Source organism: Allobosea sp. GW822-FHT05A11, assembly GCF_058800455.1.
Genome location: NZ_JBXAMI010000001.1, coordinates 221,981 through 334,202 on the forward strand (window position 1 = coordinate 221,981; position 112,222 = coordinate 334,202).

The window sequence follows — 112,222 nt, forward strand, 5'->3', positions numbered from 1 at the left end:
GAAGAGACGTTCTGATCGGCGGCGCCGGGCTCGCGGCGGGCGCAACCCTGCCGCTTGGATCGGCCATGGCGCAGGCCGATGTCGAGAAGGGCGCGACGCTGCGTGTGCTGCGCCCGACCAAGTTCGTCGATCTCGACCAGCAGATCTTCGACGAGAACACCGCCGCCTTCACCAAGGCGACGGGCGTGCAGGTCAAGGTCGACTATGCCGGCTGGGAAGACCTGCGGCCGCAGACGGCGGTGACCGCCAATACCGGCGCCGGCCCCGATATCGTCGTCGGCTGGGCCGACGATCCGCATATCTTCTCGGACAAGCTGATCGACCTCACCGCGCTGGCCGATGACCTCGGCAAGAAGAACGGCGGCTGGTATCCGATTGCCGAGAAATACGGCAAGAAGGACAAGACCAACCAGTGGGTCTCGATCCCGATGGGCGCTTCCGGCGCGCCGGCGGTCTATCGCGAATCCCATGTCAAGGAAGCGGGCTTCGACGCCTTCCCGAAGGATCTCGACGGCTTCCTCAAGCTCTGCCGCAAGCTCAAGGAGCAGGGCCACCCCGCCGGTTTCGCGCTCGGCAACGCGGTCGGTGACGGCAACGCCTTCTGCAACTGGCTCGTCTGGACCCATGGCGGCCATATGGTCGACGAGAACAACAAGGTCACGATCAACTCCAAGGAGACGATCGAGGCGCTGAAATACGCCAAGGCGCTCTACGAGACCTTCATCCCCGGCACGCTCTCCTGGCTCGATATCAGCAACAACAAGGCGCTGTCGGCCGGTGAAGTCTCGGTCACCCAGAACGGCGTCTCGCTCTATTTCTCGATCAAGAATTCGAAGGACGAGAAGACCGCGGCGATCGGCAAGGACCTGAACCATGCGATGATGCCGGTCGGGCCGCTCGGGCGCCCCTCGGAGCCGGCGCTGATCATCAACGCCATGGCGTTCAAGCACACCAAGTTCCCGAAAGCCGCGCTGGCCTATCTGCGCTTCATGATGGAGCGCGAGAACTACGACAAGTGGCTGACCGGCAGCTCCGGCTACTGGGCGCAGCCGCTCAAGGGCTATGCCGACAGCAAGGTCTGGTCGAGCGATCCCAAGATCCTGATCTATCGCGACACCTGGGAACGCGCGCTCTGGAGCGGCTACAAGGGCTCGATCAACGAGGCCGCGGGCACCGTGAACGCCGAGTATGTGGTCGTGCAGATGGTCGCGTCCGTCTGCGCCGGCCAGGCGACGCCGGAAGAAGCGGCCAAGGAAGCCGAGCGGCGCGCCAAGCGCTACTACCGGACCTGATGCGCTTCGCGCGCTGATCCGGATACACGCGGCCGCCGGCTTGCCCGGCGGCCGACGCGAGATCGCATCGGATATCCCTGAAAGGCGGCTTCAAGCCTTTCGCCCCGGTGCCCCAGCAGACCCGAACGCGAGGGCGCCATGGCCGTAGCTGCCGCCGAATCGCGAACCGTCCACAGCCTGCAGCACAGCTGGCTGGTGCGTCTGTTCGACAACAAGCCATTCCTGATCTTCCTGTGTCTGCTCCCGGCGGCCGGCTTCCTGCTGGTCTTCCTCAGCTATCCGCTGGGCCTGGGCATCTGGCTCGCCTTCACCGATACGCGTATCGGCAGGCCCGGCATCTTCATCGGCTTCGAGAATTTCGTGTCGCTCTGGCAGGACCGGGTGTTCATCACCTCAGTCTGGAACACGTTGCTCTATACCGGCGTGGCGACCTTCGGGAAATTCGCGCTCGGCCTCTGGCTGGCGCTGCTGCTCAACAACCACCTGCCGTTCAAGTCGCTGCTCCGGGCAATCATCCTGATTCCCTGGATCGTGCCGACCGTGCTTTCGGCGATCGCTTTCTGGTGGATCTACGATCCGCAGTTCTCGATCATCTCCTATGTGCTGGTCGACGTGCTCGGCTGGCGCGACAGCTATATCGACTTCCTCGGCCAGCCCTGGCCGGCGCGTTTCTCGCTGATCGCCGCCAATATCTGGCGCGGCATTCCCTTCGTCGCCATCAGCCTGCTGGCCGGCCTGCAGACGATCTCGCCGGCGCTCTACGAGGCGGCGATGCTGGACGGTGCCAATTCCTGGCAGCGCTTCCGCCATGTCACGCTGCCGATGCTGATGCCGATCCTGGCGATCGTGCTGACCTTCTCGGTGCTGTTCACCTTCACCGATTTCCAGCTCGTCTACGCGATCACCCGCGGCGGACCGGTCAATGCCACGCATCTGATGGCGACGCTTGCCTTCCAGCGCGGCATCCCGGGCGGGCAACTCGGCGAGGGCGCGGCGATCGCGGTGGCGATGATCCCGTTCCTCGTGATGGCGACGCTTTTCAGCTATTACGGCCTGTCCCGCCGCAAGTGGCAGCAGGGGGAAGACAATGACTGACCAGACCCTCGCCACGCGCCCGCAGCTCACCGACAAGGAGCGCGAAGGCGTCATCGACTGGTCGTCCGGCCCGCGGCGCTTCCTCACGCTCTACCTGCCGCTGTCGGTCTTCCTGCTCGTGCTGCTGTTCCCGTTCTACTGGATGGCGATCACGGCGATCAAACCGAACGGCGAATTGCTCGACTACAAGAACAACAACCCGTTCTGGGTGAAGTCGCCGACGCTGGAGAACATCAACAAGCTGCTCTTCCAGACCGATTATCCGCAATGGTTGTGGACCACGATGATGGTCGCGGCGGTGGCGACGGCACTGTCGCTGTTCTCCAGCGTGCTCGCCGCCTATGCGATCCAGCGGCTGCGGTTCAAGGGCTCGCAATATGTCGGCCTGGCGATCTATCTCGCCTATCTCGTGCCGCCCTCGATCCTGTTCATCCCGCTGGCGACGCTGATCTTCCAGTTCGGCCTGTTCGACTCGCCGCTGGCGCTGATCCTGACCTATCCGACCTTCCTGATCCCGTTCTGCACCTGGCTCCTGATCGGCTATTTCAAGTCGATTCCCTACGAGCTCGAGGAATGCGCGATGATCGACGGGGCGACGCGCTTGCAGACGCTGTGGCGGATCACCTTGCCGCTCGCCATGCCCGGGCTGATCTCGGCCGGCATCTTCGCCTTCACCCTGTCCTGGAACGAGTTCATCTATGCGCTCGCCTTCATCCAGTCGGCGGAGAAGAAGACGGTTCCGGTCGCGGTCCTGACCCAGCTCGTCGAGGGCGACGTCTATCACTGGGGCTCGCTGATGGCCGGCGCGCTGCTCGGTTCGATCCCGGTCGCGATCCTCTACTCCTTCTTCGTCGACTACTACGTGGCGTCGATGACCGGTGCCGTGAAGGAGTAGCCGGCTTCGACGCCGGCTGTCTTGCGGGCATGGCGCAAGCTGTGCCCGCTTTCGTTCAAAGAGTGTCTGCCCCGATGTCCCATCAATCGATCTCCAGCATCGCCTTCGTCGGGCTCGGCGCCATGGGCGCGCCGATGGCCGAGAACCTCGTCAGCAAGCAGTTCCGTGTCACCGGCTTCGACATGCGCGAAGCCGCGCGCGAGGCGCTGGTCGCGGTCGGCGGGCATGCGGCTGCGAGCGCAAAGGAAGCGGCCGAGGGTGCCGAGGCACTGCTGCTGATGGTCGTCAATGCGGCGCAGGCTCGCGCCGTACTGTTCGAGGCGGGGGCGCTCGCCGCGCTGGCGCCGGGCGCGACCGTGATCCTGATGGCGACCTGCCCGCCCGGCGAGGCGGAGGCGATCGCCGCCGAGGTGACGAAGACCGGGCGGCATTTCATCGACGCGCCGGTCTCGGGCGGCGTGAACGGCGCGCGAAACGCGACGCTGACCATCATGGTCGGGGCGCCCTCCGAGAGCTTCGCGCGGGCGAAGCCGGTGCTCGACGCGCTCGGCGACAAGGTCTTCCATGTCGGCGAGAAGGCCGGGCAGGGCGCGACGGTGAAGACCGTCAACCAGTTGCTCTGCGGCGTGCATATCGCGGTCGCGGCCGAGGCCCTGTCGCTGGCCGAGAAGGCCGGGATCGACGGGCGGCTGCTGTTCGAGATCATGGGCGGCTCGGCCGCCTCGTCCTGGATGCTCCGGGATCGCGGGCCGCGCATGCACGAGCCCGATCCGGCGGTGGCGAGCGCCGTCGACATCTTCGTCAAGGATCTCGGCATCGTGCTCGATGCCGGGCGCGCCGCGAAGACGGCGCTGCCGCTGGCCGCGGCGGCGCACCAGATGTTCCTGTCGGCGTCGGGCCTCGGGCATGGCGGGCGCGACGATTCGCAGGTGGTGCGGGCCTATCGCGCGCTCAACGCCAAGCCCGCCAACGATGCCTGAAGAAGACTCAGCGCGGCGGCGGGCTGGTCGTGCCCCTGACGATGAGGGCCGGCGTCAGCAGGAGCCGCTGCGTGGGGGCATGGGGGTCGGCGATGCGGTTCAGCAGGAATTCGGCGGATTTGCGCCCCATTTCGTCCTGGAAATTGCGGACGGTGGTCAGGGCCGGGTACCATTGCGCGGCTTCCTGCACATCGTCGCAGCCGACGATCGAGAAATCGGCCCCGGCCTCCAGCCCGCGATGGCGCAGGCCGAGCATGGCGCCGAAGGCGGCGAGGTCGTTCATGCAGACGGCGGCGGTCGGCGGGTTCTCCGCATCGAGGACCTTTTGCATGCCCTTCAGCCCGTTCTCGCGGGTGCCGTAGTCGAAATGGACCAGCGCCGGGTCGAAGGGCAGGCCATGGCGCGCAAGCGCCTCGCGGTAGCCGGCATAGCGGTTGCGGCCGGTCGAGATGTTCTCGTTGGCGCAGAGAAAGGCGATGCGACGGTGGCCGAGCCCGATCAGATGCTCCATCGCCAGATTGGTGCCGTGGCGGTCGTCGGAGCCGACGAAGTCGAGGTCGAGTTCAGGGATTTCGCGCGAAAGCTGGACGATCGGGATGCCGGCATCGACGAGGGGGAGCAGGTTCTCGGCCGTGCTGGCGCCGGCCGGGCAGAGGACCATGCCGTCCGGCCGGTATTCGGCGAGCGTGCTCAGCACGCGCTGCTGCCGGTCCAGGTTCTCGGCATAGGTCCCGAGCAGGATCGAGCGGTCGTTGCGGGCCGCGGTTTCCTCGATCGCGGCCAGCAATTCGGCGAAATAGGGGTTGGTGATGTCGTGGAAGCCGACGCCGATGATGTTGGTGCGGTCGGTGCGCAGGGAGGCGGCGCTGCGATTGTAGCTGTAGCCCATCTCGCGGGCGATCTCGCGCACGCGGTTGCGCGTCGCTTCCGCCACGAGCTGCGAGCCACGCAAGGCCAGAGACACCGTCGCGGTCGAGACCGAGAGTCGCTCGGCGATGACCTGCAAGGTCACGCGGCCGCGGCCTGGCGGCGGGCTCTTGGGCTGGCGGAGCCCGGGCGGGTCGCTCGCAGTCATGACTCGTCCACACTGAGCGCAGGCCTCGCGGCCGGCTTCCGGTCCGGCCATGTCGCCGACGTCCGGGTCCATCTCAACCATATCAGCGGGAGAATTTGAAGATGAGCGCACGCAAAGAGTCCATCGGCTTCATCGGCGTCGGCTTCATGGGGCAGGGCATGGCCCGTAATCTTGTGGACAAGGGCTTTCCGCTGACCGTGATGGGACACCGCAACCGCAAGCCGGTCGAGGAGCTCGTCGCGGCCGGGGCGGTGGAAGCGAAGACAGCGAAGGAGCTCGCGGCGCGCTCCGACATCATCTTCCTGTGTGTGACCGGCTCGGCCCAGGTCGAGGCGGTGGTGAAGGGCGAGAGCGGCATCGTCGCCGGGGCGAAGCCGGGCACGGTGATCGTCGATTGCTCGACCTCGGACCCGACTGTGACGGTGAAGCTGACGGCCGAGCTCGAAGCGAAGGGACTTCATCTCGCCGATGCGCCGCTCGGCGGCACGCCGGCGCAGGCCGCGCTCGGCCAGCTCTCCGCGATGATCGGCGCCTCTCCCGAGGTCTTCGCCCGGATCAAGCCTGCCTGCGAGGCCTGGGCGCAGAAGATCGTGCATCTCGGCCCGGTCGGCGACGGCCACAAGATGAAGCTGATCAACAATTTCCTGTCGCTGGGCTACGCCGCGATCTATGCGGAGGCGCTCACCCTCGGCCAGAAGATCGGGATCACGCCGCAGACCTTCGACAGCGTCATTCGCGGCAGCCGCATGGATTGCGGCTTCTACCAGACCTTCATGCAATACGTGCTGGAGCGCGACCGCGACGCTCATAAGTTCACGCTGAGCAACGCGCTGAAGGACGTGCGCTATCTGGAGAGCGTCGCCAACGAGGCCGGCGTGGCCAACCCGATCGGCAATGCCGTGAAGAACAGCTTTGCCACCGCCGTCGCCAGCGGCAAGGGCGAGGATTACGTGCCGATGCTGTCGGACTGGATCGCGGGCCTGAACGGCACGTCGATCGCCGGCAAGGGCTGAAATCGCCTGTTCAGGGCTGCGCCAGCAGCCGCGAGAGGCCGTCCGAGAGCCCGGTGCTGGCGACGGGAGCAGGCAGGGCGAGGTCGCCTTCCCGCGGCTTCGGCTGCGGCTGGTCGAGTTCGGCCAGCAGCATCCGGATGCCGGCTTCCGCCGAACAGATCACGGGCACGTCGACAAGCGGCTGGACGCGCGGCGCAAGGCCTGCAAGCCCGGCGCCGCCGAGGATGACCGCGCCGGCGCCGTCGCGCTTGGCCACCCGGCGGCAGGCTTCGGCGAGCATCGCGATCGAGCCATCCGGGTCCCGCGCGATATCGGCGCCGGTGGGAGCCACGGTCTCGACGGCGGCGAGGCGGTTGCCCAGCCCGATCGAGCTGACGAATTCGTGCAGGATCGGCCCCCAGCGCTCGCCGCCGGTGACGATGGCGAAGCGCTCGGCCTGTTCCGCGGCATAGCGGCTGCTGGCCTCCGCCATGCCGATCACCGGGATGCGGGCCATTTCCTTGAGGGCGAGCAGGCCGGGATCGCCGAAGCAGGCGAGGTAGACGCCGTCGCAATCCCCGCCATGCTCGGCGAAGGCTTCGAGCGCGGCATGGGCGGCGATGACGCCGGCGCTGCGGCTGGCGATGTAATGGGCGCCGAAGCGACCGGTGACCGGCACGAGCTCGGCCTGCGCCGGCAGATGGGGCTGGACCACGCGCGCGACCAGCGCCGTCATCTCCGGCATGGTGTTGGGATTGAGCAGGAGAATGCGCAAGCGAGGCCTCACGATCCGTGAACCAGCCGGGACCCGCCGCCGATCTCGCGATCGGGCCATGGCGGTGCAGCGGCTGCCAGGAGTGAACGATGTCTCATCGGTCTGAAATCAACAGCAGATTTGCCGTTCGGCCCGCAAGCGGATGAATGGAGAAACAGTGCTTCCATTCCGGCAGGGTCGGGCGTCGTTGGCACTGCCCGGCGTTCTCGCATTCCGTCACGTTCACAGCAAGGGCACGATGATGTCGCGGGCCAGATCGCAGCGTCGCGTGCGGCCTGGACTGTCCTGCGTTCAGCGGGGTCGGCTCGGCGCCTGCCGCGTGATCGCGCAGGGCGTCTTGCTGAAGCGGATCGGCGGCTTCGTCGTGACCAGTCGCCCTTCCGTGGGATGCTCGACAGTCTCGAAGAAGCCCGTGGCCTTCAGATGCGGATCGTCCAGGAGGTCGTCGAGCGTGTTGATGGCCGAGCAGGGCACGTCGATCCGGTCGAGGATCGACAGCCATTCGGCGGAAGCGCGGTCCAGCAGGCATTCCGCCAGGCGCTCGTAGAGCGTATCGATCATCGCGGCGCGCGCCGCGCCGTCATTGAGCGCCGGTTCCGCCGCCCAGTCCTCGCGCCCTGCCGCCTGGAACAACGCACGCCAATGCGCTGCCGTATAAGGCATCACCGCGATAAAGCCGTCGGCGGTCCGGTAGGGCCGGCGATGCCGCGACAGGACGCGGGAATAGCCGCCCTCGCCGAGCGCCGGCTCGAAGCTGCGGCCGCCGAGATGCTCGACGGCGAGGAAGGAGACCATCGCCTCGAACATCGGGACCTCGATGGCCTGGCCTTCTCCCGAGACCGCGCGGTGATAGAGCGCCGCATTGATCGCGCCGACGGCGAAGAGGGCGGTCGTCTTGTCGGCGACGATCGTGGGTGCGTAGGCTGGCGCATCGCCTGAGCGCTGTGCCAGCGCGGCCCAGCCCGAGGCGGCCTGGATGACGTCGTCATAGGCCGGGCGATCGCGATAGGGCCCGTCCTGCCCGAAGCCGACGATGGCGCAGTAGATCAGGCGCGGATGGCGGGCGAGCAGCGTCTCCGGATCGAGCCCGTTCCGGCGGGCCGCTTCCATCCGCATGTTGTGGATGAAGATGTCGGCATCCGCGATCAGCTCCCGCAGGCGGGCGAGGTCCTCGGCCGATTTCATGTCGAGCGCGATGCTGCGCTTGTTGCGGTTGCAGTTGAGGAAGGCGGCACCCATGCCCGGCGAGCGGGCCGGGCCGGGCGCGCGCATGATGTCGCCGCCCGGCGGCTCGACCTTCAGGATATCGGCACCCATGTCGCCCAGCGTCTGCGTCGCATAGGGGCCGGCGATGACCGTGGTCAGGTCGACGATCTTGATCCCGTTCAGTGGGCCCGGCATGGCGGTTGCGAATCTCCGTTGGGGCCTGAGTGAACCCGCCATCGATCAGTGGCGCAACGCCGATCTGGCTGGATAACCCCACGATGCGCGGCCGGCGACGGATGTCCGCCGGAGGCGCAATCAACCGCCCTTGCGCTGTCGACAGTTTGGATGTTGCGTGCATATCATGTGGGTGCTCGGAGCCCGGCGCTCCCTGGCAGGCATGTTCGGAGGCGGGAATGACGATGCTGCATTTCAAGAACTTCGCTTTGCTCGAACCCGGTTTCGGTGAATTGCGCCGGGGCTATGAGCTCGTCGTCGAGGGCGACACGATCCGCGAACTCTCCGACAAGCCGCTGAAGCCCGCCAAGGCCGACGTGATCGATTGCGGCGGCCGCACGCTGATGCCCGGGCTGATCGACAGCCATGTCCATGTCTTCCTGTCGGAGGTCTATATCCGGACGATGGAGAGCATGCCGCTGACGCTGATGACGGCACGTGCCGTCCGTTTGATGAAGGGCATGCTCGATCGCGGTTTCACCAGCGTGCGCGACACCGGCGGCGCCGATTGGGGCATCAAGGAGGCGGTCGAGAAGGGCGATGTCGCGGGACCCCGCCTGTTCATCGCCGGCGCCGCGATCGGCCCGACCGGCGGCCATAGCGACCCGCGCCGGCGCACCGATTTCGGCGCGCGCTGCCATTGCTGCAACGCCATGGCCTATACGATGAACGTCTCCGACGGCGCCTCCTCGGTGCGGAAATCGGTACGCGAGCAGATGCGGCTCGGCGCCGACCATATCAAGATCATGATGTCCGGCGGCGTCGCCAGCCCCTACGACCCGCTGGATTCGATGCAGTTCAGCGTCGACGAGGTGAAGGCCGCCGTCGAGGAGGCGAAGGCCTTCGGCCGCTATGTCTGCGCCCATGCCTATACGCCGGAGGCGATCACGCGGGCCGCGCAATGCGGCGTGCGCGCGATCGAGCACGGCAACCTGATCGACGACGCCTCCGCCAAATTGATGGCCGAGAACAACATGTTCCTCACCGCCAATCTCGTCGCCTATTACGCGATGAAGGAGCGGGCGGCCGAGTTCGGCATGACCGGCGACATGCTGGCCAAGAACGACCTCGTCATCGATGGCGGCCTGCGGTCGCTGGAAATCTGCAAGCGCGCCGGCGTGCCGGTTGCCTTCGGCTCGGACCTGCTCGGCCAGTTGCAGAGCGAGCAGTCGCGCGAATTCCTGCTGCGCCGCGAGGTGCTCTCGCCGCTGGAGATCATCCGTTCGGCGACGACGGTCGGTGCCCAGATCCTGCGCATGGAGGGCAAGCTTGGCACGGTTCAGACCGGCGCCTTCGCCGACCTGATCCTTGTCGATGGCGACCCGCTGAAGGACCTGGCGCTGTTCCAGGAGCAGGGCAAGCACTTGGCGGCGATCATGAAGGGCGGCGCCTTCCACAAGAACACGCTGCACTGAAGCGCTGCCCAGTCGCCGGTCAGCGCATGACGGAAATGCAGGCTTCACTGTTTGTAAGTGGCGTCGCAAACTGCCGCTCAAACGAGGGAACGGTCTTGGCCTCCAGAGCGGACAGCATGCGGCAGGGAACGGCCTGCCATAGGGGAATGGCCGGTTGAGCGCCGGTTCGCAGCGATTCGGGCGCTATGCGCTGAACGGTGCGGCCGCGCTGTCGCTCGGCTTTATCCTGCTCCCGTTGATCTTCGTGACCTGGCTCGCCTTCTTCCGGCAGGAAATCCCCTCCTTTCCGCCGGAGGGCTATTCGCTGAAATGGTTCGCCGGGGCGGCGAACAACAAGTCCTTCATCGACGGCTTCACGCTGAGCGTTCAGGTTGCCGTCGCCTCGACGTTGATCGGCCTTCTTCTCGGCGTGCCGGCAAGCCTCGCCTTGGTGCGCCATCGCATCCCGCTTGGGGGCGGCATCAGCACGCTCCTGCTGCTGCCCCTGGTGATGCCGGGCATCGTGCTGGGCACCGCGACCTATGTCTTCCAGATCGAGATCGAGATCGCCACGGAATGGCCGGTATTGGGCTCGCTCGGCGGCCTGGTTGCGGCCCATACCCTCGTCGTCATTCCCTGGGTGGTGCGGCTGGTGACGGCGAGCCTCGCCGGTTTCGACCGCTCGATCGAGGAAGCCGCGCAGAATCTGGGCGCCGGCCCGGTCACGACCTTCTGGCGGGTGACGCTGCCGAGCATCCGGCCCGGTATCGTCGCGGCTTCGCTGTTCGCCTTCGTGACCTCGTTCGGCAATCTCGAGATGAGCCTCTTCCTGGTCGGGCCGGGCCGGACGACGCTGCCGATCGCGATCCTCCAATATCTCGAATGGAAGATCGATCCGACGGTGGCGGCGGCTTCGCTCATCCAGATCGTCCTGATCGCCGTCGCGATGATCGTGACCGATCGCTATGTCAAACTGAGCCGGGTGGTGTGAACGGATGGCAAGATCCTAACGATGGCACAGCTCTCGATCTCGCATCTGAAGAAGACTTACGGCGGGCTCACGGTCGTCGACGATGTCGATCTCTCCGTCGCCGATGGCGAGTTCCTGGTGCTGCTCGGCCCCTCCGGCTGCGGCAAGACGACGACGCTGCGCATGATCGCCGGCTTCGTGCCGCCGAGCGCGGGCGCGATCACGATCGGCGAGCAGGACGTGACCAACCTGCCGCCCTGGAAGCGCCATTGCGGGCTCGTCTTCCAGAGCTATGCGCTGTTTCCGCACATGACCGTCGCGCAGAACGTCGCTTTCGGGCTGGAGATGCACAAGGTGCCGCAGGCCGAGCGCGGTCCGCGCGTCGCCGAGGCGCTCCGGCTGGTCAGGCTCGGCGGCTTCGACGAACGCTATCCGCGCCAGCTCTCCGGCGGCCAGCAGCAGCGCGTCGCGCTTGCCCGCGCGCTGGCGATGGAGCCGCAGGTGCTGCTGCTCGACGAGCCTCTCTCCAATCTCGACGCCAAGCTCCGCCTAGAGGTCCGGATCGAGATCCGCGAGTTGCAGCAGAAGCTCGGTCTCACCACGGTCATGGTCACCCATGACCAGGAGGAGGCGCTGACCATGGCCGACCGCCTCGTGGTCATGGAAAAGGGGCAGGTGCGCCAGATCGGCACCCAGCGCGAGCTCTACGAGAAGCCGGCCGATCGCTTCGTCGCGGGCTTCATCGGGCGCAGCGCCTTCATCGACGGCGAGGTCGCTGCGCAAGGCCGCTTCCGCACCGGCGGCGGGCTCGACATCGCCTGCAGCGCCGCATCGGTGCCCGGTCCGGCGACGCTCGCGCTCAGGCCCGAGCGGATCGCGGTCGGGCCTGAGGCGGAGGGGCTGCCCAACCGCTTTCCGGCACGGATCGAGCATGCCTCCTATCTCGGCGCGCTGCTCGACGTCCAGGTCGCGCTCAACGAGCAGGACCGCATGCTGCTGCAGATCCCGAACAAGGTCGGGTTGGCCGAGCCGCATGTCGGCGAGAGCATCACGATAGGCTGGGCCGAAAACGCCGGGCTCGTCTATCCGCAAGGGGCGTGAAAGCCCATTCGGCGTCCAAAAACGAGGGGAATACCATGGCTTCATTCGACAGGCGGGACCTTCTGAAAGGTGCAGGCGCGGCTGCGCTGGCGACAGCGACCGGCATGCCGGCCTTCGCCCAATCCGGCGGCCGCGTCGTCGTCGGCACCTGGGGCGGCGACTACGCGAGGCTTTTGACCAAGAACGTCGAAGACCCGATCCTCAAGCCCAAGGGTATCGAGGTGGTGCAGGATCAGGCCGGCGATGCGCCGCGCCGGGCCAAGATGGTCGCCGAGAAACGCCTGCCGCGTGGCACCGTCGACATCCAGGGTCTCTCGGCCGCCAACATGTTCGAGATGAACGAAGCGGGCGTGCTCGAGCAGATCGACTATTCCAAGCTACCCAATGCCAAGAACCTGCTGCCGACGATGAAATATCCCTACGGGATGGGGCACATCTATTCGGGCAACGTCGTGATCTACAATCCCAAGATCATCTCGCCGACGCCGAAGGGCTTCAAGGATTGGCTCGATCCGAAATGGGGTTCGAAGATCGGCTTTATCGACATCCAGTACCAGTCGATCTTCATCGCGGCATCGATGGCCGCGACCGACGGCAAGGACATGAACGACATCGAGAAGGCCAAGGAGGTCCTGCTCGCGGTCAAGAAGGCCGGCGCGCGCGTCTATCCGACCAACGAGGCCTTCGCCCAGGCGATGAAGAACGAGGAAGTCGGCATCAGCGCGATCTGGAAGGCGCGCGTCGTGCAGTGGCAGAACGCCGGCATTCCGTGCGAGGCGGTCTCGCCTATTGAGGGCATCCCGACCTATGTCTCCGGCTTCGTGATCCAGAAGAACGCGCCGAACAAGGAGAACGCCTACGCCTATATGGACGCCATGCTGGCCAAGGCGCCGCAGGAGGCCTTTGCGGTCGACATGGGCTATAACGGCACCGTCACCGGCCTCAATGTCGATCCGGCGCTGCACAAGCGCATCGGCTTCACGCCCGAGGAAGAGAAGACCCTCAAGGATCTCGACTACGCCTTCCTCGCCAAGAACGATTCGGCGATGAAGGAATGGTGGGACAAGGTCTTCAAGGGCTGACATGGCGCGTCCGTTCGACCATCGCGGCCGCCTGACGCGGCTTTCTGCGCTTCCGGCTCGCGCTGGCGAACGGTCAAACCATGCCGTCGACATAAGCTTGGGGAGCGGTTCATGAGCGCCGCTCCCGAAGCCGTCGCCGGCGCTCGCACCAGGCTCGCCGGCCTGCTCGTCGTGCCGGCGACGCTCTTCGTCGCGCTCATGCTGATCGGGCCGCTGGCGATCCTGTTCCGCTACTCGCTCAACAAGTTCGTGCCCGGCCAGTTCATGGTCGACGCGCTGGTGATCGAGAACTACGTCAAGTTCTTCACCGACGCCTATTATCTCAACGTGCTCGTCCGCACCGTGCGCGTCGCGGTCATCTGTACGCTGATCTGCCTCGTCATGGGCTTCCCGCTGGCCTATGTGCTGGCGCGGACGCAGAGCCGCTTCAAGAACCTCATGGTCATCGCGGTGGTGCTGCCGCTCTTCGTCGGCAATGCTGTTCGCGCCGCCGGGTGGATGACCATCTTCGGCAGCAAGGGGGCGTTCAACGCCTCGCTGATGGGGCTCGGGCTGATCGATCAGCCGCTCGAGATCATGTATACCGAGAATGCCGTGCTGATCGGTATCATCGCGGTCAATCTGCCCTTCATGGTGCTGACGCTGCAGAGCGTGATCGAGGGCATTCCACGCAATGTCGAGGAAGCTGCCTTCAGCCTCGGCGCCGGGCCTGCCGCGATGTTCCGTCGTGTGCTCTGGCCGCTGGCGCTGCCCGGCATCCTCGCCGGCACGATCCTGACCTTCATCCTGGCGATGAACGCCTATGCCACGCCGGTGCTGCTTGGCGGGCCGAAATTCCAGATGATGGGGCCGCTGGTCTATGGCCAGTTCGCGCAGCAGAACAACTGGCCCTTCGGCGGTGCGATCTCCTTCATCCTGATGACGGCGACGATCCTGCTCACCATGATCGCGCATCTCACCGTGCAGCGGCGCTATCGCTAGAGCCGCTTTCTAGCCGATCCGCACTAGCCGTCATTGCGAGGAGCGAAGCGACGAAGCAATCCAGGGGCGGCAGAGCACCACGTCCCCCTGGATTGCTTCGCTTCGCTCGCAATGACGGTTCATGCCAATCGAAAACCGTTCCGAGCTCCGGATCGATTTGCCCCCGGCCTAATGGTCGGAGGCTGTTCCTCACGTCCTTACTCAGCAGCCTGCAGGACCGGCTGCTCGATATCGTGCCTTGCGAGCGGGCGGTTGCCTGCGAGCTTCCGCATTAGCACGTAGAAGACCGGCGTCAGAAAGATGCCGAAGGCGGTGACGCCGATCATGCCGGCAAAGACCGCGATGCCCATCGCCTGCCGCATCTCGGCGCCGGCCCCGGTCGAGATCACCAGCGGCACCACGCCCATGACGAAGGCGAGCGAGGTCATCAGGATCGGACGCAGGCGCAGGCGGCTGGCCTCGATCGCGGCCTCGACCGGCGTCCTGCCTTCGAATTCGAGCTCTCGCGCGAATTCGACGATCAGGATGGCGTTCTTGGCCGATAGTCCGACCAGCACGACGAGGCCGATCTGGGTGAAGACGTTGTTGTCTCCGCCCGAGAGCCAGACGCCGGTCAGCGCTGCCAGCAGGCCCATCGGGATGATCAGCAGGATCGCGATCGGCAGGGTCATGCTCTCGTACTGGGCGGCCAGCACCAGCAGGACGAGCAGGATCGCCACGGGGAAGACGATCACCGCCGAATTGCCCGCCAGGATCTCCTGATAGGTCAGCTCGGTCCATTCGAAGGCGAAGCCCTTGGGCAGGGTCTCCTTCGCGATGCGCTCCACCGCCTCCTGCGCCTGCCCGGACGAGAAGCCCGGAGCCGCGCCGGCATTGATGTCGGCCGAGAGGAAGCCGTTATAGCGCATGGCGCGTTCCGGCCCGGAATCGGTGCGTACATTGAGCACCGCGCTGAGCGGGATCATCTCTCCCGTCGTCGAGCGCACCTTGAGCTGGCCGATATGCTCGGGCTGGGCGCGGAAGGGCGCATCGGCCTGGACGCGCACGGTGTAGGTGCGGCCGAAGCGGTTGAAGTCGTTGACATAGGTCGAGCCGAGATAAGTCTGCAGCGTGTCGAAGACTTCCGTCACGGGCACGCCGAGCTGGCGGGCCTTGGTGCGGTCGATATCGGCATAGAGCTGCGGGACGTTGACCTGGAAGCTCGAGAACAGGCCGGCGATCTCGGGCGCGGTCGCCGCCTTGGCCATGAAGGCCTTGGTCGCCTCGTCGAGCGCCGCATAGCCGAGGCCGGCGCGGTCCTCGATCTGCAGCTTGAAGCCGCCGATGGTGCCGAGGCCCTGCACGGGCGGCGGCGGGAACATCGCGATGAAGGCCTCCTTGATACCTGAGAATTCCTTGTTGAGCTGCATCGCGATGGCGTTGCCGCTGAGCGCCGGGTCCTTGCGCTGGTCGAAGGGCTTCAGGGCGACGAAGACGATGCCGGAGTTGGAGGAGTTGGTGAACCCGTTGATCGAGAGACCGGGGAAGGAGATCGCGTTCTCGACGCCCGGGTGCTTCAGCGCAATCTCGTCCATGCGGCGGATGACGTCCTCCGTCCGGTCGAGGGTGGCGGCATCAGGCAGCTGAGCGAAGCCGACGAGATACTGCTTGTCCTGGCCCGGCACGAAGCCCGACGGCACCGCCTTGAACAGCACGCCGGTGAGGCCGAGCAGCACGACATAGACCGCGAGCATCACCGCGCGATGCGAGATCACCCGGCGCACGCCGCCGCCATAGGCTTCCGACGAGCGATGGAAGAAGCGGTTGAAGGCGCGGAAGAACCAGCCGAACAGCTTGTCCATGGCCCGCGTCAGCGCATCCTTGGGCGCGTGGTGGCCCTTCAGCAGGAGCGCGGCGAGAGCCGGCGACAGGGTCAGCGAGTTGATCGCCGAGATCACCGTCGAGATCGCGATGGTCAGCGCGAACTGACGGTAGAACTGGCCGGTCAGGCCGGAGATGAAGGCGAGCGGCACAAAGACCGCGACCAGCACCAGCGCGATCGCGATGATCGGGCCGGAGACCTCGCGCATCGCCTTGTAGGTCGCCTCGCGCGGGGCGAGCCCGTTCTCGATATTACGCTCGACATTCTCGACCACGACGATGGCGTCGTCGACGACGATGCCGATGGCGAGCACCAGCCCGAACAGGCTGAGCGCATTGATCGAGAAGCCGAGGAGATACATCACCGCGAAGGTGCCGACGACCGAGATCGGTACGGCGACGAGCGGGATGATCGAAGCGCGCCAGGTCTGCAGGAAGACGATGACGACGAGCACGACGAGCGCGACTGCCTCCAACAGCGTCGAGATCACCGCCTTGATCGAAGCGCGGACGAACTGGGTGGTGTCGTAGACGATCGAGTAGTCCACGCCTTCCGGCATGTTCTGCTTGATCTCGCGCATCGTCTCCTGGACGCGGTCGGCGATCGCGATGGCGTTCGAGCCCGGCGCCTGGAAGACCGGCACGGCGACGGCCGACTTGCCGTTGAGCAGCGAGCGCAGTGCATAGTCGGCAGCGCCGAGCTCGATGCGGGAGATGTCCTTCAGTCGGACGACAGCGCCGTCGGTTGCGGTCTTGACGATGATCTCGCCGAACTGCTCTTCGTTCTGGAGGCGGCCCTGGGCATTCACCGAAAGCTGGAGGTCGAGGCCCGGCGCATTCGGCGAGGCGCCGATGACGCCGGCCGCAGCCTGGACGTTCTGGGCGCGGATCTCGCGCACGACGTCGCCGGGAGAGAGCCCGTGCTCGGCGACCTTCTGCGGGTCAAGCCAGACGCGCATCGAGTAGTCGCCCGAGCCGAAGAGCTGGACCTGGCCGACGCCGTCGATGCGGGCGAGCCGATCCTTGACGTTCAGCACCGCGTAGTTCCGCAGATAGGTCATGTCATAGCGGCCGTTCGGCGAGGTGATGTGCACCACCATCGTCAGGTCGGGCGAGCTCTTGACCGTGGTGACACCGAGCCGGCGCACCTCCTCGGGCAGGCGCGGCTCGGCCTGGCTGACGCGATTCTGGACGAGCTGCTGGGCCTTGTCCGGGTCGGTGCCGAGGCGGAAGGTGACGTTCAGCGTCATCACGCCGTCGGTCGTCGCCTGGCTCGACATGTAGAGCATGCCCTCGACGCCGTTGATCTGCTCTTCGATCGGCGTCGCCACCGTCTCGGCGATCACGCGCGGGCTGGCGCCGGGATATTGCGCCCGCACGACGACGGTCGGCGGGACGACTTCCGGGTATTCAGAGATCGGCAGGGCCCTGATCGAGAGCAACCCTGCCAGGAAGATCAGGATGGAGAGGACCGCCGCGAAGATCGGCCGGTCGATGAAGAATTTCGAGAGGTTCATGAGGCGCCCCCTTTCGAGCGGCTTATTGGACCTGCGGCCACGGACCCGCCCTTGCGGCATCCGTGGCGGGTCATGTCGGTCAGCGTTGCGCGAGTTCGGTCGCGGGCTTCTTCAGTTCGGTCTTCTGGGCCATCGGCACCGGCTCAGGCGCTACGATTGCGCCTGGCCGCACGCGCTGAAGCCCGTTGACGACGATGCGCTCGCCCGGCTTCAGGCCGGCCGTGACGACGCGCAGGCCGTCATGGGCGGCGCCGAGCGAGACCTCGCGCCAGGCCGCCTTGGCGTCGTCGCCGACGACGAAGACGAACTTCTTGTTCTGGTCGGTGCCGACGGCGCGCTCGTTGATGACAAGCTGCTGCTCGGCCTTGGCCTGGCCGAGCTGGACCCGGACGAACTGGCCGGGCATCAGCTTGCCGTCGGGATTGTCGAGCCGGGCGCGGACCCGGACCGTGCCGCTGGCGCCGTCGATGCCGTTATCGACGAAATGCAGCTTGCCGCTGAACTGCGCGGCCTGGGCCGTCGCCGTGGTCAGCCTGACCGGAATCTGCTCCAGCGCTCGCGAACCCTCTGGCAGTGAGGCCAGCGCATCGAGCACGCTGCGCTCGTCGGCATTGAAGGCGGCATAGATCGGATCGACCGAGAGCAGCGAGGTCAGGACCTGCCCGCCGGCCGCGATCAGGTTGCCGACGGTGACGTCGAGCCGGCCGATGCGGCCGCTGATCGGGGCACGGATCTGGGTATAGTCGAGGTTGAGCTGCGCCGTGCGGCGGGCGGCCTCGGCGGCCTGGAGATTGGCCTGCGCCTCCCGCAGGTTGTTCACGCGGGTATCGACGTCGCGCTGGGAGAGGTTGCGGGTTGCCAGCAACTGCTGGCCGCGCTCGTTCTCGCTCTCTGCCAGTGCGACCCGCGCCTTCGCGCCCTGCACCTGCGCCTCGGCTCGCTGGAGGTCGGCGAGATAGGGTGCCTGGTCGATGCTGACGAGCAGGTCGCCCTGCTTGACGAGGTTGCCCTCGCGGAAATGCACGGCCTCCACGACGCCAGCGACGCGCGAGCGCAGTTCGACGCGCTCGATCGCCTCCAGCCGACCGGAGAATTCGGCCCAGGGCACGACCTCGCGGGCTTCGACGGTCGCGACGGAAACGGGGATGGCGGGCGCCGCTGCGGGCGCGGTATCGCCTTGGGCATGCGTGCCGGAGAGGGCAAAGACCGTGATGGCGGTCAATGCGACGGAGGCGGTGAGGCCGGCCAAAAGGCCACGACGGTTCGTTCCCGGAATCATGGGTCGGTCCTTCCTTGGAAATGCTTGGGGTGTTCGAAAGAGAGCGGGCGCTAGGAGGGCGCGGTCCGTTCATAGAAGGCGGCGATCTCGCCGCAGCTCTGGCAGAGACAGGAGCCTTCCTCCGCCGCATCCGCATAGGCCAAAGGCCAGCGCGTCGGCGCGCTGAACTCGACATGTCGGACGGCGATGCCGGCCTGGCCGAGGCGATCAGCATATTGCGCCGCCTCGTCGCGCATCGGGTCGTCCTGCCCGCTGATCAGCAGGGCCGGCGGCAGGCCGGCGAGGCGCGTCGCCTGGAGCGGAGCCGCATAGGGATGAGCGGCGCGCTCGGGCGTGCCGAGATAGTCGGCCCAGCCATCGGCCCAGCGGCAGCCGACCGGGCCGGCCTGGGCACCACGGAGCGAAGCTGTGCCGAGGCAGGCGTCAAGCATCGGCGAGAACAGGATCTGGCCAGCAATCACCGGGCCGCCGCGATCGCGCGCCATCATGGCGAGCGCCGCGGCGAGGTTGCCGCCGGCTTCCTCGCCAGCGATGTAGAGCGGCGCGCCGCGCGTCGCCCAGCGAGTGCGGCCCCTGGCAAGAGCCTCGAGCGCTGCATAGATGCGCTCCAGCGTCTCAGGGAAGCGCTTGATCGGCGCGAGCGGATAGGAGAGCGAGAACACGACCGCGCCGGCTTCCGTTAGGGCCGTGGCGACCGCCTGCCCTTCGGCCGGCGAGCCGCTGTTGAAGTGGCCGCCATGCAGATGCAGCACGAGCCCGGCATTATCCGGAACCTCGGCGGGAACGTAGAGGCGGCCTGTGAAGCTTTCTCCACGGGCGCTCAGGGTTTCCTCCCGCCAGAAGACGGAGAGGACCGGTTGCAGTTTCTGCGCGGCGATCGCGGGCATTGACGCACCCTCGCTGTTGCGTTGCAGCATGAGATAGAGATTCGGCATTCCTGAATAAATGATCTAATCATTCATTCATTATTCACGTACGGAAACAATCCGAGGGCATATGGACCAGCTTGCCGCGATGCGGGCCTTCGTGCGGGTCGTCGAGACCGGCACCTTCACGCGGGCCGCCGATCTTCTGGACATGCCGAAGCCGACCGTCACCAAGCTGATCCAGCAGCTGGAGGCGCATCTGCGCGCCAAGCTGCTGAACCGGACGACGCGGCGGGTGACCGTGACCATGGACGGCGCGGCCTATTACGAGCGGGCATTGCGTCTGCTCGACGAACTCTCCGAACTCGATTCCAGCCTCACGCTGGCGCAGGCGCGGCCGAGCGGGCGGCTCAGGGTCGATTGCAGCTCCTCGCTGGCGATCTCGGTGATCATCCCGGCGCTGCATGAGTTCCATGCGCGCTATCCCGATATCCAGCTCGATCTCGGTCTGAGCGACCGCGCTGCGGACCTGATCGGAGAGAACCTCGACTGCGCGGTGCGTGCGGGGGAGATCGCCGACCAGAGCCTGATCGCAAGGCGGATCGGCGAGATGCAGCTCATCACCTGCGCGACGCCCGACTATCTGGCGCGGTTCGGCACGCCGGTCCATCCGCGCGATATCGAGGACGGCCACCAGATCGTCGCCTATCGGCCGGCGCTCGGCGGGCGCATCCTGCCGATGGTCTATCAGAACCGCAGCGAGACGATCGAGGTCAGCGGGCGCTACACCATCGCGCTGAATGACGGCACGGGCTATCTCGCGGCCGGGCTCGCGAGCCACGGCATCATGCAATTGCCGACTTTCATGGCCCGGGTGCCGATCGCGGACGGGCGGCTCGTGCCGCTGCTGCTGGACTGGTGCACGGCGCCGAAGCCGCTGCACATCGTCTATCCGCCGAACCGGCACCTCAGCAACAAGGTACGCGTCTTCGTCGATTGGCTGGCGGAGCTGTTCGCGCGCGACGAGTTCGTGCTGTCGCGCGGCGCCGGCTTCCCGGCCGGTTGCAAGCCATCGCTTCTGCCAGCGATGCCGATCCCCGCGAAAGCCGATCAGCTCTCTTCGAGAAGCAGTGCGTAGATGTCCTCGCCGCCCGCGGCATTGCGGATGCGCTCGCGGATCTCGGCCGGACGCAGGCGTTTTGCGATGCAGGCCAGCGCGTCGATACGGCCCTTGCCGCCGTTGACGGGCGTCAGAACCAGGCAGACGAGATCGACCGGCGCGCCGTCGATCGCCTCATAGGCGACGGGCTTCTCCAACCGCGCCAGCAGGCCGAACGGTTCGGTAAGGCCTTCGACTGGTGCATGCGGCATCGCCAGCCCGCCGCCGACGCCGGTGGAGCCGAGCGCCTCGCGGCGGTTCAGTGCATCGAGGATCGCGGCTTCGGGCAAGGCGAGCTGCTCGGCCGCCTTCCTGGCGAGGGCACGGAAGAGGGCGGGCTTGTTCGCGGCGGCGAGCCTTACGATCGAGCGCGGGCGGATGATGTCGGATGGGATCATGGATCGGTCTTATGCCTTGCGGCAGGGCTCATTCTGCTTCGCGCAGGCGGTAGCCGACGCCGGTCTCGGTGGTGATGTATTGCGGCTGGTCGGGGATGCGCTCGATCTTCTGGCGCAATTGCCGGACATAGACGCGCAGATACTGGACATCGGCCGAGGCGCCCCAGACCTGCTTCATCAGGAACTGGTGGGTCAGCACTTTGCCGGCATGCTGCACGAGGATGCGCAGGATGTCGTATTCCTTGGGCGAGAGCTTCACCTCCTGATCGCCCAGCCGGACGATGCGCTTGACCAGATCGACCGAGAGCTCGCCGGTCTGGAAGATCGGCTTCTCGCCCTGCTGCTGGAGCTTGTGGCGCAGCGCGACGCGCAGGCGTGCCGCCAGTTCCTTCATGCCGAACGGCTTGGTGACATAGTCGTCGGCACCGTTCTCCAGGGCCTCGACGATGCCGGCTTCGTCGGTGCGGCTCGACAGGATGACGATCGGCAAGGCCAGCGCCTCGGCGCGCCATTTCTGCAGGAGTTCCTGCCCGGACAGGTCGGGCAGGCCAAGGTCGAGGATGACGAGATCGGGCAATTCCTCGGCAATGCGCTCGATCGCCTCGCGCGCCGTAGCAGCTTCGCGGATGGCATAGCCCTCGGTCGAGAGGCCGACGCGGAGCAGCCGGCGGATCGCCGGCTCGTCGTCGACGACCAGTACCTTGATATCCGTAGCCGTCATGTCTGCGGTTCCAATGGCTTCGGCTGACTGTCAGCCGGCATGCGGATGGTGAAGACCGCGCCGTTGCGATCGGTCCGGTTTGCAGCCGTGATCGTGCCGCCCATCGCCTCGACGAAGCCGCGGCAGATGGCGAGGCCGAGCCCGGTTCCGGCGCGGACCTGATCGCCCTTCCTGACGCGGTAGAAGCTGTCGAAGACGCGTTCGAGGTCGGCGGGCGGCAAGCCCGGCCCCTCGTCGGTCATCGTCACGAGCACCTCGCCGCCGTCCCGCCGGGCACGGATAGCGAGGGCGCTGCCGGCGGGGGCGTATTTCGCGGCGTTGTCGAGCAGGTTGAACAGCACCTGCTCGAACAGCACGGGATCGAGCCTGAGCATCGGCAAATCGCCCGGCAGGGCCGTCTCGATAGGATGGTCGGCGGTGATCTTCGCGGCGCGACGTAGCGCGCTGCCGACGACGTCGGCGACATCGACCAAAGCCGCGTTCGGCTCCATCGCGCCGGATTCGATCCGGGTCATGTCGAGGAGATTGGCGATGAAGCGGTTGAGGCGCTCAGATTCGTCGATCACGGTCGCGAGCAGAGCTGTGTAATCCTCTTCCGGCAGAGCTTGGCGGTAATCGCGCAAGGTGCCGGCTGCGCCCAGGATCGAGGCCAGCGGCGTCTTGAGGTCATGCGAGATCGAGGTCAGCAGAGCCGAGCGCAGGCGGTCGGCTTCGGCTGCGAGCTTGGCCCGGTCGACATCGGCGACGAGCTGTATGCGCTCGATGGCGACGGCCGCCTGATCGGCCAGCGCATCGAGCAGGCGCTGCTGCTCCGGCGTCAGCAATGGGCCTTCCTTGTCGTCGTCGAGGCCGATCACGCCGATCGCGGTGCGGCCGGTGCGCAAGGGCAGATAGAGCCGCTTGGCGCCGGGCAAGGTGTCGGCGCCGCGTCCGGCCGGGCGGTCGTGCTCCCAGGCCCAGCGCGCCGCGGCGATATCGGCATCGACCAGCGTGTCGTCGGGCGGATAGCCCGCGCGGACCGCGATCGTTCCCTCCTCGGGCATCAGGATGACGACGCGGACGCGCAGCATCGAGGCGATCTGGAAGGCGCTGGCCCAGAGGACATCGTCCAGCGTGCCGGTGCCGGCGAGCTTCTTCGAGAAGAGATAGAGGTCCTCGGTGGTGCGAGCGCGCTGGCGGGCGGCATTGGCCTGTCGCTGGACGCGGGCGGTGAGGTTCGAGGCGATCAGCGCGACGAGCAGGAAGAAACCGAGCGCGACGACGTTCTCGGGGTCGCTGATCGTGAGCGTATAGAGCGGCGCGATGAAGAAGAAGTTCAACGCAAGCGCGCTTAGCAGCGAGGCGAAGAGGGCCGGCCACAGGCCCGCCGTCACGGCAGAGGTGAGCACGGCGGTGAGGAAGACCAGCGCGATATTGCGCAGGTCCATGATCTGGCTGAGCAGCTCGGCCGCGCCGAGCGCAACTGCGACATAGGCGAGCGCCGCGAGATAGGGCTTGGCCGAAAAGCCGGGCTGGCCTGCGGTCGAGATTGCACCTGCCTTGTTTGCCGGCTGTTCCCGCAAGGCGACGACATGGACGCCGATATCGCCGGCGCGGCTGATCAATTCATGCGAGACGGACGGCTTCAGCCATTCGCGCCAGCGGGGTTTCGCCGGCTTGCCGACGATGATCTGGGTGACGTTGCCGCTGGCTGCATAGCGGAGGATTTCACCCGCTACGTCCTGCCCGGGCAAGGTGGTCGCCTCGGCGCCGAGCTGTGCCGCGAGCCGGAGCGCATTGGCGATCCGCGTCTTGGCCGCTTCGGGCAGGGCGGCTTCCTGTGGCGTCTCGACATGGAGCGCGCTCCAGGGTGCGCGCAGGCGGTCGGCCTGCCGCTTGGCATGGCGGATCAGGGCCGGCGCCCCGGCGCTGTCGTCGATGCAGACCAGGATGCGCTCGCCGGCTGCCCAGGGGCCGGAGATCGCATGTTCCTGCATATGGCTGAGAAGCTGGTCGTCGACCCGCTGCGCGGTGCGGCGCAACGCGAGTTCGCGCAGGGCTGTCAGGTTGCCCGGCGAGAAGTAGTTGGCGACGGCGCGCTTGGCGGTCTTGCCGAGATAGACCTTGCCTTCTTCGAGGCGCTTGATCAGGTCGGCCGGCGTCAGGTCGATGATCTCGATATCGTCGGCGCGGTCGACGATCGAATCCGGCACGGTCTCGCGCACGCGGATGCGGGTGATCTGGGCGACGACGTCGTTCAGGCTCTCGACATGCTGGATGTTGAGCGTCGTGTAGACGTCGATGCCGCGCGAGAGCAGCTCCTCGACATCGAGATAGCGCTTGGGGTGGCGGCTGCCGGGCGCGTTGGTATGGGCGAGCTCGTCGACGAGGACGAGGGCCGGGCGGCGCGCCAGGATGGCGTCGAGGTCCATTTCGTCGAGCGTGCGACCTTTGTAGTCGACGAGCCGGCGCGGGACGATCTCGAAACCGTCGGCCAGCGCTTGCGTTTCGCTGCGGCCATGGGTCTCGACGACGCCGATCACGACGTCGATCCCTTCGGCCCGGCGGGCGCGGCCGGAGGTCAGCATCTCGTAGGTCTTGCCGACGCCGGGCGCCGCGCCGAGGAAGATCTTCAGGCGCCCGCGCCCTTCGCGCTGGGCGCTCGCCAGAAGCGCCTCCGGGGAGGGCCTGCCTCTCGTCTCGCGATGGCTGTCGGCGATGGTCATGCGGTCCGCTGGGGAAAGCGGCGGCGCGTCATGCGCCGCCGGGGCCTTTGTGTCAGCGCCGGGCAGCGCCGTCGAGAGCAAGGTTCAGCGCGAGCACGTTGACGACGGGCTCGCCGATGAAACCGAGCTTGCGCCGCTCGACATGGGTATCGACCAGCGCCTTGAGCGTCGCCGGATCGGCATTGCGGGCCTTGGCGACGCGCGCGACCTGGAAATAGGCGGCCTCGGGCGAGATATGCGGATCAAGGCCGCTGCCGGAGGTGGTCACCAGCTCCATCGGCACCGGCGCATCCGGATTCTCGGCCTTGAGCGTCTCGGTCTCGGCCTTGATGCGCTCGATCAGCTTCTGGTTGGTCGGGCCGAGATTGGAGCCGCCGGAATTGGCGGCGTTATAGGGCGCGTCGACGGTCTTCGTTGCGTCGTTCGGGTCTGTGCCCACCGTCGCCGAGGGGCGGCCGTGGAAATAGCGCTCACTGGTGAAGTTCTGGCCGATCAGGCTGGAGCCGAGGATCTTGCCGTCCTTCTCGATCAGGCTGCCATTGGCCTGGCGCGGGAAGACGGTCTGGGCGATGCCGGTCATCGCCAGCGGGTAGGCGAGGCCGGTGATGGCCGATAGCGCGACGATCATCACGAGGGCGGGGCGGATCTGCTTGAGCATGGTTGTGTTCCTCAGACGAGGCCGATGGCGGTGATGGCCATGTCGATGGCCTTGATGCCGATGAAGGGGACGATGATGCCGCCGAGCCCGTAGACGAGCAGGTTGCGGCTGAGCAGGGCGCCGGCCCCGACCGCGCGGTACTTCACGCCCTTCAGCGCGAGCGGGATCAGCGCGACGATGATCAGCGCGTTGAAGATGATCGCAGAGAGGATAGCGCTCTGCGGCGTCTGCAAGCCCATGATGTTGAGCGCGCCGAGCTGCGGATAGAAGGCCAGGAACATCGCCGGGATGATGGCGAAATACTTGGCGACGTCGTTGGCGATCGAGAAGGTCGTCAGCGCGCCGCGCGTCATCAGGAGCTGCTTGCCGATCTCGACGATCTCGATGAGCTTGGTCGGGTCACTGTCGAGATCGACCATGTTGCCGGCCTCGCGGGCCGCGACCGTGCCGGTATTCATGGCAACGCCGACATCGGCCTGCGCGAGGGCGGGCGCATCGTTGGTTCCGTCGCCGCACATGGCGACGAGCTTGCCCTTGGCCTGTTCCTCGCGGATCAGCGCGAGCTTGTTCTCGGGCGTGGCCTGGGCGAGGAAATCGTCGACGCCGGCCTCGGCGGCGATGGCGGCGGCGGTCATCGGGTTGTCGCCGGTGATCATCACCGTGCGGATGCCCATGCGGCGGAGTTCCGTGAAGCGCTCGCGGATGCCGCCCTTGACGATATCCTTGAGATGGATGACGCCGAGCAGCCGTCCATCGCGGGCGACCGCAAGTGGCGTGCCGCCGGCCTTGGCGATCTCGGCGGCGATGGCCTGGATCTCGCGCACCGTCTCGGCCCCTGCACCTTCGACATGTTTCAGGACGGCGTCGACCGCGCCCTTGCGGATCTGGGAGCCTTCGAGATCGACGCCGCTCATCCGGCTCTGGGCCGTGAAGGGCACGAAGGTGGCGTGCAGGCTCGCCATGTCGCGGGCGCGGATGGCGTATTTCTCCTTGGCGAGCACGACGATCGAGCGGCCTTCCGGCGTCTCGTCGGCGAGCGAGGCGATCTGGGCGGCATCGGCCAGTTCCTGCTCGCTGATGCCGCGCACGGGGCGGAACTCGGTCGCCTGGCGGTTGCCGAGGGTGATCGTGCCGGTCTTGTCCAGCAGCAGCGTGTCGACGTCGCCGGCGGCCTCGACGGCGCGGCCGGACATGGCGAGCACGTTGAAGCGCACGAGCCGGTCCATGCCGGCGATACCGATGGCCGAGAGCAGGGCGCCGATCGTGGTCGGGATCAGCGTGACGAAGAGCGCGACCAGCACGACGACCGGGATATAGCCGCCGGCATAGGTGGCGAAGCTCGGGATCGTCACGGTGGCGAGCACGAAGATCAGCGTCATGCCGGCGAGCAGGATGTTGAGCGCGATCTCGTTCGGGGTCTTCTGGCGCTCGGCGCCCTCGACCAGCGCGATCATGCGGTCGATGAAGGTCGAACCGGCCGCGGCGGTGATACGGACGCGAACCCAGTCGGAGAGCACCTGCGTGCCACCGGTCACGGCCGAGCGGTCGCCGCCGGATTCGCGGATGACGGGGGCGGATTCGCCGGTGATCGCGGCTTCGTTCACCGAGGCGACGCCTTCGATGACCTCGCCGTCCGAGGGGATGATGTCGCCGGCCTCGACCAGCACGACATCGCCGACCTTGAGCGAAGTGCCGGGGACGAGCCGGAACTGGCTGCGGTCATCGCCCGAGAGCAGCTTGGCCTCGGTCTCGGAGCGCGTCTTGCGCAGCGAGTCGGCCTGGGCCTTGCCGCGCCCCTCCGCCACCGCTTCCGCGAAATTGGCGAAGAGCACGGTGAACCAGAGCCAGAGCACGATCTGGAAGGAGAAGCCGAGATTGGCGCCTCCGGTGGCAAGGTCCTTCAGGAAGAGGATGGTGGTCAGCGCGGAGACCACGGCGACGACGAACATCACCGGGTTGCGGGCGAGGCTGCGCGGGTCGAGCTTGCGGAAGGCGTCGGCGAGGGCCGGCAGCAGGATCCGGGCGTCGATCAGGCTCGCGGATTTGGATGGGCTCATAAGAGGCTCCAGCGGAGGGGTGGCGGGTCCGGCTCAGGCGGCGACGAGGCCGGCGAGCGCCCGGACGAGCAGCAGGACAAGGAACAGTGCGACCGTCAGGCCGAGGATGAGGGTGGCAGGGCGCGGCGGCGCCCTGTCCATTTCCCGCGAAGGGGCGTCACGATGGACGGCATCGCGGCGCATTTGGCGCAGGCAGCTTGCCATGGTGATCTCCTCAGAAGCTCTGGCCGGCGAGCATGGAGAGATGCTCGACGATCGGGCCGACTGCGAGGGCAGGGAAGAAGGTCAGGCCGCCGACGATCAGGATGACGCCGACGAGCAGGCCGACGAAGAGTGGGCCGTCCGTCGGGAAGGTACCGGCCGAGGCGGGCACGGATTTCTTCGCGGCGAGCGAACCGGCGATGGCGAGCGCCGGGATGATGACCAGGAAGCGGCCGACCAGCATCGTGATGCCGAGCGTCGTGTTGTACCAGAGCGTGTTCGCCGAGAGGCTGGCGAAGGCCGAGCCATTATTCGCCGCCGCCGAGGTATAGGCGTAGAGAATCTCGGAGAAGCCGTGCGGGCCGCTATTGCCGGCGGACGCCACCGCACCGGGCAGCACGACCGCGATCGCGGTGAAGACCAGCATGCCGGCCGGCAGGCAGAGGATGGCGAGCATGGCCATCTTGACCTCGCGGGCCTCGATCTTCTTGCCGAGATATTCCGGCGTGCGGCCAACCATCAGGCCGGCGACGAAGATCGCCAGCACGACGAAGAGCACGATGCCGTAGAAGCCCGCGCCGACACCGCCGATGATGACCTCGCCAAGCTCCATGTTGATCAGCGGGATCATGCCGCCGAGCGCGGTGAAGCTGCCATGCATGGCGTTGACCGCGCCGCAGGAGGCGGCGGTGGTGACGACCGCAAAGAGGGCCGAGAGCGGGATGCCGAAGCGCATCTCCTTGCCTTCAAGGTTGCCACCCTGGAGACCCAGCGCCTGGACCAGCGGATTGCCTGCAGCTTCTGCCCAGTAGCAGACGGCGATACCGGCGATGAACAGAACGCCCATGGCCGAGAGGATCGCCCAGCCCTGGCGCTCGTTGCCGACCATCCGGCCGAAGACATTGGTCAGCGCGGCGCCGATCGCGAAGATCGAGACCATCTGGAGGAGATTGGTGATGGCGTCGGGGTTCTCGAAGGGGTGGGCCGAGTTGGCGTTGAAGAAGCCGCCGCCATTGGTGCCGAGCATCTTGATCGCGAGCTGGGACGCGACCGGGCCGCGCGCGATCGTCTGCTGCGCGCCTTCGAGCGTCGTCGCCGTCACCGACGGGTCGAGCGTCTGCGGGACGCCCAAGGCGACATAGGCCAGCGTCAGCAGGATGCAGAGCGGCAGCAGGACGTAGAGTGTCGCGCGGGTGAGGTCGACCCAGAAGCTGCCGACCGACTTGGCCGAGGCGCGGGCGAAGCCGCGGATCAGCGCGACGGCGATGGCGATGCCGGTCGCGCCCGAGACGAAGTTCTGCACGGTCAAGCCGAGCATCTGCGTCAGGTAGGACATGGTGCTCTCGCCGCCATAGCCCTGCCAGTTGGTGTTGGTGACGAAGCTGACCGCCGTGTTGAAGGCGAGGTCGGGCGCCACAGTGCCCATGCCGTCCGGGTTCAGTGGCAGCAGGCCCTGAAAGCGCTGCAGCCCGTAGAGCAGCAGCAGGCCGGCGAGGTTGAACAGCAGCAGCGCGACCGCATAGGCGCTCCAGTGCTGCTCCTCGCGCTCATGCGTGCCGGCGAGTGCAAAGAGCCCGCGCTCGACCGGCGCGAGCACGGGGGAGAGGAGAGTACGCTCGCCATTGAAGACGCGCGTCATGTAGCCGCCGAGCGGCTTCGCCAAGGCGAGCACGATCGTGCAGAAGAGGAGGATCTGGATCCAGCCATAGAGTGTCATGGGAGGGCTTTCGAAGCTCTATGCCTGGCGCTCAGAAGCGCTCGGGGCGCAGCAGCGCATAGGTGAGATAGACGAGCAGGAGCGCGGTCACCGCGCCGCCGAGGAGATAATCGACGAACATGGGAGCCTCCTTCAGAGCGCGTTGCAGGCCGAGACATAGGCGAGGGCTGCCGCGAAGAAGCCGAGCGCGAGCGCGAGCATGGCGATATCCATTGCCGTGGTCCTTTCGACCGGGCGTTACCGATGGGTCGAGGCGCGGGGCCCCACCTTCGCGTGGAAGGCGAGGGTGCGAGCAGATCGACCATGGGTCGGATTATCGTGCTCGCGGCATAGCCGTTCGAGACGGCGCGCGGCGTCGCAGAATAGGAATTTTATAGGAATTCGGCGCGCCCTGCGGACGCACAGGCTTCAGCCGTGAGGCGTGTCGGACCGGAAGATGCCGGGCTTTCGCGGCACGGCGGTGGGGCGTTCGATCGAGAGGGTCACCTCCGGTGCGCCATCCCCCTGATGCAGATCGACAAGGCTGTCATTCAGCGTCGTGTCGACCGTAGTCCGGCGGTAGTTGAAGCGCAGATAGTCGTGCCATGTCGGCGTGCGGAAGGTCTCGGTCCAGACGGTGACGTCGTGCAGGTTGCGGGTCAGAATCCAGCGGCGCGCGCCATTGCGCCCTTGCGCACGCCGGCGCTGCTGCATCAGGGCGAGAAAGGCTTCGACCTGATCGGGGGCGATCCGATACTCGATCTTGACGGCGATCGGTCCGCTGCGCGGCTTCAGGTCAAGACCGAGCGTCGGGGCCTCGAAGCTGTCGGGTGTCGAGACATCGGAGTCCTTGCGCTGATGGATGGGCAGGAGAAAGCCGAGAAGCGCGACACCAAGGGATGCCGCGGTCGAGGCCTGCAGGGCGAAACCCAGGGAATAGCTTTCGGTGACCATGCCCCAGATCCAGCTCCCGCCAGCCAGCCCGAGCGAGGTGAGGGCGTAATAGAGCGAGATCGTCCGGCCGACGACCCAGCGCGGGCTCGCCCATTGCACGCTGATGCTGAGGCCCGACCAGCCAAGGACCCACCCGGCGCCGCCGAGCATCAGCGCGACAGCCGCGAGAGCCGGGCTCTGCGTCAGCGACAGACAGAGCGTGCAGGTCGCGCAAGCCGTGCAGGCCAGCTTCAGCATCTGCTCGTCCGACAGCTTGCGCCGGAGCGTTGTCGAGGCGAGGCCGGCCAGCAGCGCGCCTGCGCCGAAGCCCGCCATCAGGGTGCCATAGGCGATGGCGCCCTGCTTGAGCTGGTCGCGGACCACCAATGGCAGCAGTGCGAGGATGGCAATGCCCGCGAAGCCGAACAGGAAGCCGCGCCCGAGCGCCGTCTTGATCTCCGATGAGAGGGAGGTGAAGCGGATGCCGTCGGAGATCGCCGTCAGCATCGCCTCGGGCGGCAGCCGCGAGACGGGCACCTTCCATCGGGAGCGCCAGACGACAGCCAGCGGCGCGAGATGGCCGAGCGTATACAGGCAGAAGGCCGTGAGTGGGCCGAAGCTCGCCAGGATGATGCCGCCGAGTGCCGGCCCAACGCTGCGCACGGTGTTGAAGCCGACGGAGGTCAGCGTCACCGCCGCCGCAAGGTCCTTGCGGTCGACGATATCGCCGACCGAGGCCTGCCAGGCCGGGTCGTTGAAGGCGATGCCGCAGCCGGCGAGAAAGCTGAAAAACAGGATGATCCAGGGATTGATCATGCCCAGCGCGACGAGGATCGTCAGCGCGACGGCGGTCACGGTCATCAGGGACCGGGCCATCAGCATCACCTTGCGGCGATTGAAATTATCGACGATGGCGCCGGCGAAGATCGACAGGATGAAGGCGGGCAGGTTCGTCGCGGCCTGGACCAGCGCAACCATGACGCTGGACGGGGTGATGGTCGCCATCAGCCAGCTCATGGCGATGGTCTGGATCAGCCACCCCAGGCCGGAGATCAGCCCGGCAAGCCAGATCGCCCGGAACGTTACATTCCTGAGAGGCGCAAACGGCCCGGCACCCGCCGCGGATTTCCGCGCATCCATGACTCGGCTCATTCCGACGTCTGCTCCTGGCCGCCGGCCTTGGTTCCGAGCGTGATTCCGGAATCTTATGTCATGATTTTCGTCTGGGAGGCCTGATTTTCCGGCATGGACGACCTGCAGGGAGACGGATGTTCCCTGTCAGGCAAGCTGGAGCGCGTCCAAAAACAAGCATGCCGTATGTCAGCAGCGCGCCGCAATAATTGACGCTCACTTGACAGGGTGCCATGCAACCGGTTGCATGAAGTGATGACAAGGGGCTCCATCACGATCGGAGATGTCGCGGCGAAGGCCGGCGTGTCGCGGGCGACCGTGTCGCGCGCCTTCACCCGGCCCAATCTCCTGACGCCGGCCGTCGTCGAGCAGGTCAGGCGGATCGCCGACGAACTGGGCTATGTCCCCAACCGCATCGCGCGCGCGCTCAGCACCGGGCGCTTCGGCACCATCGCGCTCCTGGTGCCGGACATCGCCAACCCCTTCTTCCCGCCGCTCATCCGTGCCGCGCAGGCGCGCGCCGACGCACTGGGCTATGCGGTGTTCCTTGGCGATTCCGACGAAACGCCCGATCGCGAGGACCGCCTGCTGGCGAAGCTGGCGCCGCAGGTCGACGGCTTCGTCGTCGCATCGCCCCGCCTCGACGAGGCGCGCATCCGCTTCCATGCCGGCCAGAAGCCGACCGTGCTGATCAACCGCGACATCGCCGGCGTTCCGCGCGTGCTCATCGACGTGCGCGGCGGCATCGAGATGGCGATCACCCATCTCTTCGGGCTCGGCCATCGCCGCATCGCCTATGTCGGCGGTCCGGCCGCGTCCTGGGCGAACCAGCAGCGCGAGCACGCCGCGATGGCGGCAGCACAGCGCTTCGGCATCGAGGAACTGGCGATCCCGGCCTACCGGCCGACCTATGAGGCCGGCCAGGCGGCGGTCGAGCGCCTGCTCGCAGCCGGTGTCAGTGCCGCCATCGCCTTCGACGACATCGTCGCGCAGGGGCTGGTCGCGGGCTTGAGCGCGCGCGGCATCGTCATCCCGCGCGACCTCAGCATCGTCGGCTTCGACGACGTGCTGGCCGCCACGACCTATCCGCCACTGACCACGATCGATGCGCATTGCGCCGATGCCGGCGCGGCCGGCGTCGAACTGCTGCTGGAGATCATCGAGACCGGCGAGAAGCGCGACGCTTGCCTGATCATCCCAACCCGCCTCGTCCAGCGCGAAAGCACCGGCCCTGTCGCGACCGGGGAGGCGATACCCGGGCGATCCCCATCCGCCGGGAACAGGCGCAGATCAACCGACCAAAGAGGGAGAACGTGATGTCACGATGGTCAATCCTAGCCGCAGCGGCGGCGCTGATCGGGCTCGGCCCGCTTGCGGCCGCGGCCCAGCCGAAACCGGCCCTGCCCAAGCCTAAGGCGCCGCTGACGATCAGCGTCATCGACGTCGCCGGCGACTTGCAGATCAGCCAGCCCGCAATCGAGAAGTTCCAGAAGGAGCATCCTGATCTTGTCGCGCGCTTCATCTTCACCAAGGCGACGGCGCCGGAGCTCGCCGGCAAGCTCAAAGCGCAGCAGCAGGCCGGGCGCGTCGACATCGACTTCGTCCTGACCGGCAACGACGCGCTCGCGGCCGGCATGGAGCAGAATCTCTGGCTCGAGATTTTCCCCAAATATGCCGACCGCTTTCCCGCGCTGGACAAGCTCTACATCCCCGGCGCCTATGCGATGCAGAAGATGGCGCGCGGCCAGGCGATGGTGCTCGACTGGTATCCGTCAGGGCCGCTGCTCGAATACGACCCGGCCAAGGTCAAGGACATGCCGAAGACGGCCGAGGAACTGCTGGCCTGGTGCAAGGCGCATCCCAACCGCTTCATGTATGCCCGCCCGGCGAATTCGGGGCCGGGGCGCACCTTCGTGATGGGCCTGCCCTATCTGCTCGGCGACAAGGACCCGCAGGATCCGGTCAAGGGCTGGGACAAGACCTGGGCCTATCTCAAGGAGATGAACGACTGCGTCGAGTACTACCCGTCCGGCACCACCGCGACGATGAAGGAGCTCGGCGACGGCTCGCGCGACATCATCGCCACCACCACCGGCTGGGACATCAATCCGCGCTATCTCGGCATCGTGCCGGAGAACTTCAAAGTGGCGACGCTGAAGGGCTTCCACTGGGTCGGCGATGCCAACTACATGGCGATTCCAAAGGGCGTCAGCGGCGAGAAGCTCGATGTCGCGTTGGCGCTGATGGCCTATCTGCTGGAGCCGGCCCAGCAGGCCTACATGTACGACCACGGCTATATGTATCCTGGCCCGTCCATCCACGGCGTGACCATCGACATGGCGCCGAAGGACAGCCAGGAGACGATCGCCAAGTTCGGCCGGCCGGAATATGCCGATATGATCGCGAACAACCCGACCGAACCGCCGCTCGACGCAAAGCCCCTGGTGACGATGTTCGAGAAATGGGATCGAGAGATCGCCGGGAAGAAGGCAAGGCCGTGAAGCTGTGGCGCGGTGCGGTTTGTACCGCACCGCGCCAGTTACGGACGTTCGGGCATCGCCTGGAAGCGGGCGTTCATGCCTATCCGTCAGGCGCCCAGTCTAAGTGTGGTCGCGACGATCGACCTGGCGTGCCGTCATCACCGCCCGTGTGAAGCCAGGTTCGACGATAACCAGACTACCGTCCGGCAGTCCGAGGATACGGTCCATCGCGATACCCTGGAATTGGAAGCGTCGATCCAGCGTCGCGATCGCAGCGTCTTCCTCGGCGGTCCCCATCGCATCAATCGTTCGCGCGACGGCATCGTGGGTGCTGGCGTTGAGATGCAGGACGATCTCCGCTGCGGCTTCGGGGTCCGGCACGGTGAAGGTGCCTTCGGCGGTGCCCTGTGCGATGATTCGGGTCAGCACCGGTCGCATCACCGCGATCGAGGCGGCATTGATCCGATGGTAGAGCAGCAGGTTCTCCGGCCGGAAGACAACGTCGAAAGCGGCCCGGAATTTCGGTGCATCCGCCAGCTTCATGCTGCGTGAGCGCGCCATGAAAACGTTCAGCCGCTCAAGCGCGCTGAGACCCGGATCGTCGAGGATATCGCGGACACGCGCGACCGCATCCTGCGCCAGCCGGGCGGTGATCCCTTCGAGCAAATCCTCCTTCGCCGTGAAGTGGTGGTAGAAGCCGCCCTTCGAGATGCCGACCTTTGCGATCACGTCGTTGACCGTGGTCCGCTCGTAGCCGCGTTCGAAAAACAGCGCCTGCGCGCCGTCGAGGATCTCGTTCCTGCGATCACCCGGGGACTTCACGATACGGGGCATATGCGACTTACCTCTGCTTGACGACCGACCGTCGGTCTGTAGAATGACCGACGGTCGGTCTCTCGTGATTGTGCGCGTAAGAGGCTGCCGCCGCAACGCTTCCGACTTGCGATGATCGCGAGCGGGGTGCCTCAGCGGGATGCTTCTTGCGAGGGATGTCGTGAAGTTCTCTCGTCTCCTCCTTGCCGCCACGGCCATCATCGTCGCTGGCGGCGCCTACTGGCTCCTGACCAAGCCGGTCGCGGTCGCGACGGTCGCACCCAAGCGCGGCGATGCAGCCGAGATTGTCTACGCCACCGGCACGGTCGAGCCGCGCAACTGGGCCAAGGTCACAGCGCTCGTGCGAGAGCGCATCGTCGAGCGCTGCGACTGCGAGGGCCAGCGCGTGGAGCAGGGGCATGTCCTCGCCCGTCTCGACAGCGTCCAAGCCGAGGCGACCTTGGCCGAGCTCAAGGCCCGCCAGAAGCTTGCCACCGCCGAGCTCGACCGGCTGGCGGTTCTGGTCGAGCGCAATGTGACGAGCCAGCAGGCGCTCGACCGCGCTCGCAGCGAGATGGGGCAGGCCTCGGCGCTGATCGCCGGCCAGACCGCCCGCCTCGAGAACTATGTCCTGCGCGCCCCGATGCGCGGCACCGTGCTGCGCCGCGACGGCGAGGTCGGCGAGATCGCCGAGCCCGGCACCGTGCTGTTCTGGATCGGCGAAGCCAGGCCGCTGCGCGTCGTTGCCGAAGTCAACGAAGAGGACATTCCCCAGGTCAAGCCCGGCCAGCGTGCTTTGCTACGCGCCGACGCCTTTCCGGGGAAAATGCTGGAAGCCACCGTCGACAGCATCACGCCCAAGGGCGATCCCGTCGCCAAGACCTATCGCGTCTATCTCGCTTTGCCGGACGACACGTCCTTGCTGATCGGCATGACGGTCGAGCTCAACATCATCGCGCGGGTGGCGAAGCAGGCGCTGCTGCTGCCGGTCGCCGCCGTGCAGGGCAACGCCGTCTTCGTTCTCGATGGCGATCGCGCCCGCCGCCGCGAACTGGCGATCGGCATTCGCGGCACCGGCGATGTCGAGGTCCTCTCCGGATTGCCGGATCAGGCTCGCGTGATCACGCCCTTTCCGGACAAGCTCGGCGATGGTGCCCGTGTCAGGCCGCAAGGAGGCTGAGCCATGCGGCTGATCCTCGCTCTGGCCCTGACGCATATCCGCGGCCGCGGCCGGCAGACCCTGGTCGCGATCATCGGGGTCGCGCTCGGCGTCGGTTTTTCGATCGCCATGGCGTCGCTGATGCAGGGCGGCGAGGATGATTTCGTCGCGAGGCTGGTCGACACCATGCCGCATGTCGACATCACGGATGAATATCGCAACGCCCGCCGCCAGCCGGCGCAGGACGCCTTTGCCGCTGTCCACATCGCCGGCTTGCGGCCGAAGGACGATCGGCGCGGCATCCTCAACCCGACCGAGGCGGTCGCGATGCTGCGGGCCTGGGTGCCCGGGCGATTGGCGCTCAGCCTGAAGACGCAAGGCGTGGTGCGCTATTCCGGCCGCGATGTCGGCATCGCCATCATCGGCATCGAGCCGCAGGCGGAGATGAAGGTCTCCTCGCTCGCCAAGGATTTCCGCCAAGGCAGCTTCACCTCGCTGATCGCCGGCGGCAACACCATCGTCGTCGGCGACAGGCTGGCGCAGCGCCTTGGCGTCGAACTCGGCACCACCGTCACCGTCGTCTCCTCCACTGGCCAGAGCCGCGCCTTCAAGATCGTCGGCCTGTTCCATACCGGCACCACGGCGCGCGATGAGGGCGAGGGCTATGTCCTGCTCAAGAACGCCCAGATCCTCAGCGAGCGCCCGAATGCGATCAACGAGATCAGGTTGAAGCTCGACGACCCCAACGCCGCGCCGCAGGTGGCGCGGCGGGCCGAGGCGCAGATCGGCTACAAGGCGATGGCATGGCAGGAGGCGAACGAGTCGCTGTTGCAGGCGCTCGTGATCCGCAACGTCATCATGTACACGGTCGTCGGCGCGATCCTGCTGGTAGCTGGCTTCGGCATCTTCAACATCATCTCGACCATTACCCATGAGAAGGCGCGCGACATCGCCATTCTGAAGTCGCTCGGCTTCACCGAGACTGATATGCGTCGTCTCTTCCTCCTCGAAGGAGTCGCGCTCGGCGCCGGCGGCTCGCTGATCGGCTGGGCGTTCGGTTTCTCGCTCTGCTTTGCGCTCTCGCTGGTTCGCTTCGAATTGTCGGGTGCCAGCGTCGCCCAGGAAATCACGCGCCTGCCGCTGGCCTGGAGTATCTGGCACTATCTGATCGCGGCCGGCTTCGCGCTGGTCTCGGCCGGTGTCGCCGGCTACTTGCCGGCAAGACAGGCGGCACGGCTCAATCCGGTCGACATCATCCGGGGCGCCACGTGAGCGCGCTGATCGAAACGAAGGGGCTGACCCGCGTCCTGCCCGCCGCCGTACCGGTGACGCTGGTCCAGGACATCACGCTCGCGATCGGGGAGGGCGAGTTCGTCGCCATCACCGGCCCCTCCGGTTCAGGCAAATCCTCATTGCTCTATCTGCTCGGGCTGCTCGACAAGCCGAGCGGCGGCTCGCTCGCTATCGAGGGCAGGGACACCGCCGGGCTCAGCGAACGCGAGCGCGCCGCGATCCGTCTGGGGACGCTCGGCTTCGTCTTCCAGTTCCACTTCCTGCTGCCGGAATTCACCGTCCGCGAGAACGTGGAGATTCCGATGCGCCGGCTCGGCAAGCTCGGCGCTGCTGCCATGCGCGACCGTTCGACGGAACTGCTGACGGCGCTCGGTCTCGCCGACCATCTCGACAAGCGGCCCGACCAGCTCTCGGGCGGCCAGCGACAGCGCGTCGCTGTCGCCCGTTCGCTCGCCAATGATCCGCCATTGATCCTCGCTGACGAGCCAACCGGCAGTCTCGACAGCAGGAATTCCGCGCAGGTCTTCGCGATCCTCGATGAGCTGGTGCGCGAGCGCGGCAAGACAGTGATCGCCGTGACCCACGATACCGAGATGGCAGCGAAGGCGAGCCGGTGCGTTCATCTGGTCGACGGGCAGCTGTGCGAGAGCTGAGATATCACCTGGAAGCTATCGCATGGTGGCTCTCTTCGCGCGCAACTTCACGGCATGGGCCGAAAGCCCGCGACGCAGCGATCAGGCTGATTTCAGCCGGATCGAGGGAGAATTCTGCGGCGGTCAGGCCTCGTAGCCGAAGGGGTCGTCGACGGAATGCGAGGGCTGGGTAAACCACTTCGCGCCATCATCAGACATGTAGACGATATCCTCCAGCCTCACTCCAAACTCGCCGTAGATGCACATCATGGGCTCGATCGAGAAGCACATGCCAGGCTGAAGCGGCGTCTTGTTGCCCTTCACGATATAGGCCTCTTCGTGAACGTCCAGGCCGAGCCCATGCCCGGTGCGATGCGGCAACCCGGGAACCTTGTAACCGGGCCCGTAACCTGCCGCCTCGATCACTCCGCGCGCCGCCTGGTCGATCGCCTCGCAAGGTGCGCCAAGGCGGGCTGCGGCAAACCCCGCCAACTGGGCTGCCTTTTCGAGGTTCCAGATCTCGCGCTGCCGTTCGGTCGGCTCTCCGAACACATAGGTTCTGGTGATGTCCGAACGATAGCCTTCCAGCTTCGTCCCCATGTCGATGAGAACCATGTCGCCGTCGTTCAGCGTCTGCGGGTAGGGTACGCCGTGGGGATAAGCCGTAGCCTCGCCGAATTGCGCGTGATTGCTGGACCAGTCCCGGCCCAGCTTGCGATGGGCGCGCGCCAGAAAGTCCAGGGTCTCGGTCGTCGTCACGCCCACCTTCAAGGCGCGGGCGACCGCACGGTGAACTTCCATGGTGATGTCCATGGCCTGCTGGATCAGGGCAATCTCGGCTGCCGATTTCAGCTGCCGGCAGGCGGCGGTGATCGGCTGCCCGCTGGTGAAGGAAAAGCGGTTGCCCGCCTTGCGCAGGCCTTCAGCGATATAGAAGGGGGTCTGCGGATCGAGCGCCACCGAGCCGCTCTCGTAGCCCAGGCTGCGAATCGTATCGACGACCAGGGCTGCAGGGTCCTCATGCTCTTCCCAGCAGCGCACGTCGTCGCCGAACAGCATGTATTCCCGCGTCTTGGGCTCCTCGAAAGCGGGGCTCAGGTAGACGATCTCGCCTTCGGCCGGGACGATCGCCCCGTGCAAGCGTTCGGTCAGGGCAAGGTCGATGCCCGTGAAGTAACGCAGGCTGGTCGAGGTATCGAGATAGAGCGCCTGATGCCCTCCGTCTCGCAGCAGCTCCTGGGCCTTTGCGATCCGTGCGCGATACTCGTCCAGCCCGATCGCGACGCTGCGGCTCGTCGGTGGACTGAGCCTGGCGAGCTCTTCTTCGAAGGATGATCCGCCTACCCCGATCGTCATGACATACCTCTTTCAACGTGATTACCTTCAAAGGCGCGGTTGCTCAGCGGCCAGTGAACTTGATCGATACTAAGCGTCCGTGCGCTGTTCAGCATCGTCGGCGAAGCGTCCGAACGAAGCCTTCTGGATATAGAAGCGAGCCGGCCGCATCGCGTTCAACTCCGGCACGATCTCCCGCTCAAGAAGCTCACGCGCGGCGAGCCGGCCCCACATCGGCCCCCAGCCGACTCCGCCATGGGAAACGGCAAAGTAGAAGCCGGGCAGCCAGGGCAGTTCGCCGATGACCGGGCCTCCGTGAGGAATGGCACGGATGCCGATGCGGCTGGCGGCGACGGCGGTGCCCGCCAGGGCGGGTATGAGCTCCGCAACATCCTCCAGGATGCCCTGTGGAGATGGGCCGTTGGCACCGTGGACGCTGGTGAGGGCCTCTCCGCGCCAATGAATGGCCAACCCGCCTTCGGGATCCGGCCGGCTCATCCAGCTCGGTGCGCCGATGATCTGCCTGGGTAGGCCAGGGATGGCTTCGGTATAAACCACAAGGCCGGGAACGAGTTCGAGGGGCAGAGTCGCGCCGGCCAGTGCGGCGATGTGGCTGCCCCAACTGCCTGCGGCATTGATCACCGCGTCGGCAGCGATCTCGGAGCCGTCTCGAAGCAGGACGCCGGTAACCTTGCCTGCGTGCCGCAGGACCGCGCAGACCGGCTGGTCGGTCAGCACCGAGCCACCCAGTTTTCGGACATGATCGAGCAATGTCGCTACCATGGCGGGGGCATCGACCCAGCCGGATCGCGCCTCGTAGACGACCTCGTCGTCGTCAGCGAACAGAACGCCGGGCGCCATGCCGCGCGCCTTGCCACCATCGAGCGTTTTGAGGTCGAGCCCGCGCTCGCGGCAGATGGCGAGGTCGCGCGCGATCTTGGCCCGCTCCTCCGGCAAGCCCCAGGTCAAGGTGCCGGTCCAGTGCAACCACCCCGGGCCGATTTCCTGTTGGAGCTGGTCGAAGGTGTCGTTGAGCTGGAGCCTGAGGCGGGCGCGGCCGGGATCCTCGTCCCAACTCGCCTGCGGAAAGGTCGACAGATAGGCGATCGAGGCAGCGCTTGTGCCGGATGCGGGACGCGCAGCGTCCACGACGACGACATCGGCTTTGCCGACGGCCAACCTGTAAGCGATGTTCGCGCCGATCGCTCCAGCGCCGATGACGACGATTTTCATGGCGACCTGCTGAAAATTCGGGGAGACAGATCGGCGACGCTGGAGCAGCCGAGATGGCCGAGGGTCGTCCAGAATTCGCGTTTCACGAGTTCCAGCGTGCGTCGTACCCCGTACTCGCCATCTGCCGCCAGGCCGAACGCGACGAGGCGTCCCAGAGCGACGGCATTGGCACCCAGCGCTATGGCGGTGGCGATATCGCTGCCTCGCCGCACTCCGGAGTCGAAGATGATCGGAACCTCGGCTCCGACCGCGGCGCGAATATGAGGCAATATCTCCAGTGTCGTCAGGGTGCGATCGATGGACCGGCCTCCGTAGTTGGAGACATAGAGCGCGACGGCTCCCGCATCGAGCGCCGCCTGCGCGTCGGCGACGCTCTGGACGCCCTTGACGATACAGGGAAGCGGGCTGCGGGCGATAACGTCGGCGGCTTGCTTCCAACCCCAGCGCGGCTCGGCAAAATCGAGCAACTCGACCAGATTTGCCGGATCGGACAGGCCTGGGCCGAAATTCGACGGCCCCTTCTCGCCGCGCGGGGAGAAGCGGTCCTCCATCATGCGCTCGCGCCATTGACGGATCGGCGAATAGGTCGCGCAGACATGAGTGTAGCCGGCCGCCCTGGCGCGGCCGATCATCTGCAGGACGCCTTCCGGATCGCCGACGAAGGTCATCTGGAAAATCTTGGCCACGCCTGACGCCTGCGCCACCTCTTCCAGGTGAAACGAGGACGCCGCCGGCACCATCTGCTTGATACCGGCGGCCTCGGCCGCCCGCCCGATGGCGCAATGGCCGTCGGGATGGAACACGGCTTCGCCGCCGAAAGGCGCGATCAGCGCCGGGAAGCTCAGGTCGTGCCCCAGCAGGTTCGTTCGCGTATCCGGGTTGGATATCCCGGCGAACAACGGCGTATCGAACCTGATCCGATCGAAGACGCTGGTGTTCTCCTCGCGCGTGACCTCGTCGCCGGTTCCACAATTCAGATAATTCCAGTCGATCTCCGAAAGCTGCCGCCGCGCCTGCGCATGGATGCCGCGAAGCGTCGTGTACTTCTCATCGGTGCGGTAGCGGTCGTCCAGCCGCTGCTCGGGCTTGCTCATGATGGTGACTTTCGTCTCAGGCCTGCGCCTTGAAGGCGGCGATGATCTCTTCGGTCGAGCGGACGCGGCCGATATAGGGGAAGACGTATTTGAGAGAGGCCTCGTGGGCCTCGGCAGTGCCGGCGGCCATGGCGTCGCGCACGAAGATCACGTCGTAGCCGTGATCATAGGCATTCCGGCCGGTGCCCTCGACGCCGAAATTGGTCGAGATCCCGGCCAGCACGATCGTCTTGATTCCACGCCGCCGAAGCTGCAGGTCGAGGTCGGAGCCGTAGAAGGCATTAAAGCTCTTCTTGTTCACGACGGGCTCATTGGTGCGCCTGTCCATCTCCGGGACGAGCTGATCCCAGTTCTCGATGCGGTGCGGGTAGCGGGGCCGCTTGACGTCGAGGTTGGGGCCCAGATTGTCCGACTCATCGGGCAGGAAGGTCGTGCGCACGAAGACGGGCAGGGCACCCGCTGCCCGCGCAGGTTCGATCATCGACGCGATACGGGCGACGACCTCGGTCGCGCTGTGCGGCGCGGCCGCGTGATGCGCGACGGAAGTCTGCATGTCGATGGAAACGAGGGCGGTGGTTTTTGCGTCGAACAGGGTGTCGGTCATGGATCGGCTCTTTCTGAATTGGGATGGCGGAGCACATCGCTGCCGCAGCATCGTCGGGCACAGGCTCGCGATCCCGCGCCGGCAGGCTTCGAAAATCCGGGTGGTAGAGGGCTTTGCTGCAGTGGTTCGGCGTCAATCGCGCCGGGTGGGAGGAGCGCGGCAATGGCTGTCGAGGCACGAGATCATGGCTCGAAACTCTGCTCGGTCGCGGGCACGGGCGGAGCTCATGCGCGCGCCTGGCGTCCGAGGATCAGCTTGTTGGCGAGTACGGTCATGACGAGCGTCGTCGTCATCAGGATCAAAGCGAGAGCCGAGGCGAAGGGCCAGTTGTTGTTCGCTGTAAACTCCCAGTAGAGCAGCGGCGCCATCATGTGGAAGCGCGGCCCGCCGATCAGCACCGGCGTCGCGAATGCGTTCATCGCGAGGATGAAGCAGAGCACTGCGGCGATCATCGTCCCCGGCAACGCCATGGGCCAGACGATCCGCCAGAAGGCGCGGGCCGGCGCGGCTCCGAGGCTCTCGGCGGCCTGCTCCAGGTTCTCGTCGATTCCCTCGACGACGCTCTGCAGCGTCAGGATCATGTAGGGCAGGTTGATGGAGATGATGCCGATGATGACGCCCGTGGTCGTCTGCATCAGCGTCATCGTGCCCAGGCCCAAGCTGGTGGCGGCAAGGTTGATGACGCCGCCATGCGAGAACAGAACCATCCAGCCGATGGAACGGACGGTGCTACTGACGAAGAGCGGTAGCACCATCAGCAGCATCACCGCGTTCTTCCACCGGCTCTGCCAGCGGGCCAGCCGATACGCGATCGGAAAGCCGAAGAGCAGACAGAACGCCGTCGAGCTCAACGCCACGACCACGGTGGTGATCATGACGTCGGTATAGTAGGCGTCGCCGAAGAAGCGCGTGTAGTTCTCCGTGGTCGCAGCCTCGACCATGAGCTTTGTCGGATCGAAGCGGTTGAAGCTCATGCGGAGCAGCAACAGCAGCGGCGCCACCAGCATCACTGCCACGACGGCCGTGGCCGGTGTCAGCAATGCGCTGGCGGCCGCGAGATGTCCCTTCTCGCGGCGGTCGGAAGGCAAGGGCGTGGCTGCGGCCAGGGTCATCCCTTGTACTCGATGTTCTTCTTCCACCAGTCGCTCATTGCCGGAAGCTCGCGGGCGAGCTTGTCGAGATCCGGGGAGACCAGTTTCGGCGCATCCGGCGGCAATTCCAGCCGCTTGGCCAGATTGGGAGGCAGGTTGGCGTTCGCGATCGAGGGCATGTAGCCCATGTTCTCGGCAAAGCCCTGCTGCGCCTTGGGCTGCAGCGCGGCCTCGATATAGGCGTAGGCCGCGTCCTTGTTCTGGGCATTCTTGGGGATGACCAAGCCGGAGACGTAGAGCATCGCGCCGCTCTTCGGCCAGGCCGACTCGATCCGGACACCGGCGTTCTGCCACATGATCGAGCGGGCCTGCCAGATGACCGCGATGGCGATCTCCTTGGACTTGAAGGCCTGGGTGAATGCTTCCGGCTGGGCATAGAGGCGCAGCCCGTTGGCGTTGACGTCCTTGAGATAGCTCTTTCCGGCCTCGTAATCATCGAGCGAGCCGCCGCGATACAGGGCGCCGGCCATCAGGAACGCATAATAGTTGGCGATGATGGCGCCGACCTTGCCCTTGTATTTCGGGTTCAGAAGCGCATCGAGATCCGTCGGCGGCTCGTCAACCTGCTCGGGATCGTAAATGATGACCTGTGCGCTGACGATGTGGGGAACGATGTAGGGGTCTCGCGCCTCGGGGCGGATCGCGTTCCAGCTCGGCAGCTTGGCCGGATCGATCGGCAACAGGGCATCGGCGTTGCGCAGGGCCTGCGCCTTCACGTTGTCGAAGCACTGAACATCCACCGCACCGCGCGGCAGAATGCGCTGGGCGATCGTCTTGGCCATGCGGGTATCGGAATCGCCGACATCCTGGACGACCCTGACGGCTTTGTCCGCCATAATCGGATCGACATTCTCCCGCAGCAGCCTGCCATAGTCGCCGCCCCAGGTCCCGACCGTGACTGAGCCGCCCGATTGCGCGAAGCTCTGGCCCGCGAACGGTACGGCGACCGCTCCTGCCGATGCGCCTGCGATGAAGTTTCGCCGGGAGATGCGATCGAACGTCGTATTCTTGATCATGGCAGTCCCCTGTAGTTGCTCGTGACGGTTGCTTTTTTGAAGTTTACGAGGCTTCGAAGACGCGCTCCGCGCTGCCGTCCCAATCGATCGAGACTTCCGATCCCGGTGGCAGGCACAGGCGGTTGCCGGGCTCCGAAGCCTGGCGAACGACGATGCGCTTGTCGGGTGCGATCTGCACCGCATGCTCCACGACCGCGCCGAGATAGACGCCGACCACGACCGTCCCCGTGAGCTTGCCCGCCTCCCAGCCCGCGCGCAGGGCCAGCCGTTCGGGACGCAGCGCCATCGTCGCCGGGCCGGAGCGACGGTCGGACGAGAGGAGGAGCGGCTGTTCCCCTCCGAAGGCGAAGTTGCGCTGCCCGTCGACATGGCCTTCGATCAGGTTGCTGCGGCCGATGAAGCTCGCGACGAAGGCCGTTTCCGGTCGCTCGTAGAGATCCTCCTGGTCGCCAGTCTGCTGGATGCGACCGTCCTTCATCACGACGAGCCTATCGCCCATGGCCATGGCTTCGTCCTGATCATGGGTGACCATGATCGTGGTGAACCCATGCTCGCGCTGCAGGATGCGGATGTCGCGAGCGACCTCCGACCTGAGGGAGGCGTCGAGGTTCGACAACGGCTCGTCGAGCAGGACGATGTCGGGTCGAATGGCGAGCGCCCGCGCCAGGGCCACGCGCTGCTGCTGCCCGCCGGACAATTGCCGCGGTAGGCGGCCGCCGAGCCCGTCCAGCTTGACCAGAGCGAGCATCTCGTCGACGCGCCTGGACGCTTCCGCCCGCCCGATGCCGCGCATCTCGAGGCCGAAGCCGATATTGGCCGCTGCAGTGAGATGCGGGAACAGCGCGTAGTTCTGGAAGACGATGCCCATATTCCGCTTATGCGGCGGCAGATCGACGATGCTTCTGCCGGACACCTTGATGTCGCCGCGGCTCGCCGCGACGAAACCGGCGATCATCCGCAGCGTCGTGGTCTTGCCGCACCCGGACGGGCCCAGAAGCGCAACCATCTCGCCCGCCCGCACATTGAGCGAGAACTGATCGACGGCTGACATCGTGCCGTAGAATTTCGAGACGTTTTCGATGTCGAGCGTGCTCATCGCGCAACCCGCCCGAGATTGGCGAAATTGCCGAGTGCGAACAGGATGGCACCGATGCCGACGATCTGCAGGACGGAGATCGCCGCGATCAGCGGATCCAGCCGATATTCCAGATATTGCAGGATCGCGATCGGCAAGGTCGACATGCCGGGGCTGACGAGAAACAAGCTGATCTCCAGATTTTCGAAACTGATGATGAAGGCGAAGAAGCCGGAGGCGACGATGCCGTTGCGCATGGCGGGAAGCGTCACGCGCCAGATCACGCGGGGCGGCGAGGCTCCCAGGCTGGCGGCCGCCTCTTCGGTCACGCGATCATGGTTCGTCAGGCTGGCAAGGCAGATCCGGATGACCCATGGGATCGTGATCAGAACATGGGCCAGGACGAGCAGGGCCATGCTGCCGGCAAGAGGCAATTCCGTGCGCAACTCCACGGTGATCGCGAACACGTAGATCGCGAGGCCGATCGCGATTCCGGGAATGGTCAACGGCGCCAGAAGCAGCGTCCCGATCCCTTGCGTGCCTCTATTCCGGTAGCGCGACAGGGCTATGCCGGCTGGGACCCCGAACAGCAGGCTCAGCCCGCCCGCCAGTAATGCAAGCTTCAGGCTGGTCAGAAGCGGAGAAATGAATTGAGGAATGCTCGATCCATACCACGCCAATGAATACCCCTGAGGAGGGAAGACAATGACCTTGTCGTCGAAAAAGCTGACGTAAACCGTCAAGATCAGGGGAGCGAAAACTGTAATTATACCGGAAACAACCAGAGCGGTTGCTCCCGGTCGCGCCAACCATTCCAATTTTTCTGCCAATCCGAGCGACGATGCGCTGGGCCCCGTGTCCGACATCTTTATCCCCTGTTGGGCTATAGCGTGGACGGGATAAAATATCGCGTCAAATTATTTGTTTGACCGAGTTGATAACGAATGGGAATGATTCTGCTCGGAGATCGGGTCTCCAAAGGGGCAACTGCTCGATGTCGATGAACCCCCGCCAGCTTCAGGCCTTCTCCGCGGTCATGCGCGCCGGCGGCATCTCTCGTGCGAGCCGGGTGCTGCACCTGTCACAGCCGGCTGTGAGCAAGCTCATCGCGGGGCTGGAGGGCGATGTCGGCTTTCCCTTGTTCAGGCGTGACAAGAAGCGGCTTTCGCCGACGGCCGAGGCTCATATCTTCCTGGCGGAGGTGGATGCGATCCTCAACGGCATGGAGCGGCTGCGTCGCGTATCCGCGGACCTCAAGAACACCCGCCGCGGTCATCTCACCATCGGGACTATCGCCACATTCGGGCTTACGCTGCTCCCGGAGATCATTGCGAGCTTTCAGAAGACCAGCCCTGAGACCAGCGTGCATCTGCATGTGCAGACCTCGCCGAAGCTTCTCGATCTCGCTCACACCCAGCAACTGGATATCGCGATCAGCATGCTGGCCTCCGACAGCCCTGCCGTTCAGACCGAGACGCTCATGCAGTGCCGGGCCGTCTGCGTCCTGCCATCAGGACACCGGCTCGCCGGCAAGGATGTGATCGTCCCCCGGGATCTCGAAGGCGAGGCCTTCATCTCGCTTGGAGAGACCGATCGGGTGCGACAGCTGGTGGATCGCGCTTTCGAGCAGGAAAACATCGCGCGGAAGATGGTGACGAGTACCCAGTTCGGGATGGCGGCCTGTGAATTCGTGCGATGCAGCAATGCGGTGACGGTCGTGGCGCCGATGACGGCTCGGGCCTCCGTCAATCGTGATCTGGTGATCAAACCCTTCAGGCCCGAGGTGGTACTGGACATCAAACTGCTGCGTCCGCGAATGAAGCCTCCTTCCTCCGTTCGCGAGAGTTTCTTGCGCCATCTCCGAGACTGCCTGGAACGATGGAATCTTTCACACCCTTGAATGGGGGTTGAAGGAGATTCAGAAGAACCTCGGATGCAGATGGGCAGGTTCACGCCGCTCAGCCGACAGAGATCGAGGAACGACCATGAGCGGACGTGGCCAGCTCTGGAGGGCGCCGCTGCAGGGGGCGGCCGCTGGCAGTACGAAGGGAATGTTCAGATCCCTCACGACGCCTCGGCCGGCATAAAGCCGAATGGTCAAGGCCGCAGGGGGACCGTCAACGGCACCATGGGTATCCAACTCAAGATACAGCGTCTCACGGGCGTTTCGAACAACTTCCAGTCTGTCGCGCTGGATTCGGCAAAACTTAGTAGATTCATATGCCTGTTGATGCCTTAGACACGCCGTCTACGGATGGAGGGAGCGTGAAACATCGGCATCTCGAGGTGTTCAGGGCTGTCATGCGCGCCGGGAGCATCACCGGCGCCGCGCATTTGCTCGGACTGACCCAGCCAGGAGCCAGCAAGCTCATCGCACAGGGAGAGGAATTGTGTGGCTTCCCTCTGTTCAGCCGCGTCCAGAACCGCCTGGTTCCGACCGAACGGGCCGTCCGCCTGTTCGAGGAAGCGGAACGGCTGTTCGTCGGCATGGAAGAAATCAATCGCCTGGTGGGGCGTCTGCGCAGCGACGGCCCGCCGCGTACCGTCGTCGCCGCCATCCCGATGATCGCCCAGGAGATTCTGCCGTTCGCCGCAGCCGACTGGCTCGCGGGTGTCGATGCCCAGCTCTTCGTCACGACGCGCGATGCCGGCGGCGTTCTCGCCATGGTGACCTCCCGCAATGCCGATGTCGGCTTCGCCATGAGCTTTCGCCGGACGCCGGGCGTGCGAAGCCAGCTCATCGCGCGAAGCCGCGTTATGTGCGCCATATCAGCCGAGCATCCGCTCGCAGCGAAGGCGATCATCAACCCAGCGGATCTGCAGGGAGAACGCTTCATTTCGATCTCGCGGCATGAAGGGCAGCAGCAGAAGATCGATCAGGTGCTGGCGGCGGCATCCGTGAAGCCGAAGGAAGTGGCCGAGATGCCGCTGATCATCGGCGCGGCAGCCATGGCGCGGGCCGGCATCGGCATCACATTTGCCGACTGCTTTTCCGCGCGGCCATGGCTCGGACAAGGCCTCGTGCTGCGCCCGTTCGAGCCGGAAATCCGGTTCGAGTACCATGCGATCTGGATCGATGGGGCACCGCAGGGGCGCAACGTCCAGGCGCTTATTGCCGCGATGCGGGCGACCATGCGCGCTCAGTTGCAGAGCTTCGGCAGCGGCGCCTAGCTGCGCAGCGCTCAAGGCCACAGCCCGCGATCTTTGGGCGGTGCAGCGATCCTCGACCATAACCAGAGGCCATGATCCATAACCAACGTCGCGATGGACAAGTGCGCCGCGCTTGATCGAATATCATGGCTCTCGAAATCGAAATTCGGCGATTTCATCGAGATCTTGAGGCCAAATTCTCGAGCCAATTCAAGGTTTATCCGGGATATAAAACGGAAATACCTTGATGTGCGCGAGTTGACGACTTCGCGGTCGCCTTGGCATGCCTTGCGGCCCGGGTGAACGAAGCAACGCTGCCGGGCGCGCCACCGCGGTGACGCGATGCACCCGACACTATTCTATCGACCGCCAAAGGCGGCGCAAAAATCGGGGATTGATGGAATGTTCGGATTCATCACGAAACTTGCCGTCGCGACCACCATGGCCATCTCGACGCTAGCCCTTCCAGCCGCCGCTCAGGATGGCGGCAAGGACATGGCTCGCATCCTCTCGCAGAAGGTCGTGCGCGTCGGCGCGGTCGAGGCGTTTCCGTCCTATCGGCAGGACCTGGCGAGCAGCAAATGGGAAGGCATCTTTCCCGAGACGGTCGAGGCTCTGTTCGGAGCCATCGGCGTCAAGGTCGAGTATGTGCCGACCGAATGGGGCACCGCTGCTGCCGGGCTGCAGTCCGGCCGGTTCGATCTGATCGGCGGCTATTCGGCCACGCCGGAGCGTGCGCTCGCCGTCGGCTTTACCATCCCGGTCGCGCGCGTCGGCGTCGGGCTCGCGGCGGCGACGGCCGAGAAACAGGCCGCGGCCGCGAATTGGGCCGACCTGAACAAGCCGGAGGTGCGGATCTCGCTGGCCGACGGTTCGGCGACGATGCGCATGGTCCAGCGCCTGATCCCCAAGGCGACCTATGTCGCCGTGAAGACGGAAGATGCCGCGATCCTCGAACTCGAAAGCGGTCGGGTCGACTATTTCGCCAGCACGGAGTCGAGCCTCTCGCGCTATGGCCAGGCTCGCAAGAATGTGCATGTCGGCTACCCCAAGCCCGAGATCGGCCAGAACTCGACATTCGCCCTGCGCAAGGGCGAGCACGATTTCCAGGAATGGCTCAACGTCTCGCTCGGCGCGCTGATCGCTGACGGCACGATCCCCGGCATCCGCGCCAAGTTCCTCAACCCCTCGAAATGAGGTTGCTCCCGGCCGTCCGGGACAGTGAAGAGGAGATCGGTCTTTGACGCTGCTGGCGATCCGCGACGTTCACAAGTCCTATGGCGCGCTCGAGGTTCTCAAGGGCATCGACCTGACCGTGGAGGCCGGCGAGATCGTCGGCTTCATCGGGGCCAGCGGCTCGGGCAAGTCGACGCTTCTGCGCTGCATCAACCACATGGAGGCGCCGACGCGGGGCGAGGTCCTGCTCGAGGGCGAGACCGTCGGCGTGAAGAAGGTCGGCGACAGGCATGTGCCGCGCTCCTCGGCCGAGCTCAGTCAGCAGCGCCGCAAGATGGCGATGGTGTTTCAGCACTTCAATCTCTGGCCGCACAAGACGGCGCTGGAGAACGTGATGGAGGGACCTGTCGTCGTCCAGAAGATCGAGCGCGAGAAGGCCAAGGCAAAGGCTCTTGCCGCACTCGCCCGCGTCGGCCTCGCGGACAAGGCGGATTCCTATCCGAGCCGCCTGTCGGGCGGTCAGCAACAGCGCGTCGGCATCGCCCGCGCGCTGGCGTTGGAGCCGCAGATCATCCTGTTCGACGAGCCGACATCGGCGCTCGATCCGGAACTCGTCAACGAGGTCCTCGCCGTGATCCAGGGGCTCGCCAACGACGGCATGACGTTGATCATCGTGACGCACGAGATGCGCTTCGCCCGCGATGTCTGCGACCGTGTCGTCTTTCTCGACAAGGGCAGGATCGCGGATATCGGGCCCCCCTCGCACATCTTCGGTGCGACGGCGAATGCCCGAACGCAAGAATTCGTCCGCAACTACTACGGCTGAACGCGACGCCGGCGGCTTTGCCGCGGCCGCAAGACGGGCGGGACAGATGGAATACGACTGGAACTTCGCGATCGTCTGGGACTACCGAGCCGTCCTGCTGAGGGGGTTGCTCTACACCGTCATGCTCGCTGCGATCACGATCGTCACCAGCATGATCCTGGGCCTCGTCCTGGCGCTGCTGCGCGGCAGCAAGGTCCCGTTCGTCTATCCGGTGATCTCGACCATGATCTCGGTCGTCCGGGCGGTGCCCGTGCTCGTTCTGCTGGTCTGGATGTACTACTGCCTGCCGATCATCACCGGGTTGAAGCTCGAGGGCTTCACTACCGTGGTGATTGCGCTGTCCATCTACAGTTCGGCCTTCTTCGCCGAGATTTTCCGCGGCGGCATCCAGTCGATCGACCGTGGCCATATCGAAGCCGCGCAGTCGGTCGGCATGACCCGCGGACAGGTCTTTCAGCGGATCGTCGCGCCGCTCGCTTTCCAACGGATTTTCCCGCCGCTGGTGAACCAGTGCATCCTGGTGCTCAAGAACACGACGCTGGCCGGTTACGTCGCCGTCCCCGAGCTCCTTTATTTGGGCCAGCAGATCAGTGTGCGGACCTTCAGGCCGCTCGAGCTGCTGACCGTCGTCGCCGTGCTGTTCGTCGTAACGATCGTACCGCTCACCCTGGCCGCCGAATACTTCGAGAAGAAGTACCGCGAGAAATACTTCAGGTAGGATCCATGCAACTTCGTGACGAAACGGTGGTCGTCGGCGCAGGCGTCGTCGGCATGGCCATCGCTGTGCGGCTGGCACGCGCCGGAACCCAGGTGGTTGTGCTCGATCCGCTGCCGCCCGGAGGGCGGGCCTCCTTCGGCAATGCCGGAATCATCAGCCCCGCCACCGTGATGCCGATGTCCGGACCCGGCGTCCTGCGCAAGGTGCCGGGCTGGATGAGCGATCCGCTCGGGCCGCTCTTCGTGTCCCCCCGGCATTTCCCGCGCGCGCTGCCGTGGCTGCTGCGCTACATCATGGCCGGACGGCCGGCGCGGGTGCGCGGCATTGCGGCCGCGATGCACTATCTGCACCGCGACTGCGTGGCGGATTGGGAGCATCTGCTCGGTTCCGAATTCATGGCCCGCAACATGCGCTTCCATGGCGGGCTGCAGCTCTGGTCGGGCCCGGGCAACGCCAAGGCCGCGGCGCTCGGCGCCGAGATCCGCAAGCGCTATGGCATCGAAGCGGAGGCGCTGTCCGGAGACAGGCTGCGCGAACTCGTGCCCGACGTCACGCCGGCGATGAAGACGGGCCTGCTGGTGCGCGGCGGCGGCTATACGCTCGACCCGGCCGAAATCTCCGCGCATCTCGTCGAAGAATTCATGCGCCTGGGCGGCCGGATCGTCCAACGCTCGGTCGAGCGTATCCATCGGGAAGCCCCGGGCCGCATCTTACTCGCCACCAATCTTCATCCCATCGCATGCCGGCGCGTCGTCGTTGCAGCCGGCATCTGGTCGGGCAGGCTCCTGGCCCCGCTCGGGATTTGCATCCCGCTCGAGGCGGAGCGCGGCTATCACGCGACCTTGCCGAACCACAATGTGCGGCTCGAGCATTCGATCGGCTTCAAGGATCGCGGCTTCTCCGTCACGCCGATGCGCCAGGGGTTGCGCGTCGCCGGCACGGTCGAGTTCTCGGGGCTCGACACCCCGCCGGACATGCGGCGCGCGCAAAAGCTGGTGAAGCACGCCGCCGAGCTCTTTCCGGGCATCAAGCACGACGAGCCGCTGCTCTGGTCGGGCTTCCGCCCGTCGCTGCCGGACAGCCTGCCCGTGATCGGCCCGGCCACCGCCGATGGCGATGTCGTGATGGCCTTCGGGCACAGCCATTACGGCATGAGCGGCGCCCCCGGCACGGCGCGCGTCGTCGATGATATCCTCCATGGCAGGCACCGCGAGGAGCATGCCATGTTCAGCCATCACCGTTTCTGACAGGAGCACTCCCATGGAAATCCAGCGCAAGCTGATCGAGAAGCGCTACAGCAAGATCTCGATCTACAACGGCGTCGCCTATTTTGCTGCAACCCCGGACCGTCCCTTCGATACCTCGGAAAGCGTCGTCACGCAGGCGCGCCAGATCTTCGCGCGCGTCGAGGAGCGGCTCGCGGAAGTCGGCTCGACCAAGGCCGACCTCCTGTTCGTCACCATCATTTTGTCGGACAAGCGCTATCTCGCCGAATTCAATGAGCTCTGGGACGCATGGGTGAGCGATATCACCCCGCCCTCGCGCGCCTGCTTCTTCGCCGAACTGACCAATCCGGATATGAAGGTCGAGTTCGTCATGCAGGCGCGAGCACGGCAGTAACCAATCGCGGCGCCAGGAGCAGAGTCCGGCTCCTTGCGCGAAAGCGGACATCGAGCGGCGTCACGAGGCAAAGAGCCCATCCGGCCAGGCATCCAGCTGCAGCGACGACGGGACGGAACATTGGCATTGCGGCCTTCCGGGGTCGCTGCGGCAAGGGCCGGATGTTTGACTTACGTCATCCACACCGGAGAGACATCCGTATCGAGTGGAGCGATAGGCCGGCGAATGCGGCGGTAGGGTATTGCGGCGGCATCGGGCGGATAGGGGCCGCCGCAATTCACGAAAATCACATCGGCGGCAATCGGCGCGAAGGCTGTGTGAAAATGGCTTGCGGATTTCACCGCGACAATCTTTTTCTTCGAGAGTTCTATCCCGAGCAATTCGAAGACAGCGGGGTGGAACGTCTGGGCGCGTTTGCTTGCCAGCACCACATCAAGCTTGCCGAGCCGGACCGAGGCCGCCGCCCCCAGGGAAACACGGCTCTCTTGAAACGGAATGACAAGATCGCGTGTGGTCGCGACGACCTCGATTTCAGCATCGACGGGCATGCCCGAACTCGGCGCCGCCTTGCCACCGAAGCGCAGATGTAGGCGCGCACCGGGGCCCGCCGCCAGGCAGAGCGAGACAGCGACCGGATCCCACAGAGCCCCGACCGCGGCATCGATGTTCGCGCGCTCGCGCAGCGCGTGAACAAGGAACGTGCTGTCGCCAGCCACGCCGCCGCCCGGATTGTCCCAGCGGTCGGCAAGCACGACAGGTTGACCGGCCACAGCGAGGGCCATGTCGATCGCCTTGGCCGGATCGGGCATGTACGGCATGCGGTTGGCGCCGAAAGCAACGATACGGGCACCAAATTCGGTCGCCACGGATCGACCCATTTCCGGCGCATCGTCACTGATGACGACGACCTTGGTGCCGACGTCGTGGACATCCGCCGCCGGAAACCCGTGCACGACGGAGATGCTCAGCACGCCGTCCCTGCCTTCACGGGCGATCATGTCGTCGACAAAGGACCTGCCAGGTTCGCGGCTGGTCAGAAAGTTGGCGATGGCGCGGCAGTCGAGGACACTCATCACCGGCGTGATTTCCTTGCGGGCGGCGCGCAAGGAAAGATCCACCATATCTTCCGCGCGCTCGTAGAAATCGCTGTGCGGCACCTCCTTGAAGGTGACCAGGATCGTGACCGCGTCGATCATCGCCTGTGTGAGATGGCAATGGGGATCGAGTTCGACCCCGATGACCGCATCCCCTCCTGCGATGGCGCGGGCCTGAGTAAGCAGATCGCCCTCGCAATCGTCGTAACCCTCGGCGATCATCGCGCCATGCAGGCCGAGAAGCACCACGTCGACGGGCATCGCGGCGCGCAACTGGCCCAGGATTTCGTCCCGCAACCCCTCATAGGCCTCCCGTGAAACCAGGCCGGCAGGCTCGGCCCAAGCCGCCGTCCCCTCGATCAAGGTGAACCCCTGCTCACTGGCGCGTTTGCGGGCCGCGACAAAGGGTGCGGAACAGAGAGTGGGCGTCTCGGGATGCTCGCCCGGCGGGGCGTAGAACGCATCTTCGAAGGCGCCGCGGTCGATGCGGATTGGCGAGAACGTGTTCGTTTCAGTCGCCAGCGAAGCGACAAAGACCCTCATGACTTGCTCTTTCTGCGGCCTGCCGGCACCGCCAGCGGAATGCGCAGATCGGCGAGGCTGTTCTTCGCCTCGCGCAGGCGCTCGAAAAGCGCCGGCCCGCCACGGAGAGCCATTGCTGTCGCGATGATGTCGATCAGCACGGCATGGGCCACGCGCGACGTCATCGGCGTGTAGATTTCGGTGTTCTCATGCGCGTCGATCTCGAGGACGATGTCAGCCGCAGCCGACAGCGCGGTATCCGGCCGGGTGATGGCGATGACCGTGGCACCGCATTCGCGCGCTTTCAGTGCCATCGCCTCGATGTCGCGCACCATGCCGGTATGGGAAAAGCAGAGCGCCACATTACCCTTTCGCAGCGTGGCGGCGGCAAGGCGCTGCAAGTGCGTGTCGTCATACGCCACGACCGGGATGCCGAAGCGCATCAGCTTGTGCTGGGCTTCCATGGCCAGGATGCGTGCCGCACCGGCACCGTAGCAATCGATGCGGGTCGCGTCGGCGAGTATGTCGACGACCCGCGCAAGCACCGTCTGGTCGATGGAACGTCGCAGCATCGTCAACGCGTAGATCGAGGAATCGACAAGCTTGTCGACGATCTGGTCGAGCGGGTCGCTGGAGGTGACTTCGCTGTGAACATAAGGCGTCCCGGCGACGATGCTCTGTCCGGTGCGCAGCTTGAGTTCAGGATAGCTGGCCAACCCCATCGTACGCACGAACCGAAGCACGGTCGGCTGGCTGACGCCCACCTCTTCGGCCAATGTCGCGATCGACATATGGATGACCTTGTCCGGCGCATCGAGCACAAACTCTGCCACCCGGCGCTCGGATGGCGAAAGCTCGGCCCTGCGGGCGGTCAATATGTCGAGGAAGCGGTCGTCGCCTCCCGCGTGACCATTTCCCGGCACTTCACCTGTCATCATGCCCTTCCCCTATTCGAACGCGAAAGCCTTCCACCTCGATGCAGGCTCCCAGCGCGAGGGTCTCGACACCAATGGTGGTGCGGCTATGCCGGCCGAACGCGCCCATGACTTCCACTATCATATCGGATGCACCACTCATCGCAGTCCCGGGCGCGACGAAGTCCGGATCGGCGTTGACGAAGCCGCCCGACGAACGCATGTCGCGATCCGGTCGGACAACCCCAGCACCAGCCTTCCATGGGCGAGGGGCAGCAGCCGGCAGAGGCGCGTAGCAGCGTACCCGTCTGCTTCCGTAATTTTACTCCCTGGATTGTCTCTATGGCTTCGGGTAGCTTCCTGTCCGGGACTACGCAGAGCTGCCTGGAGCCGTACAGCAAGGTTGCGATGACACCGTAAGATACATAATTCCCTTTTAATTCAAAAGTATCCTGTGCCTTCATGCAGCCCGATCAAACGAATTTAGATGCGAGAGACGCTGGTCAAAACGCCCGTCTCCACGCCATGATCGTCATGGGAGAGGCCCGTCATCTGACGGCCTCAGCCCTTCCTACACCGGTTCCGGATGCGTTGACGAGACCATTTCCGTAATTTATCTACATCGCGCTCGGCGAGCGCCGATGCCCTTGCAGGACGCCGCGATGCTCGTACCTTGCCCGTCTGCTGTTTCGATCGATCCGGTATCCGGCCGCCCGCGCCTTGCCATGGCTCGCCTGCCGACGCCTTTCGAGCCGGCACCGCGGCTGGCCAAGCATCTCGGCGTCGCCTCCGTCCACATCAAGCGCGAGGACATGGCCGGCTATGCGCTCGGCGGCAACAAGCTTCGTCAGCTCGACTTCATCCTCGCCGAGGCGATCGCAGCCGGAGCCGACATGCTGATTGCGACGGCCGGCAGCCAGTCCAATTTCTGCCGGTCGCTGGCCGGCGCAGCCGCCAAGCTGGGCCTCGGTTGCCACCTGCATGTGCGCGCCAAAATGGGCACGGAGCTTGTTGGCAATCTGCTCTTGGACGACATCTTCGGGGCGGAGGTCACCTTCACCCAGGAGACCGACCCATGGCACCCCGCCATCAAGGATGAAATCGAGGCGATCGCCGATCGTTACCGCAGACAGGACCGGTTGCCCTTCGTCGTGCAGCTTACGGGCGTGAGTGCCAATGTCGGTGTCGCGGGCTGGATGTCGGGTGCCGCTGAGCTCCGCGAGGATTTCAAGGCGATCGGGCGGATCCCCGACAGCGTCGTCGCGGTTTGCGGTTCCGGGCTGACGGCTGCCGGGCTGGCGCTCGGCTTCAAGCATCTCGGCGTTCCAACCAGGGTCATGGGCGTCAGCGCCCAACAGCCGGAGGCGCGACTGCGCAAATGGATCGTCGAGACCGCCAACATTGCCGCCGCGTGGATGGGCATCGAGACGCGTCTCTCGGGGCAGGATTTCGACATCGTCGACGGAGAGATCGGCCCAGGCTACGGCATTCCCTCCGACGCGAGTGTCGCCGCAGTCAGGACCGCTGGCCGGCTCGAAGGGCTGGTGCTCGATCCCGTCTATACAGGCAAGGGCATGGCCGCCCTGATCGGTGCAGCTGAGAAGGGCCTGCTCGGCAAGGCGTCCTCCATCGTCTTTCTGCACTCCGGTGGCACGCCGGGGCTGTTCACGCACGCATCCGCCTTTGAACGCGCGGCCCACCAATGAAACGCGGCGTCTCGAGAGCAGGTGGCCCCGCCCGGCTGGAGGTCGAACTCGATCGGCCGGGGCGCCACGTCGGCGCCCTCTTCGTCCCGCACTCGCACGACCGCTCCGCCTATGGTCGTATCACGCTTCCGGTGATCGTGGTCAAAGGCGGCGACGGGCCGACATTGCTGTGCACCGCCGGGCTGCATGGCGACGAATACGAAGGGCAGTTTGCGCTGTCGCGTCTGGCCCGGACACTCGATCCGGATCGGCTGCGCGGGCGTGTCATCTTGCTGCCGGTGGCCAATCCCGCCGCATCGGCGGCGGCCAAGCGCACGTCCCCCATCGACCGCGTCAATCTGGCTCGCTGTTTTCCGGGCCGGCCGGACGGCCTGCCTACGGAACAGATCGCGGATGGCATCTTCCGACTGCTGCTGCACTTGGCAGATTGCGTGGTCGACCTGCATAGCGGCGGCGGGACGCTCGACTATCTGCCATGCGCTTTTGGACGCCTGCCCGCAGACAGTGCCCTGGCAAGGCGTGCGCTGGATCTCATGCTGGCCTTCGGCGCGCCCCATGCGATGGTGATGCGCCACCCCGAAGCCAGCGCGACGCTGGTCTCCGCGGCGTTGGAGCAAGGCATCCCCGCCATGGCGACGGAGCTGGGCGGCGGCGGATGCGTAACCCCCCGGACCGTCGAGATCGCGCGAGCCGGCATCGAGAACGTTCTCACTCATCTCGGCATGATCGATGCTGTCGCAACACCGTGCGCGAAGGCACGCCTGCTGGCCATCGAGCCGCGAGGGTTCCTGCGCGCGCCGGGACGGGGGGCCTTCGAGCCTGCCCATGCTTTGGGCGAGACGGTGCGGGGTGGCGAAACGGCCGGGTGGCTGTGGGATTTCGAGCGCGCCGACCGCGCGCCCGAGCCGTTGCTGATACCGGACGATGGAGTGGTCGTGTGCCGCCGCGTGCCGCCTATGTGCTCCGCCGCCGACGTGCTTCTTCATCTTGGCCGGGATACGACCCCTACCGATCTGCTCGGTGTTGCCTAAGTGGGAGGGAAGGGGAGGCCTTGGCCTCCCCTTCCGCTTCATTTCAAAAGTGCCTGTACGCGAACGGTCAGATCATCCATCGCCCGCTGCGGCGTCTTCATGCCCAGCACCGCAGCTTCGGCTTCTTCCTTGAAGAAGTCGGCGGCGCGGGCCGCTTCGTTGAAGGCAGGCAGCGGCACGCGCGAGACGGCGAGGACCCGCCGCTCGTCCTGCGCATAGGGCAGCGCTTCGATGATGCGCGGGTCATCATAGGTCGAGTTGCGGACCGGCCCGTTTCCGTTGAGGGCTGCCCCCAGCGCCGCCTGTGGAGACGACATCCACTTAACGAATTTCCAGGCGAGGTCCTTGTTTTGGGAATTCTTCGGGATCGCCATGCTCCAGAACTCGACCTTGGCAGGCGCGACATCGTACTTTCCCAGCAATGCCTTCGCGACCGGGAAGAACGTCGTCTTGATCTTGCCGGCGGCCTGCGACTTCTTGGGGTCGTTGTAGAGCCCGTTGCGGCTCATCGAGCTCATGGCCATCGCGGCACGGCCGGTCTGCATCCAGGTGTTCGCGTCCTCCGCTTTCATGCCGGTGAGATTGCGCGGCACGGCGCCCGCCTCGAAGAGCTGACGAATGGCGGTCAGCGCCTTTACCATCGGCTCGGAATTGGCGACGACCTTCATGTCGGGGGTGATGAAGTCGGCGTCCCAGGCGCGGGCAAAGGCGATCACCTCGGGATAGGCGACTCCGGGCAGAATGAAGCCTACGGCCGGCGTGCCGTCGGGCCGCTTCCTGGTGCACTTCTTGGCTATGTCGATGAATTCCTCGATCGACTTGGGCGGGCCGGAAACCCCGCATTCGGCGAAGATTTCCTCGTTGTAGTGCAGCCCGGTCGAAGCATGGCGGAAGGGCACGGCAAAAAGCTGCCCGTCGAAGGTCACTGCCTTCACAAGGCCGGGAAAGATGTCGTCGAATTTCTCGATCGGGTCGCTCTTCATGTAGGCGTCGAGCGGTTCGAACAAGGTCGTGACGCGCGGCGTCGCATAGGTGTTGAGCAGGAAGGCGACATCGATCGTCGACTGATCGAGCGAGGCTTCGCGAAACACGCGATCGTGCAGCGGCCCGGTCTCGAACGTGGCCCAATTGATGCCGACACCGTTAGCCGCCGTGAAACCTGCCGTGACATCGCCGCCGGCGGTGCCATTGGACACATTCTGCAGGACGCGATGGGCAAACACATTCAGTTGCTTGCCCTGCGCGAACGCCTGACCCGCCGCATAAGGCACGGCATAGGCGGCCGCCGCCCCGGCGAAGAAATGCCGTCTCGTCAAACGCATTTGTCCCCTCCCTTGTTTGTTCGAATTTCGCTGCGTCTAGAGTCGTTGCGTCAAGACGCAGGGCGCGAAACCCTCTTTCGTCCCATGTAGAATAATTACAGAATTTGGCGCAGCACAATCGCATAGTCGCGATGGAAGGTCTAATTTTTTATATTTACTACATAGGCCGCTTCTGCCTCCGCCGGGGTAGGGCGCTGCACCATCCAAGGGCGGCACGCGGTAGCGAGCTTCTCGAAAGTGACGAGCAGATGGCGCCAGCATTCGGACGTTGGAGTCATGAATGTCGACAGGAAGCTCGCACGGGCGCCCACGGCGGCAGCTCGGGCTCACATGAGAGCAGGTCCGTTATATCATCGCGCTCCGCCGAATGGCGGATCATGCGCGCCAATGCGGCCGCGCCGCGCCACAAGCAGACGTTGCGCGCCCGTCAGATAATGGGCCTTGTCGAGCCCTCACCTCAAGCTGGAAACAGAACCTCTTTCGGCAATACGGAAACGCTCGAGCCGAACATTTTCCATCTCGGATCCATTCTCAATGGCATCAATGAGTTCGTTCGCAGCCAGGCGCCCCAGCTCCTCGAACGGGAACTGCACGGCTGAAATGGCCGGCACGTGCATCAGCGCGAGCGGGCTGTCGAGAAGCGAGATGACGGAAAGCTCGTCCGGCACCTCCAGCCCGATCGATCGCGCTCCCGCTATCATCCCTGAGGCAATCGTCGTATTCGCGGCGCAGACTGCGGATGGCGGGGCCGCGCTGGCCACGTAGGCCCGCTTGAAGACCTCTGCCGCCTCGGCCCAGCCATAGTTGCACTCGCCGATGAGCTGTTCATCAGGCACGAGCCCGCAGCGACGAAGCCCCTTCGTGAAACCCTCCAGGCGCTTCTGTCCGGCATACTGGTGCAAGGGTCCCGATATGAAGGCCAGGCGCCGATGCCCGAGCATGACAAGGTGCTCGACCACCTGTGCGGTCGCCTCGACATAGTCGACGATGATCGAACCCTGATGACCTTCGAGTTCGCGATTCACCAGGAGATGCTTAATCGAACGGCGGCGCAACTCGTCGACCAGGCCGGGATCGCTGATGGTCGTGACGAGAACGCCGTCGACGCCCTTGCCCTCCACGAGCCGGCGATAAAGCGCCGTGTCGGGCTGGTCCTTGTCGGCGAGCGAGATGAAGAGCGAATACCCTCGCTCGATCGCGGCCTTCTGCGCACTGCGTATGATCGTGCCGAAAGCCGGATTGTCGATTTCGGGCACGACGATACCAAGCGCGTAGGTTCGCTTGAGACGCAACGCGCGCGCCCGGGTGTCGGGCCGATAGCCGAGCTTCGCCGCGGCATCGAGCACGCGCTGCCGTGTTTCCTCGCGGATCGTCAGCGTGGCTTCGCCGCTCATGACCCGGGAAGCCGTCGACCTGGCCACGCCCGCCGCAGCCGCAACATCATCAAGGCGCGGGACGAGAACACCCTTCCGAAACTGCTCCGGCACGCGTTTTCCTCGCCCGTTGCCCCTGGTCCGCTCTATCGCAGATGCGAGACGTCAACTCATGGTGAGCAAGCATGGAAGCCATGCGCTTGACAATCGGCAGGCCGGCTTCATAGGGTTAGGAAATCGATTTCCTTTTCACTTACCGCCGAGTTATCCCATGCTTCTCGTACCTGGCGTTATGCTCCGGACCGACCCGGCCGGCGTCGCTTCACCCGTGGTATTTGACGTGCCGAGAAGCGGAACCTGGTACCCTTGCGATTTCCGCCCGGACGCAAGCTTCCAGGATGTGCATCGCTCGGTGTCGATGTACCTGCACGAGCTCTACAGCGTCGTTCCGACGGCCGGGGCGACGTTGCTCTATGCGCTATTTCCCAACGCCTATATCGACGCGAACCGCCACGAGACCGATGTCGATCCGCAGCTCCTCAGCGACGAATGGGCAGGCCCCGGGATCCTGAGTCCGACGGTCAAGTCCCAGCTCGGCATCGGCCTGATCCACAGCGCCGCCGGCAACAATTCTCTCTATGACGGCAAGCTCACGGCGGCGGACGTCCGCAACCGCATCGAGAACTACTTCCTGCCCTATCATGACGAGCTCGCCCGGATCATCTCCGAGCAGCGGAAGGCTTCGCCGGCCAGCTACCACATCAGTTGCCACAGCATGGCTTCCATCGGCGGCCGGTCCACGCTCGATGCAGGCTCGCCGCGATCGGACATCGATATCGGCGACCTGAACGGCAAGAGCTGCTCCCCGGAGCTTTCCAACCTTGTCGAGGAAACCTTCAAGCGGCACGGCTATCGCGTGACCTCCAATTTCCACTACGCCGGCGCCGAATGCGTGACGCGTCATGGCGATCCGGAGAGCGGCCGCCACAGCCTGCAGATCGAGGTCAACCGCAAGCTGTACATGGACGAGGAAAGCCTCACCAGGAATGCGGGCTTTTCAGAGCTTCAGAAGGCTATCGCCGACCTCGCTGGCGCATTGAAGGAATTCGCCGCTCATCGCGGCTGAGACATTCCGAAAAAAGAAATGGGGACGAACATGAACAAGCTACTTGCCGCAACTCTGGCGATTCCTTGCCTGGTGTTGTCCCCATCGGCCGATGCGCAGGTCAAGGACAGCCTCGTCGCGACGCTGAACAGCAACGTCAACAGCCTCTACCCGGGCCGCGGCACGACGGCAGAGGAGTACAATGTCGGCGTCCTCCTCTTCAACGGCCTGGTCCGCATCTCCGAGGACCTCAAGCTCGAACCGGAGCTGGCGACCTCCTGGACCGCTAATGCCGACGCGACGGAGTGGACCTTCAAGCTCCGTGACGGCGTGAAATTCCACAATGGCAAGCCCTTCTCTGCCGAGGATGTGGTCCACACCTTCGCGCTGCTCGCGGATCCGCAACTGGCCTCCCGCGCACGCTCGACCGCCGAGATGGTCAAGACGATCGAGACGCCCGATCCGCTCACGGTGAAGTTCGTGCTGCATCAGCCTTACGGCTCCTGGCCGGAAATGCTGATCGAGCGCCATCTCAAGATCGTGCCCAAAGGCGTTTCGATGGACGACATGCTCGTCAAGCCGATCGGCACCGGCCCGTTCAAATTCGAGTCCTATACGCCCGGCGATAAGCTCGTCGCGGTCAAGAACGCCGACTATTGGGAGGATGGCCTGCCCAAGTTGAAGCAGGTCACGCTCCGCATCATGCCGGAGGACGCCGCCAAGATCGCGGCGCTGAACGCCGGCGACATCGACATTCTCTGGAACGTGCCGCTCGAGGCCATCAAGGAGTTGTCGGCGTCGCAGGCGATCAAGGTCGATCCCGTGCCGACCGGCACCTGGGACGGCATCGTCATGAAGAACGACCTGAAGCCGTTCACGGATGTGCGCGTCCGGCAGGCGGTGCTGAAGTCGCTGGACAAGGCGCAACTGGTCCAGTTCGCGCTGTTCGGCCAGGGCGCGCCCACGCACACGCCGATTCCACCCAACCACCCCTTCTTCGACGCATCGCTGCCGCTGAAGCCCGACGTCGCCGGCGCCCGGAAGCTTCTTGCGGAGGCCGGATATCCCCGCGGCTTCGAGATCACGCTCAACGTGCCTGTCGGGCGGCCGACCCGCGAGCGCGCAGCCGTCGCGATCCAGCAGATGCTGAAGCCGGCGGGCATCAATGTGAAGCTCGAGCGGGTGCCGTACAGCCGCTGGGGCGCGACCGTCGCGGGCAAGGCCCCCTTCTACATGGACGGCTATCTGTCGCGGCCGACGATCGATACCGCCACCTATCCCTGGTACCACTCCAGTGGCTCCTGGAATAAGCAGATGTGGAACTTCAAGAGCGAACGGATCGATGCCGTGCTCGACAAGGGCCGGCTGGCAACGTCGGAAGACGAGCGCAAGGAACAATACAAGCTGTTCCAGAAATACGCTGTCGAGGACGTGCCGGGTGCCGTGATGTACGTCATCAACTTCGCTACCGCCTACCGCAACAACCTCCAGGGCTACAGGACTCATCCGTATTCCTGGATGGATTTGCGCCGCGCTCATTTCTAAGACGCATCTCGGCGAGGTAGGTCAGCATGGCCGGCTACGTTCTCAAGCGACTGCTGTCCATCGCCCTGACGATGGCGGTCATGTCCGTCCTCATCTTCTGGATCACGCAGGTCATGCCGGGCAACGTCGCCTACATGATCCTGGGTGATTTTGCCTCGCCCCAGGACGTGGCGACGCTGGAGGCCAAGCTCGGCCTGAACGACCCGGCTTATGTCCAGTATCTGCGCTGGGCGACGGGATTGCTTCAGGGCGACCTCGGCCGGTCGCTGGTGATGGATCGTCCGATCGCACCCGTCCTATGGGATGCGGTCGGCAAGTCGGCGATCCTCGCAGGCATCTCGATCGGCCTGGTCGCGCTTCTCGGCATCTCGCTGGGCGTCTATGCCGGCGTCCGGCACGGCCGGATCTCGGATCACATCGTCTCCGTCGCGACCTATATCAACATCGCCATCCCGGAATTTCTCTGGGCGATCGTCATCGTCATGCTGTTCGCCGGCTACCTCAACTGGTTCCCGGCCACGGGGTACAGCGACCTGTCGAGCGGCTTCGCTTCCTGGGCCCGCCATCTGATCCTGCCGGTGTTCACGCTGGTCACCGGCCTGATCGCGCATGTCTCGCGGCTCACACGCTCAAGCATGATCGACACGATGCAGACCCAGTATGTCCGCGCGGCCCGCGCCCGCGGACTGCCGGAGAAGCTGGTCATCCGGCGCCACGCCCTGCCTAACGCCCTTCTCCCGACGATCACCATCCTGGCGATCGACGTCGGCATCATGATGGGCGGCATCGTCGTGGTCGAGACGATCTTCTCCTATCCCGGTCTCGGGCGGCTTCTCATGTTCGCGATCCAGAACATGGACGTGCCGCTCCTGCAGGCCTGCATGATGGTGATCACCTTCGTCTACGCGGCGGCGAACCTGATCGCCGACCTGCTCTACGCATTCCTGAACCCCAAGGTCCGATATGGCCGAAGCAGCAGCGAATAGTCGGCCCCGGCACCGGCGCGCGCCCCTTCCAGCATCGCTGATCTGGGGCGGCGTTCTCCTGACCGCGATCCTCGCTCTCGCGATCGCAGGTCCCTCCCTCTCGCCCTACGACCTCGACGCGCTCCAGCTCGACATGCGGCTGATGCCGCCGAGCGCCGTCCATTGGCTTGGAACCGATGAATTCGGCCGGGACGTGCTCAGCCGCGTGCTCAACGGTGCCCAAAGTTCCCTGCTGATGGGCTTCGGCGCGACCGCGGTCAGCCTCCTCTTCGGTGTCCCGCTCGGGCTGGTCGCCGGCTATTATCGCGGCTGGGCCGACGAGGCCATCATGCGCGCCGTCGACGTCATGATCTCCCTGCCGCCGATCATTCTCGGACTTCTCATCCTGTCGGTCACGTCGCCGAGCCTCTGGAAGACCGTGCTGGCCGTCGGCTTCGTCTACATCCCGATCATCACGCGGCTCACCCGGGGTATCACCCTCGAGGTCGCGAGCGAGGAGTATATCCAGGCTGCCCGCGCGCGGGTCGAGGGCGGCTGGTACATCCTCTTCCACGAAATCCTGCCGAATGCCTGGCCCCCGATCATCGTCGAGTCCGCGCTCAGGGTCACCTTCGCGATGCTGCTGGCGGCGGCCCTGAGCTTCCTCGGCCTCGGGGTGCAGCCGCCGGCTTCCGACTGGGGCCTGATGATCGCCGAGGCCCGGCCGTTCATCAATTCTGCCCCCTGGATCGCATGTTCGGCTGGCGCGGCCCTCTGTGTGACCGTGATCGCGATCAACCTCGTCGGCGACGGCCTTCGCGAAGCGCTCGATCCCCGGCTGGCGCGGAGGCGGTGATGACTGACCATGTCCTGAAGGTCGAAGACCTTTCCGTCAGCTTTCCTCAGTCCGGCGGCCGGGCGCGCATTCTGCACAATGTCGACTTCGCCCTGGAGCGGGGAACGGTGCTCGGCATCGTCGGGGAGTCCGGTTCCGGCAAGAGCACGGCTGCGCTGGCTGTTCTCGGCCTGCTGGACAACGGCGGCAGCATCGATAGCGGCCGCGTCGTCATCGATGGCGAGGATCTTTACGCCAAAAGCGCCGAGGAGCGTCGCCAGTTGCGCGGCGGCAAGATCAGCATCGTCTTCCAGGATCCTTTCACCACGCTCAACCCGGCCATCAGGGTTGGCCGGCAGATCGCCGAGCCCCTGGTGATGCATCGTGGAATGACCGAGGCGGAAGCCCGGGCTGAGACGCTTCGGTTGCTGAAGGAAGTGGGGATTCCTGACCCCGAACGGATGGCTGCGAGCTATCCGCACCAGCTATCGGGCGGAATGAAGCAGCGTGCATTGATCGCGAGCGCGCTCGCCTGCGATCCCGATGTGCTCATCCTCGACGAGCCCACAACCGCCCTGGACGTGACCATCGAGGCGCAGATCCTCGATCTCCTCGACAGCCTGCGCATCACGCGCTCGTTGTCGATGCTGTTCATCAGCCACAATCTGGGGGTCGTCTCCCGGATCTGCGACGAGATCTGCGTGCTCTATGCCGGCCGCGTCGTCGAATATGGCAAGAGCGCTTCCATCCTGACGGAGCCGCGGCACCCCTACACGAAGGGGCTTCTCGCATCGCTTCCCAAGATGTCGCGCGAGCGCCACCGGCTCCAGCCGATCCCCGGCCGCCTGCCGGACGTCAGGAAACCATTGAGCGGCTGTGTCTTCGCGCCCCGGTGTCACTTCGCCGAACCGCGCTGCCAGACCACGCCCCCTGCGATCACACCTATCGGCGAGGATGTGGCGGCAGCTTGCTGGCGCGCGAGCGAGCTCGCAAGAACGCCATGGCGCATCGAGAGTAGTGAGACGATCCCGCGTCGCGTCGACGCCGGCGACGGGAAGCCGATCGTCGTGGCACGCGATGTCGAGCGCACGTTCGAGGCCGGCGGCGCGATGGACGGGATATCGTTTTCGCTCGATGGCTGGGTACCGAGGGTCAGCTTCGGCCGGAAGGTGGTCCGGGCGGTCGACAAGGTCTCGCTCACCATCCATGAGGGCGAGATCGTCGGGCTCGTCGGCGAAAGCGGCTCCGGCAAGACGACGCTCGGGCGCTGCCTGATCGACCTGATCTCGCCCACCTCGGGTGAAGTCGCGATCGATGGGGCCCAGCTGTTGAATGCCAGCCGCTCCGAGAAGCGCGACCTGCTCAAGCGGGCGCAGATCATCTTCCAGAATCCGGATTCCTCGCTGAACCCACGCAAGTCGATCGGAGAAACGCTCGAACGACCTCTGGAGCTTGTCGGGCTCGGTCGCGAGGAACGCCAAAGGCGCGTCGCGGAGCTGCTCGACCTCGTTCGCCTGGATGCCAGCTACGCCGAACGCTACCCGCACCAGATGAGCGGCGGCGAGAAGCAGCGCGTCGGCATTGCCAGGGCCCTGTCCACGAATCCTCGCTTCATCGTCTGCGACGAAGCGGTTTCGGCGCTCGACGTCTCCGTGCAAGCCTCGATCCTCAATCTGCTTCTCGACCTGCGCGAGCAGTTCAAGCTGGCCTATCTCTTCATCACGCACGATCTCTCGGTCGTTTCCTACATCGCGGATCGGATCTGCGTGATGCGCCACGGGACGATCGTCGAGGTCGGCAGCACCGAGGCCATCATCGACAGGCCGCAGCACCCCTACACCAAGGCGTTGCTGGCGGCCGTGCCCAAGGTTCCCGAGCTGCGCGCGAACCTGGACCGTTAGGGATCGGATTGCCATGACCAACAGCGCGATCAGCTATCGCTACCTGCCGCGGGCCGCCTGCACGGTCGAGCCCTGGAAGAACGGGCTGGGCTCGACGGACATCATCGCCGAGGAGCGGATCGACAACGTAGCGGGAGAGGGCTGGGACGGGCTGGTCTGGCGTCTCGCCGCAACCGAGATACCGACGGCTCTGCCGTTCTCCGACCATAGCGGCTATGAACGCCACCAGGTCGTAATCGAAGGCGAAGGCCTCTATCTCGATACGCCTTCCGGCACAATCGACCTATCAACGCCGCTGAAACCCGTTCGATACGGTGGCGAACTCAAGATCATCAGCCGACCGGAAAAGGGGGCTGTCAAAGTCTTGAATCTGATGCTCGATCGAAGCTTGGCGACAGGAGAAATGGCAGTCCTCACTGCTGAGGCTGATAGCGAGTTTCCGGCAGGAGCGCATCTCGTATTGGCCGTCGCGGGTGATGCTCGTGCGCTGGTTCAAGGCGTTGAAATCGACATTGTGGAAGGCGATACCGTCGCCCTTGAGATTGAATCAGCTGTATCGATAGTCATCAGATCGGGTTCTGCTGTGGTCTCCTCGATTTACCGGATATGAAGATCAGCGCCTGCGATGCCTCGTGCATTCGGCCCAGGTCGCCGAGAGCGAATGGGCGGCAGATCAGATCTGATCGAGCCCGCGGTAGCGCGCGAAGATGTTCTGCCGGCCGGCTGAGAAGATGACGACCTCGTAACTGTCGGGCGCCTGCCCGCGCACCTCCATGCCGGGCGAGCCGACGGGCATGCCCGCGACGGCAAGGCCGGTCGCCCTCGGGCGTTCGGCCAGCAGGCGCTTGATCGCCTCGGCCGGGACATGACCCTCGACGACATAGCCGCCGATCTCCGCGGTATGGCAGGAGGCGAGAGCATCGGGCACGCCGAGCCGGGTCTTGAGCGGCGCAACATCCGCGACCTCGATCACCTCGACCGGAAAGCCGGCGGTCCTCACATGCGCGACCCAGTTGCCGCAGCAACCGCAATTCGGGTCGCGCGTCACGGTCATCTTTGGCAATGCCTCGGCAGCGACCGCGGGGAGCCACAGCATGAGGCCGGCGGTTGTCGGCGCGAGGCCGAGCATCAGCGCGCGGCGGGATGGCAGAAATGCGTTGGTCATGACGATCTCTCTTCTTCGACGTCCAATTCTACCACTGCCGCCTCATTCGTGGCGCCTGCGCTCTCGATCGCGGCACCCGTGTCATCGAGCACCGTTTCGCGTCGCCCCGTTCGCAGCCGCAGGCGATGAGGGCCGATCGCGAAGGCCGGCCCTCCTTGACATCAGCTGATCGGTTCCGGGCTCGGCGTGTAGCCGGCTGCGATGACGGCGGCCTTGATCGCGGCATAGTCGTCCGAGCCCAGCACGCTCACGCGCTTGGAGCCGGGGTCGGCAGTCGCGGCGGTTCCCGGCAATCTGGCCTCGATTGCAGCCTTGATCGTACCTGCGCAGTGGCCGCAGGTCATATCCTCGACCAGAAAGGCCACGGCGTCGCCGGTCGGCGCGGCCGTCTCGGTTGCGGGCTTCGCGTGCTGTTGGCAGGAGCACATGTCTGCATCATCCTTTCGATGTGGCGATGGCCGGAACGTGCTCCTTCCCATCGTGGGAAGGTCAAGCGGCTTTTGCTAGCCACCGCGATCTTTGGTCGAGGGGTTTGGGCTGCACCGGCCCCTGCTGCAGACGATGACAAGGATCTTGTGCGAAGTGCCAAGGCAATTCGCCCGGTAGGCGATGAGATCGCGCTGTTGCAGAACCGTCTCGATCTGCGGCTCGATGCAGCCGTTGTCGAGCAGGGTTCGTTGCAGATCGCCATCGGAGGCGAGGGCCGCGGAGCTTGTCATGGCGACCCCCGCGGCGATCGAAACGACCCAGCGAAGGCGGGCGCGTCGAGACCGCCCGCCGCGCTTGGGTGTCGTCACTTCGCTTTCTGGAGCTTGGTCACCGTAAGCTGGCCGTTGACGCGATCGGCGTCGAACTTGACCTTGGTTCCGGCTTTCAGCCCCTTGAGCATGGCCGGGTCGCCGGCCCGGAACACCATGGTCATGCTGTCCATGTCGAGATTCTTGATCGGGCCGTGATTGATGGTGAGCTTGCCCTGGGCCTCGTCGATCTTGGTGACGGTGCCGCTGACCGACTGGGCGGCGGCCGGCAGCGCGGCAACGAGGAAGGCGAGGGTGGCGGCGGTTTTCAGCATGGGATGCTCCTTTCGCTGAGAGCGTTCACTTGACGATGATCTTGCCGGTCATGCCGGCTTCGCGGTGGCCGGGGATCAGGCAGGAGAAGTCGAACTCGCCGGCCTTGGTGAAGGCCCAGACGATCTCGCCGGTCTTCTTCGGCGCGAGCCGCTTGGCGTTCGGATCGTCATGTTCCATGTCGGGGTTCTTCTGCATCTCGACGGCGTGCTTGAGGTTCTCCGCCAGCGTCGCCAGCACGAGTTCGTGGTCGAGCTCGCCATTGTTGCGGAGCTGGAAGCGGATCTGCTCGCCGCGGCGGGCCTCGACGCGGTCCGGGATGAAGGACATCTTGCCGTCCCTCTCGGCCATCACGACCTGGACGATGCGGGCCGGCTTCTTCGGGTCTCCGGCCTTGCCATAAGCGGTCTCATCGCCGTGGCCGTGCCCGGCGCCGCCGGGGCCGGCCATGGCTGCTCCGGCTGAGAGGATGACCGCGATCGCGGCGAGCTTGAATGCTGCTATGCCCATGAGGCTCTCCTGGCTGGGATGGCGTGTCAGTGGTTGGAATGCGGCTTCTTGGTCGCCGGGCGTGGCTTACCGTCCGGCCCGAGGCTCGGCTTGCGCTGGTCCTTGGCGCGCCATTCGGCCGCCTGGACGCCGCTCTCGGGCGGGGTCGCGCGCGGCGCTTCGCCGAGCTTCGCGCCCTTGAGTTCGTAGGCGACGGTTCCCTCGGGATGCCTGAACCAGCCGGGGTCCTTGTAGTCGGTCTTCGCCAGCCCCTCGCGGACCTTCACCACCGAGAACATGCCGCCCATCTCGACCGGGCCGAACTGGGCGAAGCCGGTCATCATCGGCAGGGTGTTGTCGGGCAGGGGCATCTCCATCGCGCCCATCTCGCCCATGCCGTGCGAGCCCATCGGCATGTAGCCGGGCGCGATCCTGGCGATGCGCTTCGCCAGGTCCTTCTTGCTGACGCCGATATAGTTCTTCACCGAATGCCCCATCGCATTCATCGTGTGATGCGACTTGTGGCAGTGGATCGCCCAGTCGCCCGGCTCGTCGGCGACGAAATCGAAGGCGCGCATCTGGCCGACCGCGACGTCGATCGAAACTTCGTCCCAGGCTGCCGCCGGGTCGACCCAACCGCCATCGGTGCAGGAGACCTTGAACTCGTAGCCATGCATGTGGACCGGGTGATTGGTCATGGTCAGGTTGCCGAAGCGGATCCGGACCTTGTCGTTCAGGCCGACGACGAAGGGGTCGATGCCCGGGAACACGCGGCTGTTCCAGCACCACATGTTGAACTCGGTCATCTCGGCGACGCGCGGGACATAGGAGCCGGGCTCGATGTCGAAGGCGTTGAGCAGGAAGACGAAGTCGCGGTCGACGCGGCGGAAGGCCGGGTCCTTGGGGTGGACGACGAAGAAGCCCATCATGCCCATCGCCATCTGGACCATCTCGTCCGAATGCGGGTGGTACATGAAGGTGCCGGAGCGCCGGAGCAGGAACTCGTAGACGAAGGTCTTGCCCGAGGGGATATGCGGCTGCGTCAGCCCGCCGACGCCGTCCATGCCGTTGGGCAGGCGCTGGCCGTGCCAGTGCACGGCCGTGCTCTCCGGCAGCTTGTTGGTGACGTAGATGCGGACCTTGTCACCCTCGACCGCCTCGATCGTCGGCCCCGGCGACTGGCCGTTATAGCCCCAGAGATAGGCCTTCATGCCGGGCGCGAGCTCGCGCACCACCGGCTCGGCGACGAGATGGAATTCCTTCCAGTCGCCGTTCATCCGCCAGGGCAGCGTCCAGCCGTTGAGCGTCGCGACCGGCTGGTAGTCGGGCCCGGTGGTCGGCACGAGCGGGGCCTGCGTCGTCGCCTCCGCCATGGTCGGCGCTTCCGGGGCGGCGGCGAAGGCGCTGCGGCCCGAGACCGCTGCGGCACCGGCCAGCACCAGTCCGGACGAGCCGATGAAGCCTCTGCGGGAAAGGGATGTCATATCCGTCAACTCCTTCAGTGGCCGGCGCCGCCGGCATCGCCGCCGCCGGCCGCCGCCACGGTGGCCGAGCCGCCACCCCCGCTGCCGCCGCCGATCAGCGCGTGCTTGAAATCGGTATGGGCGATCCAGAAATCGCGGCGGGCATTGATCGCGGCGACGTTCGAGAGGATGCGGCTGCGGGCATCCGCGATCAGGTCCGTGACGTCGTTGAGCATGCCGCTGTACTGCAGCAGCGACTGCTCCTGGATGATCTTGCGCAAAGGCAGGACGTTGGTCTGGTACTGGCGCGTGATGTCGTAATTGGCGCGGTAGGCGGTATAGGCCTCGCGGGCTTCCGAGCGGATGTTGACCGCCTTCTCGGCCAGCTTGTTGGCTGCCTGCATGTAGGTCTGCTCGGCGAGCGCGACCTTGGACTGGCCGAAATCGTAGATCGGGATATCGATCTCGAGCTCCAGCGTCCGGCTGCGGCTGGCTTCGCGCTCGACATGGCCATGGTCGTTGATGCTGCGGCTGCGGTCATAGGTGCGCCGCCCGAGCAGGTCGATATCGTTGACGAAGCGCGTCGCCTGGGTGAGCCCCAGCGACTTGGCGAGCGTGTCGAGCTCGGCCCGCGCGATCCGGAGATCGACGCGCTTGCGCAAAGCCTCGGCCTCGATCGCCTTGACCGATTGCAGGCGTGGCAAGGGCGGCAGGCTGCCGACCCTGAACTTCAGCTCGTCGCCCCAGAGACCGAGCTGGCGAATGAGCCGCTCGCGCTCCTGCCGTTGCTGCTGGCGGGCCTGAGCGAGCTGCACGGTCAGTTCCGCCTCGAAGGCGAACTCGCGGGCCTGGTCGATCTTGTTGACGCCGCCGGATTCGCCGAGCCGCTTGAGCAGCTCGGAGGCCGCATCGGCGGAGCTTTTTGCCTCCTGATAGAACGCGACCTGCGCGTTGGCGGCGGCGGCGCGGTAGTACTGGCGGCGCGTGTCGGCGGCGAGCTTCAACACCGCCTCGGCCGTCCGCATCTGTGCCGTCTGGAAGCGGTCGCGGGCGATCTCGGCCCGTGCCGGCAAGGTCGCCAGCGCCAGCAGGCTGCCGACGATCTGACGCTCGATCTCGAGCTCGAAGCGGCCGGAAAGCTTGGAGATGCCGAAGCGCGGATTGGGCGGCAGGCTGGCCGCGACCATCTGCGCCTCGGCCATGCCGAGCTCGTTGAAGGCCGCCTGCAGGCCGCGATTGTTGAGCAGCGCGACCTGCACCGCCGCATCCGCCGTCAATGGCTTGCGCAGGAGCTGGTCGACGCGCGCCTTGGCGGTGAGCGCGGCCTGGTCATCGCCGATCTTGGTCACGTCCTTGCCGATATCGGCATAGGTCGCGGTCTGGATCGCGCTCATGCCGCCGTCAGCGGAAAACCCGGCGCAGCCGCCCAGCAGCGCCGTGGCGCCGGCAAGCAGGGTCCAGCGCAGCAGGCGCCGGGCTTTCGGAACGGGAGAAGCGGTCAAGGCCGGTCCTTGGGTATGGATGCGCGAGGGCGTGGCGGCAGGGCTGCTCGGCTTCGTCATGATTTCGGCCCGACCCGGCGGTTGAGCTCGCGCCAGTCCTTGGGCTCGGCCGGGCGGTAGCTGGCGGCGCCTGCCGTCACGCTGCCATAGGTGACGGCGGGAACGCGGGCATTCGGATCGGCCGGCCGGGCCAGATGGTCTGGAACGGCGGAGACCGAGCAGGCACCGAGCGCCAGACCGATCGCCCCCAGGAACGGCAGCTTCACCAAGTTCACGACTCACGGCTCCCCTGTTGCGGTGGAGCAGGGGTAGCAACGCCGATCCGCGGGCGTCCGTTACAAATTGTTTCAAAGCGATGCGGGCAGTCGAGCCACGGGCGCGCTATGGTCGGTTCGCATAGAGGAGAGCCGGCGCTCGCACGGCAGGGTGATGACAGGGAACGCAGAACACGAGACGGGTCAGGCGCCCGTTGCGCCGATCGCCGACGATCACGGCCATATCCTGGTCGTGGATGACGATCCGCAGATCAGGCTTCTGGTCGCGCGCTTTCTGCAGCGGCACGGCTATCAGGTGACCGGCGCGCCGGACGGCCGGGCCATGATGGAAGCGCTGGCGCACAGCGCCATCGACCTGATCGTCCTCGACCTGATGCTGCCCGGGCGGTCCGGCGTCGAACTGTGCCGCGACGTGCGCGCGACCTCCCATGTCCCGATCGTGATGCTGACCGCCCGCGGCGAAGAGAGCGATCGCATCACCGGCCTCGAAGGCGGGGCGGACGATTATGTGACCAAGCCGTTCAGTCCGCGCGAATTGCTGGCACGGATCCGGGCCTTGCTGCGCCGGGCGCGGGCGAGGCAGGGCGCACCCGTCTCGCAGGCGAACGCGCTCGTCACCTTCGACGGCTGGCGCATGGACCTGCGCCGCCGGGAGCTGCAATCGCCGGCCGGGACCTTGATCGACCTCTCGACCGGCGAGTTCGACCTGCTCCTCGCCTTCGTCGAGCATGCCAACCGTGTGCTCTCGCGGGAGGCGCTGATGCAGTTCGCCAAGGCCCGGATGAGCGACGATCCGTTCGACCGGACGATCGACGTCCAGATCAGCCGCCTGCGCCGCAAGCTCGAGGCCGATGCCAGCGGCAGTCAACTGATCAAGACGGTGCGGGGCGCGGGCTACCTGTTCGCCTCGACGATCGGGTATCACGAAGGACAGAGCGCTTGACGAGGCTGCTTGGACGATTCTGGCCCGACACGGTGGCAAGCCGCGCGATCCTGATCCTGTTCGCGGCGCTGCTCGCCTTCCATCTGCTCGGCTACTGGGCCTTCCGCGTCGGTGTGGAAAGCTTCGCCTCGGCCGGGCGGGACGGCAGCCTCGCCGAGCGCATCGTCTCGATCAAGCGCGCCATCGCCAGCATCCCCGACGGGGCGGAGCGCGACCGCGTCGCGCATGATTTGTCGAGCGCGAGCCTCGAAGTTCACTGGAGCAAGGTCAGCCTCGTCCTCGGGAACGTGCCGGCGACCGAGCGGACGCGCCTGATGGAAGCGCACTTGCAGCAGTTCGCGCCCGATCTCGCGACAGAGTCCTTCCGCGTCGGTGTGGCGGATGATGGCGGAGCCGCAACCGACCGGCATCTGATGCTGGTCTCGATCCGGCTCGACGACGGTAGCTGGGTCAATTTCTCGTCGTCGGCGCTCGGTGCCGCGCAGCATCTCGACTGGAACCTGACCGCGATCATGATCTGCTTCGCCGTCGGGATCGTCGTGGTCGCACTGTTGCTGTTGCGCTGGGCGACCCGGCCGCTGCGTGACCTCGCGCTGGCGGCGGAGCGCTTCAGCCTCGATCAGGTGCCGCAGCCCCTGCCGGAAGACGGCCCGGCCGAGGTCCGCCGCGCGGCGCGCGCCTTCAACACCATGCGCGAGCGCATCCAGCGTCTCGTCACTGAGCGCATGCAGGCGATGGCCGCGGTGTCGCACGACCTGCGCACGCCGATCACTCGTCTGAGACTGCGCTCCGAGCTGCTCGACGATGACGCGACGCGGCGTCTGATCGATGCCGATCTCGGCGAGATGGAGGAGATGATCGATTCGACGCTGGACTATCTGCGCGGAGGCGTGTCGAGCGAGGCTCTCCGGCCGATCGATCTCGCCTCGGTCGTCGAGACCATCGTCGACGAGCATCTCGACCAGGGGCATAGCGTCAGCCTGTCGGGGCTGAACGCGGCGCCGATTCTCGGGCGTCTCCTGCCGCTGAAGCGAGCATTCTCGAACGTCATCGGCAATGCGGTCAAATACGGGGCGTCGGCCACGATCGGCATCGCCGAGGCGGGGAGCCATGTCGTGATCACGGTCGAAGACGAGGGGCCGGGGATCCCGGCGGCCGACAGGGAGCGCGTCTTCCTTCCCTTCGTGCGGCTGGAAGAATCGCGGGGGCGCGAAACCGGGGGCTCTGGGCTGGGCCTCACCATCGCCCAGGCCGTCGTCAGGTCGCATGAGGGGAGCGTGGCGCTGGAGAACCGGGTGGAAGGCGGCCTTCGCGTCACCGTCTTGTTGCCCAGGCTCGATCATCCGACCCGGGACCGTTCCCGTCGGCCCGATGCGCTCATCAAAAATGGGCAAATCGTCCGTGGCTGAGACGATTATTCTGGAATGGCCCGCCGCCGCCGACGCACGCTCGGGACAACGACGCCGGATTGCCTGAAAGCAGGCCTTTGGTGCCCCTGGCCGGGATCGAACCAGCACTCCTTGCGGAACTCGATTTTGAGTCGAGCGCGTCTACCAATTCCGCCACAGGGGCCCTTGCAGGCGGGCGGACTATAGCGATCGACCGATGCCGGTCAATCGGCGGAAGCGTCATTCCCGCAGGTTTCGTCGGATGATCTTCGGGGCGTTTCATCGTCGAGGCGGCATTGCCGAGGCGATGGCTCGACAAGCGATCGCCTCGGCTTATGGAAGCCGTTGCGTCACCGGCTGCCTCATGCTCTAGAGCGCGCCATGCTCAAGCGCCTCTATGAATGGACGATGTCGCTCGCCGCCCGGCCGCGGGCAGAGCTCTGGCTGGCGGCCGTCGCCTTCGTCGAAAGCTCCTTCTTCCTGATCCCCGCGGATGTCCTGTTCGTGCCGATGGCGCTCGCCCGGCCGCAGCGGGCCTATCGGCTGGCCTTCATCGCGACGCTGTTCTCGGTGCTCGGCGGCATCGCCGGCTATGCGATCGGCTATTACGCCTTCGAGGCGCTGGCGAAGCCGGTCCTGGCTTTCTACGGCAAGCTCGGAGCCTTCGAGACGCTCAAGGCTTGTGCCGGGCCGGATACGACACTGATCCTGCTGACGACCTCGGGCCTCGCCCATCTGCCGCCGATCAAGGTGGTGACGATCCTGGCCGGTGCCGTCCATATCGGGCTGACCTTCTTCGTGATCTCCTGCGTGCTGGCGCGCGGCGCGCGCTTCTTCGCACTCGCCTTCCTGCTGCGGCGCTACGGCGATACCATCCGCCACTTCATCGAACGTCGCCTGAAAGTGATCGCCGTTGCCGGCGCTGCCGTGCTGATCCTGCTTTATTTCGGCCTCAAGCTCGTCGCAGGGTCCGGCCAGCTTCTCTCCTGCTGAGCCCCCGCCATGACCGCCTCCCCAGCCGCCGCCGCTGCTTCGAGCCGCCTGCCGAGCTCGCGACAACTGATCGCCCTCATCGGCATCGTGAGCCTGGCGCTGATCGCAGGAGCCTGGTTCTTCGAGCTCGCCCTGCACTTGAAGCCCTGCAAGCTCTGCCTCGAGCAGCGCATGCCGCATTACGCCGCCATCGGGCTGGCGCTCGCCGGGCTGGTGCTGGCGCGTTCGCCACGGCTGCAATGGCTCGTCCTGCTCGGGCTGGCCGGGCTGATGGCGTGGAGCACGGGGCTTGGCATCTATCATGCCGGCGTCGAATGGGGCTGGTTCATGGGGCCGAACGACTGCGGCGGCGCGGCCGCGGCTGCGACCGGCATGCAGGACTTCATGAAGCAGTTGCAGACGACGCGCATCGTCGCCTGCTCGGAGGCAGCCTGGCGCTTCCTCGGGCTGTCGCTCGCCGGCTGGAATGCGTTGGCATCGGCCGGACTCTTCCTGCTCGCGGTGCTCGGGCTGCTGCGCGGGCGGACGGCTGTCACGCATCCGGGAACCGGGCTCGTTTAGCCACTCTAGCGGTCGCCTCCTGGTTCGATCGGCGCGGGGCTCCTCATCGCCCCGGCTTCTCGGGGGCTGGAGTTCCGGATAGAGCCCGTGCGGCTCAATCGCGAAGACGACGACCCTGGTGAGATTGCACGGGGCTGTTGGCAGCCATAGATTTTCGCGAGAAGGCGGATCTGACCCCTTAAGAACCCGCAACCGGATTGGTCCGTTCAATGAACAAGCACATCCTGACTGTTACCTGCGTATCGAGAAGAGGGGTCGTTGCCGCGATCGCGGGCTATCTGGCCGGCATGGGTTGCAATATCTCGGACAGCGCGCAGTTCGACGATAGCGACACGGGCCGCTTCTTCATGAGGGTCGGCTTCGTCAGCGAGGAGGCGAAGCCGCTATCGGCGATCGCGGAAGGCTTCGCAGATGTCGCCAGGCCCTTCGACATGACGTTCGACTTTCGCGACGAGAGCGAAAAGGCGAAGGTCGTCCTGATGGTCTCGCGCTTCGGGCACTGCCTGAACGACCTGCTCTACAGGTGGCGGATCGGTGCGCTGCCGATCGATATCGTCGCCGTGATCTCAAACCACATGGACTATCAAAAGGTCGTCGTGAACCACGACATTCCGTTCCATTGCATCAGGGTGACCAAGGAGAACAAGACGGCTGCGGAGGCGCGCCAGATGGAGATCATCAAGGAGAGCGGCGCCGAGCTCGTCGTGCTCGCGCGATACATGCAGGTCCTGTCCGATGAAATGTGCAGGCAGATGTCCGGGCGGATCATCAATATCCACCACTCGTTCCTTCCAAGCTTCAAGGGAGCGAACCCCTACAAGCAGGCCTTCGAGCGTGGTGTGAAACTGATCGGCGCCACGTCCCACTATGTTACGGCCGATCTCGACGAAGGGCCGATCATCGAGCAGGACATCGTGCGCGTGACGCATGCGCAGAGTGCGGAGGATTACGTGAGCCTGGGAAGGGATGTCGAGAGCCAGGTGCTGGCCCGGGCGATCCACGCCCATATTCACCGCCGCGTCTTCCTGAATGACGGGAAGACCGTGGTGTTTCCTGCCTCGCCGGGGTCGTACGCCTCCGAGCGGATGGGGTGACCCGAACCATTCGGCTGAAGCCACTGTAGAACGGCAGCCAGCCACTTGCAGCCGTTCTTCGTGTGGGCACGCTGGTTCTACGTAAAAACACGCTGTCATTCCGGGTGAAGCCCGAATGGCGGCGTGTTTCGTGGGAATGAAGCGAGCGCTTGAAGAAATTCCGCAATTCTTCGAATCGCGGAATTGCTCCAGGTCCTTGTCTTATTGGATTTTCTTCACGCGAACCGGTGCCCGCTTCGCTCGAAAACGCTCTCAGGGCTCCAGTTCCGAATCCCAGTAGAGGTAATCGAGCCAGCTTTCGTGCAGGTAATTCGGCGGGAAGAGCTTGCCGTTGCGGTGGAGGTCATTGACCGTCGGCGCAAAGGGCTTCTGGGCCGGGAACATCTCGACCGCGGCCGGCATCTTGTCGCCCTTGCGCAGGTTGCAGGGCGAGCAGGCGGCGACGACGTTTTCCCAGGTGGTCAGGCCGCCCTTCGAGCGCGGGACGACATGGTCGAAGGTCAATTCGTCGCGCGTATTGCAATATTGGCAGGCGAAGCGGTCGCGCAGGAAGACGTTGAAGCGGGTGAAGGCCGGGGTCCGCGAGGGCTTGATATAGCTCTTGAGCGAGACCACCGAGGGCAGCCGCATGTCGAAGCTCGGGCTGCGGACGACGGTGTCGTATTCGGAAACGATATTGACGCGGTCCATGAAGACCGCCTTGATCGCGTCCTGCCAGCTCCACAGCGACAGGGGATAGTAGCTGAGCGGCCGGAAATCGGCGTTCAGCACCAAAGCCGGACAGCCGTCCGGCGATGCCATCGGATGCATCACATGCGCCGTCAAACCCGTCGCACCTCCGCTTCATCGAGCGAGACGAATCCCGCCCAAGGATCAATGTAAGCGCGAGACGACAGGAATGTGAAGGAACTTATTGCGCCTGCGTTGCGGCGCCCGGAATGAGGTGCGGCACATAATCGCCCGACTTCGCCGGTAGTCGCCGGACAGGCCCTGTGGGCCGATTCGTGGACGAAACACCGGAGGGGCCGCCCGTGAAGGCCAAGCTTGCCGCGTTCCTTGCCCTGATGATCCTGATCGCGCCGGCTTCCGCCGCGGAGATCCGGGTCGAAGGCGCGCAGATGTCGCGCGATTTCGCCTGCGAGGACGGGCAGGATGTCTCGATCTCCGGCGCCGGACACAAGGTCGTGCTCACCGGCCGCTGCGGTGCGGTGAACGTGCACGGCGCGGATCACATCGTGTCGTTCGAGACGGCCCGGGAGATCGCCGTCAGCGGCATCGCCAATACGGTCGAGGGTGGCACGACCGGGGGGCTCGTCGTCGAAACGGCCAAGAATAAGGTCAAGGCGACGGTGAAGGCGGCGGAGACGGCGAAGATCGACGTCTCGGGCGCCGATCAGAAGCTCGAGTTGACGCTTGCGGGCCCCACGCAGATCGAGGTGCAGGGCGCCAAGAACGCTGTCGAATGGCGCGCCGAGGCCGGGATCAAGGCGCCATCGGTTTCGGCCGGGGGCGTCGAGAATCGGATCAGCCGCCGCTGAGGCGGCGGCTGCGAAGCAGAATCGATCCGCTCAGCGGGTCGGGACGGGCTTCTCACCGCGATAGTCGTAGAAGCCGCGCTTGGTCTTGCGGCCGAGCCAGCCGGCCTCGACATATTTCACCAGCAACGGGCAGGGGCGGTATTTCGAATCGGCCAGCCCGTCATGGAGCACCTGCATCACCGAAAGGCAGGTATCGAGGCCGATGAAATCGGCGAGCTGGAGCGGGCCCATCGGGTGGTTGGCGCCGAGCCGCATGGCGGTGTCGATCGCGTCGACCGAGCCGACGCCCTCATAGAGCGTGTAGACGGCCTCGTTGATCATCGGCAGCAGGATGCGGTTGACGATGAAGGCCGGGAAATCCTCGGAGACCGAGACGGTCTTGTGCAGGCTGCCGACGAGGTTCTTGGCGCGCTCGAAGGTGCCGTCATCGGTGGCGATGCCACGGATCAGCTCGACGAGCTGCATCAGCGGCACCGGATTCATGAAGTGGATGCCGATGAAGTGCTCGGGACGATCGGTCGCGGCGGCGAGGCGCGTGATCGAGATCGAGGAGGTATTGGAGGCCAGGATCGCGTCCGGGCGCAGATGCGGGCAGACCGCCGTGAAGATCTTGCGCTTGACCTCCTCGTTCTCGGTCGCGGCCTCGATCACGAGGTCGCAATCGCCGAGATCGGCGAGGCCGACGGCGGGCTGGATGCGGGCGATGGCCGCGCGGCGCTCATCCTCCGCCAGCGCACCCTTTGAGACCTGCCGGGCCATGTTGCCGTCGATCGTGGCGAGCGCGGCGTTGATGCGCTCCTCGGCGATGTCGTGCAGCTTGATGTCGAAGCCGGCGGCCGCCGCGACATGGGCGATGCCGTTGCCCATCTGGCCTGCCCCGATAATGCCGATCGTCTTGATCGCGTGGTCCGACATGGTTTGATCCCGGATGAAACGTTCAGGCTCCCGCAGGAGCGGAACGGGCCGCCCTGAGGCGGCCCGGAAGGGTGGTGCCGGCCTTACTTGCCGGCTTTGGCGAGCTCGGCGTCGAGTTCCGGCAGGATCGTGAAGAGATCGCCGACGAGGCCGTAATCGGCGATCTGGAAGATCGGGGCTTCCTCGTCCTTGTTGATGGCGACGATGACCTTCGAGTCCTTCATGCCGGCGAGATGCTGGATCGCGCCGGAAATGCCGACCGCGATATAGAGCTCGGGCGCGACGACCTTGCCGGTCTGGCCGACCTGCCAGTCGTTCGGGGCGTAGCCGGCATCGACCGCGGCGCGCGAGGCGCCCATCGCAGCACCGAGCTTGTCGGCGACGGGCTCGATCACCTTGCCGAAATTCTCAGCCGAGGCCAGCGCGCGGCCGCCCGAAATGATGATCTTGGCCGAGGCCAGCTCCGGACGGTCGGACTTGGCGACCTCCTCGCCCTTGAACGAGGAGTTGCCGGGGTTCTCGGCCGCCGCGACGCTCTCGACCGCGGCCGAGCCGCCTTCGCCCGCCGCCGCGAACGAGGCGGTGCGGATGGTCAGCAGCTTCTTGGCGTCGGTCGACTGCACGGTCTGGATCGCGTTGCCGGCATAGACCGGGCGCTCGAAGGTGTCGGGCGAGACGATGCCGCTGACATCAGAGACCTGCATCACGTCGAGCAGGGCGGCGACGCGCGGCAGCACGTTCTTGCCGGTGGTGGTCGAGGGCGCAACGATGGCGTCGTAGCCGTCCGCGAGTTTGACGATCAGCGCGGCGAGCGGCTCAGCCAGCGCATGGCCGTAAGCGGCGTCATCGGCGAGCAGCACCTTCTCGACGCCGGCGAGCTTGGCAGCGGCATCGGCCGCGCCCTTCGAACCCTGACCCGCGACGAGGATATGGACCGGGCCGCCGAGCTTGGCGGCAGCGGTCAGCGCCTTGGCGGTGGCGTCCTTGATCGAGGCGTTGTCGTGTTCGGCGATCAGCAGCGTGGTCATCAGATCACCCCGGCGGTCTTGAGCTTGGAGACGAGTTCGGCGGCGTTGGCCACCTTGACGCCGGCGGAACGGCCGGCGGGCTCGACCGTCTTCAGAACTTTCAGGCGTGGGCTCACATCGACGCCGAGCGCTTCGGCCGAGGTCTCGTCGAGCGGCTTCTTCTTCGCCTTCATGATGTTGGGCAGCGAGGCATAGCGCGGCTCGTTGAGGCGCAGGTCCGTGGTGACGATCGCCGGGAGCTTGAGCGTGACCGTCTGCAGGCCGCCGTCGACCTCGCGGGTGACGTCGACCGAATCCGCGGAAAGCTCGACCTTGGACGCAAACGTGCCCTGGCCCCAGCCGAGGAGGGCTGCGAGCATCTGGCCGGTCTGGTTGCAATCGTCGTCGATCGCCTGCTTGCCGAGGATGACGAGACCGGGACCTTCCTGCTCGACCACCTTCTTCAGGAGCTTGGCGACGGCGAGCGGCTCGACGATCCCGTCGACCTTCACGAGGATGCCGCGGTCGGCGCCCATGGCCAGCCCGGTGCGGATCGTCTCGGCCGCCTGCGCCGGGCCGATCGAGACCACGATCACCTCGGTCGCCTTGCCGGCTTCCTTCAGGCGCAGCGCCTCCTCGACGGCGATCTCGTCGAACGGGTTCATCGACATCTTCACGTTCGCAAGCTCGACGCCCGAACCGTCCGCTTTCACGCGGATCTTCACGTTGTAGTCAACCACCCGCTTCACGGGCACCAAGATCTTCATCGCCAGATCACCGTTCAGAAGAGATGAGCCTCGCACCGCACTGCACCTGACGGCAGGACAGCGGCATCGCGGCCCTCGGCTGGAATGCGCTGGGACCGTAGCGACGCCCGTTTGCGCTTGTCAACGCCCGTCCAGGCACGGCTCGGGGGCAAAACAGCGCGGCTTCAGCCACGGGCGGGCTTGCGCCCGAACAGCGCGATGCTGCGGTGCACGAAGAGCGGGGTCAGGGCGGCGCCCGTCGCCAGCCCGCCAAGGTGCGCCCACCAGCCGACATTGCCGTCGGCACCGAGCAGGGCGGCGGCGGCCTGCAGCAGGACCCAGCCGCCGAGCGCGTAGAGCGCGGGGATGTGGATCGGAATCCAGTTGAAGGCGAGCCCCCAGATCCGGACCTGCGGGTAGATCATCAGATAGGAGGCGATGACACCGGAGATGGCGCCGGAGGCGCCGATCAGGGGCTGCTCCGACCCGGGATACATCCCGGCATGGAAGAGGGAACCGCCGAGCCCGCAGAGGAAGAAGAAGGCGAGGAAGCGTAGATGCCCCATCGCATCCTCGACATTGTCGCCGAAGACCCAGAGGAACAGCATGTTGCCGACGAGATGGGCGACATTGGCGTGCAGCAGCACATTGGTGAACAGGGTCGCCCAGGCCGGGACATGGGCAAGGCCTTCCGGCAATTGCGCCGTGCCGAACAGCACCGAGGGAATCATGCCGAAACCGGCCATGATCGCGAGCTCCGCTTCCTGGCTCGGCCAGAGCTGCAAGGCGATCTGCAGGGCGATGCAGGCGCCGATCAGCCCGTAGGTGATATAGGGCGTGCGCATGAAGCGCAGCGGTACACCGTCATGCAGAGGGACGAACATGGTGGCTCAGCGGTTCTGGCCGGGCACCCAGAGCACGTCGCCGGCTGCCTTGGCATTGAGGTAGCGGGAGGCGACGAACAGGAAGTCCGAGAGGCGGTTGATGTATTTGAGCGCGGGCGCGGCGACCGTCTCGCCTTCGATCGCGGCAAGCTCGGTCATCAGGCGCTCGGCCCTTCGGCTGACGGTGCGGGCAAGATGGAGATGGGTTGCGGCCGGGGTTCCGCCGGGCAGGACGAAGGAGCGCAAGGGAGCGAGATCGGCGTTCAGTTCGTCGATCTCGGCCTCGATCCGGTCGACCTGGGCCTGGATGATGCGCAGCGGCTCGAAGGCCAGGGGCTTGTCGGTCTCGGGTGTCGAGAGGTCGGCGCCGAGATCGAAGAGATCGTTGCTGATGCGGCCGAGCATGGCGTCGACCAGGGCGTCTTCCGTCGCCGCATGGAGGCGGGCGAGGCCCACACAGGCATTGGTCTCGTCGACGGTGCCATAGGCGGCGACGCGTAGGTCGGATTTCGGCCGGCGTGGGCCGCTCGTCAGTCCGGTCGTGCCGTTGTCGCCGGTGCGCGTGTAGATGCGGTTGAGCTTGACCATGCCATGCTTATAGCGTGGCTGCGGCGGGACGGAAGCGCGTTTCCGGCGTGGCCGGGGGGCCTCAGAAGGTGTAGCCGAGCCGCGCGCCGATATTGGCCGGGCCGCGGCTGCCGGTGCCGGGCTTGTCGGAGCAGCCGGCGGTGCTGAAATGCTCGAGCGTGGTCACGAGGCTCCAGCGATCCGTCAGCCGGAAGCCGAGGGCAGCAGCCTCGCGCGTGCCGGTATTGCAGCCGAGCGCGAGGCGATTCTCGGGGACGACCAGGCCGGTCTTGCCGTCGTTCAAGGCGGCACCGAGGCTGGCCTCGACGAAGATGTCGCGGGTCACGTCGAAGGTCCAGGTCGCCCCGGCATAGGCATAGCGCGTGCCGTTGAGGTTGACGCTCGCGCCGATGTTGAAGCGGGGGATGAAGGTCGCCGCGATGCGATCGCTCAGGGGGAGGAGGCGTGGCGACAGGAGGTCGGCGCTCAGGTTCGGCAGGCCGCTCTCCCGGCCACCGGGATTGGCAAGGCCGGCGCCAATGCGGGCTTCCCAGGCAGGGGTGGGCGCTTCGGTGGCGGGGGCGTAGCTGGAGACAGAGCCGGAGAGGGACCGGGTCTGCGCGGAAGCAGCAGAGGCGGCCAGGCAAACGGCAAGTGACAGCAACGCGACGCGGACCATGGGCCTTCGGCAATTGAACGTGTGAGCAGGCGTTAGTGAAGCACACATACTCGTGTTCGGAATGTGGCGAGGCCCGGATATTCAGGCTCTCGTCCACAGCGGGTTAAGAGATTCAATTCAATTATTTCAAAGGCTTGCGCGCAGTGACGCAGGCGTTCAGCCGTTGCGCCACCACAAGACGATGACGATCAGCACGATGGCGACGAACTGCAGGACGACCCGCAGCCGCATCAATCGCTGCGAGGTGTTGGCGCTGCCGCCGCGCAGCATGTTGATGAGCCCGAGCAGGAGCACGATGGCGACGGCGCCGACCGCGACGGACACGAGAGTGTTCGAAAACGTCATGGGGATTGGCTTAGGACCATGCGAGGAACTTGACCAGCGCCATGATGCGGCTGACGTGGCCTGAGCCGTGGGTCAGCTCGTCGCAGCCGTCTGCGCCAGGGCGCGGCTGCGGACGGGCAGGGAGAGATCGCCGGCAAGCGCGCGGCTGATCGCGGGCAGGCCGTCGAGAAGATCGGGCATGAAGGCCTGTGACGGGGGCGGGCGCTGCGGCAGCGCATGGAGTGCGGCGGCCATCACGCGCGGATCGCGCTCGCCCTCGCCGGTCTGGGAGGGGTCGTAGAGGACGTCAACCAGCTTGAGCTCGTCGGCGCGGCCGGCCCGGATCGCCTGTTCGAGGCGCGGGCGGACGCGGGGCACGATCAGGGCCGGCTTGTCGAAGGAGAGGATCTCGCAGAAGGTGTTGTAGCCGCCCATGGCGACGACGCAGTGGGCCCGGTTCATCAGCAGTTCCAGGCGCGGCTCGAAGCCGAGGCCTTCGAGCTTGGGATTGCGGGCGATGCGCTCGGCGAATTCCTTGCGCTTCTCCCGCGACATGAACGGTCCGAAGACGATGAGGGCGGGGAGCGCGATCGTCGGATCGGCCTCATAGGCCGAGATCACCCAGTCGATGACGCCGGCGCCGTCGCCGCCGCCGCCCGGCGTGACCAGGATGAAGGGCTGCTTGGTGATGCGCGGGTAGCGGTTCGGCGGCATCGGGCTCGGCACCGCGCGCTTGAGATAGCCCAGGTAACGGAGCTTGTCGGCGAAGCGGTGCTGGCCGGGCAGGCCGGTCAGGGGCTGGTAGACGTTCTCCAGCCCGTAGACGAAGATGTCGTCATAGACGGTGTCGAGCGCTTCCAGCGCGCCGTTGCGGCTCCATTCCTCCAGGACGGCGGCGGGCTCGTCGAGCACGTCGCGCAGGCCGAGCACGATGCGTGCGCCGCGCCGGCGCAGGATGTCGAGCGAGGGCTTCAGCTCGCCGCGCAGGCCGACCGGCTCCTTGTCGACGATGACGACGTCGGGATCGAAGGACAGGACGGTCTGCTTGATGATGTCGGCCCGCAAACGGATCGTATCGTTCAGGTCGAGATTGAGATGATGCGGCTCGTAGCTGCCGTCGCTCTGCTTCTCGACGCCGGGAATGCGGACATAATCGACGCCGTCGCCGAACTGGAAGCTCGAGATGACGGACGAGCCGGAGACGATGATCACCGAAATATGTGGAAAGCTCGCGATCAACGCATTGGCGATGGCGCGGCAGCGGCGGATATGGCCGAGCCCGAAGGTGTCGTGGCTGTAGATCAGGACGCGCGGCGCATGGGGGCTGCGCGGCGCACGTTCGGCACCGGCGAGATCGACGACGTTTGAAGGCATCGGAACGTCGCCCCCCGGAAAGGCCAGACGACCTCTTGGCGAGGACGAACGCAGTTGGAACTATGGAGTGATTATAACCGGTCGTCGGGGACGATCCAAGCCCATCGGAACTAGACGTGGGTTATGGATTTGGGAGGCCAAAGGCCCGCCCCGATACCGCTTCGCTAGCCGATCCCGGGCCGCGTGATAAGCTGGGTGGGATCGATCATGCTGACTGCCGGATGGGCGGTGGCTGCGCTCAGGATATCGGTGAGGGCGGACCAGGCCGTTTCATCATGGTCGCGATGGTGCAGCAACACCCCCAGATCGATGTCGCCGGCCTCGCCTTGCCGTCTCGCGGTCAGCATGGCGACGAGCTCTTCGAGGATGCCGGTGGCCGGGCGCCCGACGCGGCCACCATGCCAGTCCATGATGTCGACATGGGTGTTGAGCAGGCGCGGGCCACTATCCGGGCCGAGACGATAATCGCGGAAGCAGGAGAGCCCGGCGAAGCCGAGCGCGCCGAGGCGCGCGGCATGGCCTTGGGCGATGCGGTTCCAGGGTGGCACGAAGACCGGCAGGACGGCGTCGCCGAGGAGGTCGCGCAGGCGCTGGCGGCCCTGTGCGATGTCGGCATCGACATCAGTTGCGGAGCGCTCCGCACCGAATTCCGATTTTTTGCCGCCGGAAGGGGCGTGATTATGGTGGATGGCGCCATGCTGGCAGGGCCGCAGCAGCGGCATGCCGCGCAGCGCCGATGCCAGTGCAGGCTCGGCCAGCAACGGAATGACCGCGAGCAGGATCGGTGCCGCGAAGCGCTCGGCCAGATCCGAAAGGCGGTCAAGCGCCGGGCTCGGTGCCACGGCATCATCATCGCGCAGCCAGAGACCGATCTTTCGGCCCGCATTGCTCCATTGGTCGAGCTCCAGGGCGAGCGCCTGCCAATCCAAGGCATTCATGGCGTGACTTTCCCGGGAGGCGATTTCAGCTTGGCGCGGCGGTTCCGGATCGCGAGCGCCAGACCTTCCGCCAGCCTTTCGGCAGCGCGTGCCGGCGTGCGTTCGGCAAGGATGAAGCGGCGCGCGGCAGCCCCCATGGCTTCGCGCTGCGCTCCGTCGCGCAGTAGGCTGATCAGGGCAACGGCCAGGGCTTCCTCGTTAAATTCGGGGGCGAGCAGGGCAGTCTCGCCGGCCAAGACCGTCTCGCCGACGCCGCCGCTGTCGAAGGCGACGACTGGCAATCCTGCCGCCTGGGCCTCGAGATAGACCAGCCCATAAGCCTCGCCGATGCCGGGCCAGACGAAGATGTCGTGCCGGGCGAGCTCGGCCTGCGCGGTCTCGCGGTCGAGCTGGCCGTGCCAGGTGATGCGGCGAGCGGGGAGACCGGCAAAGGCGGCTTCGACCTCGGCACGGCGGGGTCCGTCGCCGATGATGCTCAGCGTCCAGTCTTCGCCCCGGCAGCGGTCCAGGATGCGGGCGAGGGTGAGGTAGCTCTGCAGCTTGGCACCCTCTCGCATCATCGCAATGGTGACGAGGCGCGGCGGGCCCGACGAAATGGCGGGCCGGGGCTGCTCGGGAGGGGTCGCAACGAAGGGGGGCAGGGCGAGCAGGGACGTACCCGCGTTCCGCCAGGGTTCGAGCCCCTGCCGGTCCCGGTCGGTGAAGTAGAAATGGACGTCGCCGGCGGCCAGCCCCTGCCGGGCCGCCGCCGTGTGCCCGGCCCATTCGCCGGTGGCGCGCCGGGCAGCATCGCTCGATTCGGCGGTGACATAGGGGATGTCCAGCGCCGCAACGATATCCGGCCCGAGGAGGTCCGGCGAGCGATAGTAGTTGTGATAGGTGAACCAGAGCTCGGGGCGTGGCCGGCCGGCTTGGTATCCGGCGAGCAGGGCATCGCGCAGGCGGGCCGCGTCGGTGACGACGCTGGTAAAGCGCGCCGGGTCCGGTTCGCGAAAATAGGTCTTCGGCGCTGCGACAGGCTCGACGAGATGGCCGAGGCTTTCGAGCGCGGCGACGAGCTGGCGGGCCATGCGGCGGTCGCCGGAGACGCCGCCGTCACCGACCGGATTGAGCGGGGTGTGGAACGCGATGCGCAAGATCGTCTTCGAGGTCGGTGATGCTGTCAGCGATAGGGGTCGGCCGCGTCGCGCAGGCCGTCGCCGAGGAAGTTGAAGGCGAGGATGATCACGATCACGGGCACGACCGGATAGAGCAGCCAGGGATAGAGCGCCACCACATTGATGTTCTGGGCCTCGTTGAGCATCACGCCCCAGCTCGTGATCGGCGGCCTGAGGCCGAGGCCGAGGAAGGAGAGGGCGGTTTCGCCGAGGATGGTCTTCGGGATCGTGATCGTCGCCGAGGCGATGAGATGGCTCATGAAGCCGGGCACCAGATGCAGCGCGATGATGCGGCGCGGCTTCGCGCCCATGAGCTGGGCGGCGACGACATAATCCTCTTCGCGCAGCGAGAGCAGCTTCGAGCGCACCGAGCGGGCAAGCCCGGTCCAGTCCATCAGGCCGAGGATCACCGTGATGCCGAAATAGACCAGCAGCGGGCTCCAGGTTGGCGGCAGGATCGAGGCCAGCGCCAGCCAGAGCGGGATATGCGGCAGCGACTGCACGATCTCGATGATGCGCTGGACGACCAGATCGATCCGGCCGCCATAATAGCCGGCGATGCCGCCGATGATGACGCCGAGCACGAAGGAGACGGAGACGCCGAGCAGGCCGATCGAGAGCGAGATGCGCCCGCCATAGAGGATGCGCGAGAGCATGTCGCGGCCGAGCCGGTCGGAGCCGAGCAGGAAGAAGGTGCCGCCCTCAGGCGCGCAGACGAGGTGCCGGTTGCCGGGGATCAGCCCCCAGAAATCGTAGTCGTCGCCCTTGCAGAAAAAGCGCAGCTTCTGCGGGCGCGTGCTGTCGACCTCGTATTCGCGCTTCAGGTTCTCCATGTTGAGGCGCATCACATAGGGGTAGACGAAGGGCCCGATGAAGCTGCCTTCGTGGAAAAGATGGATGCTCTGGCTGGGCGCCCGGATGAAGTCCGTGTTGCGCGTCGTGTAGTGATAGGGCGCGAGGAACTCGGCGAAGGCCGCCATGGCGTAGATCACGATGATCACCACGGCGGAGATGACCGCGAGCTTGTGCTTGCGGAACTTCCACCACATCAATTGCCATTGCGAGGCGAGGTAGACCCGCTCCTGCTCCGGCGTCATCGCCTCGGTGGCATAGGGTTCGAACGGCGCCGTCGAGACCTCGTGCGGCAGGGCCGCGCCGTCCGGCGGAAGATGGTTGAGCGTCGTCGCCTTCACTTGGTCGCGGCTCCCTGGAGACGGATGCGCGGATCCAGGATGGCGAGCGCGATATCCGAGATCAGCACGCCGATCACGGTCAGGAAGGAGAGGAACATCAGGAAGGAGCCGGCGAGATACATGTCCTGGCTCTGCAGGGCGCGGATCAGGAGGGGGCCGGTGGTCTGCAGAGAGAGCACGATCGCGACGACCTCGGCGCCCGAGACGATCGAGGGCAGGATGTCGCCGATATCCGAGATGAAGAAGTTGAGCGACATGCGAAGCGGGTATTTCCGCAGCGCCTTGCCGGGCGGCAGCCCCTTGGCGCGGGCGGTGACGTAATACTGCTTCTGCAACTCGTCGAGCAGGTTGGCGCGCAGGGCCCGGATCATGCCGGCGGTGCCGCCCGCGCCGATGATGATGACGGGAATCCAGAGATGCTCCAGCACCGATTTGAGCTTGGCCCAGCTCATCGGCTGGTTGAGATAGGCGGGATCGACGAGGCCGCCGATCGAGGTGCCGAACCAGATATTGGCGAAATACATGAAGACCAGCGCCAGCAGGAAATGCGGCACGGCAAGCCCGACAAGGCCGAGGAAGGTGAGGCCGTAATCGCCCCAGCTGTACTGGTGCGTCGCCGAGTAGATGCCGATCGGGAAGGCGACGATCCAGGTGAAGATGATGGTGGCGAAGGACACGATCATGGTCAGCAGCAGGCGGTCGCCGACGATCTCGCGCACCGGGCGCTGGTATTCGAAGGAATAGCCCATGTCGCCCTGGATGAGGCCGGCGACCCAGCGGACGTAACGTTCCAGCGGGGGCTTGTCGAAGCCATACTCCTTCTTCAGGAACTCGATGCGGCTCATGTCCGCCTTCTCGCCCTGGGCCTGCATCTCGGCGGCGAGCGTCTCGAAATAATCGCCTTCAGGCAGGTTGATGACGGTGAAGATCAGCGCGCTGGTGACGATCAGCGTCGGGATCATGAGCAGGATGCGCTTGAGGATGTAGCGGATCAGCACGCGTCAGGCCTTGGTCTCGGCTCGGTCGAACCAGAAGGTGTCGGGCATGTAGCGGCCGATGAAGGCACCGGGCTCGAAGCTGTAGAGGCCTTTCTCGGGTACGTTGCGCAGGTCCCTGGAGACAACGATCGGCTGCAGCGTGCTGTTGATCACGCCGATGCTGAAGAGCTGCTCGGCATTGATCGCCAGCATCTTGTGCCAGATGGCGCGGCGCTGGTCGCGGGTCGCGCTGACGCGCCATTCCTCGTAGAGCCGCACGAGCTCGTTGACCTCCGCCAGGGCCGGCCGTTCGCCTTCGCGGCCGCTGTTCTCGACGAACTGGCCCCAGCGCGGCCACTGGAACTGGGCGGAGGAGGTCGGCGCCAAGGCATCCGGCTCCATGTCCGAGGTGACCAGTGCATTGTCCATGCCGGCCCAGGCCGACATCACCGTCTGGCCGGCGAGGATGCGGCGGCGGAAGACGTCGCGCTGGGTCGAGCGAGGATAGATCTTCATGCCGACATCGAAGAAATCCTGCTTGAGCAGGTCGAGGATGTCGGTCTCCTCGGTGTTCTCCCCGGCGGTCTCGATGGTGAACTCCAGCCGGCGCCCGTCCGGGAGCAGGCGGATGCCGTCGTCGTCGCGTTTGGTCAGGCCGATCTCGTCGAGCAGGCGGTTGGCGAGCGCGGGGTCGTGCTGCGTCCAAAGCGCGGCGAGCTTCGCGTCGTAGAGCGGGCTTTCGGGCAGGGCGGTGTTGCCGCTCTCGCGCGCCAGCCCGAAGAAAATGACCTTGTTGACGTCCTTGCGGTTGATCGCGACCGAGATCGCACGGCGATAGCGGACATCGCGGTTAAGGTCGCGCCAGACCGGGTCGATGGCGTTCAGGTTGGGGAGCAGGGCGAAATAGGCGCCTTCCGCCCGCTTCCAGAGCCTGACGTCGAAATTCATCCGCTTCGAGGCTTCCTTCAGGAAGGTGTAGTTGTCGAAGCGGATATAGCGGGCCTGGAGGTCGGACTCGCCGGCCGCGGCCTTGGCCGGGATGAGCGAGCTGGTGCCGATCGTCAGCGTCACCTGGTCGGTATAGGGGAGCTGGCGACCGTTCCTGTCGATGCGGTGGAAATAGGGATTGCGCTCGAAGACGAACTGCTCGGCCGGCAAGGGCGTGGTATTGCGCCAGGGCTCCAGCGTCGGCAGCTTCGGGTTCTCTGGCCGGTACATGCGCGAGAGCCGCTCGTGCAGCGCGCCCCAGTCGCGGACATGGTGCTCCTTCACCCGTTTGGCCAGTTCGTGCTTCGGCGCGTGGCGCTCGTGGAACTGCTTGAGATAGCCGGAGGCCATGAAGATGTAGGTCGGCTGCGCGCCCGCCAGCGCCGGCAGGAAGATCGGGTTCGGCGTCTTCCAGCTGTAGCGGACTTCCGTCTCGCTCAGGATCTCGAAGCGTGGCGGTTCATTGGCCGAGAACAGGGCCTGGGGCGGGCCGCCCGGCGAAAGCCGCTTGTTGTTGGCGATATCCTCCCACCAGTAGCGGAAATCCTCGGTGGTGAAGGGCGAGCCATCCGACCAGCGATGGCCCTGGCGCAGCTTGAGGGTGAAGATGCGGCCATCCTCGACCTCGCAGCTCTCGAGCAGGTCCGGCACAAGCTCCAGATCGTCGTCATAGACCATCAGGCGGGTGTAGCCGTAGAGCGTCATCATGCGGATGTCGCGCTGGTCGCCCATCAGCATGCGGATATTGCCGCCATGGCGGCCGGGCTCACGGCCGAGCGCCGCCAGATCGATGATGCGTGGATTGGCAGGCAGGCGCGCGGCGACCGGTGGCAGGGTTCCGGCGGCGACCTGGTCCGCGAAGAACGGGCTGTCGATCGCAGTGCCCGAGAACGGCGCGGCCTGCGCGCGGCGCGGCAGGGCGGCTCCCGCGAGAGCGGCGGAGCCGAGCAGCAATGCGGTGCGGCGGGTCGGGCGTGGGTCGCGGCGCGTCATGGCACCAGCTCCCGCATATCGGCATTGGACCGCGCCAGCACGTAATGGCCATCGCCGAGCGGCAGATGCGTCAGGGCGCCCTCGTCGGGCCCTGCCTTGAAGGCCTTGTCCCAGTGGCTGTCGTCGGAGGCGCCGCCGGGCGCGGCCAGCTTGAAGTCGAGCCTGCGGTCGAGATCGGCGAAGGGCACGGAGCGTAGCAGCGCCCTCGTGTAAGGATGGGCGGGGCGGTCGAAGAGCGCATGGCGCGGCGCCAGCTCGACGATCCGGCCATTGGCCATCACGGCAATGCGGTCCGCCATGTAGTTCACCACGGCGAGATTATGCGAGATGAACAGGAAGGTCAGGCCGCGCTCGGCCTGAAGGTCCTTGAGCAGGTTGAGGATCTGCGCCTGCACGGAGACGTCGAGCGCCGAGACCGGTTCGTCGCAGATGATCAGGTCCGGGTCGAGCGCGAGCGCCCGCGCAATGCCGATGCGCTGGCGCTGACCGCCGGAGAAGGAATGCGGATAGCGGTTGAGGAACCGCATATCGAGCCCGACATCCTGCATCAGGGTCCGCACCCGTTCGTCATGCGCGGCCTGATCGCCGCGGCCATGGATGACCAGCGGCTCGCGCAGGATGTTCATCACGGTCATTCGCGGTGACAGCGACGAGACCGGGTCCTGGAAGATCATCTGGACGCGCGGGCGGAACTTGCGGAGGTCCTCGCCCTCGAGGCCGAGCACGTCGACCCGCTCGCGCCCATCGTCGAAGATCACTTCGCCGGAATCGGGCGTGACGGCGCGCATGATGATCTTGCTGACCGTGGTCTTGCCGCAGCCGCTCTCGCCGACGAGGCCGAGGCATTCGCCGCGCCTGATGTCGAAGCCGACATCGTTGACGGCCTTGACGCTGGTCTGGTTGCCTTTGCCGAAGAAGCTGCGCGAGCCGGTGACATAGGTCTTGTGCAGGCCGCGGACGCTGAGGAGGGGGGCGGCGTCTGCCGCGGGTTTCGGTGGCGGCGCGGCGACGGCCGGGCGCGGGCGGGCTTCCCTGAGCGCGACCAGCCGCTCGCCGTCCTGCATGTCGAAATGCGGGGAGGCGTCGAGCAGCGCCTTGAGATAGGGGTGGCGGGGGCGGCGGAAGATGTCCTCGACCGTGCCGCGCTCCATGATCTCGCCGTGGAAGATCACCACCACCTCGTCGGCCATGTTGGCGACGACGCCGAGGTCGTGGGTGATGAGCAGGATCGCCATGCCCATCTCGGCCTGGAGATCGCGCATCAGGTCGAGCACCTGGGCCTGGATGGTGACGTCGAGAGCCGTGGTCGGCTCGTCGGCGATCAGCAGGGCCGGCTGGCAGATCAGCGCCATGGCGAGCATGGCGCGCTGGCGCAGCCCGCCCGAGAGCTCGAAGGAATAGAGGCCGAAGGCGCGCTTCGGGTTCTTGAAGCCGACACGCTTCAGCATCGCTTCGATCAGTTCGCGCGCCTCGGGCTTCGGCATCGGCCGGTGCAGGAGCAGCGCCTCCTCGATCTGGTTGCCGATCGTATGGACCGGTGAGAGCGAGGACATCGGCTCCTGGAAGATCATGCCGATCCGCCCGCCGCGCAGCGCCCGGATGCCCTTGCCTTCGGCAGGCAGCGTCGCGATGTCGACGACGGTCTCGGGTGCCTGCGGGTCGCGGAACAGGATCTCGCCGCCGGTGATCCCGCCGGCGCGGGGCAGCAGGCCCATGATGGCCTGGGAGATCACCGATTTGCCGGAGCCGGATTCGCCGACCAGCGCGACGGTCTTGCCGGCGGGGACGCGCATGCTGACGCCCTTCACGACGTCACGGGCCAGGCCGTGGATCGTGAAGCCGATACGCAAGTCGCTGATGCGCAGGATGTCCATAGTCCGAAACGATGTGCCCCTGGGGCCTAGGGCCCTTCACCTTTCCTGACGTCACTAGACGTCGAAAGCGGCAACTTGCCAATCGCTTTCGACGCTTGCGGTTCCGGCGGGCATTGCCCGATGCGGATGACATCGCTGCAACGGGGGCCGCGCCGGAAGTCGTCGTAGCTGATGCTCCAGGGCAGGGGCGCCGGGGCGCGGTAGGGACCCATCTTGAAATACTGGTTGTCGTCGAGCCCCGGACCGCTGTGCCCGATATGCCCGGTGACGGTCGCGATATGGACGCCGTCGGCGAGGATTTCGATATGGCCGTCGCCATCGGGGCCGGGCTGGGAGCGGACGACGAAATCGATCCAGCCCTGCTGCGCCGAGGGCAGGTCGGCATGGTGCTTGACCCGGATTCCGGGTGCGCAGGCATTGAAATAGCTCGGGTAATTTTCCGTGGTCGTGCCGCTTTCCATAGCGACCAGCGCGCGCGTCTGCTGCGCCTCGGTGCGGCTGATCACGAGCGCCTCGCCCGGCAGGCAGCCCTCGGGGCGCTCGTCGCCGCCGATCGGATAGGACGGAATCAGGTCGGTCTCGACGGTGATGCCGAGGCGGCCACGATAGAGCCGCAGCGCCAGGAAGGGCGAGTAGTCGCCGACGGCCTCGGGCAGGATCTCGCGCTTCCACTGGGCGATCACATATCTGCGATCGTCCTGGGCGAGGGGATCGTTGAGGCGCAGCGCGAAGCCGTACCAGACCGTGCTGTGGAAGGGGACGAGCACCTCGGGACGCTCCCAGATCTCGGCCCGCTCGCTGCATCCCACCGCATGCGGCAGGCAGGACGGCGTCGCGATCACGGTCACGGCGCCGGCGCCGCTATAGGGCGCGGCACCATCGAAAATCACGCGGCCGGAGCGCTGCTCGGGATTGTCCTTGTAGAATAGCCCGCCTTCAGGGGCGAAACCGCCCTGTTCGAAGCCGTCGTGCAGGATGCGCTGGGCGGGGTCGGCTCGGGCCGAGACGACGAATAGGCTGACGAGACCGATCGCGGCCGCGCAGCACAGCATTCCCGACGCAACTGTCCTTTTCACGCTACCCCCGACGATGGATGCCGCCTTCGCTCTGCAATGCCGACATGGCCGCAGCGTGGCGCGCATTGCACTCGGCCGCAACCTCACCACATATGGTCGCTTCGGGCCCGCCGGACCCGGTCGGGACCGCGCTGCGAGCGCTTCGGTACAGGGTTGCCCTTTGGAGTCCAATCTCTTCCGTTACATCTGGCAGAAGAGCCGGGCCGAGCAGATCGTCGTCCTGCTGATCATCCTTGTCTCGATCCCGTTCAACTGGGCCTCCTTCGACGTGCCCAAGCGCATCGTCAACGATGCGATCCAGGGCGGCGCCTTCAAGGACGGCAAGACCACCGCGACGCTGATGGACTTCACCCTGCACCTGCCGTCCTGGCTGGGTGGGGCGAGCTACAGGCTGTCGGAGGGCATCCAGGTCGGCCAGTATGGCCTGCTCGTCGGCCTCAGCACCTATTTCCTGCTGCTGGTCCTGATCAACGGCGCCTTCAAATACGTCATCAACGTGCGCAAGGGCATCCTCGGCGAGCGCATGCTCAGGCGCATGCGCTACGATCTGTTCAGCCAATTGATGCGCTTTCGGCCTGAGGAGATCCGTGCGGTCAAGCCGGCCGAGATCGCCAGCATGATCAAGGACGAGGTCGAGCCGGTCGGCGGCTTCGTCGGCGATGCCTTCATCCAGCCGGTCTTCCTGCTCAGCCAGGCGCTGACGGCGCTGATCTTCATCATGGCGCAGAGTTTTTGGCTGGGCTCGATCGCGCTGCTGATCGTGCTGGTGCAGGCGATCATCATCCCGATCCTGCGGCGCGAGCAGCTCAGGCTCGGCCGCGAGCGCCAGATCGCCTCGCGCCAGCTCGCAGGCCGCATCGGCGAGATCGTCGATGCCGGGCCGATGATCCAGGGCCATGGCGCGACGGCCTATGTCCAGTCCGACATCGCCGGGCGGCTCGGGCGGCTCTTCGACATCCGCTATGCGCTCTACAAGCGGAAATTCGCGGTCAAGTTCCTCAACAACCTGCTGGCCCAGATCACGCCCTTCTTCTTCTACTCGATCGGCGGCTTCTTCGCCCTGCAGGGGCGGCTCGATATCGGCCAGCTGGTCGCGGTGATCGCCGCCTATCGCGACCTGCCGCCGCCGATCAAGGAGCTGATCGACTGGGACCAGCAGCGCAACGACGTGACGATCAAGTACGATCAGGTGATCTCGCAGTTCAACAGCGACGAGACGCTCGTCCTCGACGAGGAGGACGGCGTCGCGGCCCTGCCGGAAAAGGGCGAGATCCGGCTCGAATCCGTGCAGATGCTGGACAATCGCGGCCAGCCGCTGCTGACGCCGCTCTCGTTCAGCCTGGCGCGGCCGGGCCTGGTGGCGGTTATCGGCCCGCCGGGCGGCGGCAAGGACGTGCTCGGCCGAATCCTCGGCCGGCAGGCGACGAGCTATACCGGCCGTGTGCTGATCGACGGCGAACCGCTGGCGGGGATGTCGGTCGAGCGGGCGAGCCATATCATTGGTTATTCCGGCGACGAACCCGAGCTCATCGCCGGCTCGATGCGCGACAATATCCTGCTGCCGCTGCGGCGCCGGCGCCCGGACCTCAAGGCCGGCGGCGCGGTCTCCGCACCGGAGCATCACCGCTTCGTCGAGGCGATCCGCTCGGGCAACTCGCCCTTCCCGTTCGAAGCGGACTGGACCGACTATGCCGGGGTCGGCGTCACCGACACCGCCGAACTCGCGGCGCGTATCCACGAACTGCTCGACGTCTTCGGCTGCACGCAGGAGGTCTACGAGCTCGGGCTCGGCGGCAAGGTGATGCGCCCGGTCAGCGAGCAGGCGATCGAGCGCATCATCGCGGCCCGACGCGTGGTCGCCGCCGAGCTGACACGGATCAAGCAGGGCGACCTGATCGAGCCCTTCGTGCTCGACCGCTACAACCGCAACGCCCCGATCGTCGAGAACCTGATCTTCGGCACGCGGACCAGCACGCGCTTCGACAGCACGACCCTGCTGTTCGAGCCCTATGCCCAGTCGATCTTGAAGGCGGAGGCGCTGGTCGAGCCGCTGGCCGAGATGGGGGCGCGCATCGTCGCGACCGTGGTCGAAATCTTCGCCGGCCTGCCGCAGGGCCATGCGCTGTTCGAGCGCTATTCCTTCGGCGCGAATTTCGAGTTCGAGCGCCTGAACGAGCTCGCAGCGCTGCTGGCCAAGCACGACATGCGCAACCCGCTCGACCAGGAGACCGAGCGCGATCTCGTCGCGCTGGCGCTCGGCTATATCGAGCCCAAGCACAGGCTGAACCTGATCGATGCGCGCCTCGAGCGACGCATCCTGCGGGCGCGGGAAAGCTTCCGCAAGCATCTGCCGGCCGATGCGGTCGACGACGTCGATTTCTACGATCCCGACAAGGTGATGGTCGGCGCCAGCGTGCGCGACAATCTGATGTTCGGGCGCATCGGCTACGGCGTGCCCGATGCCGCCCGCAAGGTCGGCGAGATCGTGCTGCAGGCGCTTGCCCGCTCAGGGCTGGGCGAGGCGCTCTACCGGCTCGGCCTCGATACCGAGAGCGGCATCCGCGGGCGTTTCCTGCCGGTCCGGCTGCGCCAGGCCGTGCCGCTGGTCCAGGCGCTGGTCAAGGCGCCGCAGATTGCGGTGCTTGACATATCCTCTCTGCTCGCGATTTCGGATGAGCCGCGGGAGATCGTCGCCCGGCTGCACAGCTATTGCGCGGGCATGACGCTGTTTCTTCTGGTCGGAGATGCTAACCTTGCGGGAGAGGTCCCGCTGCGGGTGCTGTTCCACGGAGCGACGGGCACGGTCGAGGCGCCGGGCACGCCCGATGCGGCCAATGATCGGGCGTCGCGCCTCGAAAGCACCGGGCGCGAGGACACTGGGCGCGAGAACACTGGGCGAATGGAGGCGCGATCATGAGTCTGGAAACCGATATCGGCTGCCTGCGTTGCCTGCCGCTGTTCCAGGACATGCCGGCATCGCGGCTCAAGCTCGTCGCGCTGATGGGCGAAAGGCTGCAATTCGAGCCCGGTGCTGTCCTGATCAGCCCGCAGGAGAAGCTCGAGGGCGTCTATGTGATCCTGGAAGGCGAGGTCGAAATTCTGCAACCAAGCGAGAGCGGCGAGGAGCGGCGCTTCGTCAAGGACACCGGCAGCATCACCGGCGACGTGTCCCTGCTGAGCGGCCAGCCCTTCATCGCCACCATCAGCGCGAAGTCGCGGGTCCTGGCGCTGCGGATTCCGAAGGACCTGTTCTTCGAGCTGCTCCAGACGGTGCCGGAATTCAGCCTCGCCGTCTGCCGGGATCTGGCCGGCCGGGTCCACAGGCTTGCCTCCGTCCTGCTGCGCGAGCACGAAACCGTTTGACGAGGTCCATCATCGCATGAACCGGCCGCAAGCCGCAGGCACGAACCGCACGGGCGCGACCCGCGGCGGCATGGGTGCGAGCATGGACCAGGTCTCGTCCTGGAGTCGGGACATCCGGTTCGTCTCCGGGCTGATCCTGCTTGTTTTCGCCACGACCCATTTCCTGAACCATGCCGTCGGCATCCTCGGTGTCGGCGCCATGGAGAAGGTCCAGGACTGGCGCTATGGCTTCTGGCATTCCTGGGCCGGGACGGCCGCGCTCTATGGCGCGCTGATCGTCCACCCGGTCTTCGCGCTGCTCAGGGTGGTGCAGCGGCGCACCTTCAAGATGCCTCTGCGCGAAATGCTGCAGATCGCGCTCGGCCTCGCCATTCCGCTGCTGCTGGTCGACCACATCATCAGCACGCGGGTGATGGGCATCTATTTCGGCGTCGACGAGAGCTACCGCTCGGTCCTGCGCCGGCTCTGGCCGGGGCTGGCGCTGACGCAGTCGCTGCTGCTGCTGCTGGTCTGGACGCATGGCATCATCGGCATCCATTTCATGCTGCGCGCCCGCGACAGCTATCGCCACTGGCGCGACCCGTTCCTGCTGGCGGCGATCCTGGTCCCGCTCCTGGCCATCATCGGCTTCTCCGTCGGAGCGCGGGAGGCCGAGCAGATGGCGATGCCGGCCGAGCTGGTCAGCGACGCGCAGGCCGCGATGTTCGCCCGCGACGTCATGTGGGGCAAAGGCGCCTTCTACGGCCTTGTCGCTTCCTTCCTGCTGTTCATCGGCATTCGCGAGATCAGGGTCCGGACGACGCGCCAGATCACGGTGCGCTTCGTCGGCCACGGCACGCGCAGGCTGGCGCCGGGGCCGACCGTGCTCGAGATGTTCCGGCGTTTCGGCATTCCCCATGCCGCGCTCTGCGGCGGGCGGGCGCGCTGCGCCACCTGCCGCGTGCTGGTGATGGACGGCAACGACAAGCTGCCGAAGCCGGGCCCGAACGAGGCCAAGCTGCTGCGGCGGATCTCGGCGCCGGACGGTGTCCGGCTCGCCTGCCAGATCAGGCCGCGCGACGATCTTCAGGTGCAGATCCTGCTGGCGTCGCGATTGAATGCCGGCGCGGCGCGCCCGTTCGAGATCGACGATGCCGCGGGCAAGCGCGGCCTGACCGTGGTGGTGGCCGATCTCAGGGCGTTCTCCGCTCTCTCCGAACGGCAATTGCCGCGCGAGCTGATCGGCCTGCTCAACCGTTTCTTCGACGAGATGGGGCAGGCGATCACGGCGCATGAGGGGCGCATCGACGCCTTCTATGGCGACGGCTTCATGGCGGTGTTCGGTCTCGAAGGCCCGCCGGCACGCGGGGCACAGGCCGCGATCGCGGCTGCCGGCGACATCGTGCGCGCGGTCGATGCGCTCAACCGCGAATACGGCGCGGCGCTGCCTTTGCCGCTGCGGATCGGCATCGGCATCCATACCGGCGACGCCATCACCGGCGCGGTCGAGAACGACAATCTCGGCCGGCGCGAGATTACAGTCGGCGAGACCGTGATGGTCGCGAGCCAGCTCGAATCGGCGACTCGGCGTGTGCTCGCCGATGTCGTGGTCTCCGAGGATACGATCCGGGCGAGCGGGCGCAGCTATGCCGGCACGACGACGCTGAAGATCGCGATCAAGGGGCGCGAGAAGCCTTTGACCGCCTATGGCTTCGCCAGCGCGCCGGAAATCGCCCGCCGCAAGCGCGAGGACGTGGCGGTGCCGGTTCCCGTGGTGGCCGGCGGCGAGGCGACCACATCGGCAGAAGTGGTGCAGGAGCAGGGCGAGACCGGCGAAAAGGGCTGATCCTTGCGCGGATGGCTGGTTTTTTGCGGGCGCGCATGTCTATGGTCCGCCGGCTTTTCCGGATGACGACCGACCCATGACGCCCGAACCGCCCCAAGAGGCCTTTCACGACCTGCTGCGCGGCATGGCAGCGCTCTCGGGCAACCGTGTCGTCGCCGATATCGCGCGGCTTTACGGCAAGGGCGCGCCGCCCGACCTGTCGATCGCCTGCAACCACAAGCAGATCGCCTCGAAGCAATGGCTGGTCGAGGCGCTGGCCGAGACTTACCCTAAGCCCGCGGGACCTGTCTGGGTGCTCGGCGCCTGGTACGGCGTGCTCGGCGCGCTGCTGCTCGACGATGCCCGGCTTGCGATTCCGGGGATCGTCAGCCTCGACATCGATCCGACCTGCGCGCCGATCGGGGAGATCCTGAACCATCGCCATGTTCAGGCCGGGCGGTTCCGGGCGATGACGGCCGACATGATGGCGATGGATTTCGCGGCGCAGTCGCCGGCGCCGGGGCTCGTTATCAACACGAGCTGCGAGCATCTCGACGACGTGCCGGGCTGGATCGCGACCTTGCCGGCAGGTTTGCCGCTCGTGCTGCAATCCAACGATTATGTCCGCGAGCCGGACCATCGCAGCTGCGTGCCTTCGCTTGATGCCTTCCGCGAGCAGGCGGGGCTGTCGGACGTCTGGTTTGCCGGCGCCCGGCCGACGAAGAACTATACGCGCTTCATGCTGATCGGGCGGCGATGACAGCCGGCAAGGCGCCGCGCATCGCGGTGGCGATGAAGGGCTATCCGCGCCTGTCGGAAACCTTCATCGCGCAGGAATTGCTCGGCTTGCAGCAGCGCGGCCTCCCCTTCGAAATCTGGTCGCTGCGCCATCCGACCGATGCGGCGAAGCATCTGATGCACCATCAGATCACGGCGCCGGTGCGCTATCTGCCGGAATATCTGCACGACGAGCCGGCGCGCGTGGCGCGCGGAATACTGGCGGTCCTGCTGAGGCCGGGTTTGCTGCGACTGCTGCCGGTCTTCCTGCGCGATCTCGCGCGCGACCGGACGCGCAATCGCTGGCGCCGCTTCGGGCAGGCCTGCGTGATGGCGCGCGAACTGCCTGATGATATCCGGCACCTGCATGTGCATTACCTGCACACGCCGGCTTCCGTGATCCGCTATGCCGCCTTGCTCGGCGGCCTGACATGGTCGTTCTCGGCCCATGCCAAGGATATCTGGACGACGGAAGACTGGGAAAAGCGCGAGAAGATCGCCTCTGCCGCCTGGGGTGTCACCTGCACCCGCGATGGGCATCGCGAGCTGGAGCGCCTCTCCGACCGGCCGGACAAGGTCGCGCTGGTCTATCACGGGCTCGATCTCGCGCGCTTTCCGGCGCCGGGATCGCGCTCGGCACGGGACGGCTCGGACGCGAACGATCCTGTGCGCTTCGTCACCATCGGGCGCGCGGTGGCGAAGAAGGGCTTTGACGACCTTCTGGACGCGCTGGCCAAGCTGCCTCCCACGCTGCACTGGCGCCTGACGCATATCGGCGGCGGGGAGAGGCTGAAGGCCTTGCAGGCGCAGGCGCAGGCGCTCGGGCTCGACGACCGGATCGTCTGGGCCGGACCGAAGGCGCAGGATGAGGTCATCGCGGCTTTGCGGGCTGCCGACCTCTTCGTACTGCCGTCGAAAGAAGCCGGCGATGGCGACCGCGACGGCCTGCCCAATGTGGTGATGGAGGCCGCGAGCCAGGGCCTGCCGATCGTCGCGACGGATTTCGCGGGAATCCCGGAATTCGTCCGCGATGGCGTCGAGGGCATGCTGGTGCCGCCGGGCGATGTCGCGGCGCTCGCTGCTGCGTTGAATGATCTGGCGAGGGCGCCTGAGAAGCGCGCCACGCTGGGCGAGGCAGCCTATGCGCGGCTGACGGGAGCCTTTTCTGCTCAGGCGGGGCTCGACCGGGTCGCGACGATGCTGAAGCGCTCGGCGGGCGAAGGGGCATGAGCGCTTCCGTCCTGATCGCGGTGACGCATCTGCTCGGCAGCGGCCATCTGGTCCGGGCGGCGAATCTGGCGCGGGCGCTGGTGCAAGGCGGGTTTTCGGTGATGCTCGCCAGCGGCGGGATGCCGCTGCGCGCCATGGAGGATGAACCCTTCGCCTTCGTGCAATTGCCGCCGATCAGGACCGAAGGCGCGGATTTCCGCACGCTGCTCGACGAATCCGGCCAGCCGATCGACCCGGAGCGAAGGACCACCCGCATCGCCATGCTTGAAGGGCTGGCGGCGCGGTTGCGGCCGGATGTCGTGATCGTCGAGCATTTCCCCTTCGGGCGGCGTCAACTGGCCGCCGAGTTCCTCGCGCTGATCGCCGCAGCGAAGTCGGCACGGCCCGAGGCGCTCGTGCTCTCCTCAGTGCGCGACGTTCTGGTGACGCCGCGGCCGGACCGAATCGCCGAGGCGGAGGATCGGATCGCTGGGATGTTCGATGCGGTCCTGGTCCATGGCGATGCCGGTTTCCTGCCGCTCGACCGATCATGGCCGGTGGGCGAGGGGCTGGCGGTGAAGCTGCGCTATACCGGCTATCTCGCCGATGATCGGCCTGCCGGCATCGCGCTGGAGAACAGCGAGGTCATCGTCTCGGGCGGCGGCTCGGCCGCTGCCCTGCCGCTCTTCGCTTGCGCCGTAGCGGCAGCGCGGCTCGATCGGTCCGGACGCCGCTGGCGGATTCTCGCCGGGCGCGGCATGGCGGAGGCCGATCTGGGACTGCTTGCGGCCGATGCCCCTGAGAAGGTCGTGATCGAGCGGGCTCGGCCGGACTTTCCCGCTCTCCTTGCCGGCTGCGCGGTCTCGATCAGCCAGGCCGGCTACAACACCGTGCTCGATCTCGTCGCGGCCGGGCGGCCGGCGATCGTCGTGCCCTTCGATGCCGGCAACGAGACCGAGCAGACGGTCAGGGCCGAGGCGATGGAGCGGGCGGGGCTGGCGCGATGCTTCCGTCTGTCCGGGGATTTCGTCGGGGATGCGGTGGCTCTGGCGGATGCCGTCGGTGAGGCCATGGGAGCCCAACCCCCGGCCCTGCCGATCGACCGGGACGGTGCAGCCCGCTCGGCCGCGATCGTGAAGGAGCTTCTCGCCGGGATTGCCGGCCGCGCCCGACACTGAGCCGGCATGCCCTTTGCGAGGGCCGGGGTGCAGCTTTGCGAATTGCCGCCTCCGGTCTTTCGCTCTAATGAGGGACGATCCGCCTCCCTTCTCGGTCGGCTCTGGGTTAACCGGCGAATTCCGGTCATGGCCCTTTGCCTGGAGACAAGATGATGACGACGACGACTGCGCCCGGCCTGCCCGACATCAAGCTGTCGGTGCGCGAGACCTTCGGGATCGATTCCGATCTCGAGGTGCCGGCCTTCTCCGCAGCCGATCCGCACGTGCCGGACTTCGACCCGGATTACCGATTCGACCGCGACACCACGATCGCGATCCTCGCCGGCTTCGCGCATAACCGCCGCGTCATGATCTCGGGCTATCACGGCACCGGCAAGTCGACCCATATCGAGCAGGTCGCTGCCCGCCTCAACTGGCCCTGCGTCCGCGTCAACCTCGACAGCCACGTCTCGCGCCTCGATCTCGTCGGCAAGGACGCGATCGTGCTGAAGGAAGGCAAGCAGATCACCGAGTTCCAGGACGGCATCCTGCCCTGGGCGCTGCAGAACAACATCGCGCTCGTCTTCGACGAATACGATGCCGGCCGCCCGGACGTGATGTTCGTGATCCAGCGCGTGCTGGAGCAGTCCGGCAAGCTGACGCTGCTCGACCAGAAGCGCGTCATCCGCCCGCACGGCGCCTTCCGCCTGTTCGCCACCGCCAACACGGTCGGCCTCGGCGACACGTCCGGCCTCTATCACGGCACGCAGCAGATCAACCAGGGCCAGATGGACCGCTGGTCGATCGTCACCACGCTGAACTACCTGCCGCATGACAACGAGGTCGCGATCGTCCTGGCGAAGTCGAAGCATTACCAGGGCACGCCGGACGGCAAGGATGTCATCAACAAGATGGTCCGCGTCGCCGATCTCACCCGCAACGCCTTCATGAACGGCGATCTCTCGACCGTGATGAGCCCGCGTACGGTCATCACCTGGGCCGAGAACGCGGCGATCTTCGGCGATATCGGCTTCGCTTTCCGCGTCACCTTCCTGAACAAGTGCGACGAGATGGAGCGGACGCTGGTGGCCGAGTTCTTCCAGCGCTCCTTCGGCAAGGAACTGCCGGAAAGCGCCGCGAACGTGGTGCTCAGCTAACGGGAGGACACGAGCCATGGCGCAGTATCAGGGAAGCTGCCACTGCGGGCGGGTCGCCTATGAGGTCGAAGCCGATCTCGGACAGACCCTCACCTGCAATTGTTCCTACTGCCAGCGCCGCGGCTCGATCCTTGCGTTCTCGCCCGCCAGCGCCTTCACGCTCACCAAGGGTGAGGATGCGCTGACCGAGTACCGCTTCAACACGCAGAAGATCCAGCATCTGTTCTGCGAGACCTGCGGCATCGAATCCTTCGCCAAGGCGAATGGGCCCGACGGCACGCCGATGGTCGCGGTCAACGTCCGCTGCCTCGCCGGCGTCGAGCCGACCGAACTGTCGCCGACCGCCTATGACGGGCGTTCGCGCTAGGAGGGGTTGTGGTCGCGATCACGGTCGAGCCCGAGCAGGACGAGACGCGTGCCGCGGTGCTGCGCGGCCTGAGCGCCCATAATCAGGTCAGGGTCGGCCCGCGCAACGGCACGCCATTGACGATCAGCCTGCGCGACGCGGACGGCACGATCCTCGGCGGGCTCGTCGGCGAGCTGAAATGGGAATGGCTGCATGTTGATCTGTTCTGGATCGACGAGAGCCAGCGCGGCACCGGCCGGGGCGCGGCCATCATGGCTGAGGCCGAGCAGCGGGCGAGGGATTACGGCGCGCGCGGCGTCTATCTCTCGACGATGAGCATCCAGGCGCCGGGGTTCTATCCCCGGCTCGGTTATCGCGAATGCGGCCGGATGGAGGACTATCCGGTGGCCGGTCAAACGCTGCATCATTTCACGAAGGCGCTATGAGTATCTCGAACCGCAAGCCAGGAACGCCGAAGGAAGCCCCGGCCGAGCCGCTGAAGCGGGCGATCTCGGGCGCGATGAAGGCGATCGCACGCAAGCCGGAGATGGAAATCGTCTTCGCGGCCGACAAGCCCTCGCTCGTCGGCGAGCGGGCGCGCCTGCCCGAGCCGCCGCGCAAGCTCAGCCCCGGCGATGTCGCGATCCTGCGTGGCCATGCCGATTCGATGGCGCTTCGGCTCGCCTGCCATGATGCTGCGATCCACCGCCGCACGGCGCCGGAGGGCGATGCGGCCCGTGCCGTGTTCGACGCCGTCGAGCAGGCGCGCGTCGAATCGATCGGCGCGCGGCGGATGTCCGGCATGGCCGGCAACATCACCGCGATGCTGGAGGACCGCTACCACCGCGGCGGGCGCTACGAGGAGGTCACTGACCGGGCCGACGCCCCGCTGGAGGATGCGCTGGCGCTGATGGTGCGGGAGCGCCTGACCGGCCTGAAGCCGCCGAAGGCGGCGGAGAAGGTCGTCGAGCTCTGGCGCGAGCAGATCGAGGCCAAGGCCGGGGCCGATCTCGACCGGCTGACGAAGACGATCGAGGACCAGCGCGGCTTCGCCCGCACGGTGCGCGACATGCTGGCGGCGCTCGACATGGCCGAGCAGACCGCGCAGGGCGACGAATCCGACGAGGACGAGGATAACCAGGACCAGTCCTCCGAAGACCAGCAGCAGCAGGAAGGCGAATCCGAGCAGGAGAGCGGTGCCGATCGTTCCGAGGTCGAGGTCTCCGAGGACGCGACCGAGGAACTGCAGGAAGGTGCCTCCGAGGCGACCGATGCGCCGGCCGGCGACTGGGACGAGGAGGACGAAGCTTCCGAATCCGAAGAGGCCGGCGAGGCCCCGCGTCCGCGCGAGAGCCGCGGCAACGAGCGCCCGCAGACCGATTACAAGGCCTATACCCAGAAATTCGACGAGGTCGTCACCGCCGAGGAGCTCTGCGACGCCGAGGAACTGACGCGCCTGCGCGCCTATCTCGACAAGCAGCTCGCCCACCTCCAGGGCGTGGTCGCGCGCCTCGCCAACCGCCTGCAGCGGCGCCTGATGGCGCAGCAGAACCGCACCTGGCAGTTCGACCTGGAGGAGGGCGCGCTCGACCCGGCGCGCCTGCCGCGCATCATCCTCGATCCGTTCCAGCCGCTCTCCTTCCGGCAGGAATCGGACACGAATTTCCGCGACACGGTCGTCACCCTGCTGATCGACAATTCCGGCTCGATGCGCGGCCGGCCGATCACGGTGGCGGCGACCTGCGCCGACATCCTGGCGCGGACGCTGGAGCGCTGCGGCGTCAAGGTCGAGCTGCTCGGCTTCACGACGCGCGCCTGGAAGGGCGGGCTGTCACGCGAGGCCTGGCTGCAATCGGGCAAGCCGGCCAATCCCGGCCGCCTGAACGATCTCCGGCACATCATCTACAAGGCGGCGGATGCGCCCTGGCGGCGCGCCCGTAAGAATCTCGGGTTGATGATGCGCGAGGGGCTGCTCAAGGAGAATATCGACGGCGAGGCGCTGGACTGGGCGCATAAGCGCCTGCTCGGCCGCTCCGAGCAGCGCAAGATCCTGATGGTGATCTCGGACGGCGCGCCGGTCGACGATTCCACCCTCTCGGTCAATGCCGGCAATTATCTCGAGCGGCATCTGCGCCATGTCATCGCCGAGATCGAGACGCGCTCGCCGGTCGAGCTCATCGCCATCGGCATCGGCCATGACGTGACGCGCTATTATCGCCGCGCCGTGACCATCGTCGATGCCGAGGAGCTGGGCGGGGTGATGACCGAGAAGCTCGCCGAGCTGTTCGAAGAGGACGGGCCTGCCGGGTCCGGCTCCAAGCGCCGCGGGCATTGATGCGTCTCACGCGCCGCGCCGCGCTGGCAGGGTTCGGCGCGCTCGCGCTGCCGGGTGCGGCTCGGGCGATCGAGCAGACCCGCTTCTCCGTCGGGGTCTCGGCCCGGCCGATCACGGCCTTCGAGCCGCGCCGGCCGGAGCAGCGCCGCTTCGGCGCGCTGCAATTCCGCAGCGGGCTCGTGCTCTCGTCAGGCCATCCGCGCTTCGGTGGATTTTCGGGGCTGGCGCGACTGAATGGCGGGCGCGATCTCGTCGGGATCACGGATCGTGGCTACTGGCTGACGGCGAAGGTCGCTTCCAGTGGCGGCAAGCTCGCCGGGCTCGAGGAGGCCGAGATGGCGGCGATTCTCGGCGCCTCCGGCCGGCCGCTGACCCGCTCCGGTCTCTTCGACACCGAGAGCCTCTGCATCCACGAGGGTACGGCTTACGTCGGGATCGAGCGCAAGCATGAGATCGCCCGCTTCGACTGGGCGCGTGATGGCGTCGAGGCGCGTGCACGGCCCGTGCCGGTGCCGCGTGAATTCAAGCGCCTGCCGCGCAATCGTGGGCTGGAGGCGCTCGGTGTCATGCCTGTTGGGCCTCTGAAAGGGTCGCTGGTCGCGATCGCGGAGCGCTCGGGCAAGGAGGACGAGCCGACGCTCGGTGCCATCCTTGGCGGCCCTCAGCCGGGCCTGTTCAAGTTCGCCCGGCATGACGGCTACGACATCACCGATCTCGCCTTCCTGCCTTCCGGCGACATGCTGGTGCTGGAGCGCTGGTATCAGCCGCTGCGCGGCGTTGGCATGCGGATGAGACGAATCGCCGGGCGGGATATCCGGCCGGGCGCGCTGGTGGATGGCCAGCGCCTGATCGAGGCCGATCTCGGCTTCGAGATCGATAATATGGAGGGCTTGTCCGTCCATCTGGAGGGCGGGCGGACGATCCTCACCCTGATCTCGGACGACAATTTCTCGTTCCTCCAGCGCACGCTGCTGCTGGAATTCGAGCTGCTTTCGTAGACAACGTCATGGTCGGGCTTGTCCCGACCATCCACGTCCTCGCTGTTCGAAAGCCGTGTTCAAGACATGGATGCTCGCCACAAGGGCGAGCATGACGGTGGAGCCCAGCTCAAACGAAAAAAGCGGCCTTGCGGCCGCTTCATTCAAACCCGGAAGGGCAAACCGCTCAGTTGGCGGTGAGCTTCTTCTCGAGGTCGCGCTTCAGGGTCAGTGCGCCGACCGAGAGGTCGCCGGCCGCAGCCTTGAGCAGGAAGGCATCGAGACCGCCGCGATGCTCGACCGAACGCAGGGCGTTGGCCGAAATGCGCAGGCGCACCGAACGGCCGAGCGCGTCCGACTGCAGGGTGACGTTCACGAGGTTCGGACGGAAGACGGTCTTCGTCTTGCGGTTCGAGTGGCTCACGAGATGGCCGGTCTGGGTGGCTTTCCCGGTCAGTTCGCAACGGCGGGCCATGATATCGTTCCTTACGTTCCCGGGGGCGCTCAAACAAAAAAACCGACACGTGACGTGCCGGCGAGCACCGGAAGTCAAATTGAAGTCGCGGTTCCATAGCCAAGGGCGCGGCTTGCGTCAAGGAAAACTCCGTTCGCCGTTCACATGGCCTTCAGCGTTAACGGGGTGTAAAGATCGGGGTCCGATGCTTCAATCGGTCGTTGCTTCGCCACAAGGGGAAGCCGGCCACGATTCGGGCCGATTCAGAGTGCATTCCGCACAGGATCGCGCCGTTCCGGAGACAGTGGATGAAGTCCGCCGCCGCATCGTCCCTTGCAGGCCTCGCCCTCGCCGCCTGTCTGGGCGCGAGCGCCGATGCAGCCTCGCTCGACGCGCGCTACGACGTTTCGCTCCTGGGAATCACCCTGGGTACGGCGAGCCTCAGCGGCGGCATCGACAATTCCGGCTACAAGCTCGACATCACTGCCAAGCTGACGGGAATCGCCGGTGGCGTCACGGGCGGGCGCGGCTCGGGCGCGGCGACAGGCGCCCTCGTCGGCGGCAGGCTTGCGCCGAAGACTTTCGCTGTGAGCTCCGCCAATTCCAGCGAGAGCCGGACCGTCCGCATGGCGCTTGCCGAGGGCACCGTCGCCGGCATCGATATCGAGCCGCCGATCGACGAGAAGCCCGATCGCGTGCCGCTCAACGAGAGCCACAAGCGCAATATCGTCGATCCCCTCAGCGCCTTCCTGATGCCGGTCACCGGCAAGGGCAAGGACGCCGCCTGCAATCGCACGCTGCCGATCTTCGACGGCGCGGCGCGCTACGACATCAAGCTCTCGAGCGCCGGCACCCGTAACGTCAAGCTCGAAGGCTATAGCGGCCCGGTCTCGATCTGCCAGGCGCGCTTCGTCCCGATCGCCGGCCACCGCGCGCTCAGGCCCAGTACCAAGTTCATGGCCGAGAACCGGGACATCTCGGCCTGGCTCGCGCCGATCGCCGGCACCGATGTGATGGTGCCGGTGCGCATCTCCGTGAAGACGATGATCGGCACGGCCGTGATCGAGGCTTCCAGATTCAAGGTCGATCCCGGCGTGACCGCCAGCGCTGCGCGGAATTGAGGCCGGGCCTCAGGGCGCGCGCTTGACGCCCTGATCGTCCTCGAAGACCGGCCGGAAGAACGAGCGCTCATAACTGATGATGAAACGCTCCTTCTCGTTCATCGCGAAGGCTGCCTGGCATTCGGGATCGGCGAAGGAGCGCTTGCGGTAGTCCTCATAAGCAGCGAGCGAGGGAAAGCTGAACATCGCGAGCGCGACGTTCGACACGCCTTCCGACGGCATGAAATAGCCGTGGTGCTTGCCGCCGAACTTTTCGACCAGCCGGATCCAGAGCTTACCATAGACCTCGAAGGCTTCGAGCTTATGGGGATCGATGACGTAGCGCAGGTAGCAGGTGACCATGGTCAGGCGGCCTTCGCCGTGCTGAGGAAGGTCTTCATCCGCTCCAGCGCCTTCTCGATGTTCTCCAGCGAGTTGGCATAGGACAGGCGGATATAGCCCTCGCCGTGGACGCCGAAATCGGGGCCGCCGATGGTGGCGACGCCGGTCTCCTCCAGCAGGGCCGAAGCCAGTTTCTTGGCCTTCCAGCCGGTCTGCGAGACGTTCGGGAAGGCGTAGAACGCGCCCCTGGGCTCGATGCAGGAGACGCCGGGCAGGCCGTTCAGGCCCTTGACCACCGCCTTCCGGCGCCGGTCGAATTCCTTGAGCATCATGTGGACCGCGTCCTGCGGGCCGGTCAGCGCGGCGAGGCCGGCCCATTGCGCGGGGGCGTTGACGCAGGAATGCGAGTTCACAGCGAGCTTGCGGGCATTGTCGAGCAGGGGCTTCGGCCAGACCGAATAGCCGAGGCGCCAGCCGGTCATCGCATAGGTCTTGGACCAGCCATTGAGCAGGATCAGCCGGTCGCGGATTTCCGGATAGCTGAGAAGGCAGACATGCTTCTCGCCGTCATAGACCATCTGGTCGTAGATCTCGTCGGACATGATCGCGACATCGGGAAACGCCGCCAAGCCGGCGACGAGCTTGTCGATCTCGGCCTTGGGCGTGACGCCGCCGGTCGGGTTGGCCGGCGAGTTGATGATCAGCAGCCGGGTCTTCGGCGTGATCAGCGCCAGCGTCTCCTCGGCGGAGAAGGCGAAGCCGTTCTCCTCGCGGATCGGCACCGGGATCGGCGTCGCGCCGGTATACTCGATCATCGAGCGATAGATCGGGAACCCGGGGTCCGGATAGAGGATCTCGGCGCCGGGCTCGCCGAACATCAGGATCGCCATGAACATGGTGACCTTGCCGCCGGGCACGATCATCACGCTCTCGGGCGAGACCTCGACCGCGAAGCGCTTGTGCAGGTCGGCGGCGACCGCTTCGCGCAGGGGCAGGATGCCGTTGGCGGGGGTGTAGCCGTGATGGCCGTCGCGCAGCGCCTTCACCGCCGCCTCGACGATATGGTCAGGCGTCGAGAAGTCGGGCTGGCCGATGCCGAGATTGATGATGTCCTTGCCCTGGCGCTGCAATTCGGTGGCGCGGGCCAGCACGGCGAAGGCGTTTTCCTCGCCGATGCGGGCGAAGGAGGGGACGACGTGAAGGGTCATGGCGCGTTTCCTCGGACAGCGTTGGCATGAAGCCGGCTGCGCCTGTCTTGGCGCCAAACCGGCGCGGCTGGCAAGCGCGGGCGGCGCATTCCGGGATTGTTGCATGCTGCATACAGCATGATTAAATAGTATGACTATCCGCCAGATTGGGCCTTGCCGAGCCGCAGGCGATGGGCATGATGGCTAGTCTCAAATCGTTTGAATGTGAGATCGGCAAGCGGCCGCCAGCGCCGCGCCGAACGAGAGGAAACGAGGATGGCCAAGGCACCCGGCAAGAAGTCCGTTCGGCGCATCAAGCCCGAGCAATTGCGCTCGAAGGCGTGGTTCGACAATCCCGACAACGCCGATATGACCGCGCTCTATATCGAGCGCACCATGAATTTCGGCCTGTCGCGCGAGGAGCTGCAATCGGGCCGGCCGATCATCGGCATCGCCCAGACCGGCTCGGACATCGCGCCCTGCAACCGGCATCATATCGAACTCGCCTCGCGCGTCCGCGACGGCATCCGCGAGATGGGCGGCGTGCCCTTCGAGTTCCCGATCCATCCGATCCAGGAAACCTGCAAGCGGCCGACCGCGGCGCTCGACCGCAACCTGCAATATCTCTCGCTGGTCGAGATCCTCTACGGCTATCCGCTCGACGGCGTCGTGCTGACGACGGGCTGCGACAAGACCACGCCGGCCCAGATCATGGCGGCTGCGACGGTCGATATCCCGGCGATCGCGCTGCCGGGTGGGCCGATGCTGAACGGCTCCTTCCGCGGCGAGCGCACCGGCTCGGGCACGATCGTCTGGAAGGCGCGCCAGATGATGGCGGCCGGCGAGATCGACTATAAGGGCTTCGTCGACCTCGTCGCCTCGTCGGCACCGTCGGCCGGCC

General features: G+C 65.9%; 106 protein-coding genes and 1 tRNA gene (2 of these 107 cut by a window edge). 50 read left to right on the forward strand and 57 right to left on the reverse strand.

Features of this window, described 5'->3' with window-relative positions:
- The 4 genes from AC1RLU_RS01090 to AC1RLU_RS01105 form a co-directional block, all read left to right on the forward strand.
- A protein-coding gene (locus AC1RLU_RS01090; protein ID WP_492793520.1) for an ABC transporter substrate-binding protein crosses the window boundary here: on the forward strand, positions 1-1,292 show its 3' portion. 13 nt of this gene lie to the left of the window's left edge; only the last 1,292 of its 1,305 coding nucleotides appear in the window; the start codon falls outside the window, past its left edge; the stop codon is at positions 1,290-1,292.
- Between the two features lie 138 nt (positions 1,293-1,430).
- The gene (locus AC1RLU_RS01095) at positions 1,431-2,387 is read left to right on the forward strand and encodes a carbohydrate ABC transporter permease (protein WP_061970622.1); all 957 of its coding nucleotides are present in this window, start codon (positions 1,431-1,433) and stop codon (positions 2,385-2,387) included.
- A complete protein-coding gene (locus tag AC1RLU_RS01100) occupies positions 2,380-3,282 on the forward strand; it encodes a carbohydrate ABC transporter permease (protein ID WP_492793521.1) in 903 nt (300 codons plus the stop codon). Before AC1RLU_RS01095 ends, AC1RLU_RS01100 begins: the two co-directional genes overlap by 8 nt.
- Positions 3,283-3,356: 74 nt before the next feature.
- Positions 3,357-4,262, forward strand: a complete 906-nt coding sequence (locus tag AC1RLU_RS01105) for an NAD(P)-dependent oxidoreductase (protein ID WP_492793522.1) — start codon at positions 3,357-3,359, stop codon at positions 4,260-4,262.
- A gap of 7 nt (positions 4,263-4,269) precedes the next feature.
- Here AC1RLU_RS01105 and AC1RLU_RS01110 read toward each other — a convergent pair whose 3' ends face one another.
- Positions 4,270-5,337, reverse strand: coding sequence for a LacI family DNA-binding transcriptional regulator (locus tag AC1RLU_RS01110; RefSeq protein WP_061970742.1), 1,068 nt, complete (start codon positions 5,335-5,337; stop codon positions 4,270-4,272).
- A gap of 101 nt (positions 5,338-5,438) precedes the next feature.
- Between AC1RLU_RS01110 and AC1RLU_RS01115 the strand changes: the two genes are divergently transcribed.
- The gene (locus tag AC1RLU_RS01115) at positions 5,439-6,350 is read left to right on the forward strand and encodes an NAD(P)-dependent oxidoreductase (RefSeq protein WP_492793523.1); all 912 of its coding nucleotides are present in this window, start codon (positions 5,439-5,441) and stop codon (positions 6,348-6,350) included.
- 10 nt (positions 6,351-6,360) lie between these two features.
- Here AC1RLU_RS01115 and AC1RLU_RS01120 read toward each other — a convergent pair whose 3' ends face one another.
- Together AC1RLU_RS01120 and AC1RLU_RS01125 are read right to left on the reverse strand one after the other, a co-directional pair.
- On the reverse strand, positions 6,361-7,104 hold the full coding sequence (locus tag AC1RLU_RS01120; protein ID WP_492793524.1) for an aspartate/glutamate racemase family protein: 744 nt from the start codon (positions 7,102-7,104) through the stop codon (positions 6,361-6,363).
- Between the two features lie 291 nt (positions 7,105-7,395).
- Positions 7,396-8,505, reverse strand: a complete 1,110-nt coding sequence (locus AC1RLU_RS01125) for a CaiB/BaiF CoA transferase family protein (protein WP_492793525.1) — start codon at positions 8,503-8,505, stop codon at positions 7,396-7,398.
- 218 nt (positions 8,506-8,723) lie between these two features.
- Here AC1RLU_RS01125 and AC1RLU_RS01130 point away from each other — a divergent pair, with 218 nt between their 5' ends.
- The 5 genes from AC1RLU_RS01130 to AC1RLU_RS01150 all read left to right on the forward strand — a co-directional run bounded on the left by AC1RLU_RS01130 (position 8,724) and on the right by AC1RLU_RS01150 (position 14,072).
- Positions 8,724-9,959: a metal-dependent hydrolase family protein gene (locus tag AC1RLU_RS01130; RefSeq protein ID WP_492793526.1), complete on the forward strand. Its 1,236-nt coding sequence runs from the start codon at positions 8,724-8,726 to the stop codon at positions 9,957-9,959.
- A gap of 154 nt (positions 9,960-10,113) precedes the next feature.
- The gene (locus tag AC1RLU_RS01135) at positions 10,114-10,929 is read left to right on the forward strand and encodes an ABC transporter permease (RefSeq protein WP_492793527.1); all 816 of its coding nucleotides are present in this window, start codon (positions 10,114-10,116) and stop codon (positions 10,927-10,929) included.
- Positions 10,930-10,950: 21 nt separating this feature from the next.
- Positions 10,951-12,009: an ABC transporter ATP-binding protein gene (locus tag AC1RLU_RS01140; RefSeq protein WP_492793528.1), complete on the forward strand. Its 1,059-nt coding sequence runs from the start codon at positions 10,951-10,953 to the stop codon at positions 12,007-12,009.
- Between the two features lie 35 nt (positions 12,010-12,044).
- Positions 12,045-13,091: an ABC transporter substrate-binding protein gene (locus tag AC1RLU_RS01145; RefSeq protein WP_492793529.1), complete on the forward strand. Its 1,047-nt coding sequence runs from the start codon at positions 12,045-12,047 to the stop codon at positions 13,089-13,091.
- 111 nt (positions 13,092-13,202) lie between these two features.
- The gene (locus AC1RLU_RS01150; RefSeq protein ID WP_492793530.1) at positions 13,203-14,072 is read left to right on the forward strand and encodes an ABC transporter permease; all 870 of its coding nucleotides are present in this window, start codon (positions 13,203-13,205) and stop codon (positions 14,070-14,072) included.
- Positions 14,073-14,269: 197 nt separating this feature from the next.
- Here the strand turns inward: AC1RLU_RS01150 and AC1RLU_RS01155 are convergent, their stop codons facing one another.
- The 3 genes from AC1RLU_RS01155 to AC1RLU_RS01165 all read right to left on the reverse strand — a co-directional run bounded on the left by AC1RLU_RS01155 (position 14,270) and on the right by AC1RLU_RS01165 (position 19,615).
- Positions 14,270-17,449, reverse strand: a complete 3,180-nt coding sequence (locus AC1RLU_RS01155; RefSeq protein WP_492793531.1) for an efflux RND transporter permease subunit — start codon at positions 17,447-17,449, stop codon at positions 14,270-14,272.
- A gap of 79 nt (positions 17,450-17,528) precedes the next feature.
- Positions 17,529-18,728, reverse strand: coding sequence for an efflux RND transporter periplasmic adaptor subunit (locus AC1RLU_RS01160; RefSeq protein WP_492793532.1), 1,200 nt, complete (start codon positions 18,726-18,728; stop codon positions 17,529-17,531).
- A gap of 50 nt (positions 18,729-18,778) precedes the next feature.
- Positions 18,779-19,615 (reverse strand): alpha/beta hydrolase fold domain-containing protein, encoded by an 837-nt coding sequence (locus tag AC1RLU_RS01165; RefSeq protein WP_492793533.1) that lies wholly within the window; start codon positions 19,613-19,615, stop codon positions 18,779-18,781.
- Between the two features lie 109 nt (positions 19,616-19,724).
- On the opposite strand from AC1RLU_RS01165, the gene AC1RLU_RS01170 reads away from it, so the two are divergent.
- Entirely contained in the window at positions 19,725-20,732 is a 1,008-nt protein-coding gene (locus AC1RLU_RS01170; protein WP_492793534.1) for a LysR family transcriptional regulator, read from the forward strand.
- Here the strand turns inward: AC1RLU_RS01170 and AC1RLU_RS01175 are convergent.
- The 9 genes from AC1RLU_RS01175 to AC1RLU_RS01215 form a co-directional block, all read right to left on the reverse strand.
- Positions 20,705-21,151 (reverse strand): PTS sugar transporter subunit IIA, encoded by a 447-nt coding sequence (locus AC1RLU_RS01175; RefSeq protein ID WP_492793535.1) that lies wholly within the window; start codon positions 21,149-21,151, stop codon positions 20,705-20,707. The two genes, AC1RLU_RS01170 and AC1RLU_RS01175, sit on opposite strands and share 28 nt — an antisense overlap.
- Positions 21,152-21,179: 28 nt before the next feature.
- Positions 21,180-21,872, reverse strand: a complete 693-nt coding sequence (locus AC1RLU_RS01180; protein ID WP_492793536.1) for a response regulator transcription factor — start codon at positions 21,870-21,872, stop codon at positions 21,180-21,182.
- Positions 21,869-24,577, reverse strand: a complete 2,709-nt coding sequence (locus AC1RLU_RS01185; RefSeq protein ID WP_492793537.1) for a DUF4118 domain-containing protein — start codon at positions 24,575-24,577, stop codon at positions 21,869-21,871. The genes AC1RLU_RS01180 and AC1RLU_RS01185 overlap by 4 nt, the downstream gene beginning before the upstream one ends.
- A gap of 52 nt (positions 24,578-24,629) precedes the next feature.
- On the reverse strand, positions 24,630-25,235 hold the full coding sequence (locus AC1RLU_RS01190; protein ID WP_492793538.1) for a K(+)-transporting ATPase subunit C: 606 nt from the start codon (positions 25,233-25,235) through the stop codon (positions 24,630-24,632).
- Positions 25,236-25,246: 11 nt separating this feature from the next.
- Positions 25,247-27,292: a potassium-transporting ATPase subunit KdpB gene (gene kdpB, locus AC1RLU_RS01195; protein ID WP_492793539.1), complete on the reverse strand. Its 2,046-nt coding sequence runs from the start codon at positions 27,290-27,292 to the stop codon at positions 25,247-25,249.
- A 33-nt stretch (positions 27,293-27,325) separates the two neighbouring features.
- Positions 27,326-27,496: a hypothetical protein gene (locus tag AC1RLU_RS01200; protein ID WP_492793540.1), complete on the reverse strand. Its 171-nt coding sequence runs from the start codon at positions 27,494-27,496 to the stop codon at positions 27,326-27,328.
- Between the two features lie 10 nt (positions 27,497-27,506).
- Positions 27,507-29,210 carry a potassium-transporting ATPase subunit KdpA gene (gene kdpA, locus AC1RLU_RS01205; protein ID WP_492793541.1) on the reverse strand — a complete coding sequence of 568 codons (1,704 nt, stop codon included), beginning with the start codon at positions 29,208-29,210 and terminating at the stop codon, positions 27,507-27,509.
- A gap of 31 nt (positions 29,211-29,241) precedes the next feature.
- Positions 29,242-29,331: a K(+)-transporting ATPase subunit F gene (locus tag AC1RLU_RS01210; RefSeq protein ID WP_454034448.1), complete on the reverse strand. Its 90-nt coding sequence runs from the start codon at positions 29,329-29,331 to the stop codon at positions 29,242-29,244.
- A 287-nt stretch (positions 29,332-29,618) separates the two neighbouring features.
- Complete coding sequence (locus AC1RLU_RS01215; protein WP_492793542.1) at positions 29,619-31,274, reverse strand: MFS transporter; 1,656 nt, start codon at positions 31,272-31,274, stop codon at positions 29,619-29,621.
- A gap of 234 nt (positions 31,275-31,508) precedes the next feature.
- Here AC1RLU_RS01215 and AC1RLU_RS01220 point away from each other — a divergent pair, with 234 nt between their 5' ends.
- Positions 31,509-32,570, forward strand: coding sequence for a LacI family DNA-binding transcriptional regulator (locus AC1RLU_RS01220; protein ID WP_492793543.1), 1,062 nt, complete (start codon positions 31,509-31,511; stop codon positions 32,568-32,570).
- Complete coding sequence (locus AC1RLU_RS01225) at positions 32,570-33,754, forward strand: extracellular solute-binding protein (protein WP_492793544.1); 1,185 nt, start codon at positions 32,570-32,572, stop codon at positions 33,752-33,754. Before AC1RLU_RS01220 ends, AC1RLU_RS01225 begins: the two co-directional genes overlap by 1 nt.
- Positions 33,755-33,853: 99 nt before the next feature.
- Here the strand turns inward: AC1RLU_RS01225 and AC1RLU_RS01230 are convergent, their stop codons facing one another.
- Complete coding sequence (locus AC1RLU_RS01230; RefSeq protein ID WP_492793545.1) at positions 33,854-34,567, reverse strand: TetR/AcrR family transcriptional regulator; 714 nt, start codon at positions 34,565-34,567, stop codon at positions 33,854-33,856.
- A 139-nt stretch (positions 34,568-34,706) separates the two neighbouring features.
- Between AC1RLU_RS01230 and AC1RLU_RS01235 the strand changes: the two genes are divergently transcribed.
- Genes AC1RLU_RS01235 through AC1RLU_RS01245 form a run of 3 tightly spaced genes read left to right on the forward strand, consistent with a single transcriptional unit; the run spans position 34,707 to position 37,651 of the window.
- Positions 34,707-35,726 carry an efflux RND transporter periplasmic adaptor subunit gene (locus AC1RLU_RS01235; RefSeq protein ID WP_492793546.1) on the forward strand — a complete coding sequence of 340 codons (1,020 nt, stop codon included), beginning with the start codon at positions 34,707-34,709 and terminating at the stop codon, positions 35,724-35,726.
- Between the two features lie 3 nt (positions 35,727-35,729).
- A complete protein-coding gene (locus tag AC1RLU_RS01240; protein ID WP_492793547.1) occupies positions 35,730-36,977 on the forward strand; it encodes an ABC transporter permease in 1,248 nt (415 codons plus the stop codon).
- Positions 36,974-37,651 (forward strand): ABC transporter ATP-binding protein, encoded by a 678-nt coding sequence (locus tag AC1RLU_RS01245; protein WP_492793548.1) that lies wholly within the window; start codon positions 36,974-36,976, stop codon positions 37,649-37,651. The genes AC1RLU_RS01240 and AC1RLU_RS01245 overlap by 4 nt, the downstream gene beginning before the upstream one ends.
- A gap of 123 nt (positions 37,652-37,774) precedes the next feature.
- Here the strand turns inward: AC1RLU_RS01245 and AC1RLU_RS01250 are convergent, their stop codons facing one another.
- From AC1RLU_RS01250 to AC1RLU_RS01285, 8 genes are all read right to left on the reverse strand, one after another.
- A complete protein-coding gene (locus AC1RLU_RS01250; protein ID WP_492793549.1) occupies positions 37,775-38,986 on the reverse strand; it encodes a M24 family metallopeptidase in 1,212 nt (403 codons plus the stop codon).
- Between the two features lie 69 nt (positions 38,987-39,055).
- Complete coding sequence (locus tag AC1RLU_RS01255) at positions 39,056-40,198, reverse strand: NAD(P)/FAD-dependent oxidoreductase (RefSeq protein WP_492793550.1); 1,143 nt, start codon at positions 40,196-40,198, stop codon at positions 39,056-39,058.
- Positions 40,195-41,292 (reverse strand): alpha-hydroxy acid oxidase, encoded by a 1,098-nt coding sequence (locus AC1RLU_RS01260; protein ID WP_091856858.1) that lies wholly within the window; start codon positions 41,290-41,292, stop codon positions 40,195-40,197. Before AC1RLU_RS01260 ends, AC1RLU_RS01255 begins: the two co-directional genes overlap by 4 nt.
- A 16-nt stretch (positions 41,293-41,308) precedes the next feature.
- On the reverse strand, positions 41,309-41,896 hold the full coding sequence (locus tag AC1RLU_RS01265; RefSeq protein WP_492793551.1) for an isochorismatase family protein: 588 nt from the start codon (positions 41,894-41,896) through the stop codon (positions 41,309-41,311).
- Positions 41,897-42,120: 224 nt separating this feature from the next.
- On the reverse strand, positions 42,121-43,008 hold the full coding sequence (locus AC1RLU_RS01270; protein WP_492793552.1) for an ABC transporter permease: 888 nt from the start codon (positions 43,006-43,008) through the stop codon (positions 42,121-42,123).
- On the reverse strand, positions 43,005-44,063 hold the full coding sequence (locus tag AC1RLU_RS01275; RefSeq protein ID WP_061970675.1) for an ABC transporter substrate-binding protein: 1,059 nt from the start codon (positions 44,061-44,063) through the stop codon (positions 43,005-43,007). Before AC1RLU_RS01275 ends, AC1RLU_RS01270 begins: the two co-directional genes overlap by 4 nt.
- Before the next feature lie 43 nt (positions 44,064-44,106).
- Entirely contained in the window at positions 44,107-45,159 is a 1,053-nt protein-coding gene (locus tag AC1RLU_RS01280) for an ABC transporter ATP-binding protein (protein ID WP_492793553.1), read from the reverse strand.
- Positions 45,156-46,004, reverse strand: a complete 849-nt coding sequence (locus AC1RLU_RS01285) for an ABC transporter permease (protein WP_142113413.1) — start codon at positions 46,002-46,004, stop codon at positions 45,156-45,158. Before AC1RLU_RS01285 ends, AC1RLU_RS01280 begins: the two co-directional genes overlap by 4 nt.
- Before the next feature lie 128 nt (positions 46,005-46,132).
- Here AC1RLU_RS01285 and AC1RLU_RS01290 point away from each other — a divergent pair, with 128 nt between their 5' ends.
- The 7 genes from AC1RLU_RS01290 to AC1RLU_RS01320 all read left to right on the forward strand — a co-directional run bounded on the left by AC1RLU_RS01290 (position 46,133) and on the right by AC1RLU_RS01320 (position 52,628).
- Positions 46,133-47,038, forward strand: coding sequence for a LysR substrate-binding domain-containing protein (locus AC1RLU_RS01290; protein ID WP_162766372.1), 906 nt, complete (start codon positions 46,133-46,135; stop codon positions 47,036-47,038).
- A 365-nt stretch (positions 47,039-47,403) separates the two neighbouring features.
- Positions 47,404-48,309 carry a LysR substrate-binding domain-containing protein gene (locus tag AC1RLU_RS01295; RefSeq protein WP_492793554.1) on the forward strand — a complete coding sequence of 302 codons (906 nt, stop codon included), beginning with the start codon at positions 47,404-47,406 and terminating at the stop codon, positions 48,307-48,309.
- Between the two features lie 381 nt (positions 48,310-48,690).
- Positions 48,691-49,485 (forward strand): transporter substrate-binding domain-containing protein, encoded by a 795-nt coding sequence (locus AC1RLU_RS01300; RefSeq protein WP_170843371.1) that lies wholly within the window; start codon positions 48,691-48,693, stop codon positions 49,483-49,485.
- 43 nt (positions 49,486-49,528) lie between these two features.
- Positions 49,529-50,290 carry an amino acid ABC transporter ATP-binding protein gene (locus tag AC1RLU_RS01305; RefSeq protein ID WP_282568644.1) on the forward strand — a complete coding sequence of 254 codons (762 nt, stop codon included), beginning with the start codon at positions 49,529-49,531 and terminating at the stop codon, positions 50,288-50,290.
- Positions 50,250-51,008 carry an amino acid ABC transporter permease gene (locus AC1RLU_RS01310; RefSeq protein WP_091856866.1) on the forward strand — a complete coding sequence of 253 codons (759 nt, stop codon included), beginning with the start codon at positions 50,250-50,252 and terminating at the stop codon, positions 51,006-51,008. Before AC1RLU_RS01305 ends, AC1RLU_RS01310 begins: the two co-directional genes overlap by 41 nt.
- Positions 51,009-51,013: 5 nt before the next feature.
- The gene (locus AC1RLU_RS01315) at positions 51,014-52,255 is read left to right on the forward strand and encodes an NAD(P)/FAD-dependent oxidoreductase (RefSeq protein WP_492793555.1); all 1,242 of its coding nucleotides are present in this window, start codon (positions 51,014-51,016) and stop codon (positions 52,253-52,255) included.
- Between the two features lie 13 nt (positions 52,256-52,268).
- Complete coding sequence (locus AC1RLU_RS01320; protein ID WP_091856868.1) at positions 52,269-52,628, forward strand: RidA family protein; 360 nt, start codon at positions 52,269-52,271, stop codon at positions 52,626-52,628.
- Between the two features lie 170 nt (positions 52,629-52,798).
- Here the strand turns inward: AC1RLU_RS01320 and AC1RLU_RS01325 are convergent, their stop codons facing one another.
- The 3 genes from AC1RLU_RS01325 to AC1RLU_RS01335 are packed head-to-tail and all read right to left on the reverse strand — an operon-like array spanning position 52,799 to position 55,381.
- On the reverse strand, positions 52,799-54,265 hold the full coding sequence (locus tag AC1RLU_RS01325) for a M81 family metallopeptidase (protein WP_492793556.1): 1,467 nt from the start codon (positions 54,263-54,265) through the stop codon (positions 52,799-52,801).
- Entirely contained in the window at positions 54,262-55,179 is a 918-nt protein-coding gene (locus AC1RLU_RS01330; protein ID WP_492793557.1) for an SIS domain-containing protein, read from the reverse strand. The genes AC1RLU_RS01325 and AC1RLU_RS01330 overlap by 4 nt, the downstream gene beginning before the upstream one ends.
- Entirely contained in the window at positions 55,169-55,381 is a 213-nt protein-coding gene (locus AC1RLU_RS01335; protein WP_492793558.1) for a RidA family protein, read from the reverse strand. The genes AC1RLU_RS01330 and AC1RLU_RS01335 overlap by 11 nt, the downstream gene beginning before the upstream one ends.
- Before the next feature lie 418 nt (positions 55,382-55,799).
- Here AC1RLU_RS01335 and AC1RLU_RS01340 point away from each other — a divergent pair, with 418 nt between their 5' ends.
- Positions 55,800-56,864 carry a 1-aminocyclopropane-1-carboxylate deaminase/D-cysteine desulfhydrase gene (locus AC1RLU_RS01340; protein ID WP_492793559.1) on the forward strand — a complete coding sequence of 355 codons (1,065 nt, stop codon included), beginning with the start codon at positions 55,800-55,802 and terminating at the stop codon, positions 56,862-56,864.
- On the forward strand, positions 56,861-57,895 hold the full coding sequence (locus AC1RLU_RS01345; RefSeq protein WP_492793560.1) for a succinylglutamate desuccinylase/aspartoacylase family protein: 1,035 nt from the start codon (positions 56,861-56,863) through the stop codon (positions 57,893-57,895). The genes AC1RLU_RS01340 and AC1RLU_RS01345 overlap by 4 nt, the downstream gene beginning before the upstream one ends.
- Before the next feature lie 38 nt (positions 57,896-57,933).
- On the opposite strand, the gene AC1RLU_RS01350 is transcribed toward AC1RLU_RS01345, so the two are convergent.
- Positions 57,934-59,217 (reverse strand): ABC transporter substrate-binding protein, encoded by a 1,284-nt coding sequence (locus tag AC1RLU_RS01350; protein ID WP_061970700.1) that lies wholly within the window; start codon positions 59,215-59,217, stop codon positions 57,934-57,936.
- Between the two features lie 452 nt (positions 59,218-59,669).
- Complete coding sequence (locus AC1RLU_RS01355; protein WP_492793561.1) at positions 59,670-60,704, reverse strand: LacI family DNA-binding transcriptional regulator; 1,035 nt, start codon at positions 60,702-60,704, stop codon at positions 59,670-59,672.
- Positions 60,705-60,762: 58 nt separating this feature from the next.
- On the opposite strand from AC1RLU_RS01355, the gene AC1RLU_RS01360 reads away from it, so the two are divergent.
- From AC1RLU_RS01360 to AC1RLU_RS01385, 6 genes are read left to right on the forward strand one after another with little or no spacing between them, the layout of a single operon-like run.
- On the forward strand, positions 60,763-61,716 hold the full coding sequence (locus AC1RLU_RS01360) for an N-formylglutamate amidohydrolase (RefSeq protein WP_492793562.1): 954 nt from the start codon (positions 60,763-60,765) through the stop codon (positions 61,714-61,716).
- Between the two features lie 30 nt (positions 61,717-61,746).
- A complete protein-coding gene (locus AC1RLU_RS01365; protein ID WP_492793563.1) occupies positions 61,747-63,240 on the forward strand; it encodes an ABC transporter substrate-binding protein in 1,494 nt (497 codons plus the stop codon).
- Between the two features lie 26 nt (positions 63,241-63,266).
- Positions 63,267-64,226: an ABC transporter permease gene (locus AC1RLU_RS01370; protein WP_492793564.1), complete on the forward strand. Its 960-nt coding sequence runs from the start codon at positions 63,267-63,269 to the stop codon at positions 64,224-64,226.
- Complete coding sequence (locus AC1RLU_RS01375; protein ID WP_061970207.1) at positions 64,204-65,061, forward strand: ABC transporter permease; 858 nt, start codon at positions 64,204-64,206, stop codon at positions 65,059-65,061. Before AC1RLU_RS01370 ends, AC1RLU_RS01375 begins: the two co-directional genes overlap by 23 nt.
- A complete protein-coding gene (locus AC1RLU_RS01380) occupies positions 65,061-66,941 on the forward strand; it encodes a dipeptide ABC transporter ATP-binding protein (protein ID WP_492793565.1) in 1,881 nt (626 codons plus the stop codon). The genes AC1RLU_RS01375 and AC1RLU_RS01380 overlap by 1 nt, the downstream gene beginning before the upstream one ends.
- A gap of 13 nt (positions 66,942-66,954) precedes the next feature.
- Positions 66,955-67,551: a HutD/Ves family protein gene (locus AC1RLU_RS01385; RefSeq protein ID WP_492793566.1), complete on the forward strand. Its 597-nt coding sequence runs from the start codon at positions 66,955-66,957 to the stop codon at positions 67,549-67,551.
- A gap of 63 nt (positions 67,552-67,614) precedes the next feature.
- Here the strand turns inward: AC1RLU_RS01385 and AC1RLU_RS01390 are convergent, their stop codons facing one another.
- From AC1RLU_RS01390 to AC1RLU_RS01425, 8 genes are all read right to left on the reverse strand, one after another.
- Complete coding sequence (locus tag AC1RLU_RS01390; protein WP_492793567.1) at positions 67,615-68,106, reverse strand: DUF411 domain-containing protein; 492 nt, start codon at positions 68,104-68,106, stop codon at positions 67,615-67,617.
- A gap of 161 nt (positions 68,107-68,267) precedes the next feature.
- A complete protein-coding gene (locus AC1RLU_RS01395) occupies positions 68,268-68,534 on the reverse strand; it encodes a heavy-metal-associated domain-containing protein (RefSeq protein WP_492793568.1) in 267 nt (88 codons plus the stop codon).
- 75 nt (positions 68,535-68,609) lie between these two features.
- On the reverse strand, positions 68,610-68,903 hold the full coding sequence (locus AC1RLU_RS01400; RefSeq protein ID WP_492793569.1) for a hypothetical protein: 294 nt from the start codon (positions 68,901-68,903) through the stop codon (positions 68,610-68,612).
- A complete protein-coding gene (locus AC1RLU_RS01405; RefSeq protein ID WP_492793570.1) occupies positions 68,900-69,178 on the reverse strand; it encodes a copper-binding protein in 279 nt (92 codons plus the stop codon). Before AC1RLU_RS01405 ends, AC1RLU_RS01400 begins: the two co-directional genes overlap by 4 nt.
- 25 nt (positions 69,179-69,203) lie before the next feature.
- Positions 69,204-69,686, reverse strand: coding sequence for a cupredoxin domain-containing protein (locus AC1RLU_RS01410; protein ID WP_492793571.1), 483 nt, complete (start codon positions 69,684-69,686; stop codon positions 69,204-69,206).
- Positions 69,687-69,712: 26 nt separating this feature from the next.
- A complete protein-coding gene (locus tag AC1RLU_RS01415; RefSeq protein WP_492793572.1) occupies positions 69,713-71,149 on the reverse strand; it encodes a multicopper oxidase family protein in 1,437 nt (478 codons plus the stop codon).
- Between the two features lie 14 nt (positions 71,150-71,163).
- Complete coding sequence (locus AC1RLU_RS01420) at positions 71,164-72,630, reverse strand: TolC family protein (RefSeq protein ID WP_492793573.1); 1,467 nt, start codon at positions 72,628-72,630, stop codon at positions 71,164-71,166.
- 56 nt (positions 72,631-72,686) lie between these two features.
- Positions 72,687-72,905 carry a hypothetical protein gene (locus AC1RLU_RS01425; protein ID WP_113586612.1) on the reverse strand — a complete coding sequence of 73 codons (219 nt, stop codon included), beginning with the start codon at positions 72,903-72,905 and terminating at the stop codon, positions 72,687-72,689.
- 154 nt (positions 72,906-73,059) lie between these two features.
- Between AC1RLU_RS01425 and AC1RLU_RS01430 the strand changes: the two genes are divergently transcribed.
- Together AC1RLU_RS01430 and AC1RLU_RS01435 are read left to right on the forward strand one after the other, a co-directional pair.
- Positions 73,060-73,848: a response regulator gene (locus AC1RLU_RS01430; protein WP_492793574.1), complete on the forward strand. Its 789-nt coding sequence runs from the start codon at positions 73,060-73,062 to the stop codon at positions 73,846-73,848.
- Positions 73,845-75,257, forward strand: coding sequence for an ATP-binding protein (locus tag AC1RLU_RS01435; RefSeq protein WP_492793575.1), 1,413 nt, complete (start codon positions 73,845-73,847; stop codon positions 75,255-75,257). Before AC1RLU_RS01430 ends, AC1RLU_RS01435 begins: the two co-directional genes overlap by 4 nt.
- Positions 75,258-75,335: 78 nt before the next feature.
- Here the strand turns inward: AC1RLU_RS01435 and AC1RLU_RS01440 are convergent.
- Positions 75,336-75,420 (reverse strand) — tRNA-Leu (locus AC1RLU_RS01440).
- A gap of 197 nt (positions 75,421-75,617) precedes the next feature.
- On the opposite strand from AC1RLU_RS01440, the gene AC1RLU_RS01445 reads away from it, so the two are divergent.
- The 3 genes from AC1RLU_RS01445 to purU all read left to right on the forward strand — a co-directional run bounded on the left by AC1RLU_RS01445 (position 75,618) and on the right by purU (position 77,884).
- A complete protein-coding gene (locus AC1RLU_RS01445) occupies positions 75,618-76,229 on the forward strand; it encodes a YqaA family protein (protein ID WP_061970185.1) in 612 nt (203 codons plus the stop codon).
- A 9-nt stretch (positions 76,230-76,238) separates the two neighbouring features.
- Entirely contained in the window at positions 76,239-76,790 is a 552-nt protein-coding gene (locus AC1RLU_RS01450; protein WP_492793576.1) for a disulfide bond formation protein B, read from the forward strand.
- A gap of 209 nt (positions 76,791-76,999) precedes the next feature.
- Positions 77,000-77,884 carry a formyltetrahydrofolate deformylase gene (gene purU / locus AC1RLU_RS01455; RefSeq protein ID WP_492793577.1) on the forward strand — a complete coding sequence of 295 codons (885 nt, stop codon included), beginning with the start codon at positions 77,000-77,002 and terminating at the stop codon, positions 77,882-77,884.
- A 252-nt stretch (positions 77,885-78,136) separates the two neighbouring features.
- Here the strand turns inward: purU and AC1RLU_RS01460 are convergent, their stop codons facing one another.
- A complete protein-coding gene (locus AC1RLU_RS01460; RefSeq protein WP_061970322.1) occupies positions 78,137-78,694 on the reverse strand; it encodes an HNH endonuclease in 558 nt (185 codons plus the stop codon).
- A 221-nt stretch (positions 78,695-78,915) separates the two neighbouring features.
- Here AC1RLU_RS01460 and AC1RLU_RS01465 point away from each other — a divergent pair, with 221 nt between their 5' ends.
- Entirely contained in the window at positions 78,916-79,422 is a 507-nt protein-coding gene (locus tag AC1RLU_RS01465) for a DUF3060 domain-containing protein (protein ID WP_091856891.1), read from the forward strand.
- A 30-nt stretch (positions 79,423-79,452) separates the two neighbouring features.
- On the opposite strand, the gene AC1RLU_RS01470 is transcribed toward AC1RLU_RS01465, so the two are convergent.
- The 15 genes from AC1RLU_RS01470 to AC1RLU_RS01540 form a co-directional block, all read right to left on the reverse strand.
- Positions 79,453-80,337 carry a 3-hydroxybutyryl-CoA dehydrogenase gene (locus AC1RLU_RS01470; RefSeq protein ID WP_061970178.1) on the reverse strand — a complete coding sequence of 295 codons (885 nt, stop codon included), beginning with the start codon at positions 80,335-80,337 and terminating at the stop codon, positions 79,453-79,455.
- A gap of 83 nt (positions 80,338-80,420) precedes the next feature.
- The gene (locus tag AC1RLU_RS01475; protein ID WP_492793578.1) at positions 80,421-81,365 is read right to left on the reverse strand and encodes an electron transfer flavoprotein subunit alpha/FixB family protein; all 945 of its coding nucleotides are present in this window, start codon (positions 81,363-81,365) and stop codon (positions 80,421-80,423) included.
- Positions 81,365-82,111 carry an electron transfer flavoprotein subunit beta/FixA family protein gene (locus tag AC1RLU_RS01480; protein ID WP_492793579.1) on the reverse strand — a complete coding sequence of 249 codons (747 nt, stop codon included), beginning with the start codon at positions 82,109-82,111 and terminating at the stop codon, positions 81,365-81,367. The genes AC1RLU_RS01475 and AC1RLU_RS01480 overlap by 1 nt, the downstream gene beginning before the upstream one ends.
- Positions 82,112-82,275: 164 nt before the next feature.
- Positions 82,276-82,974, reverse strand: a complete 699-nt coding sequence (locus tag AC1RLU_RS01485; RefSeq protein WP_061970172.1) for a rhomboid family intramembrane serine protease — start codon at positions 82,972-82,974, stop codon at positions 82,276-82,278.
- 6 nt (positions 82,975-82,980) lie between these two features.
- Positions 82,981-83,562 carry a cob(I)yrinic acid a,c-diamide adenosyltransferase gene (locus AC1RLU_RS01490; RefSeq protein ID WP_492793580.1) on the reverse strand — a complete coding sequence of 194 codons (582 nt, stop codon included), beginning with the start codon at positions 83,560-83,562 and terminating at the stop codon, positions 82,981-82,983.
- Positions 83,563-83,623: 61 nt separating this feature from the next.
- Positions 83,624-84,220 carry an acyloxyacyl hydrolase gene (locus AC1RLU_RS01495; RefSeq protein WP_492793581.1) on the reverse strand — a complete coding sequence of 199 codons (597 nt, stop codon included), beginning with the start codon at positions 84,218-84,220 and terminating at the stop codon, positions 83,624-83,626.
- A 156-nt stretch (positions 84,221-84,376) separates the two neighbouring features.
- Positions 84,377-84,565, reverse strand: a complete 189-nt coding sequence (locus AC1RLU_RS01500; RefSeq protein WP_061970166.1) for a twin transmembrane helix small protein — start codon at positions 84,563-84,565, stop codon at positions 84,377-84,379.
- 72 nt (positions 84,566-84,637) lie between these two features.
- Positions 84,638-85,918: a glycosyltransferase family protein gene (locus AC1RLU_RS01505; protein WP_492793582.1), complete on the reverse strand. Its 1,281-nt coding sequence runs from the start codon at positions 85,916-85,918 to the stop codon at positions 84,638-84,640.
- A 164-nt stretch (positions 85,919-86,082) separates the two neighbouring features.
- A complete protein-coding gene (locus AC1RLU_RS01510) occupies positions 86,083-86,856 on the reverse strand; it encodes a polysaccharide deacetylase family protein (RefSeq protein ID WP_492793583.1) in 774 nt (257 codons plus the stop codon).
- Positions 86,853-87,992: a glycosyltransferase family 4 protein gene (locus AC1RLU_RS01515; RefSeq protein WP_492793584.1), complete on the reverse strand. Its 1,140-nt coding sequence runs from the start codon at positions 87,990-87,992 to the stop codon at positions 86,853-86,855. Before AC1RLU_RS01515 ends, AC1RLU_RS01510 begins: the two co-directional genes overlap by 4 nt.
- A gap of 26 nt (positions 87,993-88,018) precedes the next feature.
- Positions 88,019-89,206: an ABC transporter permease gene (locus tag AC1RLU_RS01520; RefSeq protein WP_492793585.1), complete on the reverse strand. Its 1,188-nt coding sequence runs from the start codon at positions 89,204-89,206 to the stop codon at positions 88,019-88,021.
- Positions 89,203-90,201, reverse strand: coding sequence for an ABC transporter permease (locus AC1RLU_RS01525; RefSeq protein WP_061970320.1), 999 nt, complete (start codon positions 90,199-90,201; stop codon positions 89,203-89,205). Before AC1RLU_RS01525 ends, AC1RLU_RS01520 begins: the two co-directional genes overlap by 4 nt.
- Before the next feature lie 6 nt (positions 90,202-90,207).
- Positions 90,208-92,163 (reverse strand): ABC transporter substrate-binding protein, encoded by a 1,956-nt coding sequence (locus tag AC1RLU_RS01530; protein WP_492793586.1) that lies wholly within the window; start codon positions 92,161-92,163, stop codon positions 90,208-90,210.
- Positions 92,160-94,037 (reverse strand): ABC transporter ATP-binding protein, encoded by a 1,878-nt coding sequence (locus tag AC1RLU_RS01535; protein ID WP_492793587.1) that lies wholly within the window; start codon positions 94,035-94,037, stop codon positions 92,160-92,162. The genes AC1RLU_RS01530 and AC1RLU_RS01535 overlap by 4 nt, the downstream gene beginning before the upstream one ends.
- A gap of 26 nt (positions 94,038-94,063) precedes the next feature.
- Positions 94,064-95,089 carry a polysaccharide lyase family 20 protein gene (locus tag AC1RLU_RS01540; protein ID WP_492793588.1) on the reverse strand — a complete coding sequence of 342 codons (1,026 nt, stop codon included), beginning with the start codon at positions 95,087-95,089 and terminating at the stop codon, positions 94,064-94,066.
- A gap of 184 nt (positions 95,090-95,273) precedes the next feature.
- Between AC1RLU_RS01540 and AC1RLU_RS01545 the strand changes: the two genes are divergently transcribed.
- The 11 genes from AC1RLU_RS01545 to AC1RLU_RS01595 all read left to right on the forward strand — a co-directional run bounded on the left by AC1RLU_RS01545 (position 95,274) and on the right by AC1RLU_RS01595 (position 108,259).
- On the forward strand, positions 95,274-98,030 hold the full coding sequence (locus AC1RLU_RS01545; protein WP_492793589.1) for an ABC transporter transmembrane domain-containing protein: 2,757 nt from the start codon (positions 95,274-95,276) through the stop codon (positions 98,028-98,030).
- Positions 98,027-98,476 (forward strand): Crp/Fnr family transcriptional regulator, encoded by a 450-nt coding sequence (locus tag AC1RLU_RS01550; protein WP_061970152.1) that lies wholly within the window; start codon positions 98,027-98,029, stop codon positions 98,474-98,476. Before AC1RLU_RS01545 ends, AC1RLU_RS01550 begins: the two co-directional genes overlap by 4 nt.
- 16 nt (positions 98,477-98,492) lie before the next feature.
- Positions 98,493-100,301: an adenylate/guanylate cyclase domain-containing protein gene (locus AC1RLU_RS01555; protein WP_061970150.1), complete on the forward strand. Its 1,809-nt coding sequence runs from the start codon at positions 98,493-98,495 to the stop codon at positions 100,299-100,301.
- Between the two features lie 76 nt (positions 100,302-100,377).
- Complete coding sequence (locus AC1RLU_RS01560) at positions 100,378-101,040, forward strand: class I SAM-dependent methyltransferase (protein ID WP_492793590.1); 663 nt, start codon at positions 100,378-100,380, stop codon at positions 101,038-101,040.
- Positions 101,037-102,287, forward strand: a complete 1,251-nt coding sequence (locus AC1RLU_RS01565; RefSeq protein ID WP_492793591.1) for a glycosyltransferase — start codon at positions 101,037-101,039, stop codon at positions 102,285-102,287. The genes AC1RLU_RS01560 and AC1RLU_RS01565 overlap by 4 nt, the downstream gene beginning before the upstream one ends.
- Positions 102,284-103,444, forward strand: a complete 1,161-nt coding sequence (locus tag AC1RLU_RS01570; RefSeq protein WP_492793592.1) for a glycosyltransferase family protein — start codon at positions 102,284-102,286, stop codon at positions 103,442-103,444. The genes AC1RLU_RS01565 and AC1RLU_RS01570 overlap by 4 nt, the downstream gene beginning before the upstream one ends.
- A 149-nt stretch (positions 103,445-103,593) precedes the next feature.
- Complete coding sequence (gene cobS, locus AC1RLU_RS01575; RefSeq protein WP_061970143.1) at positions 103,594-104,580, forward strand: cobaltochelatase subunit CobS; 987 nt, start codon at positions 103,594-103,596, stop codon at positions 104,578-104,580.
- 16 nt (positions 104,581-104,596) lie between these two features.
- The gene (locus tag AC1RLU_RS01580) at positions 104,597-104,947 is read left to right on the forward strand and encodes a GFA family protein (RefSeq protein ID WP_061970142.1); all 351 of its coding nucleotides are present in this window, start codon (positions 104,597-104,599) and stop codon (positions 104,945-104,947) included.
- Positions 104,948-104,955: 8 nt separating this feature from the next.
- Positions 104,956-105,372 (forward strand): GNAT family N-acetyltransferase, encoded by a 417-nt coding sequence (locus AC1RLU_RS01585; RefSeq protein ID WP_061970140.1) that lies wholly within the window; start codon positions 104,956-104,958, stop codon positions 105,370-105,372.
- A complete protein-coding gene (gene cobT / locus AC1RLU_RS01590) occupies positions 105,369-107,261 on the forward strand; it encodes a cobaltochelatase subunit CobT (RefSeq protein ID WP_061970139.1) in 1,893 nt (630 codons plus the stop codon). Before AC1RLU_RS01585 ends, cobT begins: the two co-directional genes overlap by 4 nt.
- Entirely contained in the window at positions 107,261-108,259 is a 999-nt protein-coding gene (locus AC1RLU_RS01595) for an esterase-like activity of phytase family protein (protein WP_492793593.1), read from the forward strand. Before cobT ends, AC1RLU_RS01595 begins: the two co-directional genes overlap by 1 nt.
- A 166-nt stretch (positions 108,260-108,425) precedes the next feature.
- On the opposite strand, the gene rpmB is transcribed toward AC1RLU_RS01595, so the two are convergent.
- A complete protein-coding gene (gene rpmB / locus AC1RLU_RS01600) occupies positions 108,426-108,713 on the reverse strand; it encodes a 50S ribosomal protein L28 (protein WP_091856907.1) in 288 nt (95 codons plus the stop codon).
- Positions 108,714-109,000: 287 nt separating this feature from the next.
- On the opposite strand from rpmB, the gene AC1RLU_RS01605 reads away from it, so the two are divergent.
- Positions 109,001-109,813 carry a DUF3108 domain-containing protein gene (locus tag AC1RLU_RS01605; RefSeq protein ID WP_492793594.1) on the forward strand — a complete coding sequence of 271 codons (813 nt, stop codon included), beginning with the start codon at positions 109,001-109,003 and terminating at the stop codon, positions 109,811-109,813.
- Between the two features lie 9 nt (positions 109,814-109,822).
- Here the strand turns inward: AC1RLU_RS01605 and AC1RLU_RS01610 are convergent, their stop codons facing one another.
- Both AC1RLU_RS01610 and AC1RLU_RS01615 read right to left on the reverse strand, forming a co-directional pair.
- Positions 109,823-110,155: an NIPSNAP family protein gene (locus AC1RLU_RS01610; protein WP_492793595.1), complete on the reverse strand. Its 333-nt coding sequence runs from the start codon at positions 110,153-110,155 to the stop codon at positions 109,823-109,825.
- Between the two features lie 2 nt (positions 110,156-110,157).
- Complete coding sequence (locus AC1RLU_RS01615) at positions 110,158-111,342, reverse strand: pyridoxal phosphate-dependent aminotransferase (RefSeq protein WP_492793596.1); 1,185 nt, start codon at positions 111,340-111,342, stop codon at positions 110,158-110,160.
- Between the two features lie 255 nt (positions 111,343-111,597).
- Between AC1RLU_RS01615 and AC1RLU_RS01620 the strand changes: the two genes are divergently transcribed.
- A protein-coding gene (locus tag AC1RLU_RS01620; protein WP_492793597.1) for an IlvD/Edd family dehydratase crosses the window boundary here: on the forward strand, positions 111,598-112,222 show its start. 1,196 nt of this gene lie beyond the right edge of the window; only the first 625 of its 1,821 coding nucleotides appear in the window; the start codon lies at positions 111,598-111,600; the stop codon falls past the right edge of the window.

What these genes read in the sequence shown, in the direction of transcription:
- AC1RLU_RS01095 (WP_061970622.1), top strand. Translation starts at nt 1,431, where the DNA reads ATGGCCGTAGCTGCCGCCGAATCGCGAACCGTCCACAGCCTGCAGCAC.
- AC1RLU_RS01100 (WP_492793521.1), top strand. Translation starts at nt 2,380, where the DNA reads ATGACTGACCAGACCCTCGCCACGCGCCCGCAGCTCACCGACAAGGAG.
- AC1RLU_RS01105 (WP_492793522.1), top strand. Translation starts at nt 3,357, where the DNA reads ATGTCCCATCAATCGATCTCCAGCATCGCCTTCGTCGGGCTCGGCGCC.
- AC1RLU_RS01110 (WP_061970742.1), bottom strand. Translation starts at nt 5,337, where the DNA reads ATGACTGCGAGCGACCCGCCCGGGCTCCGCCAGCCCAAGAGCCCGCCG.
- AC1RLU_RS01115 (WP_492793523.1), top strand. Translation starts at nt 5,439, where the DNA reads ATGAGCGCACGCAAAGAGTCCATCGGCTTCATCGGCGTCGGCTTCATG.
- AC1RLU_RS01125 (WP_492793525.1), bottom strand. Translation starts at nt 8,505, where the DNA reads ATGCCGGGCCCACTGAACGGGATCAAGATCGTCGACCTGACCACGGTC.
- AC1RLU_RS01130 (WP_492793526.1), top strand. Translation starts at nt 8,724, where the DNA reads ATGACGATGCTGCATTTCAAGAACTTCGCTTTGCTCGAACCCGGTTTC.
- AC1RLU_RS01140 (WP_492793528.1), top strand. Translation starts at nt 10,951, where the DNA reads ATGGCACAGCTCTCGATCTCGCATCTGAAGAAGACTTACGGCGGGCTC.
- AC1RLU_RS01145 (WP_492793529.1), top strand. Translation starts at nt 12,045, where the DNA reads ATGGCTTCATTCGACAGGCGGGACCTTCTGAAAGGTGCAGGCGCGGCT.
- AC1RLU_RS01150 (WP_492793530.1), top strand. Translation starts at nt 13,203, where the DNA reads ATGAGCGCCGCTCCCGAAGCCGTCGCCGGCGCTCGCACCAGGCTCGCC.
- AC1RLU_RS01155 (WP_492793531.1), bottom strand. Translation starts at nt 17,449, where the DNA reads ATGAACCTCTCGAAATTCTTCATCGACCGGCCGATCTTCGCGGCGGTC.
- AC1RLU_RS01160 (WP_492793532.1), bottom strand. Translation starts at nt 18,728, where the DNA reads ATGATTCCGGGAACGAACCGTCGTGGCCTTTTGGCCGGCCTCACCGCC.
- AC1RLU_RS01165 (WP_492793533.1), bottom strand. Translation starts at nt 19,615, where the DNA reads ATGCCCGCGATCGCCGCGCAGAAACTGCAACCGGTCCTCTCCGTCTTC.
- AC1RLU_RS01170 (WP_492793534.1), top strand. Translation starts at nt 19,725, where the DNA reads ATGGACCAGCTTGCCGCGATGCGGGCCTTCGTGCGGGTCGTCGAGACC.
- AC1RLU_RS01175 (WP_492793535.1), bottom strand. Translation starts at nt 21,151, where the DNA reads ATGATCCCATCCGACATCATCCGCCCGCGCTCGATCGTAAGGCTCGCC.
- AC1RLU_RS01180 (WP_492793536.1), bottom strand. Translation starts at nt 21,872, where the DNA reads ATGACGGCTACGGATATCAAGGTACTGGTCGTCGACGACGAGCCGGCG.
- AC1RLU_RS01185 (WP_492793537.1), bottom strand. Translation starts at nt 24,577, where the DNA reads ATGACCATCGCCGACAGCCATCGCGAGACGAGAGGCAGGCCCTCCCCG.
- AC1RLU_RS01190 (WP_492793538.1), bottom strand. Translation starts at nt 25,235, where the DNA reads ATGCTCAAGCAGATCCGCCCCGCCCTCGTGATGATCGTCGCGCTATCG.
- kdpB (WP_492793539.1), bottom strand. Translation starts at nt 27,292, where the DNA reads ATGAGCCCATCCAAATCCGCGAGCCTGATCGACGCCCGGATCCTGCTG.
- AC1RLU_RS01200 (WP_492793540.1), bottom strand. Translation starts at nt 27,496, where the DNA reads ATGGCAAGCTGCCTGCGCCAAATGCGCCGCGATGCCGTCCATCGTGAC.
- kdpA (WP_492793541.1), bottom strand. Translation starts at nt 29,210, where the DNA reads ATGACACTCTATGGCTGGATCCAGATCCTCCTCTTCTGCACGATCGTG.
- AC1RLU_RS01210 (WP_454034448.1), bottom strand. Translation starts at nt 29,331, where the DNA reads ATGTTCGTCGATTATCTCCTCGGCGGCGCGGTGACCGCGCTCCTGCTC.
- AC1RLU_RS01215 (WP_492793542.1), bottom strand. Translation starts at nt 31,274, where the DNA reads ATGAGCCGAGTCATGGATGCGCGGAAATCCGCGGCGGGTGCCGGGCCG.
- AC1RLU_RS01220 (WP_492793543.1), top strand. Translation starts at nt 31,509, where the DNA reads ATGACAAGGGGCTCCATCACGATCGGAGATGTCGCGGCGAAGGCCGGC.
- AC1RLU_RS01225 (WP_492793544.1), top strand. Translation starts at nt 32,570, where the DNA reads ATGTCACGATGGTCAATCCTAGCCGCAGCGGCGGCGCTGATCGGGCTC.
- AC1RLU_RS01230 (WP_492793545.1), bottom strand. Translation starts at nt 34,567, where the DNA reads ATGCCCCGTATCGTGAAGTCCCCGGGTGATCGCAGGAACGAGATCCTC.
- AC1RLU_RS01235 (WP_492793546.1), top strand. Translation starts at nt 34,707, where the DNA reads ATGCTTCTTGCGAGGGATGTCGTGAAGTTCTCTCGTCTCCTCCTTGCC.
- AC1RLU_RS01240 (WP_492793547.1), top strand. Translation starts at nt 35,730, where the DNA reads ATGCGGCTGATCCTCGCTCTGGCCCTGACGCATATCCGCGGCCGCGGC.
- AC1RLU_RS01250 (WP_492793549.1), bottom strand. Translation starts at nt 38,986, where the DNA reads ATGACGATCGGGGTAGGCGGATCATCCTTCGAAGAAGAGCTCGCCAGG.
- AC1RLU_RS01255 (WP_492793550.1), bottom strand. Translation starts at nt 40,198, where the DNA reads ATGAAAATCGTCGTCATCGGCGCTGGAGCGATCGGCGCGAACATCGCT.
- AC1RLU_RS01260 (WP_091856858.1), bottom strand. Translation starts at nt 41,292, where the DNA reads ATGAGCAAGCCCGAGCAGCGGCTGGACGACCGCTACCGCACCGATGAG.
- AC1RLU_RS01265 (WP_492793551.1), bottom strand. Translation starts at nt 41,896, where the DNA reads ATGACCGACACCCTGTTCGACGCAAAAACCACCGCCCTCGTTTCCATC.
- AC1RLU_RS01270 (WP_492793552.1), bottom strand. Translation starts at nt 43,008, where the DNA reads ATGACCCTGGCCGCAGCCACGCCCTTGCCTTCCGACCGCCGCGAGAAG.
- AC1RLU_RS01275 (WP_061970675.1), bottom strand. Translation starts at nt 44,063, where the DNA reads ATGATCAAGAATACGACGTTCGATCGCATCTCCCGGCGAAACTTCATC.
- AC1RLU_RS01280 (WP_492793553.1), bottom strand. Translation starts at nt 45,159, where the DNA reads ATGAGCACGCTCGACATCGAAAACGTCTCGAAATTCTACGGCACGATG.
- AC1RLU_RS01285 (WP_142113413.1), bottom strand. Translation starts at nt 46,004, where the DNA reads ATGTCGGACACGGGGCCCAGCGCATCGTCGCTCGGATTGGCAGAAAAA.
- AC1RLU_RS01290 (WP_162766372.1), top strand. Translation starts at nt 46,133, where the DNA reads ATGTCGATGAACCCCCGCCAGCTTCAGGCCTTCTCCGCGGTCATGCGC.
- AC1RLU_RS01300 (WP_170843371.1), top strand. Translation starts at nt 48,691, where the DNA reads ATGTTCGGATTCATCACGAAACTTGCCGTCGCGACCACCATGGCCATC.
- AC1RLU_RS01310 (WP_091856866.1), top strand. Translation starts at nt 50,250, where the DNA reads ATGCCCGAACGCAAGAATTCGTCCGCAACTACTACGGCTGAACGCGAC.
- AC1RLU_RS01315 (WP_492793555.1), top strand. Translation starts at nt 51,014, where the DNA reads ATGCAACTTCGTGACGAAACGGTGGTCGTCGGCGCAGGCGTCGTCGGC.
- AC1RLU_RS01320 (WP_091856868.1), top strand. Translation starts at nt 52,269, where the DNA reads ATGGAAATCCAGCGCAAGCTGATCGAGAAGCGCTACAGCAAGATCTCG.
- AC1RLU_RS01325 (WP_492793556.1), bottom strand. Translation starts at nt 54,265, where the DNA reads ATGAGGGTCTTTGTCGCTTCGCTGGCGACTGAAACGAACACGTTCTCG.
- AC1RLU_RS01330 (WP_492793557.1), bottom strand. Translation starts at nt 55,179, where the DNA reads ATGACAGGTGAAGTGCCGGGAAATGGTCACGCGGGAGGCGACGACCGC.
- AC1RLU_RS01335 (WP_492793558.1), bottom strand. Translation starts at nt 55,381, where the DNA reads ATGCGTTCGTCGGGCGGCTTCGTCAACGCCGATCCGGACTTCGTCGCG.
- AC1RLU_RS01340 (WP_492793559.1), top strand. Translation starts at nt 55,800, where the DNA reads ATGCCCTTGCAGGACGCCGCGATGCTCGTACCTTGCCCGTCTGCTGTT.
- AC1RLU_RS01345 (WP_492793560.1), top strand. Translation starts at nt 56,861, where the DNA reads ATGAAACGCGGCGTCTCGAGAGCAGGTGGCCCCGCCCGGCTGGAGGTC.
- AC1RLU_RS01350 (WP_061970700.1), bottom strand. Translation starts at nt 59,217, where the DNA reads ATGCGTTTGACGAGACGGCATTTCTTCGCCGGGGCGGCGGCCGCCTAT.
- AC1RLU_RS01360 (WP_492793562.1), top strand. Translation starts at nt 60,763, where the DNA reads ATGGTGAGCAAGCATGGAAGCCATGCGCTTGACAATCGGCAGGCCGGC.
- AC1RLU_RS01365 (WP_492793563.1), top strand. Translation starts at nt 61,747, where the DNA reads ATGAACAAGCTACTTGCCGCAACTCTGGCGATTCCTTGCCTGGTGTTG.
- AC1RLU_RS01370 (WP_492793564.1), top strand. Translation starts at nt 63,267, where the DNA reads ATGGCCGGCTACGTTCTCAAGCGACTGCTGTCCATCGCCCTGACGATG.
- AC1RLU_RS01375 (WP_061970207.1), top strand. Translation starts at nt 64,204, where the DNA reads ATGGCCGAAGCAGCAGCGAATAGTCGGCCCCGGCACCGGCGCGCGCCC.
- AC1RLU_RS01380 (WP_492793565.1), top strand. Translation starts at nt 65,061, where the DNA reads ATGACTGACCATGTCCTGAAGGTCGAAGACCTTTCCGTCAGCTTTCCT.
- AC1RLU_RS01385 (WP_492793566.1), top strand. Translation starts at nt 66,955, where the DNA reads ATGACCAACAGCGCGATCAGCTATCGCTACCTGCCGCGGGCCGCCTGC.
- AC1RLU_RS01390 (WP_492793567.1), bottom strand. Translation starts at nt 68,106, where the DNA reads ATGACCAACGCATTTCTGCCATCCCGCCGCGCGCTGATGCTCGGCCTC.
- AC1RLU_RS01395 (WP_492793568.1), bottom strand. Translation starts at nt 68,534, where the DNA reads ATGTGCTCCTGCCAACAGCACGCGAAGCCCGCAACCGAGACGGCCGCG.
- AC1RLU_RS01405 (WP_492793570.1), bottom strand. Translation starts at nt 69,178, where the DNA reads ATGCTGAAAACCGCCGCCACCCTCGCCTTCCTCGTTGCCGCGCTGCCG.
- AC1RLU_RS01410 (WP_492793571.1), bottom strand. Translation starts at nt 69,686, where the DNA reads ATGGGCATAGCAGCATTCAAGCTCGCCGCGATCGCGGTCATCCTCTCA.
- AC1RLU_RS01415 (WP_492793572.1), bottom strand. Translation starts at nt 71,149, where the DNA reads ATGACATCCCTTTCCCGCAGAGGCTTCATCGGCTCGTCCGGACTGGTG.
- AC1RLU_RS01430 (WP_492793574.1), top strand. Translation starts at nt 73,060, where the DNA reads ATGACAGGGAACGCAGAACACGAGACGGGTCAGGCGCCCGTTGCGCCG.
- AC1RLU_RS01445 (WP_061970185.1), top strand. Translation starts at nt 75,618, where the DNA reads ATGCTCAAGCGCCTCTATGAATGGACGATGTCGCTCGCCGCCCGGCCG.
- AC1RLU_RS01450 (WP_492793576.1), top strand. Translation starts at nt 76,239, where the DNA reads ATGACCGCCTCCCCAGCCGCCGCCGCTGCTTCGAGCCGCCTGCCGAGC.
- purU (WP_492793577.1), top strand. Translation starts at nt 77,000, where the DNA reads ATGAACAAGCACATCCTGACTGTTACCTGCGTATCGAGAAGAGGGGTC.
- AC1RLU_RS01460 (WP_061970322.1), bottom strand. Translation starts at nt 78,694, where the DNA reads ATGCATCCGATGGCATCGCCGGACGGCTGTCCGGCTTTGGTGCTGAAC.
- AC1RLU_RS01470 (WP_061970178.1), bottom strand. Translation starts at nt 80,337, where the DNA reads ATGTCGGACCACGCGATCAAGACGATCGGCATTATCGGGGCAGGCCAG.
- AC1RLU_RS01475 (WP_492793578.1), bottom strand. Translation starts at nt 81,365, where the DNA reads ATGACCACGCTGCTGATCGCCGAACACGACAACGCCTCGATCAAGGAC.
- AC1RLU_RS01480 (WP_492793579.1), bottom strand. Translation starts at nt 82,111, where the DNA reads ATGAAGATCTTGGTGCCCGTGAAGCGGGTGGTTGACTACAACGTGAAG.
- AC1RLU_RS01485 (WP_061970172.1), bottom strand. Translation starts at nt 82,974, where the DNA reads ATGTTCGTCCCTCTGCATGACGGTGTACCGCTGCGCTTCATGCGCACG.
- AC1RLU_RS01490 (WP_492793580.1), bottom strand. Translation starts at nt 83,562, where the DNA reads ATGGTCAAGCTCAACCGCATCTACACGCGCACCGGCGACAACGGCACG.
- AC1RLU_RS01495 (WP_492793581.1), bottom strand. Translation starts at nt 84,220, where the DNA reads ATGGTCCGCGTCGCGTTGCTGTCACTTGCCGTTTGCCTGGCCGCCTCT.
- AC1RLU_RS01500 (WP_061970166.1), bottom strand. Translation starts at nt 84,565, where the DNA reads ATGACGTTTTCGAACACTCTCGTGTCCGTCGCGGTCGGCGCCGTCGCC.
- AC1RLU_RS01505 (WP_492793582.1), bottom strand. Translation starts at nt 85,918, where the DNA reads ATGCCTTCAAACGTCGTCGATCTCGCCGGTGCCGAACGTGCGCCGCGC.
- AC1RLU_RS01510 (WP_492793583.1), bottom strand. Translation starts at nt 86,856, where the DNA reads ATGAATGCCTTGGATTGGCAGGCGCTCGCCCTGGAGCTCGACCAATGG.
- AC1RLU_RS01530 (WP_492793586.1), bottom strand. Translation starts at nt 92,163, where the DNA reads ATGACGCGCCGCGACCCACGCCCGACCCGCCGCACCGCATTGCTGCTC.
- AC1RLU_RS01535 (WP_492793587.1), bottom strand. Translation starts at nt 94,037, where the DNA reads ATGGACATCCTGCGCATCAGCGACTTGCGTATCGGCTTCACGATCCAC.
- AC1RLU_RS01540 (WP_492793588.1), bottom strand. Translation starts at nt 95,089, where the DNA reads ATGCTGTGCTGCGCGGCCGCGATCGGTCTCGTCAGCCTATTCGTCGTC.
- AC1RLU_RS01550 (WP_061970152.1), top strand. Translation starts at nt 98,027, where the DNA reads ATGAGTCTGGAAACCGATATCGGCTGCCTGCGTTGCCTGCCGCTGTTC.
- AC1RLU_RS01555 (WP_061970150.1), top strand. Translation starts at nt 98,493, where the DNA reads ATGAACCGGCCGCAAGCCGCAGGCACGAACCGCACGGGCGCGACCCGC.
- AC1RLU_RS01560 (WP_492793590.1), top strand. Translation starts at nt 100,378, where the DNA reads ATGACGCCCGAACCGCCCCAAGAGGCCTTTCACGACCTGCTGCGCGGC.
- AC1RLU_RS01565 (WP_492793591.1), top strand. Translation starts at nt 101,037, where the DNA reads ATGACAGCCGGCAAGGCGCCGCGCATCGCGGTGGCGATGAAGGGCTAT.
- AC1RLU_RS01570 (WP_492793592.1), top strand. Translation starts at nt 102,284, where the DNA reads ATGAGCGCTTCCGTCCTGATCGCGGTGACGCATCTGCTCGGCAGCGGC.
- cobS (WP_061970143.1), top strand. Translation starts at nt 103,594, where the DNA reads ATGATGACGACGACGACTGCGCCCGGCCTGCCCGACATCAAGCTGTCG.
- AC1RLU_RS01580 (WP_061970142.1), top strand. Translation starts at nt 104,597, where the DNA reads ATGGCGCAGTATCAGGGAAGCTGCCACTGCGGGCGGGTCGCCTATGAG.
- cobT (WP_061970139.1), top strand. Translation starts at nt 105,369, where the DNA reads ATGAGTATCTCGAACCGCAAGCCAGGAACGCCGAAGGAAGCCCCGGCC.
- AC1RLU_RS01595 (WP_492793593.1), top strand. Translation starts at nt 107,261, where the DNA reads ATGCGTCTCACGCGCCGCGCCGCGCTGGCAGGGTTCGGCGCGCTCGCG.
- rpmB (WP_091856907.1), bottom strand. Translation starts at nt 108,713, where the DNA reads ATGGCCCGCCGTTGCGAACTGACCGGGAAAGCCACCCAGACCGGCCAT.
- AC1RLU_RS01605 (WP_492793594.1), top strand. Translation starts at nt 109,001, where the DNA reads ATGAAGTCCGCCGCCGCATCGTCCCTTGCAGGCCTCGCCCTCGCCGCC.
- AC1RLU_RS01610 (WP_492793595.1), bottom strand. Translation starts at nt 110,155, where the DNA reads ATGGTCACCTGCTACCTGCGCTACGTCATCGATCCCCATAAGCTCGAA.
- AC1RLU_RS01615 (WP_492793596.1), bottom strand. Translation starts at nt 111,342, where the DNA reads ATGACCCTTCACGTCGTCCCCTCCTTCGCCCGCATCGGCGAGGAAAAC.